Here is a 111,571-nt window from a genome sequence, read left to right on the forward strand (position 1 = left end):
CGCAACGCCTGCACAACGACAAAGACGCGGCTCGAGGAACCAAAGTAATCGCGCAGCGCACGCATATGGCCCAACACCGTATTGCGGCTGATCTCCATGATCGTTGCGGTGTCCCCATCGGTCTTGCCTTTGCCCGACCAGATCAGACAGGCCAGCTGTCGTGCGGTAATCCGCGCGCGTCGGCGGATGGGGCGCATTAGCAATATGCGGCGCACGCACTCAAAGGCTTCACCGCAGACAAGACGCGCGAATTGGACGGCAGCGTCATCGAGAACGTTTCCACACGCCATGGCAAATGAAATCGAACCCGACAGTTCACCGAGCACATTTGCCGGAACGGTAAAGCCCTCGCCAATGCCGCAACGCCGCGCCTGGGCAAAGACATCCTCATCGGTTGCCGTCATGTCGATCAGCCCCGGCACCGCGCTCCATCTGAAGCCTGCCGTTCTGAGCTGGCTGGCGCGGTGCACCGGGTCGCGGGTGCCCAGCCCAAGTGCATCAAACCAGAACGTATAGTCGTCGGGGTAATTATGCAGCCTGACAAATTTCGAGCCCGCCTTCCTGAAGTCGGCGTGCTGGGTCAGCGCAAAGTAGCGATACCCGCCAGCGATACAGGCCTTTGCCAGGATATCGCGAAGTTCGTCGAGCGTTCGTGCCGCCTCGAACGCAGCGATAAATTGCAGAGATGAGTTTTGTGCACACATCGCTCCATCGGTCGCCCGGTATTGCGTCTTCGAGCCGCAAGGGAGCGCCGCCTCCGTCGCGCAAAGCCTGATCGGTTCTCAAGCCGAAACCCAGCGCCGTTTAGTTTGTGTTGGTCGAACTTCATCCGTGAACGACTCGTGCATGATCAAATCAAATGATTGACAAATAATCAAACTATATTCCAAATATAGCGATGATATTAAATGAAAATGGCGAACCACGCGAAGTCTAAGCTTAGTGGAGCATCTGTTTTTGATAGTTTCAGCATCGCGGTTGGCGCCTGCTTAGCCCATGGTTGCGTTGCTCCCCGGTCTCCCCGACTGGCGCAACGCGGACGATTACGCACATCTCCGCGCTATGCCGCGATCGGCATTTGCATGGGAGTGGCTGCGGCGGTCGTCACGTTACCGCGACGCCTGGGTAAGGCGAGGCGGGCAAACTGGATCTGACGCCTCCTGCCCGCCTGAAAGCTTTGGCCTCGTTGACTATGAAAATCCTGCATTCAGCGCCGCAGTCGCGCGACCGCTGTGGACCCGGTCGATCGACCCGACGGTGCTGGTTGCCGACGTTCTCGACCGCGACCCCGAACCTGGCGACGCCTTCAATCTTTTGAATTTGGCATCACTGGCAAAACTGCACGTCGGCGTGAGCCGATGGGAACATCTCCTGCTAAGCGATGGCATCCATGGCATTCGCCTCGATATTGCCACCGGCAGCGTCGTTGGAAGTCCAACGCTCCTCGCTTATCGGATCCAAGGGCAAGCATCGGCAAAAGGTCCTGCCGAAACACTGCGGCAACTCACGGCGCTTGTCCAAAGGATGGCCTTTTCTGCAAATCTATTCCCGCAAGAACGACGCACCGCGCGATGGATTTTGGAACTACGTACCGCTGACGCTATCGCATCAGGTGCTAGCGCTCACGAAATCGCAGCTCACTTTTACCCAGCACTGACAGCCGAGCGACGTTGGCGCGTTGAAAGTTACGCTGCTCGCAGACGGGTTCAAAGGCTTGTTGCCCGTGCTCGGAACCAACATGTGGACGCGGACGTGCGAAAATGGTTCGTCCAAGATAGCATAGTCCATCCCTAGCCCTAGATCAACACCAAGGATCAGAATAGACATCGGTCCGTTCCTTTCTCTCTTCAGATACCGCCATCATAACGGATGCCGGCGAAAAGGGCGGGCCATCCCATAATCAACACCGACCACTCAGTGGGGGCCGATAACTCCTACATGTGTTTTCAACGGGATCGCGCTGTCGGCAAGCAACGCTGGAGCCACAGCGATCCCACCGGTAACAAGTGCCTTGCCCTGCACATAATCCTTCACCGCGTTCACACAGTCGAGTGCGATAACTTGCCCCCGGCGAAGGTAAACGACGGAAAACGACCGCGCCGCAATGTCGCCGCGCACCACAATATCGTCATAGCCGATGGACAGGCCGACAGTCTGCAAACGCAGATCATATTGGTTCGACCAGAACCACGGAACCGCGTGATACGGCTTTTGTTCGCCCATGATGTCCTTGGCGGCTGTGGTCGCCTGATCGTTGGCGTTCTGCACCGATTCGAGCCTGATCCAGCCACCTTCGGCAAAGCTGTTTTCGTGCCGCGCACAGTCACCGATCGCGTAAATGTCCGGCAGGCTGGTCTTGCACAGCGCGTCGACATCGACGCCGTTGCCACCCTTGGCTCCCGCCGCCAGCAAAGCTTCGACGGCGGGCACGATCCCAATACCGACAACGACGATTTCGGCAGGCAGGATTTCACCGTCCGCGAGTTTCACTCCGGTCACTTTGACGCCGTCGCCAACCAGTGAATCCACCGCGACACCAAGGTGGACGGTAACGCCATGTGCGCGGTGTTCGGCTTCATAGAATCGCGACAGTGGTTCGCCGGCAACGCGCGCCAGCACTCGATCCATCGCCTCCAGAACCGTCACCGACTTTTCGAATTTGGTCATGACTGCTGCGGCTTCGAGGCCGATGTAACCGCCGCCGATCACGACGACACGCGCAGCGTGCTGCAATTCCTGTTCGAGCTTGTCGACATCGGCGCGGGTGCGAATACCATGGACGCCTTCAAGGTCGAAACCATCGCAACTCAATTTGCGGGCATGGCCGCCGGTCGCCCAGATCAGTTTGCCATAACCGATTGTCGCACCGGCCCTGTCAGTAACCTGATGAGCAGCAGGATCGACCTTGTCGATGCGCCGTTCGGTCAGAATGTCGACATTGCGCTCTCCCCAAAAGGCAGCGGGGCGGATCATGATGCGTTCGAACGGCTTGTCGCCTGCCAGATATTCCTTCGACAATGGCGGACGCTCGTAGGGCAGATCGGCTTCTTCTGTAACCATCGCGATACTGCCGACAAAACCCGCCTGACGCAGCGCAATAGCAGCCTGTGCCCCGCCGTGTCCGGCTCCGACAATCAGGACGTCATAGAGTTTCCGCCGATCGGATTGATTGTTTTCAACCAGCATCACTTCCCCCACCCTGCGAAACATTCCCGAATTCTGTAGCTTGTGACTGAGCACTTGGCGCTCCTCGCACCATCAAATAGTTGATTGCCAATACCGTGATCGGGTCCAGACCAGATTCAGGTCTTGTCGCCCGCGCAAATATGCGTGTTTTCATCATAGGATCCCAAAAGCTATCGATATGGTCCGCTGTCGCCAATGCCGCCGGTTTCTCCCCCGCAATGGCGAAATTTCGGGCGATCTGGTTTGCCATATACACCAGCCTGTCTTCGGTCGACATTTGGCTCACTGTAGGTCGCCCGCCACAGCAATACGGCGTGAACGATCAGCCTGCGCCTGATAAGCTTCCTGCCAGTCGCTTGGCCCGTTCGACGCGCTTACCTGCACCGCTGTCACTTTGTATTCAGGACAATTCGTTGCCCAGTCCGAATAGTCGGTAGTAATGACATTGGCCTGTGTGGTCGGGTGGTGGAACGTGGTGTAAACCACGCCCGGCGCAACGCGTTCGGTCACCTTCACGCGCAACGTGGTTTCCCCAGCGCGGCTGCGCAAAGCGGTCCAGTCACCATCTTTTAGGCCGCGATTCTCGGCATCATGAGGGTGCATTTCGAGCAGATCCTCGGGGTGCCACGCGACGTTTTCGGTGCGGCGAGTCTGCGCACCGACATTATAATGGCTGAGTATTCTGCCCGTCGTCAGCAACAATGGGAAGCGAGGCCCCGTCTTTTCGTCGGTCGGCACATAATCGGTGACGACGAAATGCCCCTTGCCGCGCACGAAAGTGTCGATGTGCATGGTCGGCGTGCCGGTGGGCGCATCCGCTGTTGCGGGCCACTGGATCGAGCCATGCTCCTCCAGCGCCGCATAGTTCACATTGGCAAATGTCGGGGTGAGCGCTGCCACTTCGTCCATGATTTCCGACGGATGGCCGTAACTCCAGTTAAGACCCATTGCATTGGCGACAAGCTGTACGACTTCCCAGTCGGCATAGCCGTTCTTCGGGTCCATCACCTTGCGGACGCGCTGGACACGGCGTTCGGCATTTGTGAACGTGCCGTCCTTTTCGAGGAACGTCGATCCTGGCAGGAAGACATGCGCATAATTGGCTGTTTCGTTGAGGAATAGATCCTGCACGACGACGCACTCCATCGCAGCAAGTCCCGCGGCGACATGCTGCGTATTGGGGTCGGACTGGAGAATATCCTCGCCCTGAATAAACAGCGCCTTGAACGTCCCATCAGTCGCGGCATCGAGCATATTGGGAATACGCAGACCCGGTTCTGAATCCAGAGTTACGCCCCATGCCTCTTCGAACATCACGCGCGTCGCATCTTCGGAGACATGACGATAGCCCGGATATTCATGCGGAAAGCTTCCCATGTCGCAGGCACCCTGAACATTGTTCTGACCCCGCAGCGGGTTTACGCCAACGCCTTCGCGACCGACATTTCCAGTCGCCATGGCAAGGTTGGCAATCGCCATAACGGTGGATGACCCCTGCGAATGTTCGGTGACGCCAAGCCCGTAATAGATCGCGGCATTTCCACCGGTCGCATAGAGTCGCGCGGAAGCCCGTAAATCCGCGGCCGGAACGCGGGTGAGTGCCTCGATCGCTTCGGGCGAGCGTGCTGGCTCGGAAACGAACGCTGCCCAGTCCTGAAACTCGTCCCAGTCGCAGCGCGACCGGATATAGTCTTCATCGGCCAGCCCCTCGGTCACGATGACGTGCGCCATCGCGGTCAGCACAGCGACATTGGTTCCCGGTCGCAGCGGCAGATGATGCTCCGCCTCGACATGCGGCGTCCGGACGATGTCGGTGCGGCGTGGATCGATGACGATCAGGCGAGCACCGGCGCGCAGTCGCTGCTTCATGCGGCTCGCAAAAACGGGGTGCCCGTCGGTCGGGTTTGCACCAATGATCATGATCACATCGGCGTGATTGACACTGTCGAAATCCTGCGTGCCCGCCGACGTGCCAAAGGTGGTCTTCAATCCATAGCCCGTCGGCGAATGGCAAACCCGCGCGCAGGTATCGACGTTATTATTGCCAAAGCCCTGTCGAATGAGCTTTTGCACGAGAAACGTTTCTTCGTTGGTACAACGCGACGATGTGATGCCACCGACCGAGCGCACACCATAGCGAGCCTGAATACGGCGGAATTCGGACGCGGTGTAAGCGATGGCTTCGTCCCAGCTTACCTCGCGCCAAGGCTGGTCTACACTTTGCCGGATCATCGGGTTCAGGACGCGCTCGCTGTGATTGGCATAACCCCAGGCAAAACGCCCTTTCACGCAGCTATGCCCGTGATTTGCCTTGCCTTCTTTCCACGGCACCATGCGGACCAGCTCCTCGCCGCGCATTTCAGCGCGGAAGGTGCAGCCAACACCGCAATAGGCGCAGGTGGTGACCACGGCACGATCGGGCGTGCCAACTTCGATTACCTTTTTCTCTTGCAACGCCGAGGTTGGGCAGGCCTGCACACAGGCACCGCAGGAAACACATTCGGACGAAAGAAAGCTTTCACTCTGGCTCGCGCTGACGACCGATTCAAAACCGCGCGCCTCGATGGTCAGCGCAAAAGTCCCCTGAACCTCGTCACAAGCCCGCACACATCGCGAACAGACAATGCATTTGGTTGGGTCGAACGCAAAATAGGGATTGCTCTCGTCCTTGGGCGCATCGAGATGGTTTGCGCCATCATAGCCATACCGAACGTCGCGCAGACCAACCGCCCCCGCCATGTCCTGCAACTCGCAGTCGCCATTTGCGGGACAGGTCAGGCAATCGAGCGGATGGTCTGAAATATACAGCTCCATCACGCCCTTGCGGAGCTGCTTCAGCTTTTCGGTTTGAGTGCGCACCACCATGCCTGGCATCACCGGCGTCGTGCACGATGCGGGATATCCATTACGGCCTTCGACCTCGATCAGGCAAAGTCGGCAGGATCCAAAGGCTTCGAGCGTATCGGTGGCGCACAGCTTGGGGATCGTCGTGCCCATCAACGCCGCCGCGCGCATGACCGACGTGCCTTCGGGAACCTCGATAGTCTGGCCATCGATCGTCAGGGAAACCATGGTTTGCGCTAAAGCGGGTGCCGCCTTCGTGCCGAGATCGATTTCACCTAGCCAAGCCATAGTTGGTGTCCCGTAAATAATCGGCCGCAGATTGAACCGAAGAATTCGTGCGCCTTGCGATCGACAGGGTGCCTGTTCATAAAAAACGTCCTTTCGGATCGTTCACAACAAGCATTGAATCCCGGCGCGCCAGCACGCCAAGCGTTAGGCCGCAGGATGCAGCACGCTCCACAGCAAGGCTGGTTGGAGCAGAAATGGTCACCAGCATCGAACACCCAGCCCGCACGGCTTTTTCGACAAGCTCATAACTGCAGCGCGCAGAAAGCAGAATGAACCCTTGGCCAGCATCGATATCAGCCTGGCGCATCGCCCCGATAAGCTTGTCGAGAGCATTGTGGCGTCCAACATCTTCTCGGACAAGCCTGATGTCACCGTCAGGTGTTGCAAATGCAGCGGCATGCGCAGCGCCGGTCATGCGGCTCAAAGGCTGAAAATCAGAAAGCTTTTCCAGCGCTTTGGCAATCGCCGACCGAGCGACGGTCGGCCCGGATGTAGCCGGTGGCAAGGGACGGAGCGCCTGCTCGATATTTTCGATGCCACATAATCCGCAACTGCTTTCCGCTATTCTGGTGCGCGCACGCGCAAGGACCCGTTCCATCGCGCATCCGGTCGAGAACAGACGAACAATCCAGCCGCCCTCGATCGGGTGAATATTCACCGCGCGGATCGAAGCCGGGCCGTCGATCAGCCCCTCGGTCATGAAAAACCCGATCGCAAAATCTTCAAGGTCCGTTGGCGTGGCCATCATCACGGCGTACCCGATACCGTCAAACTCGAGCGACACCGGTGTTTCCAGCGGAACAGCACGATCGGCGCAAACATCGGCATAACCAGCGAAGCTCAGCGCGCAGGCTTCCAACAGCTTGTGGCCCTGATTGGCATTCTGAATTTCTGGGTTCGCGCTGATCAGCATCACCCACCAATATGCCTTTTCCGAAAATCCTCAGGAAAGAGGTCAAGGGCGCTGAGAACGGGGTAAGGCGCAAAACCGCCTAACGCGCAAAGTGAGCCATGCTTCATCGTGTCGCAAAGATCGCGCAAAAGTTCGATCTCTTGCTCGGTACTGCGCTCTGTCTGCTTTGCATTGCGGATCTGCGGCAATTGCTCGACGCGATCACGCTCTCGCCCCCTGCGAGAATCCTGTCGATCGTTTCCACGCCACGGGTCGATCCAATCCGGCACGGAGTACACTTTCCGCAGCTTTCGACCGCACAGAATTCCATGGCGAAGCGGGCCATATGTGCCATGTCGACGGTATCGTCGAAGACGGTGACACCAGCATGGCCGATTAAACCGCCATTCTGTGCGAAAGTCTCGTAATCGAACGGCATATCGAAGCTCGATGGCGAGAAATATGCGCCAAGGGGACCACCGACCTGCACGGCTCGCACGGGGCGGCCGCTTGCCGTACCGCCACCAATATCATTGACAAGAAACCCCAGAGTGACACCAAAGCCGATCTCGAACAGGCCCCCGTTCCGTATGTTTCCCGCAAGTTGCACCGGCATAGTACCCCGGGAGCGTCCAAAGCCGACGTCCGCGTATTTTGCAGCGCCCTGGCTCATTATATACGGCACGGCGGCCAGGCTCAGGACATTGTTGATCACCGTTGGCGCACCGAAAAGGCCAACATGGGCCGGAAGCGGAGGCTTCGCTCTCACCTGTCCGCGCTTGCCCTCAATCGAGTCGAGCAATGCGGTTTCCTCACCGCACACATAGGCCCCCGCTCCTTCGCGAACCTCCAGAATAAACGGCGCGATCTTTGCTGACGACAAGGCGATTGCGCGTCTCATGACGTCGATGGCAAACGGATATTCGGAACGGATGTAGACAAAGCCATATTGCGCGCCGGTTGCGTGCGCGGCTATCGCCATACCCTCAATGAGGCAGAAAGGATCGCCTTCCATGAGCATCCGATCGGCAAATGTTCCGCTGTCTCCCTCATCGGCGTTGCAGACGATAAACTTCTCAGGGCCGCTGGCATCGAGAACGGTCTGCCACTTGATACCCGTCGGAAAACCGGCACCACCCCGCCCGCGGAGGCCCGATGCTTTGATAATATCGATGATTTGTTGCGGTGAAACGGACTGCGCTTTCTCGAGGCCGACCCACCCGCCGGAGGTTTCGTAATCCTCAAGGCTCAAGGGATCGCAGACGCCGACCCTTTGAAACGTGAACCTTTGCTGGCGGGCGAAGAAGTCCAATTCGGCAATGTCACCGAGACGATTTGGATGAGATCCGCTCAACACAGCGGCAACGTCACCCGGCGTTACCGGACCAAAGCCGATGCGGCTATCGACTGTTTCAACTTCGACCAGCGGCTCAATTCTGAACAACCCCCGACTGCCGGTGCGTATCACTTCCACATTTTCACGCGCGAAGGCGTCCGCCACTGCGTCTGCACCAAGGGCGACGGAGGCCATATCACCTGAAATATAAACGCGCGTCATACAGACACCATGTCAGCAATACGACTCACTGCAGCGTGATCGATGCGCGAAAACGGTTGCCCGTCGACCATTGCATTGGGTCCGGTGGCGCATAATCCCAGGCAATAAACAGCTTCCAGGCTGATATGCCCATCGTCGCGGGTATCACCCATCGCTACGCCCAGCTTTAAAGCCATAGCGGTTTCAATCGCAGCACTGCCTCGCGCCTGACACGCTTCGGCACGACAGAATTTCACAACATGTCTGCCCGCGGGTTGACGCCTGAAATCATGGTAGAAAGTAACAACACCGTGCACATCCGCGCGGCTCAGATTTAGGCCAGCCGCTATCATTGGCACCGCCTCGTCCGGGATAAATCCGATCTCCCGCTGAATTGCATGGAGAAGCGGAAGTAAGGCACCACGGCTTCCCGCGTGCGTCACGACCAGTTGTTCGACGATCATGCGATCGCTCAAGCTTAACGTCATAACATCAGACCTTTGTCGCTCTCCTCGCCATCATTGGCGTTAACCACCTCGCGAAACTCGATCGAATAGCTACATTCACAAAGCGGATTCTGAACCGAGCCGCGAACCCGGCGGTTATCAATGGCGGCAGGATTGCTCGCTTAATACAATCGCTCAGCGTGCCAACGCAAATGATCGGCCATAAAGGTTGATATGAAATAGTAGCTGTGATCATAACCCGGCTGCAACCTGAGCGTTAATGCGATACCGGCCTCGTTACAGGCTTCGGCAAGCAATGATGGCTTGAGCTGCACCGCCAAGAACTGATCGGCCTCTCCCTGATCCACCAGAATGTCGGGGAAGCGCGCACCATCGTAGATCAGCGCAACCGCATCGTGAAGGCGCCATGTTGCCCGATCGCCGCCCAGATATCCGGACAGCGCTTTTTCGCCCCACGGAACCTGCGAAGGCGCGACAATGGGCGAGAATGCGGAAACTGCGCGATAAACATCGGCGTTGCGCAGCGCGATCGTTAACGCGCCATGGCCACCCATCGAATGCCCCATGATCGACTGTCGCGTCCTGTCCGCTGGAAAATGCTGCGCAACAAACGCTGGGAGTTCGTCAGTGATATAACTCCACATCCGATAGTTTTTCGCAAATGGTTCCTGAGTCGCATCGACGTAAAAGCCCGCGCCCAGCCCGAAATCATAACCACCGTCAGCGTCGTCTGAGACACCATCCCCGCGCGGCGAAGTATCGGGTGCAACGAAGATCAGACCGAGTTCAGCACAGGCCGCTCGAAATTCGCCCTTCTCAGTGACGTTTGCCGACGTGCAGGTCAAACCCGAAAGATACCAGACAACCGGCAGCTTCGCACCCGGCTCATGCGATGGAACGAAGACCGAAAATGTCATGTCCGTGCCCGTGGCGGCAGACGCGTGTTTATACACCCCCTGCACGCCACCGTGGCTGGCATTTTCCGAAATGACTTCAATCGCCATCAGGCAGCTTTAGACTTTGCAACGCTGGTGGCGATCGCATCCATCAGCGGTGGCGACAGGCAATCATAGGGGCTGAGGCCCAGCTCTTCCAGGCGACCACGTACGGCACCCATCGCTGCAGGATCATAGCCCTGCTCAATGATCGACGATACAAATGCGGCGAAGCTTGGCGGCGTTGCGCCCTTTTCCTCGAACAATTCTGCATGAACAAAATCCAGCCCGTGAAACGGATGACTCTTGTTTTCGATACGTCCGATGAGATGTGTCCCGCAAACGGTGCAGGCATGGCGCTGAATGGCAGCGGACTCATCGACGATGGCAAGTTTTTCGCCGTTTTCCGTGATTGACACTGTATCGCGCGGCACAACTGCAATCACAGCGAACGTGGCACCCGCTGGCTTCCAGCATTTGGAACAACCGCAGGCATGGTTATGAAGAACATCGCTCTTCACCGCGACTTTCACTGCATTATCAGCGCAAAGACAGGCGAGCGTTCCGCCGGAAAAACTCCCCGACCCTGAAACAACGCCCTGGTCGACCGAAGGATGGATGAGAGGCTTTGTTGTCATTTTAATCTCCACAGTGTTCAGAAAAATATTAGAAGACCACGACGCTCCTGATGCTCTCCCCGGAGTGCATCAGGTCGAAACCCTTGTTGATCTCTTCCAGGGTCAGGACGTGGGTAATCATCGGGTCAATCTCGATCTTGCCGTTCATGTACCAGTCGACGATTTTGGGGACGTCGGTCCGCCCCTTGGCTCCGCCGAAGGCCGTGCCGCGCCAGTTACGGCCGGTGACAAGCTGGAACGGACGTGTGCTGATTTCCTTGCCCGCCTCTGCCACGCCGATGACGATACTCGTTCCCCAGCCACGGTGACAGGCTTCCAGCGCCTGACGCATCACCGTCGTGTTGCCTGTGCAATCAAACGTATAGTCAGCACCACCATCCGTCAGAGCGACAAGGTGTGCGACAATATCACTGACGTCCTTTGGATTGACGAAGTGGGTCATACCGAACTTGCGGCCCCATTCCTCGCGGTCGGGGTTAATATCGACACCGATGATCATGCCTGCGCCCGCCAGCCGTGCGCCCTGCAATACATTCAGGCCGATGCCGCCAAGGCCGAATACAATCACATTGTCGCCGACCTGAACCTTTGCGGTGTTGACCACAGCGCCCACGCCCGTCGTGACACCGCATCCGATGTAGCAACTCGTCTTGAACGGCGCATCGGTGCGGATCTTGGCGACCGCGATCTCCGGTAACACGGTGAAGTTCGAGAAGGTCGAACAGCCCATATAATGAAAGATCGACTGGCCTTTGTAGCTGAACCGACTGGTACCGTCTGGCATCACGCCTTTCCCTTGCGTCGCGCGGATCGCGGTACACAGGTTGGTTTTACCCGACAGGCATGATTTACACTGGCGACATTCGGGCGTGTAGAGCGGGATGACGTGATCGCCGACAGCAACGCTCGTCACGCCCGCGCCGATCTCACGCACAATGCCTGCGCCTTCGTGCCCGAGGATCGACGGAAAGATGCCCTCGCTGTCCAGACCGTCGAGCGTATAGGCATCGGTATGGCAAATGCCGGTCGCCATGATCTCGACCAGCACTTCGCCCGCGCGTGGCCCATCCAGATCGACTTCAACAATCTCAAGCGGCTTTTTGGCTTCGAATGCAACGGCGGCACGTGTCTTCATCTATAGTTCCAATCCAACGGACCGTTATCATAATGACAAACGTGCGATAAAGAACGATATAGGCAATTCATTGTTGCGTTATCGGGATAGTCATGAAGCAGCGCTGGGATGGCATTGACGAGTTTGTGGCTGTCGCGATGTCGGGTAGTTTTGCCGGAGGTGCCAAGCACCTGAGCGCTTCGACGTCGCAAATCAGTCGCGCGGTCGCACGGCTCGAAAGCCACCTGAACACACCGCTTTTCTATCGGACCACACGGAGTGTCAGCCTTACCGACACTGGACGCGTTCTATTCGAGCGGTGCCGCGAAGTCGTGGATCAACGAAACGAAGTGCTGGATTCCGTGATTGGCGGTGTCGTTCCGCAGGGAGAGTTGCGCGTCACCTGCTCCACAGCGATCGGCGCGCGGTTCGTTGCCCCGATCATTGCGCAGATGTCGCTGGAATATCCGAAACTCAGTATAAACTTGGAATTGAGCAACCGCATCATCGACTTAGTCGGAGAAGGCTATGACCTTGCGATCCGAACCGGGAACCTCTCAGACTCGAGGTTGATTGCAACTCGCATCGCTTCGCGCCGTTTGTACCTCTGCGCCGCCCCGCAGTATCTTTCCCGCGTACGAGCACCAGCATCAGTTGCAGACCTTGCTGGGCATAATTGCCTCATTGGAAATGCTGCTACATGGTACTTCGATGCAGGCGGCGTAGAGCAGACCTTCCGGCCGAAAGGGCGTTGGAATAGCAATAGCGGCGAGGCCGTCCTTCAGGCCGCCCTGGCCGGGCTTGGGATCTGCCAGCTTCCCGAATTCTATGTACTTCCCTTTATTGCCGATGGACGCCTTGAGGTATTGCTCGATAAGTTTTGGCCCGACGACGAGCCAATTTGGGCCGTCTATCCGCAAAGGAAGCATCTTCTCCCGAAAGTTCGTGAAATGATCAAAAGATTACAGCGGGAATTGGGACCTGCGATTGGCATCTGACTTTGACATAACGCCCTCAACTGCGTCCCAAACGAGTTGGCTAATCTTCCTTTGTATTGGAAGACATCAATGGCGCGAGAACACTGAAGAAACACGGGTTAAATTAGAGTCCGAATGTTGACGCGGGGCATTAGCAAAGGTCGTAACCACATGTATGGCAAGCAACATCGATCGACATATGCGAGTTGGTACAGCTTCTGGTTAGCCACAGACGACTGTTTCGAGCCTGTGCTCGCCAAGCCGCTTTCGCAAGCGGCTGGGCACGATGTCCTAACCTTCGCACCGCATGCGCCTTACGGCAGCCGAAACAGAATCTCTGTGTTTCGTGGCAGTTCCCACTTTCAAGATGGTAGCAACTTCATGACAAATATATAGAAATTCTTCCAAGATAGATGTATTAATATCTTCTTATTTTCCGCTCACGCGAGATCATACCCGTTATTTAACATACCTTTCCGCCTTGCTGTATCGAGAACGGCATAACGTCCGGTCACTTTTAGTTTTTTGTATAATCGCTTCCTGTGTACCTTCACCGTTCCCTCAGCCAGGGAAAGGGTTCGCGCCATTTCTTTATTGGACATGCCGACCGCAAGAAGTTGCAGAACCTCTTGCTCGCGAGGGCTCAGGCCTCCGGGTTCGACTGCCGGCATGCTCTCGGGATCTGGCTTCGTAAAGCGACTGCGAACGACACCTACGAAGCTCACCAGATCAAGGGGAAGTCTATCTTTGGCTTGCGCGAGCAGAGGTACGACGATGGCCTCGCCATGCACGAATGCCTGCACCATAGACTGCGGCGCCGCGAGCGCCAACGCGTCGATCAGGCAAGTCGTGGCTTCATCGTTGCGCCCAGCCAACCGGCGCGCATGGGCTTGCAGGATCAAGCCATAGAGAGCCATCTGACGATTGCCAGTCGCCAGTAGCCTTTCGATATACCGGTCTAGCAGGCCGTTGGCCTCCTCGATCAGTCCCTCGGCGATCAGGATCTCCGCCCGCGCCATTTGAACAGTGTCCATGATACGCCAATCCGGAAGAGGGTCATCTCCACCTTCGGCTATTGCAAGCAATGACCCCGCTTCGAGCGGACGCCCGCTTCGTACCAGCGCATGTGCTTCAATTGCACAGATGAAGCGCGTCGATCTAGCCCGGTCACCACGGGGAAAGTCACCAGCTGAAACGCGCGGGAGTAAAGTTGCATTTTGCGAGCTGCTATCCATGGTAAGTAGTGTGGCTGTCCGACAGGCGGAGGCCACGATTTCGAACCAGCCTTCGTTGTGTGCACCCTCGAAGCTCGCAATTATTAGCGCCCTTGCCTCCTCGAGATCGCCCTGTTCATAGCGGATTTCGGCCATGACAGTATCGACCAAAGCAACGAGGTCTGCCTGGCGGCCGAAATGAGCGTCAACCAAACCTCGCACATGGCATGCGGTTTCATACGCCTTTGCAATCTGCCCCATGGCGAGCAGGGCACGGCAAATGAACAACTGAATGTAGATCGATGCATAATGTCCGCCCAAGCGTTCGCTAGCGTAAACGGATTTCAGGCCTAATCGAATACAGTTTTCAAAATCCCCTTTATGGTAGGCACCGTAACAGGCCAGTGCGCTTGTGACGGTACGAGCATAATTGGCGCGGCTATCCCCCCGACAATTTCGGCGTGCAATTGATTCAGCGCACAAACATCGATCACGCGGTCTTCATAGAAGGCGATCAGATAATCAAGGATACGGCCCGACAAAACGATCTCTTGACCTACAACATCGTCTGTCACAATTGCCGAGACACGATCGAAAATCATGCGTCCCCGCGCGACTTTGCCGGTTTGCACGCAGATATAGGCTGTTATGAAATCCGCCTCTGGCACTTCGCCTGGATGGGAAGCTGTCCATTCGGGCAGCGGCGAATAAGCGTCAAGCCCCTGATGCACGCAGCGAAACCAGCCGCTGTGTGCGGATAAGAGTTCGCTCATCCACGCCCGATCCTCTGATAGGCAGGCGTGGGCCACAGCTTCGGTGAAATGGCCGCCGGATGCAAAACATCGCGAGGCTCGGATGTGTTGGACAGATATTTCCTGTGGCATCCTCCGATGGAGCACTTCCACTAGAAAGGTACGGAAGATCTGGTGGAACGAAAACCAATGCAGATCTCTGTCGATCACGTTGATGAACAAGTTGCGGGCCCGTATCGCGCCAATGATCTCCCACCCGTCCGCTCTACCGGTCAGCGCATTAATCAGTTCGGCGTCAAAGCGTTCCAATATACAGATCGACAGCAGCACGTCACGCAGATCATCGGTCAATGCGCTGAATACCTGCTCCATTAAATAGTCAGTAAATTCAGCCACGTCAGAACCGGCTCTAGAAGATAGGGCGCAACCTGCTTGCGTCCCGTTCTGCTCCAGCCAGAGCCGGCTCATCTGCAAGGCCGCCGGCCAGCCTTCGCATCGTGAGGAAATCTTTTCCGCAACCAGAGTGTCCAACCCGAAGTAGGACAACGATTCTGCCGCGCTGAATCTCAGATGCTCTACCGTAAGTTCACGAATTTGCCCTCGGCCACGTAATATGCCCAGCGACAGAGACGGACATATGCGAGCAGCTATGATGAAATGTATATTTTTCGGCGCATAGGTCAGCATGAAACTAACGATGTCTCCGGCGGGATATCCATCGATTTTTTCATATTCGTCGAGGAAAATGTAAATGGGCTCGCCAACTTCCGCAAAATGGTTGATCAGGGCTGAGCGGACTACATCTTCGCGAGATTGCCGCAATTTCGATCGCGCAGCAGACTGAAAGTCCTTTAGCATCAGTCCGGCGGCGGCCAGCGAAGCGATGAGATAGGCAAGGAAATTTTTTCCGTCGCGATTCTGCTCATCGATCGACAGCCACGCAGCATATATTTTGTTCTTGCGTAATTCATTGAAAAATAGAGAAATAGCAGTCGTTTTGCCATAGCCGACAGGAGCATGTGCAAGCGTCAACAACGGGATTGGTTCTGCATTCAGAAATGCCATCACCTTCGGGCGATCGAGGATCGTGCTGGATGCCGACGGAGGTAGCAGTTTGGTGACGAGCAGCGGCTCGAACCAAGACTGGTCCCTTCCCGTCTCGAATTGCGCGCCAGCCCCGCTACCCACCTCGTCTCCGTCAATTCCACGGTCTGGTGCAATTTGTAAGCTTTGGTTTCCAATCATCGCACGTAGCCTCCCTCTTCCGGGTCGCTCATGTCCCATGCACATCATGTCAGCCGACCCAGGACTTGCCAAGCACACGATCCGAGTATGATGGCCGAGGATCACCGCCCCCTTCTCCGATGCCTCGCGCCGAACTTACAGCGTTGTTGTTCCCTCCATCCACGGCTTGGGGAACGGGTTCTTTATTAGTTCTATTTGGTAACCGTCCGGGTCAGTGATGAACGCAATCTCAATTCCGCTGTTCATCATTTCTCCTGGCTCGCGCACGACAGCACCGCCAACCTGTCGAATCCGTGCGCAGGTTGCCTCAAGATCATCCACACCAATGCCAATATGCCCATAGCCACTGCCATGCGTGTATTTTTCAGAATCGTCCCAGTTCCAGGTCAATTCCAAAACGGTTCCGATATTGTCGTCTATATAGCCTAGATAGATAAGCGAAAATCGCGCTTCTTGGAAATCCAACCTACGATTTACAGTCATGCCAAGACCGTCGCAATAAAAGACCAGCGAACGGTCGAGATCCTCCACACGACACATTGTGTGGAGGAAACGATTGGAAGACAATTGCGCGCTCATTCCAATCAATCAAATGTCGCCACGATCTCTACCTCAAGCAGCAAATCGGGATGGACCAGCCGCGAAATTTCAATCCACGTCGAAGCTGGCGGTGCACAATCCGCATAATAGCCGGCACGCACAGAAGCAGTCCCGACCATGGCGTCCATATCACGCGTATACATGGTTTCCTTCACGACGTTGTTGAAGGTCAAATTGTAAGCGGCGAGTGTTCGTCCAAGATCTTTGTACACATTGTCCATCTGGGCCGCCATGTCGCCTACAGCGACCGGGTTTGCATTCTCGTCCCAGCTTACGCAGCCGGATACGAAAAGCAGGTTTCCCGCACGCACGGCTTGGCTGAACGAGAAATCTTTTTCGACAGCTCGAAAGTTGAGGACGTTTTTTTGAAGAGCCATGATCTTTATACTCCGTTGAAGATTAGTTAAAAATTCAGAAAATTAGCGGGCTAGGACGATTTCGATTTCAACGAGCAAGTCCGCTCGCGCAAAGGCCGAAACACCGATCCAGGTTGATGCGGGGGCCACGCATCCTTCATAAAAAGCTGCCCGGACCGCGTTGACCGCAACAAAGGCATCCATGTCACGCGTGAAGATTGTTTCCTTTACGACTGCTGCTGCATCCAGCCCGAAATGGCTGGCAGTCCGCTCCAAATCGGAATAAATATTGCCGACTTGGGCTTTGTAATCGTCGACTCCCAAGGTTTTGAAACTGTCGTCCCAGCTCACGGTGCCGGATACGAAAATTAGGTCTCCGGTATCGATGGCCTGCGAAAAGGACGTTTCACCGCGCAACTGGAAGATGGTGTTATTACGAGCCATTGTTGATCACCTGATGAAATCTGCTGCTGGATTGGAGCGCGGAAAAGAACGCAGCATTTGAAGATACCGGCCAAGCGATGTGTCGCCGCGAGTCATCACGCCCGGAGCATAGTGAATAGTATTGAGAATATCCCGATCTTCCTCGGCGGTTCGGCGGATCAAGTCCGTCGCGATGTCTAGCCGCTCCTGAGTAAGCGACTTGCCTTCTGGGGTATCGCCGGCGTTTTCGACGAATATCGAAACATAAGCACGGTGAAAGCCCGGTCGGGGACAGCTGTAACCCAGCGCCGCCGCCATCCACCAACCTTCGTAAGTGCCTTGTTGCCAGAAAAAACTGCTTCCCCGGATGCCTACGATCCAGTCGATCGCGACACCGCCCTGATGATCTGCCGAAATGGCATAATCGAACCCATTCTCAAGCCAACGCACATCTTTGTGAGGATCGTCATGCTTGAACTGGATGCCGTGCACGGCCTTGATGTGCTGCATGTCGGGCGTGTTGCAGGAGAAGACCCACCCGTCGCAGCTATATTCATCCGTTATGAAATTGCGTTGTACCAGACCATCGATTTTTTTATCAAGCTCGGGGAGCTCCCACTTAGGCTGAACTCCGTTATACGCCCAAACGATTCCAAATTTCTCTATCGTCGGGAAATTGTAGATACGCGCAGCACTCGGCGCCGGATCACCGATCCCAGTCATCACGCACTGCCCGCCGCCGTCATATTGCCACCGATGGAAAGCGCATTCGACATTTTCGCCAATCACGCGCCCCTGCGACAAGTCTGCGCCCATATGAGGGCAATAGGCACTCTGCACCCTAACCACGCCACTATCCCCGCGGACCGCGATCACCCGGCCACCGAGAAACTCGCAACCCATCAACTGACCGGGACCGACCTCCTCAGACAAACATATTGGATACCAGCTCTCATAAAATAAGCCCTCCTCGCCATCACGTGGCATAGGCCTTACGCTACGGCGCGGTACTTCTAGATCGCCTTTAACTGGAACGCGGGCGGCACTCATCGCCGCAAACCTTCGATCACAGTAAAAGGCCGCTCAAAGAGCAGAAAATTGTCAACCATCGGATCTTTCCGCCTCCTAATTCACACGCTTTTCGTTCGCGCTCTGTCAGGCTCATTCTAGGCAGAACGCAGTGCGATGAAATTCCTCGAAAGGCGGTAACGCGACGAGATCGCCGTCTGCCCCCTAGCCTAAAGAGGGTAATGGTTATCGAGAATCTCTTTGGGACGACTGCCAATGTCGCTCTCTAGATGTCTGTCCAATACCCGGATTCAGAGCGTTGCGTGGATCAAGCTCCTGATAGAATTCACGTAAAGCCGGCTTGGCGCGGTATACATGGCCAACATTGTGTTCGGCAGGGTATTCACCTCCGCGCTGATCAAGCGATGCACATATCTGGGCTTTTACCCAAGCGCAGTCGTGACCCTTTCGCACGATATAGTCCTGGTGAAGGACCTGGCAGAAGAAATGCCCATAATAGAGCTTGTGCAGCAAGGCGCCATCAACGTCCGGCGGAAGGGTTTCGAACCAACTTGTCGTATTACGGGGAAGAGCCACATCGATGGCGACGATATCTTCGACCGTCTCATGGTGAATGGCGCGAAAACGAATGGCGGCACCCGCCGCTACAAAACGATGGAGTTGCGCCTTGCGACGCTCAATGGGCGTGCATTCAAAATAATCACCACCCCGAGCGCCAAAATAATTCTGCAAAACCCGGCGTGTCTCCTCTATTCCTGCCCCCGCTTGATCAAGGAGCAGCGTATGTTCGTAACGCTTACCGAAAGAGAAGACTCGCTGTGGGAGATGCGCAGGTAAGTGCCGCACGAGTGCTTGCAAAATTCGATCTGACGGATTGGCAGCACGCAGTTTCATCCGACCTAGAGCAGAGTCGATACGGCTTTTAAGTGCGAATAACGCCGGCAGAAAACGAGTGCCTAGCCATTCGATGACGAGAAAGCTGTCCTTGCCATAGCGCACGGCGATATCGAACATATCGCGATGGAGATATTCCGCCGAAACCGGTAATATCGCGCATTCGGCCAGCATCTTTCGGCGTAAGTCTGTCAAAACCGCCGGATCGTCGGTTCCTATATAGAATAATTTGCGCTCGTCCTGGGCCGGGAAGGTATCGAGCCGCACCGCAAACACGATCAGTCGCCCGGCGCTCCCGGATACTTCGAATAAGCGACGAGGGTCAGCATTGAAGCGTGCCGGTATGTTCGCATCGATATCGCGCACATAATGCTCATAGTCTGGATCGGACGCGGCTCGTTCGTCCGCCAGCAAGTCTAAATTGCCATATTCACGCCGATCAAGGCGCCATAATATCTCTTCTGGGTCATCCCCGAGAGCAATGCCTAGATGATTGATGAGCCGAAGCCGACCGTCAGGGTCCAGCCGCGCATATAGCGCCAATTCTGTATAGGCTGGACCACGATGGACCAGCGCACCGCCGGAATTATTGCAAACGCCCCCAATAACCGAAGCACCGAGGCATGAGGAGCCGATGACGGAATGAGGTTCCCGGTGGAACGGTTTGAGAACCTGTTCGAGCCGGTCAAGGGTGGCGCCCGGCAAGCAAACCACTTGCCGACCATCTCTGATTGGATGGATCCCGTTTATTCGAAGGGTATTGATGATAACGATAGGGCGATCATAATTATCTCCGTCGGGTGTCGACCCTCCGGTAAGCCCGGTATTGGCTGACTGTATGATCATGATGAAGTCTGCAGCGGCGCAATGCTGTGCGACCTGCCATTGTTCTACCAGACTACCTGGGCGAATTACCGCCAGTACCGGACCACCGCCAGATCGAAATCCTGTACGATAGCGACGAGTCCGAGCATCGCCGATCAAGACATGCCTACGTCCGACAATTCTTCGGATGACATGGATGACCCCATCGTGGACCGTTGATCTGGTCGATGGGATTACGTCAAAATCGATAGGAGTCATGGTCATTGTTCAACCGAATTCCGGTTCTGGCATTCCCTGCTGGATTGCCATGTCTCGGCTATTGGACAGCTTTTGCCGTTTCGACCGTATCGAATGCCTGCTTATCGATACGACGGCGGATCGCTGCGGACGCGCTATCCCCGACGGTTATATTACGAAGCTTCGCACTGCTCCGCTCCATCGATCGTTGCGCCGCTTCGAGCACAGGACGATCCTCGTCATTAAATGCCCTCTCGCCCACTTCGGCAATGGCATGAGTTAGGGCATCGTCATCAAGGTTGAAATCACGCGCAAATAGCCAAAAATAATGGGTGCTATTCTCTGTTTCCGGCGTCAGAAGATGGGCAAATGGCAGGCTCCAGCCCTCAGATCGGGGAGACCCTATTGCTGTAACCGTAAGGTCTAGATAGCAACTTCCACCTCCGCGCCAGTCCATTGAGGAATATTGGTCGATCCGTTCCGACTTGGTCCAAGCCGCATGCCAGACCACAGGGGGCGGCACATCTGGGATATTGTAATAGATGGTTACCCGGTCTGGGGTACGCTCAACGCGGGTGACTGACACTTTGCTCGCACCGGGCACTCCGACACTACCGGGATGTAGATACTCTGCGTGCGACAGGTCGAACAGATTATCCACCATTAGTCGATAATCGGCCGCTACCCAAGTATAGCCCATCCCGGTTGTAAAGCGCTCGGGAGCCTCGAAAACCGGATAATCGGGAATGATGGCAGAGTCTGCAATATCCGGATCTCCCAGCCATATCCAAATCAACCCATAGCGTTGCACGATGGGAAAGGTTTGCACGCGCAATCCGTCCGGTCGACCATCGGCAATATGGGGATTGACCCGGCAAACACCCTTTCGATCGAATTCAAGGCCATGATAAATGCAGCGCAGCCGGTCCCCAACCACGCTGCCCATATGCAACGGAACCGCCCGGTGGGGGCAAATGTCGATCAAAGCCGCCGGTTCCCCGTCGTCTCCTCGAAAGAAGACGACGGGGATATTCAGGAGAGTCCTGGCCAGCGGGATGGCGACCACTTCGACAGCAGTCGCTCCCACATACCAGGCGTTCAAGACTAGACTCATCGACTGCCCCTCTTTTAGCTAATCAATAATTGAAACCGAGTGTCACACCGTAGGTCGCAGGTTTGGCAGCCTGACGAAACCGCGTGTCGATAAACTGGAACACACCATTCCAATAATATTCATTCGTGATGTTTTTGCCCCAGACCGTTAGCTTCCAGCGATCGTCTTTGCTCTCGATACCTGCACGCAGATCGACAAGCGCATAGCCTCGGATACGGAAGTCGTCATAGACGCCGATCGTAGAATATGACGCACTGCGCTGCGTCACGCTGGCTCCGACAAAAGCCTGTTTGATGCCGCCGATTGCCCAAACATATTGGGCATCGCCCACCGACTGCCATTTTGGCGAATAGGGGAACTGGGCACCGGCGAAATTCACAACGTCGCGATTAATATCGACACCGGAAAACCGCTGGACTCTTGTATTCAGATAGGTAACGGATCCGCTAAGTGTCAGGCCCTGCATAGGCCTCGCAATGATCTCTCCCTCCAGGCCCCACACACGCGACTTGGGAATGCTCACCAACGTTTCGAGTAGCCCGAAAAAGGGATCGAGAATACGTCCACGAAGCTGCTTGTCCTTGTAGTTATAGTAGAATGCGCTTGCATTAACCTGCAGTGCGCGATCCAGCAAAGGTGCCTTTACGCCCACTTCATAAGCGAGCAGAGATTCCTGCGGAACGGGCCGAAACTGTATCACGCTTGTCGACGATACGGCAGGAATGCTGCCTGCCTTGTAACCCTTGCTAACGCTGGTGTAGAGTAAAACTCCGCTTTCGAATTTTTGGTTTAAGCCTAAACGCCATGACAGGCTGTTCTGGTTCAGTTGTTCCACGACGTTTGTTGGCAAGAAATTGTCGTCCAGGACGATGCACCCACCCTTTACCGCGGGCCTCGCTAGCTGGCCCGTGAAGAGCTGCTGGAGGAAATTGACGTCTGCGGCCAGCGCACCATCGATATCCCGTGTACAGCCGTCAAAAGCACGCCGCGACCAAGTATATCGCGCACCAGCTATTACGGACAGGTTAGGGCTCAGTTTAACGTCTGCGTTGCCAAACAGAGCGTAGGTGTTGAGGCGGGTATCTGTTGGCGTCTCCGTGCTTGTAAATGCCGGGATACCGGGAATTACAAGCGCCGAAGACAGGAAACGGGTCGCATAGTAGAATTCGTCGAAGATCTTTGCGTGCGCATAATAACCGCCGCCGACCCAATTAACCGGCCCGGTCTTGCCGGACAATCGCAACTCCTCGTTGAAGGACTCGATCTTGCCACTTGTCCGTGTATCCAGGTTCTGGATGTCAGTTGCGTCTGAGTCGGAGTATTTAAGTGTTTTCAGATTCTGATAGCCGGTGAGTGACGTAAGTGTGATCTCCGGTGAAATCTCATAATCGGCCCGAACGACTGTTTGAAAAAAGCGGTCGTGCATCCGCATCGGCCATTCAGGACTCCAATCGGCAGCTCGCGCATTTTTGGGGGCTGTCGGGTATCCGTTAAGATAGCAGTTGCTAGGAAGCGAGCAAGTGACCGCCTGTAGCTGGTTGGCCGCAAAATCGGAGTTGTCACGCCATCCGTTGAAATTAAATGACATCTTTAGTCGGTCCGTTGGCGTCCAATCCAACAATAGACGTGCGGAAAGCTGGCGGGTCGCACCAAGAGAGGCGTCGCGGGTGTAGCTTTTTTGCCACTCACCTCCCTCAATTGCGCGAAACGACAAGCGCGCTCTCAACGTGTCGCTTATCGGACCGCTCACGTAACCGGCTAGATCTAGCGGTGACAAATGTCCGTAACTGGCCGTGCCGCCTGCTGCGAATTCACCCGTCGGCCTTGCGAGGATGTAGTTGATTGCCCCTCCCGTTGAGTTTTCGCCATAGAGAGTCCCCTGAGGTCCCTTAAGCACTTCGACGCGCTCCACATCCAGAACGCTGACCTGGGTCATGATGGGAAAGGCAAGAGGTGCCTCATCGACATACACAGTCACGGCAGGAGCAACGGCCAACGACGATTCGTAAAAACCGACCCCTCGTAAGGTATAAACCGGCGGACCGCTGATGGTGGGCGTGAACGTAAAGCCCGACACCACCTTGACAAGATCCGACGTATCCGAAATTCCGCGATCCTTCAGTGCTTCGGACCCGATAGCGGTGATTGAAAGGCCGATGTCGTTGATTGACTGCCTTCGCTTCTGTGCGGTGACAACTATGTCATTAGACAATACTTCCCCCGCGCTTGGTTTAGCGGTTTCAGCGTTAACGTCTTGAGCATGTGCAGCGGTAGCCCATGGCAGGGCGACACTACTCATTGCAAACGCCACAACAGTTCGCATTTTCATTCGATTATCGGCCATCGATTTAACCCCCACTTGGTTATCCTGAACTGTTGGAGATATGCGCGCTGGCAGAGTCCCGCGAAATTCGGCAAAACAGGGTAAGGCAGAACCATAAAGAGGGTATTAAACGAAAAGGAGTACGGGGAGTCCCCTGCTGTCGCTGGCGGTGAAGTGCTCTCCCACAAATGGCGTTTGAATATTCCCTACTTCTTTTACGTTCGGACTGTCCGAGGCGATCTGGCGTGCCGTGTTCGAAGCGCTGGCCGCAGAAGGTGGCCCACCAAACGCGACCCTAATCGACCGCACGCGCGTCAACGCGCAGCGGGCGAAAAGGGGAGCGTTGTTCCAGGCTATCGGCAGCAACTGGCGCGGTCGCAATACCAAGTCCACGCCATCACGGATCGACTTGGTCGTCCTCTCGCCTCCCTGTTGACGCGCGGGCAGCCGCAGACTGCCGCATAGCCGAGCCTCTGCTAACCACCTTGCCCAGACGGTGCATCGTGCATGCCGACCATGCCTACAACACCAATAGCATCCGCGATCTAATCGAAGAAGAGGGTACCGTTCCCAACAACCCGCCGAAAAACGATCAACGTTGAATATGCTGCTTCAGCAAAGCCCCTACAAGGGTCGCAGCGCCATCGAGCGAATGTTCTGCCGCGTGAAGGACTGCTGACGTCTTGCCACTCGACTAAGATTAGTTTGCCGCCCGCTTCCTCGGAAACATCTAACTCACAGCCGCCATCATGTTATGGTTACGAGATCGGCAGCAGCTAACAAAAACTGGCGACGAAGCGATACAACACCTTGAACCCTGGGCTCGAAGGAAAATGCCGGCAATTCAGCAGATCGCAATGCTAACTTTATCTGCTGTCGATGCAGCCCGCGTGAGATTCAGAGTCGGTTGAGTCCAGCGACAGAAAGCACCGTGCTTAACGTGATCGCATAGATCCTCTTCTTATAGGGAGATTCCTGCAAATATGATGCTCCAACTTCATCATTCTAAGGTAAGTTGGCAGTTTTTATCACGTTTATGGGTGTTAATATTATTCCGAAAGGAGAGCGGCACATGGTTCGAAGCTCTTACGGTTCAGATTTTCCAGAGCGGCAGCATGTCATCAACGATCCCGAAACTGGGGTTCGCGGAATTATCGCGATTCACTCCACGGTACTGGGACCAGCGGCCGGAGGCTGTCGGTTTTGGCATTATGAAAACGACGTGGACATGGTGCAGGATGCCGTTCGACTTGCGCGCGGGATGAGCTACAAAAACGCCATGGCAGATTTGCCGTTTGGTGGTGGCAAGGCAGTACTACAGCGCCCGAAAGGCGATTTTGATCGGGCCACAATTTTCCGGATTTTTGCCGAAGCCGTCGAGGACCTTGGCGGTGCTTACGTCACTGCGGAAGACGTCGGGACAACGATCGACGACATGAAAGCCATCCGCCGTCACACCCGATACGTGGCCGGCCTGGCCCCCCAACCCGGCAAGGCAGGCGGTGACCCCTCACCCTGGACTGCGCTTGGCGTCTTTGAATCGATGAAGGTTGCAGCACGGTTCGCACTTGATGCCGATCTCAGCGATCTCACAATCGCCGTGCAGGGCACGGGTAACGTCGGTGGAGGGTTATGTTCGCTGTTGGCGCAAGCTGGCGCAAAGTTGATCATCGCCGATGTCACGCCGGGTCGGCGCGATGTGCTTGCTGCCACTCATGGTGCAACTATCGTCGATGTGAGCGAAATTGCCGGTGTCCAGGCCGATGTCTTTGCTCCGTGTGCGCTTGGTGGCGCGCTCAATGAGCGCACGATTCCCATGCTCAAAGCGAGGGTGATCTGCGGCGGCGCCAATAACCAACTTGCGACGCCCGCAGATGGTGAAGCTCTGCTTGCCCGGGGGATCACTTACGCCCCTGACTACGTCGTAAATGCCGGTGGCATCATCAATGTTGCAGCCGAGTATCTCGGCGAAACCACCGATCAAGTGAGGGAGCGTGTCCATCGCATTGGGTCAAGGCTCCGTACCGTCCTTGACCAGGCGTCCCGCGAGCATCTCCCGGTGAACGTTGTGGCAGACCGGCTGGCGCAGCAGATTATCACAGAAGGAGCAAAGGTAGCAGCTTGAGGTGGCGGCCTTTTTCAACATCTGGGCATCAGCCGACGCCCAGATCCTGCCACGTTTGCTCGAATATTTCGCTCAGCGCGATCTGCTCACGTCGCAGGTTTCAGCACGCATCAATGGTGACGAGATGACCGTCCTGATCGTGACCGACGCATTGTCACGATTTCAAGCCGAGGTCATTTCAGAGAAGATGCAACAGAATGTCTTGGTCAGCCGCGTTACGTTGACGCTGGCTGACTAAGGTCGTTGGGGCCTCCAACCAATTCTAGTCCCCGAACAGCAAAACAGGTGTTTCGACGAATTTGCGGACAGCCTGGACGAAGCTTGCGGCATCCCAGCCATCGACGACACGGTGGTCGCAACTGATCGAAAGGTTCATCAGCTTGGCAATGGCGATTTCGCCGTCGCGCATGACGGGGCGCTCAACGATCTTGTTGGGGCCCACGATAGCGACTTCGGGCCGGTTGATGACCGGAGTGGTTACGATGCCGCCAAGTGGGCCGAGCGAAGTCACGGTCAGCGTCGAGCCGGAAAGTTCCTCCGACTTTGCCTTGCCCAAACGCGCGGCTTCGGCCAGCCGAACAATCTCTGCTGCCAGTTGCCAGACGTTCATGCTCTCTGCATTTCCGATAACCGGAACCATTAGTCCCGCATCGGTCTGCGTCGCCATGCCGAGATGGACAGCGCCGTAGCGCGTCACGACACCCGCCTCGTCATCATAACGTGCGTTGATCATCGGAAATTCGGGGATCGCCTTGCAGATCGCAACGATCAGCAGGGGCAGCATCGTCAATTTTGGCCGGTTCCCGCGATTGGCATTCAGATCACCGCGCATTGCTTCCAGTGCGGTCACATCGAATTCGTCGACATAGGTGAAGTGAGGGATATGGCGTTTTGACGCGGCCATGTTCTCCGCAATGCGGCGGCGCATACCGATGATCTTGATCGGCTGATCGGCACGTGGCGCGGCGTTACCGGCGCGATAGCCCTGAGTATAACTCAGATAAGCGTCGAGATCGCTGTGCCTGATCCGACCGCCTTCACGAGCCTTTACCTGAGCCAGATCGACGCCAAGGTCTTTTGCCCGCGCGCGAACGGCAGGCGAGGCCAGCACCGCATCATGTTCGGTGGCACGGGGAGCAACCGGAACCTCGATGGGGGCCGCCTCCGTTGCGACGGCAACGGCTGCGGGTTGGACTACGGCTTCGGCTTTTGGCACCTCAACGACAGCGACCGGTTGCGAGGTCTCGGCATTGACCGGATCTTCAACCGGCGCCTCGCTGCCATCATCATCGACCTCGATCACCACCAGTGCCGAGCCGATCGGGATCAGGTCGCCCACTTCGCCCGCAACCTCGACGACCACACCCGAAACCGGTGACTCCATCTCGACCGTCGCCTTGTCCGTCATCATATCGGCAAGCCCGGCATCTTCCTCGACGCGGTCGCCGACCTTCACGTGCCATGCAACGATCTCTGCCTCGGCTATGCCTTCGCCAATATCGGGCAAACGGAATGTAAAACGCGCCATCAGTTTCCCATCACACGGTTCAGGGCGGCAACCACGCGCGCCGGCCCCGGAAAATATTCCCATTCGAAAGCGTGGGGATAGGGGGTGTCCCAACCCGTCACCCGCTCAATCGGCGCTTCCAAAGCATAAAAACAATGCTCCTGGACCAGCGCGACCAGTTCCGCGCCAAACCCGCAGGTCTTGGTCGCTTCGTGCACGATAACGCAGCGCCCTGTTTTGCGGACCGAAGCGCAAATCGCTTCAAGATCGAGCGGCATCAACGTGCGAAGGTCGATGATCTCAGCATCAACGCTCGCATCACGTGCTGCCGCCAATGCCACGTGAACCATGGTGCCATAAGCCAAAACCGTAACGGCTTCTCCGCAACGCACTGTCTTGGCCTTGCCGAGCTCGACACGATAATGCCCTTCGGGAACCTCGCTGTCCGGATGGCTATTCCAAGTGTCCACCGGTCGATCATGGTATCCGGCAAAGGGGCCATTGTAGAGACGCTTAGGCTCGAAAAAGAGCACCGGATCATCATCTTCGATTGCTGCGATCAACAGACCCTTGGCATCATAGGGATTGGATGGAATAACCGTCTTCAATCCTGCGACGTGCGTGAAAATACCTTCGGGACTTTGGCTGTGAGTCTGACCGCCGTAGATACCACCACCATAGGGTGCGCGGACGGTCATCGGTGACCACCATTCTCCCCGGTACGATAGCGCAGTCGCGCGGCCTCCGAAATCAGCTGATCGGTTGCGGGGTAGATATAATCGGCGAACTGGATCTCGACGACGGGGCGCTTGCCATAGGCTCCCATACCCACCGCAACGCCGACAATGCCGCCCTCGGCAATCGGTGCGTCAAAAACCCGCGTAAGACCGTGCTTGCGCTGAAGCCCATCTGTTGCGCGAAAAACGCCCCCGAAATAGCCGACATCCTGTCCGAAGATTACCACCGAGGGATCAGCACTCAACGCGACATCCATCGCGTCATTAATGGCCTGGATCATGTTCATCTGACGCTTCACAGCATTGCCTGTGCGCGTTGCGCGCGGAGGTTTTCAGGCATTTCCTTGTAAACATCATCAAACATCGTTGAGGGATCGGGGCGGCCGCCCCCCGTTAACGTACCGTAACTTTCGGCTTCCTTGTCGGCCTCGCGGACGGTTGCCTCGGCCGCTTTCTGCATCGCAAGGTGCTCGACTTCGGACCATTGCCCGCCATTGATAAGATGCGCTTTGAGCCGACTGATCGGATCACCCAGTGGCCATCCTGCGGCCTCATCGCGCGGCCTGTACTTGCCTGGGTCATCGGACGTCGAGTGCCCTTCTGCACGATAGGTAAAGTGTTCAATAACCGTCGGGCCGCCGCCACGTCGCGCCCGCTCGGCTGCCCAGGATGTTACTGCGAAGACCGCAAGAAAATCATTGCCATCGACGCGAAGCGCGGGAATTCCATACCCCAGTCCGCGCGCGGCAAAGGTTGTGCGCTCGCCCCCAGCCACGCCTGAAAAAGATGAGATAGCCCACTGATTATTGACAATGTTTAGAATGACAGGTGCCTGGTAAATGCTGGCAAACGTCAGTGCGTAGTGAAAATCGCCCTCGGCCGTGGCACCCTCACCAATCCAGGCCGCCGCGATGCGACGGTCGCCATCCGAAGCAGATGCCATCGCCCAGCCGACTGCCTGAACATATTGCGTTCCGAGATTTCCCGAAATTGAAAAGAAACCAGCCTCTCGGCTGGAATAAAAAACCGGCATCTGCCGCCCTTTCAGCCGATCTCCACTGTTCGAATAGACTTGGTTCATCATGTCGACGAGCGGCCAGTTGCGCGCGATAAGCAGCCCTTGCTGGCGATAGGTTGGAAAACACATATCACCGCGTTCAAGCGCCATTGCGGCGGCCACGGCGACAGCCTCCTCCCCAGTTGATTTCATGTAGAAGCTCGTTTTGCCCTGACGCTGCATGCGCACCATCCGGCTGTCGTATGCACGCGTCAGCATCATCGCCCGCAGTCCTTCAATCAATGTCTCGACAGCCAAGTCCGGGTTCCATGACCCGACTGCCCGTCCGTCATCGTCAAGAACCCGAATGAGCTTGAATGGAAAATCACGAATTTCATCGGCAGCGACATTGGTTGGCGGACGATCCACGAGTCCGGCCGCCGGAATTGGGACACTCGAAAAGTCCCACTCAAAACCAGGCCGTGAAACTGGCTCGGGAACGTGCAGCCCCGCCCGCCCCTCAGCCACGGAAAGCTGCTCTGTATTTACCGGAGGCGCAAAGCGGCTGACCCAGAATAGCCGCACCCCGCTTCAAGTCTGCACAGACATCGGAACGTGACTGCCTTGCAAACCAAAACCTGAAAACATCATGGGAAAAGGCCCCCGAAAGCCGCCCCGCTGTCGCTTTGCGTTCGCGCCAAAGCTTTTTGTCCATGCTGGCTCACTCCTTCGCCGAAGGATTATCACGAGAACACCTGATAAAAATTGCTTGTTTTGCGAGAACTAGGCATAATACAGCTTCATTTATGTTCTATAACTAGATTTGATGGAGATATAATGCTAATTGAGTTGGATCCTCTCGATCGAAAGATCCTGGCCCTCTTGCAACTGGACTCATCTAAATCGACGACACAGATCGCCGATGAGGTCGGTCTGTCACAAGCGCCCTGTTGGCGCCGTATTCAACGGCTCAAGGAAACCGGGGTCATCAAGGCGCAAGTCAGCATATTGGACCGAAAAAAACTGGGACTGAACACCCAGATTTTCGCCCAGGTTAAGTTGTCGGCACATGGGAGAGCCCATTTATCAGATTTTTCCGATGCGATCCGCCAATTCCCCGAAGTCCTTGATTGCTTCGTTATGATGGGAACGGTCGACTTCATGCTCAGGATTGTCACCAAGGACATCCAAGCCTACGAGAATTTCTTCTTTCATACGCTTTCCCAAGTGCCCGGCGTACAGGAAATCAACTCGATGGTTGCCCTTTCTGAAATAAAATCGACCACAGAATTACCGCTTTATTGATCATACGAAATATAATACATCGAATCGATGGACTCTACTCGATAGAGACTTTGCGAGGCTGTTGACCCATGCAAAACCGGACAGGCTGCAATTGAGAGGCAGACCACGGTCAGGGATGGCAGACATGGGACGCTTTGCCGACGGGCCGTTGCATGACTTACGCTGGCCAATTTCGCCGGATAGCTAATGAAGCGAGCGACGCGGCATGGTGCCTTTCATTCACCCTCAATTCCTACACTGTTTTTATCACGTCGATCGGTTCACTTCGACTGAAAGCCCGGCCGAACCGCTTCGCAGCCGTTGCCAGCTTCCATGGTGGCAATCTTGCGACCGACGCACCCGGCAACCCGTATACCTATGCACCCAAGCTCAAAGCCGAGCTGTACATCGCCGCCGCTGAGAACAACGGTAGCTACCCGCTCGGCATGGCTGAAGAATTCGAGAATGAACTCGTCGGCGCTGAGCGTCATTACACTTTGACGTTCAGGCCCGTCGCGGCGGTAAGGCGTCCAAAAAGGTCTGGGGCATCGGTCCCGCCATGGCGGGACGGCTCCGACCGCTCGGGGTAAGGACCGCCGCCGATCTGACCGCGAGGCCGCCCGCGGTGGCGCGCGATGTCGGCACTGTCGTACTCGAGCGGTTCGTGCGCGAACTCAACGGCATTGAATGCACCGACTTCACGCCCGAAGCGGCACCGCTCAAAGGAACAGCGGTGACGCGCTGTTTTGGTGAACCCGTCACCGACGGCGACATGCTGCGCGAAGCGATGGTGCGCCGTGCGGTGCGTGCAGTGGAAAAGATCAGGGCGCAGGGGCTGCTGGCGACGCGGCTGATCGCCTTTGCTCATGGCAGCAAGTTCAAGCCGAACGCTCCTTCGGCGTCGCGGTCGGCGCGGCTATCACCGGCGACCGACGATCCACGAATTGTCGCGCAGGTCGCCGGGCAGATGGCGGATGCCATGTTCGTGCGCGGGTCGGTCTATACGAAATGCGGTGTCATGCTCGAAGGGCTGCATGCGCAGCACAGCCAGATCTGTTTGCCGCTGTCAATCCGCGGGCTGGCGAATTGCTGCTTGCCCTCGATGGACTCAACCAGCGCTATGGTCGGGGTACGATGCGGCTAGCGGCTGAAGGGCAAGGGGACCGTGCTTACGACACCAAGCGGAGCCAGAAGAACCCCGCCTGGACGACCCGGCTGGCGGATATCCCAGTCGCGCGATGATCAATTTGGTTTGCGGATGCAGAAGCGACGACCTTCGCATGGGCAGTTGACGCTCGCGGGATCACATTCACGATCCGACCGTTCCCTTATCGACGAAATTACGGAGACCGACAGTGGCGGATTATGATCTCTATTATTGGCCCGTGCCGTTTCGCGGGCAGTTCATCCGGGCAATCCTGGCCTATGCCGGTAAGAGCTGGGATGAGCATGACGCGGGCGAGATCGAAAAACTCATGACGGCGGCACCCCGGGATCAGCCGGTGCCCTTCATGGGGCCGCCGGTGCTGATCGATAACCGGACTGGCCTTGCGCTTTCTGAAATGCCGGCGATTGCGGTGTATCTGGGCGAAACCCTCGGCCTCATTCCGGACGACGCCGCAAGCCGTGCGATGACCGCCAAGATCGTCAACGATGCCAATGACGTGATCGACGAGATCACGATCGACGGTGGTCGGGAAATGTGGACCGCAGAGAGTTGGGACGCATTCGTGCTACGGCTCAAACGCTGGATGGCGTTTTGGGAAACGACAGGCGTGCAACACGGCCTGAAAGACGATGATGGCTTTTTACTCGGCACCGAAAAGGCCGGTGTCGCCGACATCGTGACGAGCACCCTTTGGTCGACGATGTCTGGCCGGTTTTCGTCAATCGCCGCGATGCTCGACGAAGCCGCACCGCGAGCGGCGGCTCTGTCGAGGCGGCTGCAGGAGGTGCCGTCGCTGAAAGCGCTGAAGGAGGATTCGGACGCGCGCTATGGCGAAACCTATTGTGGTGGTGAGATCGAGATATCGTTGCGCAAGGTTACGGCGAAGGCGGGTTAATCCAACACACTCAGTCTGCTGCAATGCCTTCCACCGCTCGCAGCGGGGTCTGGTTGAACAGCACTAGCTTTCCCGCTTCGCCATAGAGCACCGCCGCGATGGGCGCACGCAATGTTGACCCGTTGAACCTAACGGTGATCGTCGCCGCGCGAATGCTGTGGCTGTGCGGATAAACCGGCCCGGAAACCCAGCGCAGATCCGCCGTTGCCCGGTGGCCAGCGGCCAGACGGACCGGCATCATCACCGGGCCGGGGTGCATGCCGACCGGCGCACGGCGTAGTGCTTGCAGGGTGCGCCCGCGCACGTCGCGGAAGCCAATCGTCGGCAAGGCAGGCAGCGTGCAGTCTGGTCCCAGATTAAGGATCGAAAGCTCGGTTCCCGCATGTGACATGCCGTTGAAATCACCATCGCGACCGCTCAGCGACAGGCGAAGCTGCGACGGGCGGCAGGCGAAAACAACAGGCTGTGCGGCGAGCAGGAGGGCTGGGATCGGCATGATATGGTCCTTGAGTTACCGTGCGAGACATGAGCCGAAGGCCGTGAACGGGCGCTGACTTTCGGGAGGCCGACTGGCATCCGGGAACGCATCGGCAGCAGGCCGGTTCACAGGTTGACGGGAGACGTGGCGGACTATCCGACGACACCTGACGGTCGCTATTTTGTCGTTCGGGGAGGGCTCTGGCGCAAAAGCTCGCCGCTTTTGAGCGAGGCGCGTCGTCTGGAACTGGTCGGCGAACTCATGACCGCGAGGCGCGCTGTCGGGGTTGCTGGCAAGGACGGCAACCCGGAAGCCGTTGCCCTCGCGCGGAAGGACGTCGATTGTGCCAAGCGCGCGCTTGGTGAGCGTGGACCCGTGCGGTGGACGGACGGCGCGCCCGATCTCAACCGCAGGATGGCAGTGAACACGATTTATGCCGACTGGTATACGGCTCTAAGTTCCGAGGATTGATGTTCGCCATCTCAGACCCAATGATTTGGCATCGGCCATACGACTGCAGGCCATCTTCCGCTGGCAAGCTTCATGCCCTCGCGCGCGTCGGCGAAGGCCATAAGGCTCGTTTGTCGTCAGATAGGCTTCGCTCCGGGCGTTCCGCACTTGGCGAACTTCCCGTTGGCCGCCTTGCAGCGAACCGGTTTTCCAGCTGCCTTTGGCGGGCATTTCGTGAATTTACCCTTGGCGTCTTTGCAAGGTGCGGCAAGGACCGGCGTCGATAACAGTGCCAGTGTGGCAGCGGCGGCAAAAAACATGCGCATGGATTCTCTCCCTCGATTGAACCGGCACGAGGATGCCGACACGCGGTAATCAGCGCAAGCGTATAACCGCTGTCAGAATGCCGTGAATGAGCGCTCCGCCAACGAGCAGGGCGAGCACAGTAAACTCAATTTCAATCAGTGTCGGTCGGCGCATGGCATCATGATAGGCACGGGGAGTGACTATCGCATGAAGTGCTACTTAAGTGCATCGAGCCAAGTTAAGTGCATCGAGCCAAGAACGACAATGGGGGAGCCTGTCGGCTTTTGTCTCGTTCAACAGTGATGAGAACAGCAACGCCAATCATTGTCGCCCTTGGTCTTATCTCCACCGTGGCAGCGGCGGCCCCGACGATCGAGCAGATGCGAAGGAACCGGCGCGTTCTCATAGTGACAGCTCTGGCAGCGAGTGATGCCCGCGTTATTGAGCAGCAGGACGTTCTGATCGGCTGGAAGCATGAGGCGGAAGATCGCGATGTCACTGTCGTAGAAGTGATTGGCGACCAGGTTCATGGCGCGAGCGGCAATGTATCAATGCTGCGGCGGACCCGGCATTTGCCGATCAACAGTTTCGCAGTCATTCTCATTGGCAAAGATGGCCATGAGGCCATTCGATCTTCTAAACCGCTCACCGGTGAGATGCTGTCCGAGCGTATCGACGTGATGCCAATGCGCCGGGCCGGCCAGCGTTGATGTCATCCGCAAATTGAGAGTTGATGATTGAACCTCGGCGACCAATCGAAACACTTTATCCGTAATGAAAGCTTGCCCTTCTGCGTGAGGACCGCAAGAATCGAAACGTGCGCACAGACATAGACCATTTGCCACCGCGCCAGCAAAACGAGCTGGAGCGGGCGAAGCGGACGCTGATGGACGAGTTCACATCAGCCATTTCACGTGCCACTCAGCCGTGGAAAAAGAACGGCAAGATCCTCAAGATCATCCTCTTCGGCAGTTATTCGCGTGACGACTGGGTCGACGAGCCCGAAAATGGCTATCAGTCTGATTTCGATCTGCTCGTCATTGTCAGCCACAAGGACCTGACCGATATCGCCGACTACTGGTATGTCGCCGAGGATAAGATCCAGCGCGACAGCGAGATCGCGCGACCAGTCAACATTATCGTGCACACACTTGAAGAGGTGAACCAGTCGCTGCGGCGGGGGGAGTATTTCTGGGTCGATATCGCCCGCGATGGTATCTTGCTTTATGAGTTGCCCGGCAGCGCGCTGACCACACCGATGCCCCATAGCGCAGCAGATGCCCTCGAGATGGCACAGAGTTATTTCGGTGACTGGCTAGCGAAGATTGATAGCGCGCTAAAACTGGCAACTTTCGCGATCACCGAAGGCGAGCGGAAAGATGCAGCCTTTCTACTGCATCAAGCCGCAGAACGCGCTTACATTGGCTTTCTTTTGGTAAAGACACATTATTTCCCACCGTCGCATAACATTAAATTCCTGCGTTCGTTGGCGGAGGACAAAGAGCCGAGGCTAATCGCCGTTTGGCCGCGAGAGATGAGGTCTGACCGGAGACGGTTCGAATTGGTGAAGCGCGCTTATGTGGAGGCAAGATATTCAGACAGCTACGAGATTAGCGCTGAAGACCTCGCGGCAATCTCCTCTTGCGTGAGAACGCTCCGTGATATCGTCGAGGAGGTTTCACTCGAAAGGCTGGCACAGCTGCGAAGCGATGCCGGGATACCGTAGCAGTCTAGTGACGTTAATTTTCTACGGTGCCGACAGTCCGAATATCTCGAAGGTGAACGAATAGCGGGCGCTTGACGGAAATGCGGCAAACGCCGTGATCCGACCTGACTCATAGCGAAAGTGCCACGTCTGTTTGATCGCCGGCGTTAGCGCGGCAAAGCCTTTCGGATCTAGCAACGCGATGTTGGCGTGATGATCGGGCTGGCGCACGGACGCATATCGTATGAGCTGCGCGTCGATGGTTCGCGCGCTGGCAGCAAATTCCTGACACGCCGAATACTCGTTCGCGTCCATCCAGTGCGCCACCTGAGTATCGAAGGGTGCGCACGTCAGATCGAGCGCGCGATCCACGGCTACTGGAACGGTAAAGGCTGAATGCTCGACGACCGTGCTCGGCGGTACGAACCCCGGCGAGCGTGAGAAAAACAGAAGGCGCCAATAAGCGGTTTCCGCAACCGCAGTCTCGACATGCTCGGACCCATAGAAAATGCCTGGCCGTTCCTTGGCGCGGCGAAACCGTGACGCCCGCGAATGCCCATAACGAAACGGCGTACTCAACAGATAATGCAAGCCCCGCGCCGCAACCGGTAGCGTCGGCTTCACATCCTCGACGAGGCTTTCGAGCAACGCCTGCTCTTCGGCGCTGGCCGCAAGCCTGTTGGTGGAAATACGATGCTGTGCCTCGACCAGGCGCCAGACCTTGCCGCGATAGGGGCGAAAGTCGGCTGGCGTCGGGTCGGTGTCAGACGCGGGCGCGATAGTCATCGACGTAATTCGTAACCTCGCCGAGACCTTTGACCGAGCGGATCAGGTCGATGGGGCGGCCCTCGAGGTCGAGATTGGCGGTGCGCAGCCAGGACATAGCGGCATCATCATCACTACCCATCAGCGCATCGAGGCTACGGAACAGCCGTACCAGATACTGGCCGAGTTCGAACGCCTTGTTCGAACGGTCGAGTTCAAAACTACCCGAGCGCAGCCGTGATACCGAGGCTGCAGACAGTCCCAGCATTGCGCCGAGTTGCTCGTTCGACAGCTTCCAGCAGCCAGCGATTTTGCTGATTGCCTGAGTCAGCACGCGATTCTCGTCGTTTTCACGTGCCAATACCGCGGTTGCCATATCCATTCTCCTGAATGATTGAGCTACATATCATTCATAGGGATTGAACGACGCGTTTGCAATATCGGTTGTTGATTTCGACTGAGAGTTGACCCGGGAGGGGCGTAAATTTCGGCTGAGAATTGACCCATGTTTTGATCGTTTCTCCGGCTCTTGGGTCGGAGGATACAGGAGTGATCGACATGGCATTATTGAGTGTGATCCGTCGTTGGCATTTCCGTGAGGGGATGCCGATCCGGGAGATCGAGCGGCGGACAGGTCTGTCGCGTAATACGATCCGCAAGTATCTGCGCAGCGATGCGGTAGAGCCCAGGTTCAAGGTTCCGAACCGGCCGAACAAGCTTGACCCGTTTGCCGAGAAGCTGTCGGGATGGCTGCGGGTCGAGGCCGGCAAGTCGCGCAAACAGAAGCGCACAGCAAAGCAGATGCACGCCGACCTTGTCGTGCTCGGTTTCGACGGGGCTTACGGGCGCGTCGCTGATTTTGTGCGGTGCTGGAAGGCTGATCGCCAGCGTGAGCAACAGGGCCAACGTCGCGCGCTACGATACGCTGCGCGACAAGGAAATCCGCCATGCGTCATGATCCTGCCAGTGCCGCCGTCGTGGTCATGCTGCGCGGCCTCAAGATGTATGGCATGGCCCAGGCCGTCGGTGACCTGATCGAACAGGGTGCGCCCGCGTTCGATGCCGCGGTCCCGATCCTGTCGCAACTGCTCAAAGCCGAGGTTGCCGAGCGCGAGGTGCGATCGATCGCCTATCAGATCAAGGCGGCCCGGTTCCCAGCCTACAAGGATCTGGCAGGCTTCGACTTTGCCTCCAGCGAGGTCAACGAGGCGATGGTTCGCCAGCTGCATCGCGGTGAGTTTATCGATAGTGCCGACAATGTCGTTCTGATCGGCGGCCCTGGCACCGGCAAGACGCACGTCGCCACTGCGCTGGGCATCCAGGCCGTCGAGCATCACCGCAAGAAGGTCCGCTTCTTTGCCACCGTCGACCTGGTCAATGCACTCGAGCAGGAAAAGGCGGCCAACCGGGCAGGCCAGCTCGCCGAGCGATTGCTGCGCCTCGACCTCCTCATCCTCGACGAGCTGGGCTACCTGCCGTTCAGTCCGTCCGGAGGGGCATTGCTGTTCCATCTGCTCAGCAAACTCTACGAGCAGACCAGCGTCATCATTACCACCAACCTCAGCTTCAGCGAGTGGGCGGGCGTGTTCGGCGATCCCAAGATGACCACCGCGCTTCTCGATCGGCTTACCCACCACTGCCATATCCTTGAATCGGGCAATGACAGCTTCAGGTTCAGGGCCCGAGCCGCCACCAAAACAGGAAAGGAAAAATCAGCCGCTTGACCCAAACCCCGCATGGCGGGACAATATCCACCGGGTCACTTCTCAACCGAAATCCCGGGTCAACTCTCAGTCGAAATCAACAAACGAATGAAAGGCCGGACCTGAAAATCATGCTACATCGCCTGGCGAAGTGATGGGCATCATGTTGGAAATGCGATTAGAACCGGCGGTGATCCTGGCCGTCGACAAGGTCGCAGTTTCCGCGGAAGCCATAGGGTGCAGTTCCTACGATGCTGATTTGCCCACTCCGGCGGTTGATCGTGATCTGCGGCTTGTTGAGACCGTTGAGCCGATATTTGGCGGTGATGATTTCCGGTCCTGCGGAAACATCGTAGAGGTCCCACCAGCCACCATCACCCCGGCTGTTTATGGGTGGGATCAGCTTCTTGGGTAGTTTGATCCGGCCTCCGTTCGCCCAAAGCTGGAGCATGATGGAGGCATCGAATTGCTGCCCGGTCATCTCGGTCCGGTTGCCATAGTCATAGCGATTGGTGCGGCTGTTCCAGGACCAGCCATAGGTTGTCGCAAACCCCGGCCGCTGGCCGTCGCCGAAGCAGACGAGGCCAAGGTCGACGTCGCGTCCGTTATACTGATAGCGATCGGGGCCTTGGGCGTAGCTCGGCGACTGGCGCTGCGGTTGGCTGCCGCCGCGATAACCGATGTCGGGAGGCCGATAGCCGTTATCGGCAGGACGATTTCCGCCGTCTCGAAACTGGCTCTGCCGGTTTTCTTGACGACCGCAATCGGCGCCGGGGGTCGCGGTGATCGCATCGTAGCGCCCGTTCATCGTCGAAATGGTCACGCACTGGCGTTTGCTGGCATTCCACCAGTAGGCATAGCTGCGATCGTCGCCCGGCTCGCTGCGCACCGAGACATAGCCGCGTCGTTGCAGTTCCCCCTCCGCCTGACCCGCGCGCGCACCGACCATGTCTTCAAGACCGGTGGACTGCGCCCACGCGACACCGGAAGAAATGACGGTGGCGGTCACGGCCCCGACAAGGAGGGCTATCGAATTGTCACGAAAGAGCATGCTCGTCTCCCTACGATCTCGAATCGCTATTTTTCGGTATCTTAAGGTTGGGGGACAACAGCGTCCATGATTGTCAGCGGCTCGCCGGCACTTGTGCCGACGCTCGACTGCGTGATGAGGATCGTGGTGCCGGGGCGCAGCGCGGCGCGAACCGCATCGTAAAAACCGCGCGGGAGCCGCAGGCGGTTGATCACCGCTTCGTCAAGTTCGGTTCCTTCTTCCGCCTCGTGTCCGGGCAGGCCGAGATAGACCCAGCGTGGAGAGCCACCATGGCCATCGACCAGTGTGACGACGTGGCTGCCGGGATCGTCGTCGTTGACTTCGGCGACGCTGCGGCCGATTTCCACGCCGCCGCGGAGCACGACCACTCGGCGATCCGACTTCGACACGATGACCGTCATCGGACCCACAGGGGAGCGCTCGGGTGTCCAGCTGAATTGCCGGCCGCCAAGCTCGGTAGGAGCAAGCGGCTGCCCCTTCCCGTCGAACGGCGACAACAAGCTGTTCTCTGAAGTCCGCACGTGATTGACGGCATTGCCATTGATCACGACCGTCGCACCGAGCGAGGTAATGGTGAAAAGCGACCTTGAGAAGCCGTAAGGAAGATGCACGCAGCCATGACTCTCGGGATAGCCCGGCAGACCGCCCGCATGCAGCGCGACGCCGTCCCAGGTCAATCGTTGCTGAAACGGCATCGGCGCGTTGTTATAGGTGCTCGATCGATGCGCCGCGTCTTTCTGCAGGATTGTAAATACGCCCGTCGGGGTTTCGTGGCCCGGCTTGCCGGAAGAGACCGTACTGACCCCAATCCGGATGCCGTTCCGATAGACCGTCGCCAATTGCCGCGAGAGATCGACATAGACGAGAACCTGACCGTTCGGCGCGACGGCTGGTGCCCAGACCCATTCGCCCGGCTTCAACCGATCGGCGATGCGGACAAACTCGGTTGGCGAACTAGCGACCGCGCCCTGAGCGCTGGCGACCGAAGCCCACGACGTGATCGCGATGGGTGCGGCGAAAGAAAATAGGACAATCTGACGCGCGAATCTCATTGTTTCTCCTCTTGATTGTCAAACCGGCAAACGGCGAGCTGCTTGCCATCGAGTGCGCGAAAGACTGCTCTGCGGCCTTTTCGCACATAACGCAGAAATGGCATCCAAGCCCCCGTGTCGGACGTCTCGACACCGATAGTGCGCCCCTCACTGGTCAATATGGCGGCTCCTTGCACCTCCGCCACTTGAGACGATCCGCCGTCCTGAAGGCGACAGTGCCCCAGCGGCCGTGGCAATGATGTCAACAAACTCAGGACCAAGGCACGCTCACTATAGGCCGCGGTGAGGCATTCCCGGTGATCTGCCTGGAAAGCACACATCCGGCTCCGTCGGAACCAGTCGGCCTGACCTTCAATCCATGGCGCTAGCGTTTCGTCGCCGCCTCTGTTTTCGAGCATCCTTGCAAGGTTTTGGTCCATGGATCGTAATTCGGGGTCGCCGCAGACCAACATATCAGTCGCATAGGTCGGTCGCGCACAATCGGCCGTCCACTGAATGGCTGGCGGAGGGACGGGAAGCGCCTGCGCCGCAGTCGCGACGACGATGTGCAAAAGCGCGATCACACGAACAAAAGTCCCACCATGATTGTGATTACGACGCTCTCGACCATACCGATCGAGGCGTCGATGAACGAGCGGATGAGTGGCTGATTCAATTCGCGGCTGAACCAGCGGACCTGAACAATGCCGTAGAACAGCAAGGCAGCCGTCACCGAAAACACCCCCGCGATCTGGAGGCCAGGAAAATGATGGGTCGCTGCACTGGTGCCGGCGCTGAACAGCAATGTGAATGGCGAAATTGCGTAGCATTGCGCGTAAAAGGCAGGCTTGAGCGTATCGCGGTCCAGCCCGGCACCGCTGCGCCGCACCTTGCGAGCTGCCAGGACCAGCGCAAACGTACCGAACAGCAGCAGCCGCAACAGCAGCAGGCTCGTATTGTCGTTCACTAGCGCAGCAAGGCCATGCCGGCTCTTGAGGATCGCGCTTCCGCCGTCGATCGCAATACCGATCGCCTGTACGAGCGCGACGGTCAGGATCAGCATGATCGGAGGACTGACAGTCCCACGGTATTGCTGATCGGCGTCGAGCAGCAATTGCTCCTCTGCATATCGCATTGTTGCCAGCGGATACCGCAGGATGCGCCACAGCGTTATCGGAAAGAAGATGAGCCAGCTCATCAGCTCATACAGGAGTTCGTCGAGCGAACTCAGCAATTGAACGAAGTTCATGAGCAGCCGACCTAAACGGCGCAAGCTTTGTCGGAAACGGGAGTCATCATCGGCCTATAGCCCGGTAACGCTAGAAAGCGACGCGTTGTAGCTCTCCGGACTGTCGATGGTGCGCAACCACTTTACCGATGCGATGTGCCAATGCGGGTCAGCCCGCTTCAGCAGGGCGAACATGCCTGGAAGGTGCTTGGCGCCGTAGGTGAGGTAGATTTGCTTTCGCGGTTCGGCCAACAGGTGCTGCGCCAGTACGCGATTGCGATAGTCGAGGATCAGCGGGTCGAGATCGTCCCGTTTCGATGAATCGGCCGCCCTTGCCATCAGCTTGGTCATCACTCCGCGGCAAATGACACCGGCCATGCGGATATCTCCGACCGGCACCACGCCGGTCGGAGACAGTGCCAGTTAGCCGTTGGTGGCCGACGCTGTGTGATCACCTGCACAAGCGGGCATGGCGACGCACGCTGCCATGCGGCGTTCGGCTCCGCGTTGGCTGCGCATTGTCCACCATGATCGTTGCGCCGTGCTGTCTTTTGCCGACACCGGAATCAAACCTTTGCCCGATGGCATGAACGGCTCGGTCGGCGCGTTTTCAGTTGGTTGGGTGACTTGGGCAACGGGTGTGGGAAGCCATCCCCGCGCTTGAGCAGGAACAGCGGTCGTTGCGGCAAAAAGCGCCGCGATCGTTACGAATTTGAACATGATCTATCCTTGGATGAAGCGGTATCGCGGCGATCCGGGATGATCGTGACAGTTACTTGTCAGGTCGATCACCCGGCCGATCACCGGCGAAAAGTCGTTCAGCCAAGCAGCGAAGGAGGATCGGGGTCAGGCGCTATATCGCGGCCCGTTAGAACCGGTGTTGCCGGCCATGTGGCGGCAAGGAACAGCGGTATGGCTGATCGCATTATGTGCGACTGCGCGTCGATGGCAATGACAGCCGTGCAGCCTGCCATGGCAAAGCAGGCCGCCGACATGTCCTTGCACGGTGCCTTGCCCTTACCCGCCTCAAGCATGGCGTCGCAGGCGGGCATGTCCGCCATCGTACTGACCCGTGCCTGCATCATAGCTTCACAAGGCGTCGAAGCCTGTGCCACGCCCTGACCCGCAAGGCCGAGTACGACCGCGAGCAGGAAAAAATGACGGGTGAGCGTCTTCAGCATGAGGCGTGGGTGCGCTTGGGGGCCATGAAAGTCAATTCGGGGCCGTTCAACTTTTGGTTACAGGTTTACGAATGGCGTGGATGGGGCGCGCTGCCGATTGGCGGTTCACGCCGCCAATTTAGGTATTTTTCGTTCTATCAAACTGACGAACGGGCCAGGTTGGGGCCGCCGGTATCGTTGGTTGCGTGCTCCCGCAACCAACCTTTCCAACACAATCAAATATTTACACAGGCTCAGACCAGCAGGTCCGGGCCTTTTTCGCGTTTTAACGCCTAACACATCGCTAACACATTTCGTCTTTTGCCAATAACCTGATAGCCTTTGGTCTCTTCGATCCCGAATTGAAGGCGATCAGATGCCAAATCACGAGATACTCGGCGGCAAGGTGCAACTCTATCAGCGCGGCGATGGCCGGATCTGGCAATGCTCGGCCTCGATCGAAGGCAAGCCAGGCGGTTGGCATCCAGATCGACGTGGATTGACTGCACATGGTCCTTGGTCTTCGGCATAAGGACGAACTTGTACCGGTCAAACTCGATCAGCGCTTCCTCGCGCGGCCATGTCACTTGATTGTCCACGCCAATGTTCAGGAAATGCGATGAAGGCGTTGCGCCCAATCGCAAGCGCCGGGCGCGCTCCGCATCCTCTTTGTTATATTCCGCACCGTCGCCAATTGGCGGTGAGGGGTAAGCGCGGGCATTCTCGATTCTCCGCGCCAGTTGTTCAAAGAGCCGTCGGTTGAAAACCAACTCTCGGCTAACCGGCGCGTTCCTGAATTCGGCATCAACGCTAGCGTCGGGCTGGAGCAGCGAGACCGCCTCGTCGCGTACAAACGATAGCTGGTGCCGTGCGCCGTCACGTTCATAGGTGATGACCGCAAGCCCATGGCTATTGGTTCCAGCCTCCGCCGCTGAAAGCCGAACGGCGATGATACTGTCTCGTGTCGTCTTGTGGGCAAGCACATAGCTTAGCGCAGCGGTAAGCGTGGGAGCACCACCGAACGCGTTTGTCTTTCCGCCGACTGGTTTTAGCCTTGCGATGACCGTCGCCACATGACCAGCCCAGCCGGGATGCGCTGCCACCAAACCAAGCAGCGCCGCCGCAATCTCCTCATTGGTCAGCGCTCGGCCTCGGTTCTCCCGTCCGCGCGGCAACCGACCATAGCCGCGCAGCGATTCAAATCGCTGATCCATGTCGAGCGGCGTATCGGTCGTCACGTCGCTGTCGCGACAGAGTTCTGTCAAAAGGCTGGCAAGCTGTTTGGCAAGCATTGTTACGTTTGTCTCCGCAAGACCTCAGCCTACTTGCGCTGCTTGGACAGCGCCACATCTTTGCCACCGCTTTACACGAACAGGCGCAGCTTCCGATCTGACCGACCGGCAGGATGAATCGTCGATTGAGCACTCAGCTGTCGCTTGCGATGTAGCGACATCGATTAAACCGCATAATCGCTCTCCCTCGCTCGGTGCAGTTGCTTTAGTAAGGAATATTCCTTACATCAAGGTTCAATGGAGGTTCGTATGGCCGTTACCCTTGAAGAAATCAGTACAATCACTGCCAAAGGCCAGACGACTGTGCCCAAGGCTGTGCGACAGGCGCTTGGCGTCGATTATGGCGGGCGCATTGCGTACCGCGTCGATGCGCGCGGCGTGACGCTCGTGCGCGCCGAGGATAACGAAGATCCTGCGATCAGTCGGTTCCTCGACTTCCTGGCCGATGATATCAAAATACGGCCCGAAGCAATCAAGGCGCTGTCGCCCGACCTTGCCGCGCGTATCAATATGCTGACGAACGGTCTTTCCGATGATCTCGAGGCCGAGATTGTCGGCGAGGTTTCGCTTTAGTGATCAAGTCTGCGCTTGCATGATTATCGTCAACGGCTGGACACTCTATGCGCATCCTTTGTTTCTCGATCAGCTCGAAAAGCTGACTGAGGCTGTCGAGCGCGCGGCCAAAAAGAATCCGGCCGGTTATGCCTCGACTGCCGACACCAAGCTATTGGCGGTGATGCGCAAGCTGATGTTCGAGGTGATTCCAGTTGATCCGGCCCGTCCGGAGTTTCGGCAGGGCGGTACGCTTGGATCCGGTCGCAAGCACTGGTTCCGGGCTAAATTCGGTGGTGGGCGTTTCCGCCTGTTCTTCCGGTTCTCGACCAGTGCCAAGATCATCATTTATACATGGGTGAACGACTGCGATACGCTTCGAACCTACGGATCGAAGAGCGATGCCTATGCCGTGTTCAAGGCGATGCTCGATAAAGGCGATCCGCCTGAAGGCTGGGATGCGCTTATGACGGGTAGCGTGGCGTTACCCTGATTGCTGTGTCGCAATCTGGAGTTTAGCCAGCCAATTGTGCATCGTGGCTCGTTGATGGTCGTACTCAGTATCTCGCTACAATTTCGTAGAGCATAAGCGGATGGGCGCTGCCCGGCAGCAACCCGCTCTATTCGCTGTCGCGGACCAAGCCCACGGTCTTGGCCCAGCCGGGAAACGATCGGGAGCGCAGAGGTGCGGAGATGATGTGCGGGAACTGTCGATAGACGCACTCTTTCCCGCTGCGCTCCTTGAGTGGCAAGCGCCGGTCGCCTTTTACGACCGACTGAAGAAACCTGTCATCGCCAGGATCATGACCGAAATACTGGGCAAGGCTGCCGCTGACAATTGTGCGAAGATGAAGAAGGGCGAACTGGTCGCTGCCGCCGCCGAGCGTACGGCGCGGACAAGTTACGTTTTTACGGCAGCATGGCGCATTTGTCCGATCGTCGCGCCTTCTTGCGTCACATTGCGCCGGTCAGGAAAAAGCCATGGGTTGTCTATGCCAAGCCGCCCTTCGCTGGCCCCAAAGCGGTGCTGGCGTACTGTCGCGCTATACCCACCGGGTCGCCATCTCGAGCCGACGCCTGATCGCCTTCGACGAGGCCGGCGTCACCTTTCGCTTCAAGGATTGGCGAGCGCATTGGCGACTTTGCTGAGCGCGCGCGTCGGTCCACCTCGGCTTTGGCTGGGGGAGCCGGGGGCGGAGCCGGATCACCGCCGCAGCCCGTCAGGACTGCCAGCAGGGGCAATGTGGCGATCGGAAGGCATCGGAGAGACGTCATGCCACGACGGTAGCAGCCTCATGTTGGCGGCAGCTTGAGGTGACTATACAAAATCCCAATGTTCGGCAGGAAGTGATAGGCTGGTGTCACAACCGGTCGGTTCTGATGCTGAGCGCGTCGCGGTGTCAGAAGTCAGCGTCACAACGACCGATTACGGGACGAGCGTATTGAGCTTCAGCGGCTCGCGACATCGGCGCAATCCCGATCATCTGCTCTGATATCCGCGAAGGACTGCTCAGAAGCGGAAGTCTTGATCCCTTCCGGGGAGCGACGGGAAGTGGTCGGCAACTGCCGGAAGCTTCTGCGACTTTGCGGTCATCGGCTGTGCGGCCTCGAATGACGGGTTCCAATCAAATACCGGTCATCGACAAGCAACGGATCTGATGGAAGTGACTGGCCGTTTGCTGACCGACCGGTTTTTGTCGCGAAAGCCGACATAACAGACGGACCGGTCTCTGGCTTTAAGCGTAATATCCGTCGCCGGTCGGGTTACATCACGCCTTAACTGCGCTTATCGACTGTTGGGCAGGGCCGCCGCAGAAGCTGCCCGACGTGTGCTTGGAAGAGGTCCGTTGGGGCTCCAAACTTCCGCCGACCCTTCAGCCACAGCTTTGCCGAAACGTTTGCGGATACAAGGGTCACGTACCTGTAATGAGAACTGCGCGAGGGGCGTTCGAGCGCGCGACTTCAGGCTTCCGATTGCAATTACGACTGCTGTTCAGTTTAACCCGCGCATGATGACAGTGCGAGCTTCAGGGCAAGGCCGACCAGTGCAATGATGATTGGTGAGATGAACTCGGAAGGGGCAACGCGCAAACATTTCCCCTTTATCAATTCTTATTGGCTTCGGATCGAGCGGCTGGTCTGGCAACTGATCGGCATAGGCATAGACTTCGAGTGCCAGCGGATAGCTGCCGTCGCGCACGGTTTCTAGCGTCGGCATCACATAAGGCTGACCCTTTTCCGCCGCGATGGGGACAAGTCGGGTCTTCGCATCGACGAAGCCAGCCGAAGCGAAGGTGACGCCGCACTTGTCATCGCCCACTATCCGGGCGCGATCGGCGCTCGGCACCGTCCGGTTGTTATCCTTGTCGAGCGCGAGCGGAACCTCGTGCGCGCTGTCGTTCCAGATATTGCCTCCCACCATCACCTTGCGCTCGAACACCGACATGATGTGATATTTAAGCGGCGGGATAACCACGTCGATGGGCTTGCCGGGACATAGGCTGCCTAGGCCCAACTGGCTCCACTGGCGGATACTCTCGCCTTCGCCACGCCCGGCCTGGCGGCGCCAGGTCGTACTGACCCAGCCGCCCCGGCGGGGCCGCCGAAGATGCCGTCCAGTTCGCGGACGGTGAGGCCCTTCACAGAGTTGGCGCTGTTGACGAGAATTCCGAAGGCCGGGTTCCAGCCCGACACGTCGAACGCCCCCGTCGCGATCCGGATCTGGCGCGGCGAGTGTTCGTGCTTCATCTGGAAGTCATAATATTCGCCCGCGAAATAACTGCTCCACTTGCGGCCCATGGAAAGGTCTACTTGACCCTTATTAAGGTCGCCGTCCTTGAGGTCGAACTTGATGCCCGGCTGCCGTTTGCCGAACGCCTCGATCAGCGCGGAGCCGACATTACTCGCCATCATCTGTCCACTCGCGGGCATCCGGATGGTGCCGCTGAGCACTGCCGAGGGCGCATAGACGGGCAGATCCGACAGATCGAACCGCTTGGTGTAATAGGACTGCTTCTCCTGCACCCGGCCAGTCTCGTCAGGGGATTCTCCGTCCCATTTCTCTGGCGCGATCATTTCGGTTTGCAGACCCAAGGCGCGCGGGTCGACGCGCGGGCCGATCATGTCGAGATGCGCGATCATCTCGCGCGCGCGCTTGGGCGGGATCATAAACCATTTGCCGTCGCGCTGAATGGCGTCCTGTGCTTCACGGCTCAGCATGAAGGTCAGGAATTCCTTGACCATCGGGTCGAGCGGCTTGCCGGGTGCCAGTCGTGCCTCGGCGCATTGCTCGATGAACAGCGGATAGGTGCGATCCCGAAGACTGTCCTGCGAAATGGCGACAAAGGGGCCGGCTGCCGTGGCCCCCAGAGGGACCCCACGCACACCAGGAATAGCCGACCCCATATCGCTGAAGACGATGCCATATTTGTCGGCGGCCATGTCCTTCACCATCTTTACCGAAGAGGTGTAGCGGGTGTTGTCGGCATTCATCTCATGCGAATATTCCTTGGTATTCTCGCTCCAGATGTCGCCGCCGTTGAATACCTTTCGCTCGAAACCAAGCTGGATATTATACTTGAGCGGGCGGCCGTAGATGTGGATCGGCTTGTCGGCCCATTCGCCCTTAAGGCCAAGCTGACCCCAGGTATGAATATCCTTTTCCGGACCACGCGCGGCTTTGGGGTCCCAGGTTGTGCCTTTCCAGCCACCGGTGCGTGCGCCGGCGAAGATGCCGTCGAGCTGCGCGACCGTCATGTGCGCGAGCGGATTATCCTTGTGAACGAAGATGACGAAACCGGGGCTCCAGCCTGGCACGTCGTAGGAGCCGGTCGCCCAATCGACTTCAAAGATGCGTTCGCCGGTGGAACGCTCATATTCGGACACTTCCCGCAGGCGGTCGGCGACGCGCGGGCCTGTCTGGATGTCGACCTTGCCGGATGCGACAGTGCCGTTCTGGACAATCACAACCTTTGCGCCCGGCTGGAGGCGCTGAAAATCCTTGACCCATTCGTCCATGATCAGGCCATCGTAAGGAGACAGAGGCCAGACACGCGGATGGTGCCTGACACCTGCTGCTTGGGCTGGTAGGCCGGATAGGCGTCCATCGGCTTGAGGTTGGTGTAGAAGCGCTTCTTGGCGCGTGAATCAGTGCGCGCATTATGCTCGCCGCGGATGCCGAGGTTTTCGAGCAAACCGTCGCCGAGACGATTTAGAATCTGGTCATAGTTCTCGTCGGTTGGCTGCTTTTCCGATTCAGACATCTGGGCAGTCGCTGCGCTGGCACCCAGCACCAATAACATTGCGATCGCGCGGCGTGATGCCACCCGCGCTATCGTGCGGACAGTACCGTTCTTCATATGGTTCTTTGATCCTGAGATTGTCGGAAGCTGCCTGAAAATCATATCTCTCTCTCAACACGGTTGGCCTTGGTGACCAGTTTGTTGCGCTGACCGATCGCCGAAGCGGTTGGTTTGCGCTTTGCTCGCGCGAAGCTGTCAGCAAGCCGTCATTGCACTGCACAATCGAAAATTATCTTGCTGGACTGATATCGTTACCGTGCGTTGACTGACCCCATGTCCCTTGTAGGATCATTGAAAAGCACACCGATTGCGACCACGCTCGCCGAAGATCTAGAGAGATTGCTTGAGAATATTGGTAGTGGAGGATGATGACGTCTGGGCGAGGCGTTGTTGCGTCGGCTGAGGGCTGAGGGGCAGCGGTTGATTGGCGGCAGCATCAAGCCAATCCGGTTAAAGTACTACAAAATGCAAATAAACTGCCCTGCGATCAACAAGGTCATGGTTTATCTAGATCAGCACCAGCGCTGCTGTGAGTGCCAACCCGAATGATACCAACGTGGCAGCAATCACCGGCACCGAAGTCCGCCACCCCCGCTCGAGCAGGAGCGACATCGGCGACGTTATGCCCGTTGCCGTCACGGCCAGCAGCAACAAGGCGGAGCAGACGGTTTTGCCAGGGCCAGCATGGGCGCGGAAATCGTGACCAGCGAATGGATGGCACATAATGCCAGAAATCCGGCCTATTTGTCGGTCAGATGGAGCGAATGCGCGAGCACAGGGTAGAGCGACATGGCAATCGCACTCGCCACCGATACGGCGACCGGCACGAGGGTCAGTTGCGCCTGACTCGCCCCCTTTTTGCCAAGCAATCCCGCATGCAACCGTGCATCGGCATTGGCATTGGCATTGGCATTGGCAAAGTTGAACGCCAGCCCGATCAGCATCAACGGTGCGCCATAATGTTCGGAAAGATATGCTACAGCAAGCGAGGCAATCGTGGTGAGGCGATACCCGGCAGATACCGGCCTAGCGGAATGCGCGCCGAGGGGGCGATATCGAGCAGATCGCCATAGAGATCGGCCGCTGCCGGAATTGGTCGTAATGTCACTGCTTGCCCTGCACGCGGAACCGTCTAGGGTCCGAAACAAAGGGGAGTATGACAGCGGTGTCAATAGAAGGCGGCCAGGCCACACAACGAAAGATTCTGATCGCGCTGCTTTTCATCGCGATTGCGCTGAATTATGTTGATCGACAAGTTCTGGCACTGTTGAAACCGACGCTCGAAGCGCAATTTCACTGGTCGGACAATGATTATGCAAAGCTCGGCGAAGCGTTCCAATATACCGCCGCTTTATCGTTCCTGTTCGTCGGTTGGATCGTCGACCGTTTCGGGGTGCGGCGGGCACTGGGCTTTGGCGTTGCCATCTGGAGTTTGGCGGGCATGGCCCACGCCCTTGCGAGCACGGTTCAACAATTCATCGTCGCCCGCGTAGCGCTTGCCGCCGCAGAAACGGTCGGCACGCCCGCTGCGGTTAAATCGGCTGCGGTCTATCTGCCGCTGGAACAACGCTCGTTTGCGCTCGCGCTGGGTAACGCCGCCCCCAATATCGGGGCCATTCTGACACCACTTATCATCCCGCCATTTGCATTGATGTTCGGATGGCAGGCTGCGTTCTACGTGACGGGAGGCCTCGGGATTATCTGGGTCGTTTTCTGGATCATCGGTACGCGCAAGCTGCAACCGGTCATCCATACCGCCAAAATCGAACAGGTCGTAAAGGGTAAAGCGCCGCCGATACGCGAAATGCTTGGCGATCGACGCACTTGGGCGATCATCGGGGCAAAACCGTTGTCGGATGTCGCGTGGTTCTTCATGCTGTTCTGGATGCCCGATTTCTTTCACCGGGTCTTTGGCCTCAGCCAGGCCGCGCTCGGCCTGCCAGTCGCGCTCGTCTATAGCCTTGCTACGCTCGGCGCGCTGTCGTCGGGCGTGCTGTTCCCCATCTTCATCAATCGCGGCTGGTCGATGAACCGCGCGCGCAAGACATCGATGCTGATCTATGCTTGTGTCATCCTCGTCCTGCCGCTTGCGCTGGTCGTGTCGAACCCATGGGTTGCGGCGATCATAGTCGGCACCGCCCTGTTCGCGCATCAGGGGTTCTCGACCAACTTGTTCGGGATGACCGCCGATATCGTCCCCAGTGGGCGCGTCGCCACGGTGATCGGCGCGGGCGCGGTCGCGGGCAACCTTGCGGGGGCGTGGATCATAAAGCTGGCAGGCTGGAGTCTGGTGAGCGGCCACGGCTATTGGCCGATGTTCGCCATCTGCACCGGCGGCTATTTGCTCGCGCTGGGCTGGGTGCACTTGCTGGTGCCGGTGCTGCGTCCGGCCGAAGCCTGACGCAGCACTCGGGCTTTAATTTCCGAAGTTGATCCGCGCTGTCACGCCGAAGTAACGGTCGGCATCGCGAGGGATCTGGTAGCGATAAGCACCCCCGGGCCCACCATTGGTGATGGCGGCGGCAAAGCTCTGGTCGAACAGGTTACGCACCTGAAAGGTCAGGCGATACCGGTCGTTGGCATCGACGATGCCCGCGGACAGATTGACCAACCCATAGTTGTGGATCGTCGAAAGCGCGCGGATAACGGGGTCCGGCGAGAAGGTTGAAAGCTGACTCGACTGGTAATTACCCTGTGCGCCGAACGTGAAATCGAACGATCCCCCGGTCCGCCAGCGATAATCGGCGCTTAGCGAACCCTTCCACTTCGGTGCATAGGCCAACGTCGTGCCCGATGGGATTACCTGCGACGGAGCCGCCCCGGCGCTACCAGAAACTGATCCACATGTGCGTCGGTATAAGCAACGCCACCCGACACGTTGATGTCATGCACGGGTCGCCAGATCATGTCCAGTTCACCGCCGCGCGTCGAAACCGTTCCCGCATTGGTAAAGCGCGTCGTGACGACACCCGCAACAAGATCAGGATTATTGGCCTGAAAATTGTGATATTTTGCATAATAGCCAGCGAGGTTGACGACGAGTTTGCCACCGAAGATCGTATTTTTCAGACCGATCTCATAAGCGTTGGATGTTTCAGGCGCGATGGCATTGGTGCCCGTTGCCGTCAGATTGAAAAAGACGTTGAACGCCGGCCCTTTATAACCGCGCGCATAGGTCGCATAAGCCATCGTCTGGTTACTGACATCGAACTGCGCGCCAGCCTTGCCCGACAGATTTGTATTGGTGGCCTTGCCCTGGAAGGGAACGCCGTTCGAAGCGGCAGGCGAACCGTTCGGTAGCGCAGTCGTCGCCGAATTATAAACGCCCTGATCGAAGTTCGAATTGATCCCCGGCCCCGACAGCATCGTGACCCGGCTGTGGAAAACATTAAGCTGGTCGACCGTGTAGCGCAGCCCGCCGATCAGGCGAAACCGATCCGCGATGTTGATCGTGCTCTGACCGAAAAAGGCGAGGTTTTTGAACGTCGAACCGAAATCGGCAGTCGCGCTCGGGAAAGTCGAAGCATTGGCAAGTGGGCTGGCACACGGAGTCAAAGTGGTCGGTGCAGGCGTTACCGCCGATGTGCAGACGATATCGTTACGCGTAAAAATCCGCTCCGAATAAGCGCGCGAATAATAGGCACCGATAACATAGTTTATGAACTGATGACCCGGCGACGTCAGCCTGATCTCCTGACTAAACGTATTGCCGGTCTGGGGCCCGGTATCCTGCAGCGAATTGAAGCCAATGTAAGCGGCGGGCAGGAAATCGCCGTCGCGGATTTCAGTGTTCTTGAAATTGCGATAGGCGGTGATCGACGTGACCGTCTGCCCACCGAGCTGCGCGTCGAGCTGGGCTGAGAAGCCATAGCCGGTTTCCAACGTTCGCGTGATGAAATTCTGGGCGATCTGGCGTGTCTGGTCACCGCGTGGCGTAGGGAGTGCCGCCTGCGACGGGCTCGTCGTCGCGGCTCCGGTTGCACCGACGATCGGCGGGGTGCCAACGACTTCGGCACAGCAATCGTCGTTATTGTGATGATAGTCAGCGCTGAGCGCAAGGGTTACGTCGGGGGAAAAGTCGATATTGACCTGAGCGCGGCCACCATAATGACGATAGCCGTTGACCTTGGGATTTCCAGCCATCCCAACGTTGCTGATATTGCCGTCATAGTCGGTGTAAAAGCCGTTCAGCCGCGTGCGGATATGCTCACTCAATGGCACGTTCACTGCACCGCGCAGGCGATATTCACTTTTGCTGAAATAGCCTGCCTCGGCAAACCCGCCGAAATCGGCAGTCGGCTGTTTCGATATGATATTGATAACACCCGCCGAGGCGTTTTTGCCGAACAGCGTCCCCTGTGGTCCGCGCAGGACTTCAATCCGGTCGACGTCGACAAGTTCGCTGAATGCTTCGCCCGAACGGCTGTAGACCACGCCGTCCACGACCGTCGAAACCGAAGGCTCCCCCGCAATCGAGAAAGTCGCCGTGCCGACGCCGCGTAGGAACAGCGACTGGTTGAGCGTCGTTCCCGACTTCAAAAAGTTGAATGACGGCACCAGGTTTACAGCACCCTCAAGACTGACCTTGCCCTGCTGGTCGAGCGCGGCACCCGATACGACCGAGACGGCAACCGGCACGTCCTGCAAACGCTCTGAACGCTTTTGCGCGGTCACGACGATTTCGGGAGGTACGCTGTCGTCGTCGGCAACCGCTGTCGAAACAGCAGTTTGGGCAAGGCTCGGCGACGTTGCAAAAAGGGCGAAGCCAGCGACGTTTGCCAGTATGAGAGTCTTGTTCATGTCTTTCGGTTCCCACCTGTTTGGCCGGGCTCTAGCGGCTCGGCTCAATTCACACTAAATAGATATTCTTTACCGCACTCAAAAACCCAGTTCGGCCATCGTGACGACTCGCTTTTCGCGCGCGCTGATTTCGGCGGCCGTCCCGATGGCAACGGCCATCATGCCATCATGGGCGGTGACCTCGACCGGTCCCTCGCCCCGAACGGCAGCGGCAAAACGCTGATGCTCGTAATAGGTCGCACCGTGGTGATGCCCTGCGGCCAGTGCATGAGCCTCGACCTCGACATGACTGCGCTCGACGGCTTTCGGGTTCATGAATCCGGTGCGCGGGCTGTAGATCAGGTTGCCGGTCGGGATCAGGACTTCCAATCGCGCCTTGTCGCCGACCGCTGCGATCTCTTCCTGGTTCTCGGCACCCTCGGCAAACATCGACAGATCGAGCATCGCGCGCGTGCCGTCGGCAAAATCGACCGTCGTATAACTGTTGTCGATAATGTCGGGGGTCCGGCCATCGTAGAGTTCGTCGAGATGGTTCACGTCCATCGCGCCCGAGCAATAAACGCGCACCGCTTCGCTGCGCGTGATGAGCCGCATCAGGTCGAAGAAATGGCAGCATTTCTCGACCATCGTTCCGCCGGTATTCTCATTGAACCGGTTCCAGTCGCCGACCTTTACCAGAAAAGGAAAACGATGTTCCCGAATGCTAAGCATCTGCATCTTGCCGATCCGCCCGTCATGCACGTGTTCGATGAAGGCGGCGGCGGGTGGCATGTAGCGATATTCCATCGCCGTCCAGAAAATGCCCGGCGACTTTGCTGCACGTTCGACGATCCAGCGCGCATCCTCGATCGTCGTAGCGATCGGCTTTTCACAGAGGATATTCAGGCCGGCATCGAACAATGGCTCCAGAACCGCGCGATGGGTGAAATTGGGGCTCGCGACAATGACCGCGTCGAGTTTTGCCTTCCCCAGCGATGCCGCATCGGCATAAAACTCGACTGACGCGCCACCAAGGGCTTCCTTCGACATCGCAAGCGAACTGCCAACGGGATCGGCCAGCGCAACGATCTCTGCCCCCGGCGTGATTGCGACGTTGCGAATGTGCTCGACACCCATCATGCCCGCGCCGACCAAACCATATCGCAAGTTCAACGCCCGACTCCCTGTTGCACCGCAATTTTGTGACAGCGATGTCCGAAACATTCTTTCACACGAAAAACCGGCAACAGGCAAGGCCTTCGACGCTTGCACCTGCAACTGTTGCCTGCTTAAAACAGCGCCATAGGGGAAATTATGACGTCACGCACGACAATCAGCGACGTTGCGCGGGCGGCAGGCGTCTCGATCAAGACGGTCAGCCGGGTGCTGAACAAGGAACGCTATGTCCGGCCGGACACCCGCGAAAAGGTCGAAGCGGCCGTGGCGGCGCTGTCGTTCAGTCCCAGCCTGGCCGCTCGCTCGCTCGCAGGGAAACGCTCGTTTCAGATCGCACTGATCCACGACACCCACTCTCCCTATTACATCCATGCCATTCAAGAGGGGGTGTGGGCGCGCTGTCGTGAAGCCGGCGTGCGAATGCTGGCACAGCCTGTCGATATCGCCGCGCCCACACTGATTGCCGAAATCGCCGGACTGATCGACGAAACCCATGTCGACGGCATCATCCTGTCGCCGCCGATCAGCGATAGCTTGCTGGTGCTGCACGAACTCGAACGGCGCCGAATCCCTTTCGTGCGTATTTCCCCGGGTACCAATCACACCCTGACATCGTCGGTGTTCATGGACGACGTACAGGCGGCCGACGACATGACGACGCATCTGATCGACCTCGGCCACCGGGTCATCGGCTTCATCCAGGGCCATCCCAATCACATGGCCAGCGAGCAGCGCCTGTTCGGATATCGCCGGGCGCTCGACCGTGCGGGCGTCCCATACGAACCGGGTCTTGTTCATGCCGGCGCATTCGATTTTGCCAGCGGCGTTGCGGCCGCGCACTCGTTGCTTTCCTATCCACACCGTCCGACTGCGATCTTTGCCAGCAACGACGACATGGCGGCGGGCGTGCTGGCCGTAGCACATGGCAAGGGCATTGCGGTCCCGCGTGAGCTTTCGGTGGCAGGTTTCGACGACACCCCGCTTGCCCAACTGGTCTGGCCACCGCTGACCACGATCCGCCAGCCGACCCGCGAACTGGGCTGGGCGGCAGCCGCCCTGTTGTTCGAAAAGCGCGACGAACTGGAGCATCGCAGCCTGCCGCACGAACTCGTGGCACGAGCTAGTACGGCCAACCCGACTCAAACTTCAGCCCTTCGAGACTTGACCACCAAGCCTGTGTCGCGCAAATAAGACAGCGTTATCATAAACCCGAAAGACACGCCGCCCATGAGCGATCTGCCCGCCGTCCTTCCCGCACGCCAGCTAGGCAAAAGCGGCATTGTCGCTTCGACGATGGCATGGGGTATGTGGCGCTTTCAGGGCGACGACATCGCCGCTGCTCGCGCGCTGGTCGATGCGGCGTTCGAGGCCGGGATTACCCTGTTCGACACAGCCGACATCTATGGCTGCGACACGCCGGCTGGTTTCGGATCATCGGAGACGTTGCTCGGTCGCGTCTTTGCGGAAGACAAGAGCCTGCGCGAGCGGATGGTGCTGGCGACCAAGGGCGGCATCGTCCTTGGCGTCCCGTACGACCAGTCGCCCGCCTATATCGAAGCTGCGATCGACGCATCGCTGACACGGCTCGGCGTCGATCGGATCGACCTGTGGCAGATCCACCGGCCCGACGTCCTCGCACACCCGCAGGAAACGGCAGCTGCTCTCGAAAAAGCCTATGCCGCCGGAAAGATCGCTGCCGTCGGCGTGTCAAACTTCACCGTCGCGCAAACGCAGGCACTCGAAGCCTATCTGACCACGACCACGCTGCAGCTCTCCACGACACAGCCCGAATATTCGGCGCTTTGCCTCGATCCGCTGACTGACGGCACACTCGATCACGCGATGATGCAAAACCATGCGGTCATGGCATGGTCGCCACTCGGCGGGGGCAGGCTCGCCAGCCCGGAAACCCCGCGCGATGTTGCTGTGGCGGCGGCGCTCGACGAGGTTGCGAATGTTTGCCGCGTATCGCGCACGGCGGCGGCATTTGCGTGGATCATGGCGCACCCTGCCCATCCCATCCCGATCGTCGGTTCGCAGAATGTCGCGCGGATCAAAGAGTCGTCTGACGCTTACAAAGTCACATGGACGCGCGCTTCATGGTATAAAGTGCTCGTCGCGTCGCGTCAGGAACCCCTGCCATGACCAACCCTTGCGAAGTCTCGTGGTTTTCCGCGCTCTGCGATGACGACTACGAATTTCTCGGCCAGCCCGACCCGATGCTAGCATCCAGCTGGGAGCATTGCCGCGACATCGTCATGACGGCGGAAAGCGGTGGTTTCGACAATATCCTGCTGCCATCGGGCTATCAACTCGGCCTCGACACGACGGCGTTTACAGCGGCCATAGCGGCCCTGACCCACCGTATCCGCCTGCTGATGGCGATCCGTACCGGCGAAAGCTGGCCGCCGCAGCTCGCGCGCCAGATCGCAACGCTGGATCGGATCACTGGCGGTCGGATGACGATCAATATCATTTCGTCGGATTTGCCGGGCGACAAGCTCGCAAGCGCACCGCGCTATGCCCGCACGCTCGAAGTGATGCAGATACTGAAGACCTTACTCAACGGCGAGCATCTTTCGCATCGCGGCGAGCATTATACGATCGACATCGACCCACCGCGCCTCACCACGGTTTCCGGAAAATGCCCGCCGCTCTATTTCGGTGGCCTGTCCCAAGATGCACGCGAGGCGGCGGCACAGGGCTGCGACGTCTATTTGATGTGGCCCGACACCATGCCGGTCGTACGGGAGGTGATCGGCGACATGCGCGCGCGGGCAGCCAGGCACGGACGCACGCTGAAATTCGGATACCGCGCCCACGTCATCGTCCGCGACACCGAGGCCGAAGCGCGCGACTATGCAACGCGACTATTGTCCAAACTCGATGCGAAAACCGGCGATGATATCCGCGCCAGATCGCTCGACTCCACCAGCGTCGGCGTGACTCGCCAAGCCGAACTGCGAGCGGCTGCGAGCAGCGAGGGTTATGTCGAGGACAATCTGTGGACCGGCATCGGCCGCGCCCGCTCAGGCTGCGGTGCTGCTATTGTCGGGGACCCCGATCAGGTTCTGGCCAAACTTCGTGCCTATCAGGCAGAAGGGATAGAGGCGTTTATCCTGTCGGGATACCCCCATGCCGCCGAAGCCGATTTGTTCGCACGCCACGTCCTGCCCCACCTTGCACATGGCCCTTTGAAGCTTTGAAGCTTTTGGGGGTGACCGAGAAAAACAGAGTGAACGTCGGAATGTCTTACCGTCCAGCATTGGGATGACGCAGCCTCTGCGCGACGCGACGCCACGGTGCAATGTGCCGCGTAGCCGTCACGGAGGAGGGGCGGTCGTTTGATAAGACGCAGATGGTGCCTCGGCGATGGTAGTTGCGCTCTTAGCGCTGACGGCCATCAGCGATGCTACGCTGATAACGACGTTCCGTTCCAAGCATATGCTCATGATGCTTCAAAATGCTCAATCACTGCACGTCGAGGGACCGGATACAGTCTTCATGGTTCGGAGTGAAAAGCGGATACACAGTGATGGATACCGTTGCAGAGCGGCTGCCTGACCAAGTTTCGGTCCAAAAACTGTCAATCTCCTCCCGGCCAGTCAATCCGTTCCGATGTTTGATTGGAAGCCGCCATTCAAGGACGAACACTGGATGACGGCTTCGTCGCAATTGCCGGCATGCAGTGGAGCGGAGAGGCTACCGAATGAATGACCGGTTTGGAGATCGCCAATTTGCAACTAAAACGACGGAGATGGGCGCATAGCGGTCAGCCTACTCTGTTAGATTCTGCGCGGCGGCTTGCGACCCTTCCCAGACGCTCGAGAGTTAAATCTTGTCGCCGAGGAGCGGATTCGAACCCGGAGTGTCCACAAACTCAAGAAGTGGGGGCCTTGCACCAAATCACCTCATCCGGCTGCTGACAGCAACCATTGACTGTGTAAAAATGCTCAAGGATATCGACGGCACGTCCGAACAGCAGAGGCCATTAGTTCGGCCGCTGCGCCAATATTAAGCGGCCAACGACAACACATAGCCCGAAAGTTTGGACATTTTGGCAGCGATTTTGCCTGCCTTGGCCTTATCCACACCCGTCGCGTCGATGAACAGTTTCTGGACCGGTGCGCTGAACGCATTCGCGCTCTCGCGATCGGCAATCATCGCCGCGAGTTGATGCGCGGAAACATTCGTCCCATATGGGCCATTAGGAAAACAACAATCGCAGCGCATTGTCACAGCCAAAGCGCGAGCCCCCGCCTCCGCCCATGCACCCGCAACACCAGGTTTTCAATTACGAAGCCATCCAATAAGATGCGATGCGGCACCATCGATTATCCCCCTTGAGACCGGTGGCGAGGACGCTTGAAAAGCAACGCCTGCAGAATGCACCGGCGTTGCCCTTCGCCAGATCACACATCTTTGTCATGGCAACGTCCACAAACACGATAGCTTGACCATCAATCCATCCCTTCGTCCCTTTTCGATATGATTGAGAACAGGAACACCGGGTCATTCCGAAATAAGCCGCATTGATCGATCCCGACTGTACCAGCAATTTCAGCAATTACAGACCCGGCACCGCGTCCCTATATGACGTTTACCGCCAACCAGATGCCCGCGTCCTGCAGCGAAAGAAACTTTAGTGACCGCCTATTCCATCCTCGATCTCGTTCGGATCAGCCCGGAAACCGACGCGCGCAGCGCGATCGGCAATGCACGCGATCTGGCCGCGCATGCCGAAGACTGGGGCTATGAGCGCTTCTGGGTCGCCGAACATCATAATGCAGCGGGCATCGCCAGTGCGGCGACGTCAATTGTGCTCGGCCACATCGCCGCTGGCACGCGTCGCATCCGCGTCGGCGCGGGCGGCATCATGCTGCCCAATCACGCGCCATTGATTATCGCCGAGCAATTCGGGACCCTCGCCCAAATGTATCCCGGGCGCATTGATCTGGGCCTCGGTCGCGCACCCGGCACCGATCAGCTGACCGTGCGCGCGCTGCGCCGACCCGTGTCGGGCGTCGATTCATTTCCGCAGGACATCCTCGAACTCCAGGCCTATTTCAGCGACGAGGCTGCGACCCGTCAGATTCAGGCCGTGCCGGCCGCCGGGACCAACGTGCCCTTATGGATCCTTGGATCGAGCACCTACGGCGCGCAACTTGCCGCCGAGCTGGGCCTGCCTTACGCCTTTGCCTCACATTTCGCGCCCGACATGCTGCTCCCGGCGCTTCAGATTTATCGCAGCCGGTTCAAGCCATCCGCGCAGCTTGCCAAGCCGCATGCAACGGTCGGCATCAACATCGTCGCTGCCGACACGCAGGCAGACGCGCGCAGGCTGGCGACCACGCAACAAATGTCCTTCGTCGATCTGTTCCGTGGCGCGCGCGGCCTGAGCAAGCCGCCTATCGACGCGATCGACGACTATTGTTCGCCGCAGGAGCGGACACAGGCAGGCGGCATGCTAGCGCGATCGATCGTCGGCAATCCCGATGATGTGCAAAGCGGCATTATAGACCTGTTGCGCGACACAAGTGCCGACGAACTTATGATCGTGTCTGATGTCTATCATCATGAGCAGCGCCTCAGATCCTATGAAATCATCGCCTCGGTCATGCGCGCCTTAAACGGATCGCCCACAGGTGTTGCGACCGAGCGGTCATGTGCCGACGTCTGACGACACGGCGGCGTTGATATCCGCTGACGAGCACCGGTGCCCATGCGTTCATCAAGACGCTCACGCCAGCGATCTCCACTGCAAGCCAGGACACGGCCGGGACTCGACGACGAAGCATAGCGAAGAGTTCAAGCAGGAGGCGGTGCGTATCGCGCTGACCAGCGGGTTGCCGCGTGACCTGGTTGCGTCGGATTTATAACGGGCTTTGGACGTTGCGTTTCGGTGCTTTCAACCTCTCCAAGGTTCCCAATGGTAAGACGCTGGAAGGCGGCTTCGGCCAGTATCAACTCGACGCTGAGGTGGAGCATCGCCACCGGATCGCAGGCAGTTCGGCCGGTTCGATATGCGTTGGCGGTCGCTGCCATTTCCGGCGATGCGCCAGACACTGCGCTGGTTCGGTCGCGGCGAACGCGGGCCGGCGGCAGTCTCAACATTGAGCAGGCAGTGACTGTCAGTGTCAGTGTCAGTGTCAGTGTCAGTGTCAGTGTCCCGTGCCGGATGGGACGACGGTCAGGTCGAGCCTAACGATTTCACCGACATTGATCGCACTGCGCAGGCGGGCGTCGCGATTGGTATTGCCGCTGTCGTCAATGGTATCTCGAAGACACATGAACGCAATCTTGATGCCGGCGGCCTCGGCGTAATGGTCGGCGATGATCCGCTACCGCATCCAGGCACGGAAATGTTGGTGAAGTCTATTACCGCTGGAAACCGGCAAAGCCCCTCGACGTCACTCTCAACCATCAGCTGATCGGCAACCCCGGCTACAATCGTGATGGCCGACCGGCAAATGTTTTCGCCGTCCGTGTACACGGGCAATTCTGAGGTGACAAACCGATGTCACCGCGTCGCAATCGCGCGCCCATATGGTGGGTCGATGTTGCTCGCAGGTATCTGGTTGCTCGCCGTGCATGGAAGCCTGCTAGCCGCTCAATTCGTCCTGTAGCTCGGCATTCGCTGGCATTAGGGATAGGGATGGTGAGCGCATCCTGGCATCCTGGGGCCACCTCCTGTGAATATCTTTCAAGGAGCACTATTCCAGGCTCGGCCGCTACTCACGCGAGTATGTCTGTGCCAGAGAGAGCCATGGCAAAGGCAGCAAAATCGAATTCCACAAAACCAACGGCCGTGGCTCTGATCGAGGCGGCCGAGCGGATTTTTGCAGACCAGGGCGTAGAAAATGCGTCGCTTCGCCAGATCGCTACTGCTGCGGGGTCTGCGAACAGCTTTGCCGTTCAATATCACTTTGGCAGCCGGGAGGCGCTGGTCGATGCGATCTTCGAGCATAGACTGGTGGAGTTCGAAGGGCGGCGCGCCGAAATGCTGCGCGCGATCGAACCGTTCCAACGTGGGGATGTGCGGCGCTTGCTCGAAGTGATGTGTCGCCCGTTATTTGACCAGCGCGATGCGCAGGGGCGTCACAGCTATGCGAATTTCCTGTCGAGCCTCTACCGCACTTCGATGGGCCTCGAACGTCGCCTCAATGTTAGTCACAAGGCACCGGTGATGGGGCTTGTGGGGGATCGTTTGCGCGAAAGTCTGCCCGAACTCGATAATCGCGAATTCGCGCAACGCTCGCTACTTGGATTTCGCATGATGCTCGACGCAATCCTGTGTGTCGACGTTGGCACGGGACATTTTGAGGACGAAGCAGAAGCGCTCGACGAAGTGCTTACGCTGCTTGAAGCACTATTCCGGGCACGCGCGCGGAGAACATTGTCAGTCACTTGATCGATAATTTAAGACGCTTGCTCGAATCAAACGATTAAGCCATATTCCGCTCCTGACCAGGAAAACTGGCGAGAATTGGAGAGCGATATGGCTATCGAACGACTGACCCCGAACATCGGTGCATGCGTGAGCGGGCTGGACCTGGCCACCTTAGTCCCGGCTGATCGCCCGATGATCCGGGACTTGCTGGAACAGCATATGGTTTTGTTTTTCACGGGACAGTCGCTGACCCCTGCATCTTTCCGGTCGTTTGGTGAGGTTGTCGGCGATCTGGAGGTAACGCCCCTTTTACCCGGCCTCAGCGGCGATAATGATCCTATTCACATCGTAGAGGCGCCCCCCGGGGTCGAGCGCGGCCGCTTTGCCGACGCTTGGCATACCGATGTCCCCTTTCGCGAATGCCCCCCTTACGCAACCATTCTCAAGCCCGAATATTTACCGTCACTTGGTGGCGATACGTTGTGGGCGAGTATGTACGCCGCATACGAAATGATGTCAGAGCCCCTGCGTCGGCTCGCGGATTCGCTGGAGGTCGTGCAGGCAGTCGCAACACCGCGCGGCAAGTTTGAATTCACCCACCCTGTTGTCCGCGTGCATCCCATCACGGGCAGACGCGGACTCAACGTCAACAGCGTTTTCTCCCGGCGCATTGTCGATGTCAGCGTAATCGAAAGTGCGCGGCTGATTGAAATGTTTTGCACACTGGCAACCGTGCCTGATGTGCAGGTCCGCTATCGCTGGACGCCCGATACTGTGGCGATATGGGACAATCGTTTTACCCAGCATTATGCCACGTCTGACTATAATGAGCCGCGCCGGATGCAGCGTTTAACGGTGATCGGCGAGCCGGTCCTCGGCATCGGTAAACATCACGGGATAAAATCCACGGCCGCCGCAGCGTGACTGCCGGCCCTCGGTCGGCGGTGATCGATGTGCCAGCCCCCGGCATCGGTCGGCCGCGCGCTATCGCCCCGGCTTTGCTGATGGCGATGCTGGTCGCAGTCTATGTGCTGCACATGCTGGACCGGCAAATCATCGCCATTCTGCTGGAGCCGCTGCGCCGGGAGTTGGTCCTGAACGATGCGCAACTCGGCCTGCTGAGCGGCCTTGCTTACAGCGGCGCGGCGATTGTCACGGGCATCCCGCTTGGGATGTTGGCGGACCGGGTTTCGCGCAAAAAACTTTTGCTGTCGGCTTTGACGTTATGGAGCCTGTTAACTGCCGCCTGCGGTATGGCCGCATCCTATCCAATGTTGTTGCTTGCACGCATGGGCGTGGGCGCGGCCGAATCCGGAGCACCGCCTGCGTGCCTGTCTATGATTGGCGACGCATTCCCTGCGGAAAAGCGAGGGCGCGCGACGTCGGTTTTCTATGCATCAGGCGGCATCGGTACAATTCTCAGCTTCACGCTTGGCGCGTGGATCGCAACGACGTGGGGCTGGCGCTGGGCGTTTCTGGCGGCAGCGGTACCGGGACTCATACTGGCTGTCCTGCTGGCTATTTTCCTGGTCGAGCCTGCTCGCGAACAGCGAGCGCATACCGACCTGTCAGGCGACGACGCTGGTGTCCTCGCGACCCTGCGCCAGCAGCCTTTGCTGATCCTCCTGATCGCGGCGATGGCGCTGGGCACAGTTGGGCCGACCGCAATGGGCACCTGGGCATCATCCCTGCTTATCCGTGATCACGGCCTGTCGTTGCAAACAGCGGGATTGGTGGTTGCGATGTCTTCGGGCATCATCGGACCCCTGGGGCAACTTACGGGCGGCCTTTTCGGCGACCGACTGGCTGCGCGGGCACCTGGACGACAAATGCTCTTCGCGGCTGTCGGCAGCCTGATAGGCGCAGCAGTCGCCTCCGCAGGAATCCTGTCCGGAATCACCGCGTTTACGATCGCCGGACTGTGGTGCGGCGCATTCGGAATGATGTTCTGTATCGGGCCGAGCTATTCCTCCCTCATCACACTTGCACCGGTCGGACGCCGCGCCACGATCCTCGCGGTCACCACAGTCGTTGCAAATCTGGCTGCCTATGGCGGTGGCCCGGTGCTGGTTGGCATCGTGTCGGACGCCATCGGCGGCGCGCGATCGCTGACCCATGCCATACCGGTTGCGCTTATCGCCCCCGTGATCAGCGCGGGGCTGTTCGTGCTCATTGCCCGGCACATGGCGCGCACGGAGCGCCAAAGACTTGAGCCGCAGTTCTGAAAATCGAAACGACGAGCCGAGGTCCAACAGGACTCGTATATGGAGGGGAAAAAAATGACACGCACCACCAAAAGCTACCGTCATATTCACCGTGCACTGAAGACCGCGTTGCTGGCCGGGGCAGTTCTGACAGGAGCAGTTTCGAGCGCCGGAGCGCAGACCGCCCCGATTTCTAACGATGAATCGGCAGGATCGCTTGAAGAGATCATCGTCACCGCCCGAAAAGTTTCAGAAAATCTCCAGGACGTCCCGGTCGCGATTACGGCGTTCACGGGCGAGGCGCTAACCCAGCAAAACATCGTTCGTGTTGGCGACGCCGGCCGACTGGTGCCAAGCCTGTTATTACGCGAGGCCAGTTCGACCCCGACCGCGCTGGCGATTACTCTGCGTGGTCAGGTCCAGACCGACGTGCTGGCGACACTCGATCCATCGGTTGGCACCTATGTCGATGGTGTTTACTGGGCCCGCGCTTATGGTTTGAACGGCAGTCTTTTGGACATCTCCAGCCTTCAGGTACTCAAAGGGCCCCAGGGTACGCTGTTCGGTCGCAACACAACCGGCGGGGCATTGTTGATCGAAACATCCAATCCCGACCTCAACAAACTCACTGGAACACTGACCGCGACCTATGGCCGGTTTGATGAACGATCGGGGACCGCAATCCTCAACCTGCCTATTATTCCCGGCCGACTGGCTGTGCGCGGGGCGGTCGAGCACTCGTTGCGCGACGGCACCTCGACCGACCGTGTGACGGGCGCTGAATATAATGGGCGCGATAGCTGGACTGCGCGTGGAAAACTGCTGTTCCAGGCCACCGATAATCTTAGCGTTCTGCTGTCAGGAGAGTATTTCAATACTCACATTGACGGCCCGGAACGGCGAATGTTTTACGCGGTCCCTGCCGGGCTTGTACCACCTGCCATGACGTCTGCGACCGCTGCCGCCGCCATTGCCGGGGGTTCCCCGCCACCTATCCGGCGGTCGCCGCATCAGGAGCCACATTCGCGGGTGGAATTGGCAATTTACGAAACTATATTTCCAGCATTGCAGGCACGCCTAACGACGTTGCGCTGGACTCTGAGCCAAACACACAGGCGAAGACCTATACATATTCCGGCACGGCCAACCTCGACACCTTTTTTGGTGCCGTAAAATTCATCGGCGCCTATCGCCGGGTCTCCACATCGGCAGCACTCGACCTTGATGGTTCACCATTTGCGATCCAGCAAACGACCGGTCGCCAGAAGCTGCAACAATATTCGGGCGAGTTGCAAATTACCGGAAAGGCTTTTGCCAATGCCGTCGATTTTGCAGGCGGACTATTCTACTTTAACGAATCAGGGGTGGACGGATCGGTTGGACAGACCATCCCAACGCTCAACCCGCTGACCAATGTCTTCAACGGCACAATTTTCAACGATAGCATGGGGATATATGGTCAGGCGAACTGGCATTTAACTGACAAGCTGACCTTCACAGGTGGCCTGCGCTATTCGATCGACGACAAGGGGCTGACCACGCGCAATCAAACACTCAATCGCAATACCCTGGCCCGCGCGTGCCAGGTCGCGACATCTTCTCTGCTCAACGATTGTGCATTGACGCGCCATAACCAGTTCGCAGGGGTGTCGTACCTCGCTGGCCTCGATTATAAAATCGATGACGATGTCCTCGTCTATGTCAAAACGAGCAAGGGTTTCCGATCGGGCGGTCAAAACCTACGCGCGACGACTGAGGCATCGGCGCTACCATTCCGGCCAGAGATAGCGCTGGCGCAGGAGGTCGGCCTGAAAAGCGAATTGTTCGATCGCCGTATCCGCCTGAACCTTGCAGGCTATTACAGCACGGTTAAGGACATTCAGCGATCGACGCTCGTCGGATTTGCCGATGGAACCACCTCGACCATTCTCAGCAACGCCGGAAAGTTGCGTGTCTGGGGGTTGGAAGGTGAACTGACTGCGGAATTGCTCACTGGCTTCCGTATCGGAGCAACCGCGGCGCTCACGCGAGCGAAGTATCTGGAATACTCCGAAGTTCCCAATCGCACCGACCTGAACGGCGATCGCCGGGACGAGCGTATCGAAGGTGTGCCGCGACAGACCTTTTCGCTCACAACCACCTATCAGCGAGACATCGGCATCGGCGCGTTGCTGCTGCGCGGTGACTATAGCTGGACAGACGCATTTGCACTGCAGCCCTATTCTTCTTTCCTCGGCGATCCACAGGGCGTGACGATCGATCCGGCTACCGGCCGAACCGTCGCGCAGGAAATAATCAAAGCAACCACATCCCCGAAACAAGGTATTTTGAGCGGCCGCGTATCGCTGACGGTGTTGGACGGCGCTCTTGAAATTGCGATCTTTGGGCGCAATCTGACCAACGACCGCAGCCCGGTGACTGCACTCTACGTTCCCGGTATCAACTATGTGTCGGGCCAGTTGCGTGAACCACGCACCTTTGGGATCAGCGGAACCTTCCGCTTCGGTCAATGATGACGACCGTCGTTGTCCAGCGTGGTTAAGAGACGCGGACAGGCTCTATGCCGCGTTGATGAACTCCGGCGCCGGAATGCCGAACTTTCGTGAAAATTGGTAGGAGTGCGGCCATCTCGGTTATTCATCGCTTGGCTGTCGCTTCCATAAGCTGCCGTCCGTTTGGGGTTCCGCATTGCAAGATCCGGTACTAACCCCATCTCTGGACAATGGATGACCATCTGATCCGCCTCAGCCTCATCGAAGAGGGCGACATCGTCCTCGACGAGGCCGCTCTCTCGCTGGCACTGCTTGACCATTCGGGCACCCGGTTAGACCCATACTATGACCTGCTCGAGGCAATAGCGATCCGCCTCGATATCAGCGGAAACGGCGCGGCCACTTCTCGTGAGCGCGCCGATGCTCTGTCATCTGTGCTGGGGGACGAGTTCGGCTTTGCAGGTGACCAGAAGACCTATGATGACCCGGCGAATGCAGACCTGATTCGGGTCATTGACCGACGGCGGGGCCTGCCAGTGAGCCTGTCGATCCTTTACGTAGCCGCCGCGCGACGGCTCGGCTGGACAGCGAATGTGTTAGACGTACCCGGTCACGTTCTGGTCCTGATTGGAGATGAGACTGCTTCGGTGATCGTCGACCCTTTTCGCGGCGGCATTCTCGTAGAACCCGACCAACTCGCCTCCTTGCTATTAGCGTGGAGGAACGGCTCGGTGCCAGCCATCCGGCACGTGACGGCTATGCCGAACCGCGCGGTTCTGGTCAGGCTGCTGCTTAATCAGGCGACACGAGCAGAGGAGGTCGGCAAGGGGCGCCGTGCACTCGAATTATATGGACGCATGACCGTGATGGCGCCCGCTTATGGACATGCCTGGTGGGAGCGTGCGCAGCTTGAGCTCACCGACGGCGACGTGGTTGCGGCGAGGAACAGCCTGACATCCATGCTGGAGGTCACCCGAGAGCCCGAACTGCGCCGCCGGGTAGCGGACACACTCTCCGCACTTGCTGCGCCTTAGCTTGGCCGGAGCGGCAGAGCATTCCGCAAACATCGTAACCATCGCCGTCAATTGCGGACGTAGAAGAGATGGGAGCCAACCTGGGCCACCTTGGTAAGCGTGTCGCGCCAATAAGGAACCATCCAGTTGGCGTGGTAGTGCGTGGCGCCCCCCACGTCGGAGAAGACCTGGCCCGCGAGCGCGCCCCGTGCCGTTCGACGAGCGGAGGCCCAGCCGAGGTGCACCGGCCGCCGGGCGAAAGACTTGTCGCAGGTAAAGGAAAACTGGCACCCCGTGGTTCGCGCATTTCCCTGATAAACGACGCCGCAGATCGTGTCGGGGAAGCCGGGCGCACGGACCCGGTTGAGAATTACCTGGATCACCGCACTCTGTCCCCGTCGATCATCACCGGCCTCGTAGAGCGCGGCCGTCGCCAGGCATTCGGTTGCCTGTTCGCGTGCGGCCGGACCGCTTCGAAAGTGATAAGGGCTCGCACGAACCCGGCGGCGCGCCTGAATTGGCACGGCCGCGTTCGAAGCGCGCGCTTGCGCTGCCGTCATCCGCTTGGGCACGTTATGGTCCCTGGTCGTCAACTGCCAGTGGGTGAACGTACCCGCGACCAGGATGAGCGAGATGAGGCTGAGCAGCAGCCAGTGTTCAGAGACCGCATTACGTGAAGCCCCGGACGATCTCACGCGCCGGGTTAAATAGGTCGTACGTCGCTGCGCCATTGTCCCGCTATTTAGCTGATGCCGTCGTTCACAACAGCCTTTCTGACGCTCACTTGGAGAGAAACGACAGATCAGTCAGTCGAAGCTGTCCGGCAACAATGCGCTCCAAGATTGCCGTTCAGTGCGATCGCGCGGATTCCTGAAAGCCGTCATAATCTTTCAGCACCTTGGCAGCCTCGTCGAACGCCGTCCACGCCCCCTTGGCCAGGCTGCCGCCAACGCTGCACCGCCGGACCCCCAATTCGGCGAACGCGTGGATGCCCCCGTCATAGTCGTGCACGACCACGTTAACCGGCTTCGGCGAGACCGCCGCGACCAGTTCGGCAACCGCACCGCGATCGAGGATGAAGGGTACGAACAGGCAATCGGCACCGGCTTCAGCATAAGCGATCGCGCGGGTTATGCTCTCACCGACAGACATGCCCGGTACGCGAAAATTCTCGTTGCGACCGATCAACATCACGCTTGGATCAACCCGGTCGATGGCACCTCGAGCGGCGGCGATACGTTCGACTGCAAGATCATGCGCATACATCTCGCTGCCTGACCAATCTTCGATCGAGACACCGGCAACCCCGGTCTCCACAGCCATTGCGACGTTCACCGCAACCGCCGCCGGATCGTCCGCGAAGCCGTTCTCGAAATCGGCATTGACCGGCAGATCCGTCGCCTCGACGATCATCCGCAGATGCGCAAGCACCTCGTCGCGGCTCAGTTCGCCGTCGTTTTTCCCGGCCGCCCATGCCGCGCCCGCGCTGGTCGATGCGATCGCCTTGAAGCCGAGCCTGGTCAGGCGGACCGCGCTGCCCGCATCCCAGGCGTTAGGGATGATGAAGAAACCTTCTTCGTGCAGGCGCCGGAAGGTAACGCGCTTTTCGGCGATCGTTGACATACTCTTCTCTCCTGTGCCGCGACCCTATCGCTGATCACGCCGCCGAGGCCAGCGTAAAGAACTACCGCTCTTCGCGCCGAATGAACCGCTCGCGCTGGCTCAGAACAAAACTCTCGCGGCCGGGAGGGTCGGTCCTGATCCGTGCGCGCCCGTTCCTCGAACGCAGGCAATTTACAGGATCGATTTCGTAACGGATGACGCAAGTGTGCTGCGCGGCCTCGGTGTGCCAGCCGCCGAGGCCGACCTCATCGCCGCACAGGCCATGGCGCTTGTATTGACCGCCGCAAAAATGTTTACGGTCGCGTTGCGGCGTTGTGACAGCGCACAGCCTGATCGCCATTTGTGATGGAGAAGAGTACGCATGTTGGATCTGCTCGGTGCCTGGACGCTCCAGTCCAGCGTCAATTACCGCAACAATGTCGGCACGCCTACCTTTGGCGATCCGCCGGCGGGCCAGATCCAGTATACCACCGATGGCCGCATGTCGGCCGTTCTGATGGACCCGGCATGGGCGACGCGCGGCTCAACCGAGGCGGACTCCTTCACCGACTTCTTCGCCTATGCCGGCAGCTGGCGGCTCGACGGCGACAGGGTCAGTCACGCCATCGAATTCGCCAGTGCGCCCGCGCGGGTCGGCACCACCTTCGTGCGTACGCTGCGGGTAATCGATGCGGATCATATCGAACTGCAGACCGAACCCGAGGTCTCGAAATCAGGCGCGGTCTACGTCACACGGCTCGTCTGGCGGCGGTTCCGTTCGACCGCTGCCTGATCCGCCCCGACGCACAGCGACCTCGCCTTAAGACAAGGTGAAATGGTCCACGAAATGGCAACAGGGCGGTCCGATATTGAACCATTCGACCGTGCGCGCGTTAGTTACGTTTCTCAGGAGATGTATCATGAAATCCGAGTTGATCGTTGCGCTACTTTCATTGACCATCGTTACCCCGGCAATGATACCGACCCAGGCGGTCGCTCAACGTCAAAACGAGCGCAACGATCGTCAGTGGCAAGGCGATCGAAACAATGGCAATTGGGACCCTGCCGCCAGTTACAAGAACGGAAATTACCGCGAGCGACGATTGGGACGGAATGATCGCATCTACCGTGGTCGCGATGGCCGCGCCTATTGCAAACGCAGCGATGGGACAACGGGTTTGGTTATCGGTGCTGTTGGCGGCGGCTTGCTCGCCAATCTGATTGGCGGCGGTACGTTGGGTACGTTGGCGGGCGCAGGCGGAGGCGCACTTCTCGGCCGATCGGTTGATCGTGGTAACGTGAAATGCCGTTGATCGAGGCGCGCCAAATTTGAGCCTAGGTTGATCGGATATGCTCGCGGCGGATGCCGAGGCCAACGAGGCGCGCCGCCAGTCCGCGCAGAAAGCCGAAGCGGTCGAGCAGTCGTATTTGCCAAGGTGGAACAACCAGCTTGGCATCCGACCTGACAAGCGTGCTGAATATCGCGTCGTGCGCGACTTTTTGCATACGCTGGATCACCCGCGTCGGCAGCATCCGCCGCGCCTGAACGCTTGCCAGAAGCGGATCGACATCCTCCCCACGCGCCATCGGCCCAGCCAGAATATTTGCTGCTGCGACGGCATCCTGAACTGCCAGATTAATACCCACACCGCCCACTGGCGACATTGCATGTGCCGCATCCCCGATCGCCAGCAATCCCGGTGCATGCCAGCGTGTAAGCCGGTCTAATGCGACCGTCAGCAGTTTAATCTGATCCCAGGAAACAAGATCGTTTACCGCGAACGCAAGCACAGGAAGCAACAACGCAATCTCTACGCGGAAAGCGGCAAGACCGCGTGCCCGGACCGCTTCTGCTTGTCCTTTGACGAAAACATAGGCGCATTGCCAGTAATCGCCACGATCGATCTGGACGAACAGACGTCCAGCCTCGAACACACCCATCGTCTGGTTTTCATCCGTCTGGTTCTTGGACAAGCGGAACCAGAATACATCCATCGGCGCGCCAAGGTCTTCAATTGGCAACGCCGCTGCATCGCGAAGCACCGAGCGGCGTCCGTCGGCTGCCAATACGAGACGTGCATTCACACAGGTACCGTCGGACAGTATGACACCATCGATACGCCCTGCCCCATCGCGGCTCAGTTCCGTTGCCTCGGCGTTCAGGCGTAAACTAAAGTCAGGATATCGGGCGGCTTCTTTTGCAATGAAGTCCAGAAACTCCCACTGCGGCATTAGCGCGATAAAGCGGCTATCAACGGGCAATCGTGTGAAGTCGGCTGTGCGCATTATCCGGCCCGCGATACGAGCGGACAGGTGGGTCACCTTGTTATAGGGTCGCTCGAGCAAACGTTCGCGAAGCTCGAGTTCACGAAACAGCTCCAACGTCGAAGGATGTACCGTATCGCCACGAAAGTCGCGCAAAAAATCACCGTGCTTCTCAAGGACTGTTACCGGCACCCCCGCGCGAGCAAAGAGTAAGCCAGCCATCATCCCCGCAGGGCCCCCGCCAACGATGACCAAGGATGTGTGCATGACGAACGCCACCTCCATTTAACGAACACGATCACAACGCTACTGCTTATCATGAAACTGCTGCTCAACATCCCCTTACTGGAATTTCTCATCTTCTAGTCAGGTGTGCGCCCAATCAGGCGAAGGTCAATCGTGACCGGTAACAGCACTGCGGTCATCCGAAAGTGATTGAGAACGATCGCTGGATAACTGCTATGCTGACTTATGGTTTAAGCCGCCAACCGGTCCGGAATATCCACCACAGCAGGATTAAGCAGGCCGCCATGAAGCCGCCGGTAAATGCCAGGCTGGCCCCCACGCCGACATCGCCGATCCCATAGAAGCTCCAGCGGAAGCCGCTGACCAGATAGACGACGGGATTGAAAAGGCTGATTGTCCGCCATGGCTGGGGCAACATATCGATCGAATAAAACGCGCCGCCGAGGAAGGTAAGGGGTGTGACGAGCAGCGCGGGAATAATCGCCAGTTGCTCAAAATTCTTCGCCCAGATACCGATAATGAAACCGAAAAGGCTGAAGGTGATCGACGTCAGGACAAGGAACGCGGCCATCCAGACCGGATGCAGGATATGTAACTCGGTAAAGAAAGTCGCGGTTACGAGAATAATCAGGCCTATCGCCACCGATTTGGTCGCTGCGGCTCCGACATAAGCCGCGACCGTCTCGATTGCCGAAAGGGGTGCCGATAAAATCTCAAACACCGTTCCCGTGAATTTGGGGAAATAGATGCCAGCCGAAGCATTCGAGATGCTCTGGGTGAGTAGCGTTAGCATGATCAGGCCGGGCACGATAAACGCGCCATAACCCACACCTCCGACGTGCTGCATACGCGATCCGATCGCACCGCCGAAGACGATGAAATAGAGCGCGGTGGTAATCACCGGCGTGGCGATGCTTTGCCACACCGTCCGCACAGTCCGCGCCATCTCAGTACGATAGATTGCCCACATACCGTGGAAATTGAGACCGCTGGTCATGCGGCCCGCTCCACCAGTCCGACAAATATGTCTTCGAGCGAACTCCGGCTGGTATCGAGATCCTTGAAGTCGATGCCGAGTTCGCCGAGCCTGTGCAGCAAGCTGGGCATCCCTGTGTCCTTAACTTCGGCGTCGAAACTGTAAACCAGGTAGCAGCCCCCCCTCTCGAGCGAGAGTGACCAATCCGCAAGTTCGTTGGGGAGCGTGACCATCGGTTCCTGGAGTGCAAGTGTCAGACGCCGTTTACCCAGCTTACGCATGAGTGCGGCCTTTTCTTCGACGAGCAATATCTTTCCACCGTCGATAACGCCCACCCGATCGGCCATCTCCTCTGCCTCCTCGATATAATGGGTCGTCAGGACGATCGTGACGCCCTTATCGCGCAGCTTGCGCACGAGCGCCCACATGTCGCGGCGAAGATTAACATCGACGCCGGCGGTCGGCTCATCGAGGAACAAGAGGTCGGGTTCGTGGCTCAGTGCCTTGGCTATCATCACGCGCCGCTTCATCCCACCGGAAAGCTCGATAATCCGGCTCGCCCGTTTTTCCCAAAGCGACAGGTCGCGCAGGAGTTGCTCAATATAAGCAGGATTTGGCGCACGACCGAACAGACCGCGGCTAAAGCTCACGGTGTTCCACACGGTCTCGAAAATATCGACCGCAATCTCCTGAGGCACGAGACCGATTCTCTGCCGTGCCGCGCGAAAGTCCTTTGCGATGTCATGTCCGTCGACGGTGATCGTGCCCGACGTCATCGATACCGTGCCGCAAACAATGCTGATAAGCGTTGTTTTGCCCGCGCCGTTTGGACCCAACAATGCGAATATTTCCCCGCGCTCGATTGAAAGATCGACTTCATCAAGGGCTTTCAGGCCGGATTTATAATGTTTGCTGAGCGCTGAAATTGACAGGATCGATGGCATATTGATTCCTTCAGGCGTGAAACTGACAGCAATGCGCCAACAAATGCTCTCAGCCCGAAAGATAGGGCGGGCAATGAATTATACCAGCGACTTGGCCATCCCCAAAAAGCCGCACACCTCGCACAGCCGCTTCAGCAGCAACGGCCCTGCGCAGCCATTCAGTTGGCGAGCGGAAAGACTAGCGCCTTTGTTCATCGTTTTAATAAGAAGACCAACGACACGAAAAATTAGATAATCCCGTCATTAGAGTTGAGACATCCGAGCGGCTCCTCCCCTCAGTTGAGTGTCGTGAGCATCGAGGATGCTTGGCTTCAGGTCTACCAAGAGGCTAATGGACAATCTCGACGGCAAAGGCCAGGGGAACCCCGTGGCAGTCTGACCGCCGCATCGACCGTATATCGTCGCCTGCCTGTCGTGGGAGGCCATATCAGCCGAACCCGGCACGCACTCAACCTGGGGAAGACGGCATACTGGATCAAAAAAGGCGCTGCTAGACCCTTATGAAATTGACCAATGAAACATTGGAAGACCTCGGCTGGAAGGCCTATTTCAGCGAGCAGATCTCGGGCGACGAAGCACAGCGGTGCCATCCCGTCCGTGTGATGGCCGTCCATCGTGGCAAAATCGCCGTTTCAGGGGCGGGATCGCAGGGTTTGATCTCACCCCATATTCCCGGTGCCGGTCCGGCGGACGATCACCCAACGGTCGGCGACTGGCTCCTTATCGACGGCGTCACGCTGCAGCCCATACGCATCCTTAACCGGATCAACCTGTTCAAGCGGCGAGCACCGGGCGTTCGACGCAAAGAACAGATGCTCGCCGCCAATGTCGATACGCTGTTCATCGTCGCCTCGTGTAACCAGGATTTCAGCGTTGCGCGATTGGAGCGCTACCTGGTTCTGGCGCGTGAGGTGGGTGTGCATCCGGTGGTGGTTCTCACCAAGATCGACTTGACGGACACACCCGAAGTTTTCGCAGCGGCAGCACGCGCGATCGAGCCAGGATTGCTCGTGGAAACCGTCAACGGACGCGACCCCGCCAGTGTCGCCTGCATCGCCCCATGGTGTGGCAAGGGCGAAACCGTTGCTCTTCTCGGATCATCGGGAGTTGGGAAATCGACGCTCGTCAATACTTTGCGAGGTTCGGACAGCATCGACACTCAGGCGATACGCGCTGGCGACGCTACGGGGCGTCACACAACCACGGTGCGCGAGATGCATCGCCTCGACCGCGGTGGCTGGCTGCTTGATACGCCCGGCATGCGCGAATTGCAGTTGTTCGATGCGGCCACCGGCATAGCGGAGGTTTTCGACGACTTCGTATTGCTGGCGCAGGAGTGCCGGTTCTCAAATTGTGCGCATGGGGTCGAACCTGGCTGCGCCATCCGTGCGGCGATTGCGATTGGGGCGCTGACGTCGGCGCGCTTCGATCGCTGGCGCAAGCTGGCAGCCGAAGACAGCGTCAACGCCGCACAATTTGCGACGCGGCGGCCCCGATAGCGAGGCTTGGAGGAACGAGTTGAGCACCTCGGGCGAACATCACTTTGGTGGCCTTACAAGGGTTTCGTCCGCTGAGCGCCGGTGACTGTAGGTCCACATTTGGGAGAGATCGGCACAATGATCCCCATCATGATCCGCATTGAGCGCAGGGCGCAATCGAGCGCGGCAGCGATCCCATCGCTGCATACGAAGCAGACCGCAGTCCATTTCGTCCCGGTGAGCAAATCAAGCAGCAAATGTTCGTCTTCCGATATGATGTGATCTTTGCCGACGCAGAGCGATCGCCCTAACGCCGCTTCCGAAAACGCCATCAAACTATCGAAGCACGGTGCAAGCATCTCGCAGTCGTGATCGCGCAGGATCGCGATCAGGCTAGGTTGGAGAGAATAGCCTGCGTCACGGGCTTTGCGCCAGCAGCGCACGGCACCAAGGACGATAGCCGAAACGGCGAGACCTGTGGGTTGCGCAAACATATAGGCCATAGCTTGCTGTCTCCTGCGCCGTCGCTCATTCTCTTGTTGAGAACTATTCGCAACTGGCTATCGGATCGGCGCGCCAGATGCAATATGTAAGACATCGACAACGTCCAAGGCTTATGGTGTCGCCGGTCACCTCGGGAAACATGGCGCGGCAACGGCGATCCCGTGTTCAATTCTCGACACGGTTTTTTGAAATCGTGCTAGCAGACCTCACGCTTTCCAAATTGGTGTTGTAGGAGTTGAGTTCTGGAAACGGTGTCTATTGTCTTGATCCTGCTGCTGGCGGTTGTCATCAGCAGTGCTGTTTCGCGCATGCTACCGGTGTCGATCCCGACGCCGCTTGTGCAAATCGCCTTAGGCGCGCTGATCGGACTCGGCGTCAATCAGCGTGTGGAGCTTGATCCAGAGCTGTTCCTTCTCCTTTTCCTGCCGCCGCTGCTGTTTCTGGATGGCTGGCGAATACCCAAGGATGAATTGCTCAAGGATCTTTCAACAGTCGTCGAACTGGCGCTTGGCCTCGTTCTGTTGACGGTCGTGGGTATGGGCTTCCTGATCCACTGGATGATCCCGGCAATGCCGCTGGCAGTCGCATTTGCGCTTGCGGCGGTCATTTCGCCAACGGACCCGATCGCCGTTTCCGCAATCGCCGCACGTGTGCCGATCCCCAAACGGATGATGCATATTCTCGAAGGCGAATCCCTTCTGAACGACGCATCCGGGTTGGTCTGCCTGCGTTTCGCGATTGCTGCTGCCCTTACAGGCAGCTTTTCGGCCTCGCAGGCGGCGCTGAGCTTCCTGTGGATGGCGGTCATTGGAATCGGCGTGGGGGTTGTACTGACGCTGGTCGTCACGCGCGCCAAGGCCTGGGTTTCCGAGCGCTTCGGTGAGGAAACCGGATCGCAGATCCTGATCAGTCTGCTTATTCCATTCGGATCGTACCTGCTCGCCGAACATTTCCATGCTTCGGGGATTCTCGCTGCAGTGGCTGCGGGTGTGACGATGAGTTTTGCCGAAATATCACGACAGGCGCTCGCTATGACGCGGATGGGTCGTAATTCGGTGTGGGACACAATCCAGTTTGCCGCAAACGGGATCATCTTCGTCCTTCTCGGAGAGCAGCTCCCAGGGATACTTTCAGGCCTTGACGAGACGGTGCAGATGACCGGGCACGCCAACCCATGGTGGCTGGCCTTTTACGTCGGCGCGATCATGGTCGGGCTGGCTGTTCTTCGCTTCATCTGGGTCTGGGTGTCGCTGCGGATCACGTTGCTCCGTCAAGCGCAGAACGGAGCAACACCACCGAGAGCGCCGTGGCGTCTGGTGGCCACAATGTCGTTTGCCGGCGTGCGTGGTGCAATCACCTTGGCGGGTGTGCTCACGCTGCCGCTCGTAATGGGTGATGGAACGCCCTTTCCCGGTCGCGAGCTTGCCATATTTTTGGCCACCGGTGTGATATTGCTGTCGCTCGTGATGGCCAGCGTGGTGCTTCCAATATTGCTTTGTGATCTGAAGATGCCAGCCGAACCCTCAAAGCAAGCCGAGGAGAACAAGGCGCGGATTGCGGCCGCTGAAGCTGCGATCAAGGCGATTGAACGTGCCCAGCACGCACTGTCCAAAGGACGAAATGACGCCGACGTTTATGCAACGGCTGCGGTACGGATCATGGATGTGTACCGTGAGCGGATCGAAAATCGCAGCCTGAGCGATGAAGCGAATGGCGCGACGCTGCGAACCGATCTTATCGAGCGCGATCTGCGGATTGCGGCCATTACGGCGGAGCGAGAGGAAGTTTTCCGTTTGGCGAGAAATCGCAAAGTCGGTAGCGAAACAGCGAAGAAACTGGTGCGTGAACTCGATCTTCTCGAGGTTCGCTACAAATAATCAAGATAACGATTTAGGGCCGGCTATCGGGAAAATCCGGCCAGAGCGGTGCCGCGCCTCTGGCCATATCCAGCATTACATCGGGCGGTTGCGACGGGAGGCAATGACACCGCCGATTGTCAGAACGATACCGAGACCAAGCAGGAACATTGCCAGCGCGTTACCGCCGATTTCAGCGTTGTTCGCAGCGCTGATAGCACGGGCGGCAGTATTGGCATCGGTGGCGGTCATGGCAGTCGCGAAAGCTGCCTCGTCGCAGCGCTTCATCATTTCTGCGCCCTGATCACTCATCCGCTGCTGACATTGCGCTGTAACGGCCGGATCTGCTTTAGGTGGCCCACCAGTTAGGAGCATGACGACCGCCGATATAGTCATCACAATGCCAACGACGCTCAACACCAATGCATTCTTTTTCATGACACACTCACAATAACAAACTCCGGTTCCGAATACGGCGTTACAGTCGTCATAAGCAAATGCAGAATGTACTATTCCAATTCGCCACCTTTTCGTGCCCTCACGACAAAACGAGATCCCATGACCGCTCGCTCAAGCAAAATTATCGCGCTACCCCTTTTCATATTGGCGGCTACACCGGCAGCAGCATCGCCTTGGTGGTATGTCGATCGTGGCGTTAATCGCGTGCTGTTCATCGATGCCGGATCAATTGAGCGCGAGGGAAACATCGTCACCTATTCGTCGAAGAACGTCATTCGCGACGAAGCCGATGCTGCTGCGATGACAAGTGACTTCATGCGCGCCGACTGCGGCAAGCGGCAACTTGGTCGCCTCGGAATCCAGCGTTTTAGCCGTGACGACAAAGTGATCGACACCTCGACCAGCCGCACTGCCGAGATGATGGAGGTACCCGCTGAATCTCTAGGGGATGCGGAACTGCAATTTGTTTGCTCCGATGGGCGGGACCGAGAGAAACGAGGGCAGTTCGTGCTTGCAGTCGATGATGCTGCCTTCACGGACGCCTTGATCGGAGGCGCCCACAAGGATTTGTCACCGCGCGCCTTGCAGGAACGAATATTGGCCAATCCCAAATTTCAGGCGGTCCGCTCGTCGGCATCCAGACCAGCCAGCTTCGGCAGCATCCAGACCGTTAAAAAGGGCGACCCGATTGTCCCTCCCCGAGACTATGCGAAAGGTCCACAAACGCCGCTGGTCGCCGACTATAGTTCCATGGAAGTTGGCCGAATTTACGACATCGCCTATCAGGGGATAGAACACGGCCAGATACAGTTCGAGGTGCGCGGCTATTCGATTGATGACCTCGTTCACCCGGGTTCAGGTCAGATTATATCCTTTCCGCGTGGCGCAACGGCGGCAAATGTTCGCGATATCGCCATCGTCATCAAGGCCGCAACGGCCAACAGCCTTACTTATAGCGTGACAATCGACAAGGAAGCACCGCCCATTGTCGATGCCTGCATGCCCGATCACTGCGACGAAGAGAAAGCGACTATGGAAGCCGCAGACACTCCAAAATAACGTTATAAATAGTCGGTTATTCGAACCGCGCGACCGCCAGCCTCCGCGAAGAAGACCGCCGCGCGCCGCTCAACTCCGTCGCTCTTGTGATAAGCAGTCCCAGCAATGTGCACGCATCGGCATCGTGCTTAAGAGTTTTTGCCTTGTGGGGAACCGCCGACAGGGATTGACGAAGTACATCATCGCCAAAACGGCTTGGTATCGACCAGCGCATCATGGGCGTCGGCTGCGGCATCGAGTAGCTTGTTCTTATTGCCCTTTGCCAAAAGCGCTGCGACGTCAGGATCGTTCGCGAGCCCGAAAGCCTCAAGAACGCGGCGGGCTGTCGCAAGGTCGTTCAACCGACCGAGTTGGTCCTGCAATTCTTCAAGTGCAGCGATGAAGCGTTTATGGCGGCGTTTTTGCTTCTTGCCGTCGAACAGCGCCGCGAAAAACTCAGCCGCGTAGCGTAGCTTTTTGGCATCTTTACGCAGTTCGTGGCGAACCTCGTCACCGGCTTCGGACAAATCCCGCCCGTCTTTTTTAACACGCTTGCGGAGCCGATTGAGAATGCCACCCGCAAATTCGTGAACCGACCCGTCACGCAATTTCCGGGTGTCGGGTTCGTGCAGCCAACTACCGGTGCTCGTCCATTGCGCGAGATCGAGCATCACCTTCCGCACGCGACCAGAGGCGAGTGCGACCTCGACCTTGGAATAGGCATCTTCACGCGCCGTGCTCAGGCGATTGCGGAGCGGGCCGGGTTTCGACCGTTCCAGCAAGACATCAAGATTGCGCGCGTCGCCCAGTTCGGACGCAAGCCACCGCAAATCCTCGCGCAGAAGCAATTCGCCGGGGTGATCGAACAATAGTTTGAAAATCGAGAAAGCCGACCTCAGACGTCGGATCGCGACGCGCGCCTGATGAAGCGCTTCGGCATTGCGGTCATCGAGCAACACGGCCTCGTTCAATCGGAACTGGCGGATGCAGTTGTGGACGATCTGTTGAAAGGCCTGCGCGACGGTCAGGTCGTCGGTCAGCTTCACAGGCTCGGCCTTGAACACCGTGGCTATGGGTCGAGTAAGCCGGTAGCCGCGTTCAGACTTTGTCAGAACGCCAAGCCGAACGGGCGCAATCGCATCGATCTTGCGGGCGAGCTTGAACAGGGCTTCGGGGTCGCCCTGTTTGAGTTCGAGTTCAATCTCGCAAATTGCGGATCGGCGATCCTGTGCGCTGGCGTGACCAATATCCAGCACGGCCTCGATCACGGTGTCACCGTCGCGCACGTCCCATGTGCGCCGTTCGACGTGAACCTCGAACAGGGGAGCGATATCGCTGCACCCGACACCGACCAGCGCGCGTATCGGTGTCGTATCGTCGAGGACCGGAACGTCGTTCTTCAGGGTCTGTTCCCATTCCGAACGTGCGAACAGGCCAGCCGCACTCGCGCCATCGGCCTTCACCGTTTGGACGCGCTTTCCCATCGACAGCCGGATCCGCAAAGTGAGCCCCGCCTTTCGCAAGTGTTGGGTCGGGGTGTCGAAATATATCGCACGCTGTTTGGCCGTCGTCGATCCGCCGGGCAGCAGTTCCGAAGTCGCAATGATATCCGCAGCCTCAGGCGTGAGCGCGAGCTTCAGTTCAACTTCATCTGCCATTTTCGCTTGCTTCTTTCAAAGACTGCTAAATTTATAGATATGCTACTATGCGCATTCGATTACAGAAACGCGAAAAACCAACGGATGTGGAAGTGCAATGACGACTGCCAACATACCGCATGGATAAAAAGCCAAAACATACTTTTACAGCCGGGACGATTGCAGGCGACGCGATTGCGGGAGTTTCAGTTGCCGGGCTGATGTTACCCGAAGCGGTTGCTTATGCAGCGATTGCAGGTTTGGCACCGGGAAGGGCCATTGTCGCAGCGGTTGCCGGTGGGTTGGCCTATGCTGCTTTGGGTCGGAGCCGCTTTGCAATCGTCGCGCCGACATCGTCTTCGGCGGCCATTCTGGCGGCCGCCCTTGCGGCGATGCCGGGAACGGCAAACGACAAAGCGATGATGGCAACGGCGATCGTGGCGATCGTGGCGGCGCTGTTCGGCATTATCGCGCTGTTCCGGCTTGGAAGCCTTGCCGGATTTATCGCACGTCCGGTGCTGCGCGGGTTCGCTTTCGGATTGGCGATAACGATCATCTTGCGCCAGCTTCCCGGTCTGACGGGAGTACATGTTACCGCGTCGAACATCTTTTCGCTGGTTGGTATTCTGGCCTCGCGGCTTTCCGAAATGAGCATCTACAGCATCGCAATCGGCGGCGTCGCGCTCGCGGGAATACTTGCAATGCGGCGTGTGGGGAAACTGCCGGGGGCGCTGATCGTGCTGTGTTGTGGGATCGGCCTGGCATCGCTGGTCGACCTTCCATCGCATGGCGTCGCATTGGTTGGGGACATCGCGATAAAGCTCGATGAACCTGCAATCCCGACCTTCGGTTTTCAGACATGGTCGCATCTTGTTCAACTGGCGGTGCCGCTGACCCTGATCCTCTTCGCCGAAAGCTGGGGAACGATGCGCGCCCTGGCTTTGCGGCACGGAGACACATTGTCGGCCAATCGCGAACTGGGAGCGTTGGGCGGTGCAAATTTTGTTGCCGCTCTGGTGCAGGGGATGCCCGTCGGTGCGGGCTTTTCAGCAGGATCGGCCAGCGAAGCGGCAGGAGCAGCCAGTCGGCTTACGTCCGCGATTGCCGCACTTGCTTTGGGAGCACTGGTTCTTTTCGCGGGGCAAGCAGTCAGTCGCATTCCAGAGCCGGTTCTGGCCGCCGTGGTCATCGCGGCCCTGACGCACGCGCTTGCGCTCAGTCCGTTCAATCGACTGTTTCGGATTGATCGCGACCAGTGGATTGCGCTGGCGGCCGTGGCGGGTGTCATCGGGTTTGGCGTTCTCGACGGAATGCTGATCGCGGTCGCGCTGTCGCTCGGCGCACTATTACACAGGCTCAGCCGACCGACTGTCAGTGAATTGGGCCGGATTGGGACCAGCCATGATTTCGTCGACCTGGTGCGTCATGGCGATGCCAAGCCGGTCGCCGGGTTCGCGATATATCGTCCAAACGCGCCGCTGTTCTTTGCCAACGCCGACGCGGCCCTGAATGCCATCGACGCACTTGCCGTTCAGCACCCTGCGGGCACGCGGGTTATCCTCAGTCTCGAAGAAAGCAACGATCTCGACAGCAGCGCCCTCGAAGCGCTGGCAGAGTTCGGCAAGTTGATTCAAAATAGAGAGATGGTGTTGCGGCTCGCGCGGACGCATGATCGGGTGCGCGACCTGTTGGCAGCCGCAGGAATGGCTGAATTGGCAGAAGATGCAAATTTCAGCGTTGCCGATTCAGTCGACGCTGCCGAGGAAGAAAGGAACGTGGATCATGCGTAGTTCGATGGAGCCTCAGCTTAGCCCCGTGGCACTCACCGATTTAAGACCGACCCAAATGACCGTCGGGTTGATCGAGGTCGAACGCAAGCGGCACGGATGGCGCGCGCGTCTGGCGAGCGATGGTCCCGAATTCCTGGGAACGCACATGATCCCTGTCGTCATTGGTCCGAAACAGGTTCCGTGGATGATCGACAATCACCATCTCGCCCGCGCTTTATTCGACGAGGGCGTGAAGCATGTTCTGGTGAGCGTGGTCGCCCGGCTTGACCGGCTTGACCGCACGGCATTCCTGACGTTCATGGACAATCGCAACTGGCTTCACCCTTTCGATGCAAAGGGCGTGCGGCAACATTACGACGACATCCCGCGCAAACTATCGAAAATGGCGGACGATCCGTATCGCTCGATTGCAGGCGCGGTGCGGCGTGCCGGCGGCTATGCCAAAGATCTGACACCCTATTCCGAATTTCTATGGGCGGATTTTTTCAGGCATCGCATCGACGCCAAGCTTATCGGAAAAGATATCGACAAAGCCGTAACGAAGGCGCTGGCGTTGGCTCACGCCCCGCAAGCCAATCACCTTCCCGGCTGGTGTGGCTCGTCCTGAGGTGATGACTCCAGCATCGTGTGGTATGGCGTGCTGCTGCGCAAAAACGCTGAATAATGCACCATCAAATACCGGGACCAAACACCTAGCGAGTCCAGCCGCCTGCCGTCGCAACATACAACCGTGCGACGTTCAGATATTGCCGTGAGCGTGCGAGGACCAGATTGGAGCTGGCACGTTGGTAGAGCCGTTCCGAATCGAGCACCTGCAAGATCCCCGAATTGCCGACCTGGAAGCTGCGCCGCGACAATTGTAGCGAATGCTGCGCGACCGCCACGGACTGGGCCTGGGTCGCAACCGACTGTGCATCGTGTTGCAGCGCTGACAACAGATCCGCCACCTGCTGGAACGCCTCCAGCACGGTCTGCTGGTAGGTTGCGGCCGCCGCCTGTGCGCGGCTGACAGCGGCGGCGCGTTGTGCCTTCAACGTGCCGCCATGAAAAATCGGCGCGGTCAGCCCCGCGAAGAGGTCATAGCCCCGGAAACTATTCGTCACGAGATCACTGATTGCGGGGCCGGCCTGCGACAGTGTCGCCCCCAGCGAGATGTCGGGATACATCCTTGCGGTCGCTATGCCGATCTCGGCTGTCGCCGCGTGGAGGTTGGCCTCTGCCTGTAGAATGTCGGGCCGTTTGTGAACCAGTTCGGACGGGAGCGTCACCGGGATACCGGGAGTCAGCACCAGCTTGCTAAGGTCGAACTCGGTCACGCCAAGCTCGGACGGACTTACCCCCACCAGCACCGCGAGTAGATGGCGCGCCTCCTCCAACTGCTGATAGAACTGTGGGATGTCGCCCTGATCGGCGACGTATTGGCTCTGCGCGTTCAGTACCTCGACCAGTGTTCCCTCGCCGGCCTGCTTGCGCTTTTGGGTGAGGTCCAGATTGCGCTGATCCTCCTGAAGCAACATTTCCGCAGTGCTGATCTGCGCCCGGATTGCGGCGATCGAGAGCACTTGATTGACCACCTGGCCCGCCACCGTCAAATGCGCAGCCTCGGTGCGGCGCTGCTGTGCCTCGGCCTGGGCCCGCGCCTGCTCAACTTGACGGCGCACGCCGCCGAACAGGTCGAGATCGTAACTGATCCCGCCGCCGACGCTATAAAGATGGAAATCGGGATTACCGGCGAGCCCCAACGAAGATGATGAGAAGCCAAAGGTCGCGAGATTGGCCTGCTGCTGTTCGACCCGCGCGCTCGCATCGATTTGCGGCAGGCGCTTGCCAGCGATCGCGCGCGCATCGTGCGCGGCGGCGGCAAGCGTGGCGTCGCTGGCCGCCAGTGTCTGGTTGTGCAGCATCGCGCGATCGACCAGTGCGTCGAGTTCGGGAGAACCGAACGCCTGCCACCAGCGCGCTTGCGGACCGATGCCAAGCGTCGCCTGCGGGGTGCCCGCAACCGGCTCCTGCCGCTCGGTGGCACCGCGATAGTTTTCCGGGGTCGGCGTTGCCGGTCGTTGGAAATCGGGACCGACCGTGCAACCGGCAAGCGTCGCCGAAGCGAGAATGAGGAGGGCGAGACGCATAGGATTCAATCCAAATGAAGATGGAGGGTTTCGCCACCCGCAGACTGGCGCTTGTGGCGCATCAGCATCAGGAGCGGCATGACCGCCAGCGAAAGCAGGCACAGCAGCCAGAAGGCATCGATATAGGAGACCATCGACGCCTGGCGGCTGATCTGCGCGTTCATCGCTGCGATCATTTCGGGCGCGCTGAAATCAAACCCCGGTGCGTTCTGGGTCAGCACCGGATTATCGGGCCGAATGCCCTCGACCAGACGGGAATGCACCGCCGCCGAGTTGCGCACCGTCATCGCCTGCAGGATCGAGATACCCGCAGCCGAGCCAAGGCTGCGCACCAAAGTGAACATCGCCGCGCCCTCGTTGCGATAAGCGGGGCTGAGCGTCGCAAAAGCGATTGTCGCCAGCGGCACGAAGACGAGCCCAGTCCCAACTCCCTGAATAAAGCCCGACATGATCACCGGCATCTCGTCCATACCGAGCGAAAAATGCGCCATCCGGTACATCGACCAGGCCGCTAAGCCGAACCCGAGGAAGATCAGCAATCGCGGGTCGAAACGCTTCATCAGATAGCCACTGGCGGTCATCGTCACCAGCGTGCCCAAGCCGCGCGGCGCGGTGACCAGACCGGTGAGCACCACCGGATAACCCATCAGATTTTCGAGCATCGGCGGCAGCAGGGCCAGCACTCCGAACAGCAGCGTGCCGAGAAAAAAGCCGAGGATGCAGCCAATCAGGAAGTTGCGATCGCCGAACAGCGCCAAATCTATGAACGGCTTTTTTGCAGTTAGGGTGTGCGCCACGAACAAATAGCCGAAGAATAGCGCCGACGCGGCCTCAATGCTCACATCGATCGAACTGAACCAGTCGGCGGTCTGCCCGCGGTCGAGCATCAATTGCAGCGATCCTATCGACAGCGCGAGCATCGCAAAGCCGAAGAAGTCGAGCCGCGAGCGCTCTGCATCCTTGGTTTCCGTCAGCGACATTGTCAGGCCGATGAAGGCGAGGATACCGATCGGCAGATTGATATAAAATACCCGGCGCCAGTCGAGATTGTCGGTCAGCCAACCGCCCAGCGCAGGGCCGATGATCGGCCCGAGGATTGCTCCCATGCCCCAGACCGACATGGCACTGCCATGGCGTTCGGGCGGATTGATATCGAGCAGGATCGCCTGACTCATCGGCACCAGCGCCGCGCCGAATACGCCCTGCAACAAGCGGAAACCGACCAGTTCCTGCAGGCTGGTGGCAACACCGCACAGGCCGGACACGACCGTAAACCCGACAATCGAATAGAGCATCAGCCGCTTGCGCCCGAACCGGCCAGCCAGCCAGCCAGCCGGTCAGGGGAGTCATGATCGCAGCGGCGACGATGTACGACGTGAGCACCCAGGTGATCTCGTCAGCCGAGGCCGAAACGCTGCCCTGGATATGTGGCAGCGCGACGTTGGCAATCGTGCTGTCGAGCGAGTTCATGACAGTTGCCGCCATCACCGAGACGGTGATTAGCCGGCGAACTGCTGGCGCGGGGTAAGCATCGGTCATTGCGTCGGAGCGGGCGTCACCGAGCTCCCCGGACCGAATAGGTGGCGGACATGACCGGTGTCCACCGTCACTTCGACGCTGAGCCCAGCATGCAGCGGAATGCCCTGCGGCAAATGGTCGATCGAGAGCTCAATGGGGAGGCGCTGCACCACCTTCACCCAATTGCCTGCCGCATTTTCGGCTGGCAGCAGCGAAAAGCTATTGCCGGTGCCGGGCTGAAGCTGGTGACATGGCCGGTCAGCTTGAGATCGGGAAAAGCATCAATCGAGAATTTCGCTGGCTGACCGACGCGCATATAGCTGAGCTGGTTCTCCTTGAAGTTTGCCTCTACCCAAATCCGAACGCCTGCGAGCGTGAAAACCGGCTTGGCTGCAGTGACATAGCTGCCGACCTGCAACTGATTGACCTTGGTAACGATACCGTCCTGCGCCGCGCGCACCACGGTGTAGTTCAGGTTGAGCTGGGCGCGTTCGAGCGCTGCCTGCGCACGCTTAACAGCGGGCTGACTCGCCGAGGGAGCAGCGACGTTGCCTGACAGGGATGCCGCAACACTTTGTGCCTGCTGCTCGCTGGACTGGATCGCCTGCGCCGCATTCTGGCGATTGAGTACCGCCTGATCATATTGCGCCTGAGACGAAATTCCCTCAGCCAGCAATTCTTTCTGACGCGCGGCCTCGCGCGTCGCATAAGCCAGTTTGTCGCGCGCCGACTGGATGTCGGCTTGGCCTTGCGCGAAATTGGCACGCAACGACGCAACTTGGGTGTGGGCTGTCGCCAAAGCAGCGGCTGCTTCATCGACCGCCGCCTGATAGGGCGCGGGATCGATGCGGAAGAGCACCTGACCCGCCTTCACCTGCTGATTGTCATGCACCTCAACCGCAACGACCGGCCCGCTGACGTTGGCGCTGACCGCGACAAGCCCGGACTGAAAATAGGCATTGTCAGTCTCTTCATAACGTCCGCCATGCAAATAGAAGAAGAGCCCCGCGATCAGCGCCACCACCGGCGCCAGCAGCAATAGCGGCATGCGCAGACGGCGTCGCCGCGAAGATGGCTCGTCCACACCGGTCACGATCGGATCCGGTGTAGTCACAGGCACCGAATTCCCGATTTCGTCGCTGGCGTCGTTATAGTCGCGCGGCATGTCCACTCAAATTGGTCCTCTACCGTTGGGCGTCTGAGCTCTATGCTGCAATGCAACGGGAATACCTCACGTAAGCTGCATCTAACATAATTCCAGTGACAATCCGTCAGATCGTATATGAACCCTGTTCATGATCGACATCGACCTTAATTTGCTACGCGTATTCGACACGTTGATGGAGTTGCGCAGTGTCACCCGCGCCGCCGATCGGCTGTCACTCACTCAGTCGGCGATCAGCCATGCACTGGGGCGCCTGCGCATGGCGATTGGCGATAGCCTGTTCGTCCGCGGTCCAGGGGGATTGCAGCCGACCGCACGCGCGCTGGAGATAGCACCAGGCGTGCGCGAGGGGCTGAGCCGGCTGCGAGAAGCGATGGTGCCGACCTCGTTCGATCCAGCCGCCGCGGATCGGCGGTTCGTGCTTGCTGCCGGTACCTATTTCTGCGCGCTGCTGGTCCCACTGCTCGCCCAGCAAGTACGACACGAAGCACCTGGCGTGTCGCTCCGCGTCGTGGAACTCGCCGACGATCTGGTGGCGTCGCTCGACAGGGGATCGATCGACGTCGCGCTGGGCGCGTTCTCAAGAGTCCCCAATCGCATCGTCGTCGAGCCCTTGTATCATGAAGAACTGGTGTGGATCGCTGCTGCGGGTAATCCGATCCTCGACGGCCCGGTCGATGCGGAAACGCTTGCGGCACAACCGCGCGTCACAATCTCGGGCGGCCGCGAGTCCGGCCCGCGAGCGGGTATCGTCTCAGAAGGTGGGCTCGATCGGCAGGTGAATGTCGGCGCACCCGGCCCATGGCCGGAAACCGAGAGCGCCTCGGTCGTCTACGATTCGCAGACCGCGATCACGATGGTAATGCGAACCGACACAATTGCGCTGGTGCCGCGCCGTTCGGTGCTTGAGAAAATCGCATATGCACAGGTGGGGCTGTTGGAGACGGCGGATTCGCCACCGTCAGGAATCGAACTCTCAATGATCTGGCATCGCAAGCAGGGTGAGGATGACGGACTCGCTTGGTTACGTCGGCTGATCGTCGATGCCGCGCTGGAGTCGTCGTAGCTGGGCGCCGCTACCGAATGTAATCGCGTCGGAGCTGAGCTACGGTCAATCCTATCCCGCCAGAGCGAAATCGCCGCTGGGCAAGCTCATCATCGCTCAGATCCGTATCCACGGTGCAGCAAGTCAATGTGCCCCTAGCCGCACGCGCTTCCCGTTTTCGGCATCTATTCAATCGTGAACAACTCACGCAATGCCATATTGGCCGCCTGAGTTCTCTCTAAACTTTGTCGATCCGGTTGGTAGCACGGTTCGCCGCGACCTTCGCCATTTAAGGATGGATATTGCACCTGCGAAGGCCCTATCGAGCCGCAGTGTGAGCAGATTCACCGAACTTTAAGACTAACAGCGCAGGCTGTGCTTGGCTCGTGGGGAGCCGAGCAAAGTGGCGGGGGAAACAATGTCGCTATCGTTGCATAACCATAACGAACTCTATGCGAGGGGTCAATACCTCGCCAATACCGAAACGCAATACTCATCCGATGAGCTTCACGCGATCAAACTGCCGGGTAACGGCCCCGAAAATGCCAAAACAATCACAGTTCGTTTAGCGAACACTGATGGGCAACGCAATGCGGCCCGCATGTTGGTCAATAGGATGTACTCGTGGCGAGGCTATGGCGATAATCATCATATTCTGACTGCCGCAACAAAAACGACTTTCACCGTCTATGATGAATCAGAGATTGTCGGAACTCTGACACTCGGTGTCGACTCCGATAAGGGATTGGTAGCTGACGAAATATTTTCCGAAGAAATAGACGCCTTTAGATACCTGCCAAATACGAAAATTTGCGAACTTACCAAACTCGCTTTCGATACAGCCGTACCTTCTAAACCATTACTTGCTTCGTTCTTCCATATAATTTTCATCTATGGCAACCGCTGTCACCAGTGCACAGACTTGTTCATTGAAGTGAACCCGCGTCATCGGCGATTTTACGAGGCGATGCTGGGGTTTCAACGTATTGGCGACCTCAAAATAAACAAGAGTGTAGATGCACCAGCACAACTCATGTGGCTCAAGGTCTCAGAGATTCGAAAGCAAATTGACCAGTATGCAAATGGTGCCGCGCGAATGAACGCCCGCTCGCTCTACCCATTTTTCTTCTCACAACGAGAGGAGGCCGGCATCTATGCCCGCCTTGCTGGCGATGTTTCATGCGTACCGACCCCGACCGACCTCGCCTATTGGAATTTCGGCATACCTCCATCTTCGAACTCCGCGACACTCACCTAGGCGTCACTTTTTCAGACTTTCCCGTCTCATCCGAAACAGCAATCAGCAGGAAATGCGGATCGAATTCCGCAATAGTGGAGAGGCGTTCCCAATCGTCGACGAGGATCATATGACCGCGTTTACGGATAAGCCCATCCCGCTTCAACGACTGCATCGTTCGATTGACGTGAACGATGCTAAGACCAAGGGCGTCAGCGATTTGCGCCTGCGCAATCATACTGGGAAACTCAGTTCGGGTGGCAAGCCCAGCCTGCTCCATTCGAACACCCAATTCGCAGAGCAAATGAGCCAAACGCCCACGGGCGTCCCCTCGCCCCAACTTGCTTACCCATTTCGCACAGATCGACGCATCGACCGTGGTGTCCAACCAGAAAGCCAGCGCTATGGCTGGATGGATCGCAGCAAGAGCGCGCAGTTCGACGATCGGGATAAGGAGTACTGTGGTAGCGGACAGCGCCTCTAGCCCTAACCAAGCGTCCGGCCAGACGACTGAATGGAGATTACATATGTCTCCGGGAAGGTGCAGCGCGGTGATCTGCCGATGACCATCCGCTATCTGATCGAAACGGCCCACGACCCCCTGCACAATTAAGCAGGCATGGCTGATGGCTCTGCCGGACGAAACGATGTCGTGATGAATGTTCGCCCGGGCAACGCGACCCTTCAAATTAAGAATGGCCGTATGCTCTTCGAGAGAAAGTCGCGAGTGGCGAAGGAGACGCGCCAGAAATGGTTTAAGAGCAAATTGATGGACGGTAGAGATCTCGCTCCCTTGTTCGTCCGCACCATCAAAGTCGAATTCATGCTGCATCTTGGTCCACCCAGATGCATTGGGACGTATTTCCAGCGATCGGCTTCGCGGCAGGAAAGCACCTTACAAATCTTAAAGAATGCGATGGTTGACGCTTTGCCAAAGCCTACACTTTCTAAAGAGGAAGTCATGCGATGTCCGTATTATGTAAGGTCGCTCCAACGAATTCCAAAACCCGGCTTGGCTACTCAACTCCCTCAAAATGCGTTGCAAAATGGTACAGCCGATAAAGTTTACCGAAAATTAACCTATGTAATGGAACCGCAGAATTTTTGCGACATTAATGCCCGGAGATAAACCACTCGGGCGAGGACACCCGAAATCAGGAAGGCTTCTCATATGCGACGCTTACTCGTTTCAACGGTCGCCGCGGTTGCTGCATTCGCAGTAGCGCCAGCTCAGGCTCTCACTTTTCCAGCAGGAGGATTTTTCAACACCTCGGCTGGACCGGCAGGGACATTCTCGGGTTTTTTCGGAAATAGTGGAATCGCTTCTGGTTTGTTTACAGACACTTACACTTTCACGCTGCCAACCGATGGTCTTGGTAGCGGTTCAGTGACGACAAGTACGAGCTTCGCGCTTGGTATAACGGATCTGGATTTTAGTTCGGTAACGATCAACGGGATCACTGCACCGATCAGTTATAGCAACTCTGGTTTAACAGAGACTGCCTCTGCCAGCTTTATCCCAATTACCATGCTGGCGTTGAACACTATTACCATAAGCGGGACTTCGCGCGGTGACGGTTCGTACGGGGGCCAGCTAACCTTTGTCCCAACGTCGGCTGCACCCGAGCCCGGAACATGGGCCATGATGATCCTCGGTTTTGGTATTGCTGGCGCGGGATTACGCTATCGGCGTCGCAGCACCAAAATTTCATACGCTTAAACCACCTGAAAGCTTAGGACGCCGTCGACTGAAGTCGGCGGCTACCCTATCTGCTAAGTTGACGTTAGTCGTTGGGCTAGACGAAGGTTGCAGCGTGCCGTTGTCTTCACTTTAGTGAGTGGGGCTTTTGGCGAGCACGGGACACCGGGAAAACTGTACAGCAGTCGCGCCCATGCATTCGACGGAGACAATTGGTGACGCGGACAATCACGAGGCTGTTCGACTGCGATGCGGACGCCAAGAATGCGGTGCGCAATCTCGAAATAATTGGGATTCCTAGACGCAATATCATCGTCGTTCACGATTGCGACCGGTCGATGGAACGCGAGACGAAATTAGACAATGGTGACATCGACCATGTGGTGCGGATTTGGGCGGCGGCTGGTCTCGGCATAGGAATTATCTCAGGATTAACAATTCTGGCTTTTTCCGGTCTCACCTCTGTTATTGGAACGGCCTCGTTCCTGGCCATATCGGCCTTAGGCTTTTTCGGCGGAACCGCGACCGGCACCATAACGTCCGCTTTGAGGGTCATGGATGGGGGCTTCAATGTTTGTCATGATGGCCTTTGTTCTGGAACGACACTCGTAAGTGCCCGTTTCGAGAATGAAGCCATCGATCAGGGCCGCGAAGTCTTCGAGCGGCGCAGATTTGTCCGCGGGAGCGACGCAGGGTCAGCGATAAATCGGAAAGTTCGCGCGAGCCGCTATCGCGATGAGAAACAGGCCTATGAACTGGATCAAGCTGCTTAAAACGCTGTTCTCCGCAAGCGGTCTCAGCCAGCCATGCTTATATACTGCTTAATTCCCGATTTCTTAGCTGAACGTTTGTGAGGACTGGCGCCCGATCCCGCAAGATTGAGACTTGAGGAGTATTGCCGAGGCATTCTCGGCACGATGCATCCGTTGCGACGGCCTTTTAATCCCCGGTCATTCTTTTAGGCTTCAGCGCCAAAGGAAGGCCAGCAAACATCATGACAACCTCGTCAATCCCTGCAGCCATCTCCTGATTGACCCTGCCTGCAGCATCACGGAATTGCCGGGCAAGAGCGTTGTCGGGCACGATGCCCAGCCCCACTTCATTAGCGACCAGAATGACCGGACCCCGCGCGCCTGAAACCGCGCGTAACAATCCTTCCGTAGCGGCAACCGTATCCCGCTCCGCCAGCATCAGGTTCGATGTCCAAAGCGTCAGGCAATCCACCAGCACCACGGTTTCAGGCGTGCTGCATTTCGTGATCGTCTCCGCCAGCTCCAGCGGCTCCTCGACGGTTGACCAGCGCGTACCGCGATCTGAGCGGTGCAGGGCAATCCGTTCGCGCATTTCCTGATCGAAGGCCTGCGCGGTTGCAAGATAGATCAACTGACCCGTCAGGACTTCAGCCCTGATCTGAGCATAGCGGCTCTTGCCCGAACGCGCACCGCCCAGCACCAGCAAGTGAGACAAAGGGCGGATCATGCCCTGCTTCCCGCCGGGCCGGAAGCGGATCGCTCCGCCATAGCCAGCGCCACCAGCGCATCGATATCGACATGCTCTTCCAGCGCGGCTGCAATCTCGTCCAGCGCCACCTCGACAGAAAAGCGATAGTCCATGCCACCGGCTTCGACGTCCATGCGCGACAGCAGCGCCCGGCGCTGCTCGGCATCGGCCAGCAGACCGTGAACATAAGAGCCAAACACTGTCCCCGCTGCGTTTATCGCACCATCGCGGCGCCCATCAGAAAATATGGCGAAGGGCCGCTCCGTGTCCGGTCCGCGAGTCTGCCCCATGTGCATTTCATACCCCTGAAAAGGCGCATCCATCGCCATGCCACTGACCGGACGCAGCGCCTTGTGTCCGTGCAAGGTTGTTTCGACATCAAGCAGGCCAAGACCGCTGGCAGAGCTGACCGGGCCTTCAAGCCCATCAGGATCAGCGATGCTTTTACCGAGCATCTGGTAACCACCGCAAAGCCCCAGGATCAGCCCGCCGCGCCGATGATGCCCCAGAATATCAATGTCCCAGCCCTCCGCGCGCAAAGCGGCCAGATCGGCGACCGTCGCCTTCGATCCGGGCAGGATGATGAGCGCAGCCTCCGCCGGGATAAGTTGACCGGGCGGGACCATTTGCAGTTTGACACCATCTTCGAGTTTTAGCGGATCAAGATCATCGAAATTGGATATGCGGGGCAGGATCGGACAGGCGATCAGCTTGCTGCGCCCCGCACGCGCCTTGCCGCGCTCCAGCACCACGGCATCTTCGCTGGGGAGCCGCGCGGTCGCGCTTAGCCATGGGACAACGCCAAAGCCCCGCCAGCCTGACAAGCTCTCGATTTGGGCGTAGCCATCGGCGAACAGGGCCGGATCGCCCCGAAACTTGTTGATGATGAAGCCCTTGATCATCGCTGCGTCGGCTGGGTCGATGATCGTCTTCGTGCCAACGATGGCGGCAATAACGCCGCCGCGATCGATATCGCCGACCAGCACGACCGGGACGCCCGCCGCGCGCGCAAATCCCATATTGGCGATGTCGCCAGCGCGCAGGTTGATTTCCGCAGGAGACCCGGCGCCCTCGACTACGACGATATCGCAAGTCTGACGGAGCCGGTCATAGCTGGCCATAACCTCGCCGAGCAGGGCCCCACGCGCCTGCCGGAAATTGCCCGCGCCCAACGTCCCGCGCACCCGGCCATGCACGATCAGTTGCGACGTGCGGTCGGCCTGCGGCTTCAACAGTACCGGGTTCATGTCAGTATGCGGATCAACCTTGCACGCTATCGCCTGCAGGGCCTGCGCCCGCCCGATCTCGCCGCCATCGCTGGTGACGGCCGCATTGTTGGACATATTCTGCGGCTTGAAAGGCAAGACCCGGAGCCCGCGTTTCACCAAGGCGCGGCATAGACCCGCAACCAGCACGGATTTCCCAACGTCAGAGCCGGTGCCCTGAAGCATTATAGCGCCCATGCCATACCCCCGCCATAACCCAGAGGCACAAGCAAGACCGGCGATAAATGCCTAACCCGCGCCGGACATCCCCAGCCCCGACGGGGAAATTGCCCTCGCCGATCCAGGGCTTGTGCGAAAGAATCCCGTCATAGGCGATCGGCCCCGCCAGACGCAGGCCCAGCACCCCGGCCATCGCTGCCTCTGGCCAGCCTGCATTGGGCGAGGCGTGGTTGGACGCATCGCGCCAGAGTATTCGCCAGCCACCCCCACCACACAAGCAAATCAGCATTCCGGCGAGACGTGCTGGCACGAGATTCATTGCGTCATCGGTGCGGGCCGCAGCCCAGCCAAAGGCGCGCCATCGCGCCTCGCGATGCCCGATCATACTGTCGGCGGTGTTGATCGCCTTATAGACCCAGATCCCAGGCAGACCCAGCACCAGCAGCCAGAACAGCGGCGCGACCACCCCGTCGCAGAAACTTTCTGCCAGACTCTCGATGGCCGCGCGCGCGACGCCCGCTTCATCAAGAGCTGCCGTATCGCGACCGACGATCATGCCGACTGCGGCGCGCGCGGCGGGTAAGTCCTGCCGTTCCAGCGCCTCGGCAACGGGCCGGACATGGTCGTACAGGCTGCGCTGCGCCAAACCGGGCCAGGCCAGCACCGCCATCAACGGCCAGGCCCAGGCTCCGGCAAAGGCCATGAGCAAACTCTGCAGCACCCAGCCCGCGCTGCCCGCCGCGCTCAGCAAAATCAGCACAGTGATCACCCCGGCCATGCGCCGCTGTCCATCGGAACGCGAGGGGGCATTCCATCGCCGGTCCAGCCCTGCGATAATCCGCGCAAAGACGCCAACCGGATGGCCGATCCGGCGATACAGCGACTGAGGCCAGCCCACCGTTGCATCGAGCGCCAAGGCCAGCAGCGCGCTCCCCTCAATCATCGGCAAGCGCCATATCGAGCCGGTCCAGCGCCTCACGGTCAGCGGGCAGGCCCAGCCGGAGCCAACGTGGATCATAGTCGAACGGTCGCGTCAGGACGGCATGTCGCACAAGGCGTTCAAACAGCGTGGCGGCATTGGCCGTTTCGATCAGCCGGAACAGCGGGCAATCACCCACCGCGCTGAAGCCCCGCCGCGCCAGAACCGCATCCAGCGCGGCGGCCTGTTCGGGTAAGGAAATCCGCATGGCGGCTATCCAGTCCGCATCCCGATAGGCCGCCGTGCCGATGGCCAGCGCCGCCGCCGAGAGCGGCCAACTGCCAAGCCTCTGTCTATATTGCGCAATCAACGCGCGCGGCCCCAGCACAAAGCCGAGCCGTACCCCGGCCAGCCCAAAGAACTTGCCGAACGAGCGAAAGATGATCAGCCGCTGTTCGTCATCCACATGGGCGGCAAGACTGCTGTGCGGGGTAGCATCGGCAAAGGCCTCATCCACCACCAGCCAGGATGCACAGCCCTCCCCATTGCCACGTCGCGCCGAGAGCCAGCCGAGCAATGTGGCGGGCGGCGTGATCCGTCCATCGGGGTTATTGGGATTGGCCAGGATGATGGTCGCCTCCTCCACTCCGGTCAGATCGGTCAGAGCCACAGCGCGGCTCTGGGAGATCATCTCCCCATGGGTGCGATAGCTGGGCTGGGCATAGATGGCCGGTCCCGGCAGGATGTCACCCAGCATTCGCAGGCCGATCTCCGTGCCGGGTACGGCGCAAACATGGGTTGGGTCCGCGCCAAAACAGACAGCGGCAGCGGCTTCCAGATCGTATAACGCGCCCGCATCGGGCAGAGCCTGCCAGTCGATCGCCAGATTGTCAGCGCCGGGCCAGCCATGCGGATTGATGCCGGTCGAAAGGTCGACCCACGGGGCGTTGCCCATGCCAAACTGCGCCATGGCATCGGCAAGCCTGCCGCCGTGAAAACTGAAGCTGTTCATGCTCCATGTCCCCATGCGACTGTCATCACCAGACTCAACAACAACCCGGTTTCGATCAGCTCAACACCCGCACCATGGCCATCGCCGGAAATCCCGCCAATCGTTCGGTGCACATGCCAGCCCCACCACAGAACCAGCAGCGGCGTGACCAAAAGTGCCGGATAGAACCATGACGCTGCGGCCAGCGCCGCGGCCCAGCCCAAAAGATCAACCGGGCCAATGGCCGACCGAAATCTTGCAGCCAGCCCCTGATGCAGCGGCATTAGCCACCATGTCCACACAAGCGGGCCGATGCGCGCAGCGAACGGCACCAGAATGAGCGGTCCCAACGCCCGAGCATCGATCAGCATATGCAGCAGCATCAGTTTGCTCAGAAGTTGCAGAACAATGGCTATAACGCCGAAGCTACCAACATGGGGATCGGCAAGGACGGCCAGCAGCCGCTCGCGATCACCCCCTTTGGCCTTGTGGACCGCCCCGCTGGCGTCGGCGAGATCGGACAAGCCATCAAGATGCAGCGCGCCGGTCACACCCACCCAGACAACAAGAGCGGCCAACGCGCCGAGCCGGTGATCGACCAGTGCTCCTGCCCATGCTGCGCCCGCGACCGCTGCGCCAATTACCAGCCCCACGGCAGGAAACCAGCGCATCGACCGGGCAAAAGCGGCATCATCCACGACAATTGCCGGCATTGGCAGGCGCGTCAGGAATTGCAGGGCAATGATGAAGCCCTTCACGGATAAAGCCCCGCGATCTGTGCCGTGGGCCGCTGGCCCGATCCCTCAGCGGGCCAGACGCGCAACGACAGCAGGCCGCTGTACGGCAGGTCAACCGCCCATGTCTGGCGCACATCAAACCCGCAAAGGACTGCCAGCGCCGCCCGCATGGCACCCCCGTGCGTGACGATCAGCGTAGGCCGCGCCACCAGCTCGCTAACAGCAGCGGATACGCGACATACCAGCGCCGACCAGCATTCCCCACCCGGCGGAGCATGACCATCGGGATCGTCCCAGAAACGCGCCAGCGCCGCGCCTTCGACATCCTTCGGTGCCAGCCCGTCCCATGCACCAAAGTCCAGCTCGCGCCAGCGCGGGTCGATAGACAGCGACACGCCGGTCGCAAGGTCTATGGCTTCGCCCGCCAGTCGTGCGCGGGAGAGATCGGACGCGATCAGCACCTCCGCCGCCAAGTCCCGCGCCTGATCGACGCAAGCGGCGATACCAGTGGCGGTGGGCATGGCGTCGGTGCGACCGATCAGCCGCCCCGCACCTTCCGGCTCGCCGTGGCGCAGGAGATAAAGTGCAAAGCTGCTCACAGGCTGCCTGCCACTCCGGCCTCGGCAAATGTGGCCATACCGTTGTGCGTGGCCAGCGCTGCCCGGATGACGGACACAGCCACTGCGGCACCGCTGCCTTCGCCCAATCGCATGCCCAACGAGAGCAGGGGATCAAGGCCCAAATGCTTCAGCAAGCGGATATGTCCCGGCTCGGCGGAACAATGGCCCGCCAGGCAATGATCGGTGATCGCCGGAACGGCGGCCGCCAGAGGTGCCAGAGCGGCACAACTGATAAATCCGTCCAGCACCACGGGGATACGCTGACGGCGAGCCTCCAGCACGGCTCCGGCGATCGCCGCGATTTCCCGGCCGCCCAATCGGCGCAGGGTCTCAAAAGGTGTGTTCGGCGCATCGGCGTGGAAAGCTAACGCCCGTTCCACCACCGCCACCTTGCGCGCTACGCCGTCCGCATCGACCCCGGTTCCCGGCCCGACCCATTGCGCCGGCGTGCCACCATAACTTCGCGCGCAGAGCGCCGCGGCGGCGGTCGAATTACCAATGCCCATTTCGCCGACGACCAGCAGGTGCAGCCCCGGCTCCACCGCCGCCGCCCCGGCGGACAGTGCGGCAAGGCACTCCGCTTCGTCCATGGCCGGAGCGATGGTGAAATCCGCCGTGGGCCGGTCGAGATCAAGCGCGACTACGCGCAGATCCAGCCCGGCTGCCCCGGCAAGCGCGTTGATAGCGGCCCCTCCGGCAGTAAAATTGCCGACCATCGCGGCAGTCACGCTGGCGGGAAAGGCGCTAACGCCGTGGACAACAAAGCCATGATTTCCGGCAAAGATCGCCGCGCGTCCCTGTTCGATCACGGGCTGCGGATTGCCCTGCCATCCGGCAAGAAACACGGCGATGTCTTCCAGCCGCCCAAGCGATCTGGCTGGCTTGGTCAGGCTGGCCTGCCGCGCCCGTGCGGCGGCGATGGCCGCCGCATCGGCCATGGGCAAACGCTCAAGCGCCGCATCAAACGCAGCAAGGCACGCAAACCGGCTCATTCGGCAACGAAGCCTTGCGGCGGGGTGCGGGTGATGAAATGCCCCTTCACGCCTTGTGGCCAATGCTTGAACGGCACCCGTCCATGCTCGCTCGCCGCATAGTGGATGGCATAGTCCAGAATGGCGGTGGCGGCCTCCTCGCCCGGCTTGAACCGGCCCAGCACATAGCCAACCTTGCCCGGCGCGCGCAGGTGTATGGTGCAAAAGTCGGTGCAGGCGAACAGGCAGGGCATTTCCTGCACGGCGACTCCCGCATAACGAGCATCGCTCTCCTGAATCGAGCGCAGCGCCGCCACCATCTGCGCGCCGCCGCGCGTCCCGGCGGCGTCCTCACGCGCATCTGCGCTGTGGCGACAGGTGTTGCAGGCCACGATGGCGGGGCCATCCTCAACTGGTATCAGCATGGTTTTCTGGTCTTTCGATTGGAAATCATCGTTCAAACACCCGGTCGCTCGACGGTTCACGGGGCTGCCAGCCACGCTGTTCCAGTTCGGGGGTGTCGGTTTCGTTCGCCGGGTAACCGATGCACAGCAGGGCAATCAGCGACCAGTGGGCGGGCACGTCCAGCATGGTCTGGACGGTTTGTGGATCGAGGATCGACACCCAGCCAAGACCAATGCCGCGCAACCGCGCCGCCAGCCACAGATTGTGGATTGCCAGCACGCAGGAGTAGCGCAGCATTTCGGGCATGGTGGCAATGCCAAGGCCGTGCCCCGCCTCGGGCTGTTCGTCGCAAAACACCGCCATCAGTTCGGGCGTCTCGCGCAATCCGTGCAGTTTGAGCGACAGATAGTGATCGTGCCGCACCTGCCCGGCATAACGCTCCGCCGCGAGTGCGTTCTGCTCATCGACATGGACGGCGAGCGCATCGCGGATACCCGGCGACCGCAGACGCACGAAACGCCACGGCTGGGCATTACCGACCGAAGGCGCGAACGCAGCACAGGCCAGTAGCGCGCGCATGTCCGCTTCCGCCACGGCGCGACGGTCGAAATGCCGCACATCGCGCCGCCAGCGCAACAATTGCGTGAAACGCTCCGCAAATTCCGCGTCGAACAGAGGGGGGGCTCGCTCAGAACTCGATCCCCGCTTGCGCTTTCACGCCTGAACGGAAAGGGTGCTTCACCATGGTCATCTCGGTGACGAGATCAGCCGCCTCGATCAGCGCTTCGGGTGCGTTGCGACCAGTGACAATGACATGCTTCATCGCATCGCGCGCGGTCAGCACCGCCAACACCTCGTCGACCGGCAAATAGTCATACCGCAGGACAATGTTGAGTTCGTCGGCCAGCACCATGTGATAGGTCGGGTCGGCGATCATGCGCTTCACCTCGTCCCAGCCTGCGCGTGCCGCTGCGATGTCGCGCGTGCGGTCCTGCGTGTCCCACGTAAAACCCTCGCCCATCGGCTTGAATTCGACATTGTCGGGAAAGGCGTCGAACACAGCTTTCTCGCCAGTCTTCATCGCCCCTTTGACGAACTGGACCACGCCCACCTTCATGCCATGACCGATTGCGCGAACCACCATGCCGAGCGCCGCGCTGGTCTTGCCCTTGCCCTTGCCGGTATGGACGATCAACAATCCCTTCTCGCAAGTCTTGTTAGCCATGATCTTGGCCTGCGCAGCCTGCTTCTTGCGCATCTTCTCGGCGTGGCGGGCATCATCGACCACCGCCCCTGATTCACTTTCAGGCTCCATTATTTTGTTCCCTTCGCATGAGATAGACATCCATGATCCAGCCATGGCGCACGCGCAGTTCAGCTCGGCGCACGGCGATCCGGGGGCCGGCGTCAGCGAGCGCACCTTGTTCCAGTGCTTCATGCGCCATGCCCAGATAAGCGCCCCACCAGATGGTGATGCCCACCGACTCCAGCACCTCGAACGCGCAGCCACTGTCGAGCATCACGACGATCGTGTCGGCCCCCGCGGGCCAGCCATGCGCGCGGAGTATCCGTCCGGTGGTGATCGTCACCGCTCCGGCAAGGGGATTGAGCGGAATGGCATGCGCGGCAGTCAACAGCTGGATACTGGTAATGCCGGGCACGACGCGCACCTGCATCGCAACGCCACCAACTTTGAGCTTTTCGGCAATCCGCAAGGTGCTGTCATAAAGCGAAGGATCGCCCCAGACGAGCATTGCCAACCGCCCGCCCACCGGCAAATGCATGGTAATCTCCGCACGCCAAGCCGCGGCAATGGCGTTGTGCCAATCGTCCACTGCACGCGCATAATCGCCACCTGTCTCGCGAACAGGCATATCGAATTCGACAATGCGCACCGGGCGGGTCAACACCTGCTCACAAATGGCCCGACGCAGGTCGACCAGGTCGGACTTGGTGCTGCCCTTGCGTGGCAGCAAAATCAGATCGGCGCCGTTTATCGCCTGCACGGCTTGTGCCGTCAGGTGATCGGGGTTCCCAGTACCGATGCCGATGAGCGCAAGCTCGATCATGACGCGGTCGCGATCATGTGAAAATAGCTGCCCGTCACCCGCCCGCGATGCGACCCGGTTTCAGCCACTTTGGCCCCGTCGGCATCAGTCACAAGAGCTAGCGGCGCATCGGTCTGCTCAACGATGGTGGAATAGTGGAACTCGTGGCCGCGCAGTCTTGTCCCGGCGGCAAAACCCGATACCGGAACCAGCAGTTCGGCATGACGATAGCCAAGATGCATCCGGCGCTGGGCATGGCTGGTGACAAGCCCGAGCAGACCCGCCATTCGGTGTCGCTCACCGCTCTTGTCGATCAACGCCTCGCCCAACACCATATATCCTCCGCATTCGCCGTGAACGGGCCGCGTCTCGGCATGGTGACACAGGCCGGACAGGAATGTCGCAGCAGCGGCGATGGTCCCGGCGTGTAGTTCAGGATAACCGCCGGGCAGCCAGACCAGATCGGCACCCCGGTCAGGCGCTTCATCCGCCAACGGTGAGAACGGCAGGATCTCGGCCCCGGCGCGGCGCCATCTTTCGAGCAGATGCGGATAGACGAAGGAAAAGGCGGCATCGCGCGCCATGGCGATGCGCTGGGCCGGGGGCGCGGACAATCGTGCCCCACCGCGCTTAAGGGCTGTCCCGCTTGCCCCGGCGGCACGGCGAATGGCGTCGAGATCGACATGGGCACGCAGGAAAACCGCGAAATCTGCAATCGCACGGTCGAGGTCCGGGTGCTCCACCGCCTGAACCAGCCCCAGATGGCGTTCGGGCAGCGTCAGGTCTCCGCGCCTCGGCAGGGCACCCAGCACGGGGATGCCCACGGCTTCCATGCCCTTTCGCACCAGCCGTTCATGGCGCGGACTCGCCACGCGATTGAGGATCACCCCGGCAAATGGCAAGTGCGGGTCGAGGCTCCTGAATCCGAGCGCCGTGGCAGCCGCGGACTGGGCCTGCCCGGAAACATCAAGTACCAGGACTATTGGCCAGCCCATGCGGCGCGCCATGTCGGCGCTGGCACCATTGCCCGAGGCACCCTTGCTGGCAACGCCGTCAAACAAACCCATCGACCCTTCGGCGAGCACCATCTCCGCGCCTGCGGCCTCGGCCGCGATGGCATCGACAAGATCGTCGTCCATCGCCCAGCTATCGATATTGAACGAGGGTCGACCACAGGCAGCGCGGTGAAAGGCCGGGTCGATATAGTCCGGCCCACTCTTGAACGGCTGCACTGCCAACCCATCCTCGGTGAGCGCGCGCAGCAGACCCAGCATCACGGTTGTCTTGCCCGTACCCGACGCAGGGGCAGCGATCATCAGGCCCGGCGTCGGGCGCAGTGTCGGACTGGGCGCGCTCATTCGGACGCGCCCGCAAAACGCGACGTCACATCCTGCGGCCGGAAGCGGCGGTCATAACCGGGGGCGTAAAGGCTGCTTTCGGCAAAATCCTGCGCCGCCAGCACACGCCCGACAAGGATCAGCGCGGTACGCTCCATGCTCCCGGCGAGAGCCTGTTCGATGGTTTCGAGCGTGGCGCGAACGATCCGCTGATCGGGCCAACTGGCTCGCCAGACCACAGCGACGGGGCAATCCGCGCCATAGGCCGGGGTCAGGTCCGCCACCACCTGCACAAGATTGTGGATCGAGAGGTGTATGGCAAGGGTAGCGCCCGTAACCGCGAAATTGGTGAGGCTTTCGGCGGGCGGCATGGTGCTGGCGCGGCCCGGAGTCCGGGTCAGCACCAGCGATTGCGCCAATGCGGGCAGAGTCAGCTCTGCCTCGAGCGCGGCCGCGGCGGCGGCAAAGGCCGGGACGCCCGGCGTCACGGTAAAGGGAATATCCACCGCGCGCAGGCGGCGCAATTGTTCGCCCATCGCCGACCAGACCGAAAGGTCGCCAGAATGCAGCCGCGCCACATCCTGCCCGGCGGCATGAGCCACCGCGATCTCGGCCATGATCTCGTCCAGTTCCATTGGCGCGGTGTTCACAATCCGGGCGCCCGGCGGGCAGTGATCGAGCACGGCAATCGGGATCAGCGACCCGGCATAAAGACACACCGGGCTGGCCGCGATCAGGTCGCGCCCGCGCAGAGTCAAAAGGTCGGGTGCGCCGGGGCCTGCGCCGATGAAATGGACGGTCATGTCAGGGTTCCTTGGGCAATGGCGCAAGTCGCCATACGATCGGGGGAGATGTGTCGCAGCCCAAGCAGGCGCGCGCCCGCGCCAGCAGCGGAAATGGCGGATGCTTCCGCAACGCTGCCGACATTGCGGGCGGTCAGGCTGGCGGCGGAACAAGTGGTGGTCGGAACCGTCGCCAATGCATCGGACGCCACGCCCATCAGCGGCAGACCAAGCGCTTGGGCCAGCGGGACCAGCGCCGCGACCTTGTCCTGCACCGTGGCAAGATGCGTGACCGGGGGCTGTCCCTGTTGTGCCAGCGCGAATGCGCCACGCAGCGACGACAGGCTGACGCCAGACCGAAAGCCGAAACCTGCGACAATCACAGCATCACGCTCCATTGCACTACGGGGTAGCGCGCGCACCAGCCGTGGCGGTTACCAAGCGGCGCGGCGTCGGCGAGTTCGATGCGGAGGAGACTGCCGCCCTTTTGGCCGTACCATCGAGCGAGCAATGCTTCTGATTCCAGTGTCACCGCGTTGGCGACCAGTCGCGTTCCGGCGGGCAAACGCACCCACAGCGTTTCCAGCAATGCATCCGACAATCCGCCGCCGATAAACACGGCATCGGGCAATGGTGCCTCCGGCAAGTCATCCGCCGCAATTCCGATCACGACCTCCAGCCGGTCAACACCCAGCGCGAGGGCGTTGGCGCGCACGCGGGCGGCCCGCACCGGATCGGCCTCTATTGCGCAGGCCCGGTTGGCCGGGTGCGCCAGCAGCCATTCGATCCCGATCGATCCCGATCCCGCGCCAATATCCCACAGCAGTTCACCCGGACGCGGAGCCAGCGCCGACAGCGTGAGGGCGCGTACTGGACGCTTGGTGATCTGCCCATCGGAGGCGAACCAGTCATCCGGTCGTCCCGAGGCCAGAGGCAATGACGCACCGTGCCCGGCACAGTCGATCCCGATCGCAACCGGATGGGCGATGTCGGTGAAGGACAGTGCTTCGGCGGTTGCCCGGCGAATCCGTTCTCGCGGACCACCCAGCGCTTCCATCACATGCAACACTGAGGGACCAAAGCCCTGCTCGGTCAGATAGTCCGCCAGCGCGACCACGGCCTCGCCATCGCGCAACAGCGCAATGACGCGCTGTTGCGGCGCTAAGTGGGGCCTTAGCCGCTTCAGCGGCGCGGCATGCAGGCCAAGGCAGATCACATCCTGTAACGGCCAGCCCAGCCGCGCGGCAGCCAAAGTGAAAGTGGAGGGCGCGGGATGAGCCACCCATTCGCCCGGATCGAGCAGGCGCGTCACGCTGGTTCCCGCCCCGAACCAGAAGGGATCGCCAGACGCCAGCATCACCACGCGCCGCCCGCGATGCTCGATCAGATGGGGGAGCCCGTCGGCAAAGGGCTCTGGCCATTCGATCGTGGGACAAGTAATTGCGGGCAGCAGCGAGAGGTGCCGGACCGGTCCCATCACCAGTTCGGCCTGCGCAAGCGCGGCACGCGCGGCGGCACCGAGGCCATCGGCTCCGTCCTCGCCGATGCCGATGATCGTCAACCACGGCCTATGCCGAAGCCGGGGAGCCATATCAGTCATGCCGAATATCCTCCTGCTGGGCGGTACGACCGAAGCGAGCGCGCTCGCTCGACTGCTGGCGGCACACGGCATTGCGGCGACGCTCAGCTATGCCGGGCGTACGGAAACGCCCCGCGCTCAACCGGTGCCGGTGCGCGTCGGTGGCTTCGGCGGTGTTACGGGGCTGACGGACTATCTGCGCCGCCATCGCGTGACCCATCTGGTGGACGCCACCCACCCCTTTGCCGCAACAATGACTGTCCATGCCATCGAAGCCGCCCGGCTGGCTGGCGTAGCCCATATCGCCTTGACCCGTCAGGCCTGGGAGCCCGTCGCAGGGGACCGCTGGACCCGCGTTGCCGACATCGCAGGGGCCGTCGCCGCGCTGGCCGGGCAAGCCCGCCGCGTCATGCTGGCGCTGGGACGGATGCATGTGGAAGCCTTCGCTGCCCAATCGCAGCATCATTATCTGCTGCGTTTCGTGGATGCGCCATCGCCGCCGCCCACCCTGCTTCGTCACAGTCTGATCGTTGATCGCGGGCCATTCACCACCGTGGGCGACAGCCAACTGTTGCAGGCCCACGCCATCGATTTGGTGGTGTGCAAAAACGCAGGAGGGAACGGTGCCAATGCCAAGCTGATCGCAGCGCGGGAACTGGGCCTGCCAGTCGTCATGATCGACCGTCCCGCCGTTCCGGATCGCGCCGAGATCTATCGCCCCGAGGATGTACTCGTCTGGCTGGGTCATGATGCCAGGCCCGATGCGGAGCGCGGGGTGTAGAGTATCGGACCCACCGTCCGTTCGATAGTCCGCGTCAGGCTTGATCCGACGATCACCATGGTGCGCATATCGGCCATGTCTGCACGGGCCTGACCCAGCGTTACGATCCGCAATTGCTCGTCTGACGTCGAAACCGCGCGGGCGAACAGAATCGGGCGATCAACACCGCAAACCTCGCGCAGCAGTTCCAGCACACGCTCGAAACCTTCGGGCCGGGCTTTTGATCTCGGGTTGTAGAAGGCCATGGCGAAGTCCGCCTCCGCCGCCAGTCGCAGCCGCTTTTCGATCAGGGACCACGGCTTGAGATTGTCCGACAGGTTGATGGCGCAGAAGTCATGACCCAACGGCGCGCCCGCCCGGGCGCTGGCGGCCAGCATGGCAGTAATGCCGGGCAGGACCCGAATGTCGAGATCGCGCCAGTGGGTCGGGCCTGTCTCCAGCGCCTCGAATACGGCGGCGGCCATCGCGAAAACGCCGGGATCGCCGGAAGATACCACCACCACGCGCCGCCCCTGCGCCGCCAGTTCCAGCGCATGGGCCGCGCGATCCAGTTCCACCCGGTTATCGGACGGGTGCAGCGTCAGTCCATCGCGCGCGGCGACACGCGCGACATAAGGGATATAGCCAATGACATCGCTCGCCCCGTTCAGCGCGGCGGTGACTTCGGGCGTGATGAGTCCCTCGTTTCCCGGCCCCAGACCGGCGATGGCAATCCAGCCACTCATGGTCCCGTCATTCTTGGCCCCGTCACTCAAGGCCTGCGCCCCTGTCCGTGGATCAACAGGATCGAGAAATAGGGCGTGACACTTTCGGCCTCAATCAGTCGGGTGACCCGCTGGCCGGGCATGGCGGCATGTTCGACCAGCCAGGCCGCATCCTCGCGCCCGGCGGCAGTCACCGCGCGGCGCAGCTTGGGCAGGTTGCGCCCAATCTTCATCACCACCAATGCGTCGGTATCGCGGATACGCCGCGTCAGTTCCTCCTCGGGCAGAGTGGCCATAGCGATGGTCAGCACGTCATCGCCCCAAGTGATGGGTATGCCAGTCGCGTTCCACGCCCCCGCCATGCCAGTGATGCCAGGCACCACTTGCACGGGGACCATGCCGGCCAAACGGCCATGAAGATGCATGAACGAGCCGTAGAAGAACGGATCGCCCTCACACAGTACGACAACATCCTCGCCGGCCCGCGCCAGCACGACCAATCGCTCCGTGCATTCGGCGTAAAAGGCTGAAAGACGGGCGTTATAACGTGGATCGGATACAGGAATCTCGGTTGTTACCGGATATTCCATCGGGATTTCGAGCACGTCGGCGCGCAGCATTCCTTCGGCAATACGCCGCGCCTGTCCCGGCCGCCCGGCCTTACGGAAATAGGCAACATGGCGGGCACCCCGCACCAGTCGATCGGCGCGCACGCTCAGCAGATCAGGTGCACCGGGACCAAGCCCGACGCCGTGGATCGTTCCCGCTTGTATGGAATCTGGCACCCCGCTCATTCGGCGCGGCTCGCCAGGGCGTTGATCGCGGCGACCGTGATCGCGCTGCCGCCAAGTCGCCCTTCGACGATGCAGCAGGGTACCGGCCGCGCGGCCCACAGCGCGGCCTTGGATTCGACCGCGCCGACAAAGCCCACCGGGCAGCCGATGATGGCCGCTGGACGCGGACACTCGGGATCTTCCAGCATGTTGAGCAGATGGAAAAGCGCGGTCGGCGCATTGCCGATAGCGACCACAGCGCCGGCCAGATGCGGCCGCCACAATTCCAGCGCGGCGGCGGAACGGGTATTGCCCATTGCCCTCGCCATGCCCGGGACTTGTGGCGCATTCAGCGTACAGATGATCGAATTGGCAGCTGACAGACGCACACGGGTGATCCCTTCCGACACCATCCGGGCATCGCACAGCACCGGCGCGCCATCGGCCAGCGCCGCCCGCGTCGTTTGTGAAAAACCGGGCGAAAAACGGATATGCGCCGCCAGTTCGACCATTCCGGCGGCGTGGATCATCCGCACCGCCACCGGCTCCTCGTCGGTCGAAAAGCGCAGCAGATCAGCTTCGGCACGGATCGTAGCGAATGACTGACTATAAATGGCCGCGCCATCGGTTTCATAGACATGGGGCATCAGGTGGCTCCGAATCGGGCAAGAATCTCCGCCGGGCCAACGGCAGAGCGCACGGCAAGCGCACCGGCGGGCGCGTTCAGGGAAAGATCGAACCGGCCATCCCGGCCGGTCAGCGTGACATCGGCCGCGCGCGGGTGGGCACAGCCCTTTGCGCAGCCCGAAACATGGAGCCGTCCCTCGATGTACGGGGCAAGACGCCGGGCGAAATCGCGGGTTTCGACCGAGGCCTGCGGACAGCAGGGCGCGCCCGGACAGGCATCGACATGCAGCAGCGGGTCTGCAGGATCGTTGATCAGTCCATCGGCGCAGACGGCGGGTGCGCCTTCCAGCAACAGCACTCGCCACGGCGTGATCCTCATGGCTCCGGCTGACGATGTTTCCATAGCCCCGGCCAGCATCCGCGCTTCTACCCGGCCGAACGGCAGGCCATAGGCCATACCGAGATCATGCCGACCCGGCGCGATGCGAACAGCGGACGGCGTGGGCAAAATATCGCCATTGGCCCAGTCGGGCAGGGCAATCCTATGCCGGGTCATGCGCCCCGCATCCGCGCCACCGCTTGTCGCGAACCACTGCGCCAGCGCGATCAGAGCGTCCACTTCCTCACCCGCAGCAACCGCAACACCGGCAGGATGCCCATCGGCTCTCAGGATCAGGCCGCCATCCCCGCCACGCTCGATACGGAAATCGCCCGCCTCGCCGCTTAGGGCGCAGGACGGACCGGCATCGACGACGAAACCTACTTTGCCCGGCAAATCGGGCAGTTCATCCAGCCGGGTCAGCAACTCGCCCGCAATACGGTGGCTGTCATCACCCGCCCGCCAATCCGGCACGACCAGAATGTTGCGCCGCTTTTCAATAACGGGGTCGGTGTCCACGAGGTCCAGCGCCAGCAATCGGCCGAGCAGCGCCTGCGAGCCATTTTCATCAACGCCCCGAATCTGGAGATTGGCACGCGCAGTCATTTCGATCAGGCCATTGCCATTCGCGATAGCCGCATCGCACAGGCCCAGCACCTGTACGCGCGTAAGGCGACCAAGCCGCGGCTTTACCCGTACCAGCAAGCCGTCGCCCGCCATCATCGGATGCCAGGCATCGGGACACCAGCCCTTGACCGAGAAGCTGCTCATGCCCTGTCCCCAACGCTGGTGGATATCGGCAGGCTGGCAAGGATGGAATTGCGCCGGGTCTGCCACAACCCTGCGGCATGGAGCGCGGCAAAGCGGGCTTCCATCGCCGCCAGCGCGTCGGGGTTCTCCCGCTCAAGAAACACACGAACATCGACACGCCCCAGCGTCGCATCATGATAGAGGTCGAACAGGTGCGGCGGGACGCTGCCTGAAAGATGGGCAAAGGCACCCATATGGTCCAGCGTCGCGGCCAGTTCCGCAGCTCCGCGAAAGCCGTGGCGCATCATGCCTGCGACCCAGCCGGGATGCGCGGCACGGGCGCGGACGACGCGGGAAATCTCTTCGGTCACGCTGCGCGCCGAGGGATGCATCGGGTCGCGATTGTCGAGGTGATAGAGCGCCACTGTCCCACCCGAGAGCGCCTTGGCAGCGGCAAAGCCTGCCTCATGCGCGGCATAGTCGGCCGCCAGCAACAGGTCGGTTTCGGGCAAGTCCTGAAGATGGACAAAGGCGTCGGCCCCCTCCACACGCTGCCGCAAACCTTCGGGGTCGGCGGTGGCACCGGTCGCGTCGGAGGTCCCATCAAACGCATGGTCTGATGCCGCCAGCCATGCCTCCCCGGCCGCACGTCGGGCCGCATCGGTATAAACCTCGGCCGCATCGCCAAGGCCGAGGCCATAGCTGCCAGGGGCAGGACCATAGACGCGCGGGGCTGCAATCTGCCCCGCAAACGGATTCCAGTCCGATGACTCGTCCCGCAAACATAGCGCGCGCACGGCTTGTCCGAACAGCATAGGCAGCGTCGGAAAGGCATCGCGGAACAGGCCGGAGATACGCAAGGTAACGTCGATGCGTGGCCGGTCCAGCAGCGCAAGAGGCAGAATTTCGACGCCCGTCACCCGTTCGGATGTCATGTCCCAAACCGGTTTTGCGCCCAGCAGGTGCAGTGCCATGGCAAATTCCTCGCCCGCCGTGCGCATCGTCGCCGATCCCCACAGATCAACCACCAGCCCACGCGGATAGTCGCCATGATCCTGCAAGTGCCGCCGGATCAACTCCTCCGCGAGCGTAACCCCCTGCGCATGGGCCGTGCGCGATGGCACCGCGCGGGGATCGATCGCGTAGAGGTTTCGCCCTGTCGGCAGCACGTCGCTGCGCCCGCGAAATGGGGAGCCGGAGGGGCCGGGAGGAACACGCCGTCCGTCCAGCGCAACCAGCAATCCGGCCCGCTCGGCCGCCCCCTGATCGCCCTGCCCAAAGACATGCAATCCGTCACCGAACTGGCTTTCCTTTACGTCGCAAACGAAGCGGTCGATCCGGGTGATCGCCTCAACCAGCGTAGCCGCACCATCAAGGCCCAGCTCGGCTTCCAGCCCCAGCGTTCGCGCTTCCTCGCGGATGGTTTCCTGCAGACGGTCGCGGCGGGCCGGGTCCAGCCCGTCGGCATTGGAAAATTCATCCAGCAGCGCCTCGATCCGGGCCAGGCCCGCGCCGTTTTCGCTTTGCATCAGTGGCGGCGGAACGTGCCCGATGGTGACAGCGCCGATGCGCCGCTTGGCTTGCGCAGCTTCGCCGGGATCGTTGACGATGAACGGATAGATCACCGGCATCGCGCCGGTCAGCGCCTCGGGCCAGCAAGCACCGGAAAGGGCAACCGACTTGCCCGGCAACCATTCCAGCGTACCGTGCGCGCCGATATGGACCAGCGCGTCCACACCCCGTTCGCGTAGCCAGAAATAGAAGGCGACATAGGCATGGCGCGGACAGCGGGAGAGATCGTGATAGTCCCCGTCGCGACTGGTCCGGTCGCCCCGCTCGGGCTGCAAGGCGACAAGCACGTTACCGACAGACAGCGCGGCAAAACAAAAGGCACCGTCGACGACTGCCAAATCGGTTTCCGGCTCGCCCCACGCGGCGGAAAGATCAGTGCGCAAGGCCTCGGGCAACGCGGCCAATGCCTTGCGATACTCGACCACCGGCCAGAGCAGATGCTCACTTTTAAGGCGTACCGCCAAATCGGTCTGACAGCTCGTGGCATATCCCGCATCAGCCATGTCGGCCAATATTGCCTCGGCGGACGCAAGCGCATCCAGCCCCACGGCATGGGCCATCTGATATGCCTTGCCAGGATAGGTCGACAGGATCAAAGCAACGCGCCGCTCGCAGGCAGGCTTGCGCGCTAGTGCAACCCATCCTGCCACCCGCGCGGTGATCGCCTCGATCCGATCGGGATCGGCGCGATGGACCTTGCGGACAAATGCCAGCGCGGGATCGCGTTCGCCCGCCTCCTTGAAGCTGGCGACCCCCGCAAAAACCCGCCCGTCAATCTCGGGCAGCACGACATGCATGGCGAGGTCCGCCGGGGAAAGCCCGCGCGATGCCGCCACCCAGGCCGCGCGGCCAGACGTAGCGAGCGCCAGTTGAAAGACCGGCACGCCCGCGCCATCGAGCGGGGTATCGCCATCCTCGCCGCGCGCGGAAAAGGCGGTGGCGTTGATGATCGCCGCCGGGCCTAGGCTGCGCACCCAGCGGTCCACCTGATCGCGCACCTGCGGAGCTTTCAACGAAAGAACGAAAATCGACAGCGCATCAAAACTCCGCCGTTCGAACGCGGTATGGAGAGCGGCAAACGGGTCCAGATCGTGCGCGGTCAGATAGGAGCGATAGAAGATGATCATGACCAGCGGCCGTTCGGGAACGCGCGGGAAGGTTTCAGGATCGACCACACCCCTGCCGGGATGCCAGCCCCCCGCCATAGGCAGCGGCTCGCAATTTTGGAGAGGGGTATCGATCAGCCCCGCCAGTCGTGAGAGCTCAACAAGGGCCGCCTGCGCTGCTCCTGCACCACCTGCGTCGCACAAATGGGCAAGGTCTCGCAAAGCAGACACCGGGACGGTCGAAACCGCATCCAGCCGCCCGTCTTCCCATCCGTCAC

Annotated in this window: 116 protein-coding genes and 6 pseudogenes (2 of these 122 only partly in view); 45 read left to right on the forward strand and 77 right to left on the reverse strand. The window is 59.2% G+C overall.

Going from position 1 to position 111,571, the window contains the following annotated elements; genetic code table 11:
• A protein-coding gene (locus D3Y57_RS02535; protein WP_121151059.1) for a helix-turn-helix transcriptional regulator crosses the window boundary here: on the reverse strand, nucleotides 1-704 show its 5' portion. The gene continues 40 nt to the left of window position 1, outside the view; only the first 704 of its 744 coding nucleotides appear in the window; the start codon lies at nucleotides 702-704; the stop codon falls past the left edge of the window.
• A gap of 358 nt (nucleotides 705-1,062) precedes the next feature.
• Between D3Y57_RS02535 and D3Y57_RS21515 the strand changes: the two genes are divergently transcribed.
• Nucleotides 1,063-1,794 carry a DNA -binding domain-containing protein gene (locus D3Y57_RS21515; protein WP_430738995.1) on the forward strand — a complete coding sequence of 244 codons (732 nt, stop codon included), beginning with the start codon at nucleotides 1,063-1,065 and terminating at the stop codon, nucleotides 1,792-1,794.
• Nucleotides 1,795-1,914: 120 nt separating this feature from the next.
• On the opposite strand, the gene D3Y57_RS02545 is transcribed toward D3Y57_RS21515, so the two are convergent.
• The 9 genes and pseudogenes from D3Y57_RS02545 to D3Y57_RS02585 all read right to left on the reverse strand — a co-directional run bounded on the left by D3Y57_RS02545 (nucleotide 1,915) and on the right by D3Y57_RS02585 (nucleotide 11,922).
• Nucleotides 1,915-3,186, reverse strand: coding sequence for an NAD(P)/FAD-dependent oxidoreductase (locus tag D3Y57_RS02545; RefSeq protein WP_121151063.1), 1,272 nt, complete (start codon nucleotides 3,184-3,186; stop codon nucleotides 1,915-1,917).
• Nucleotides 3,176-3,463: a formate dehydrogenase subunit delta gene (locus D3Y57_RS02550; protein ID WP_121151065.1), complete on the reverse strand. Its 288-nt coding sequence runs from the start codon at nucleotides 3,461-3,463 to the stop codon at nucleotides 3,176-3,178. The genes D3Y57_RS02545 and D3Y57_RS02550 overlap by 11 nt, the downstream gene beginning before the upstream one ends.
• A gap of 5 nt (nucleotides 3,464-3,468) precedes the next feature.
• Nucleotides 3,469-6,318, reverse strand: coding sequence for a formate dehydrogenase subunit alpha (gene fdhF, locus D3Y57_RS02555; protein WP_121151067.1), 2,850 nt, complete (start codon nucleotides 6,316-6,318; stop codon nucleotides 3,469-3,471).
• Nucleotides 6,319-6,394: 76 nt separating this feature from the next.
• Nucleotides 6,395-7,231, reverse strand: coding sequence for a formate dehydrogenase accessory sulfurtransferase FdhD (fdhD, locus tag D3Y57_RS02560; protein ID WP_121151069.1), 837 nt, complete (start codon nucleotides 7,229-7,231; stop codon nucleotides 6,395-6,397).
• Nucleotides 7,231-8,768, reverse strand: a pseudogene (locus tag D3Y57_RS02565) (NADH-ubiquinone oxidoreductase-F iron-sulfur binding region domain-containing protein). The gene fdhD and the pseudogene D3Y57_RS02565 overlap by 1 nt, the downstream one beginning before the upstream one ends.
• Nucleotides 8,765-9,211: a formate dehydrogenase subunit gamma gene (locus tag D3Y57_RS02570; RefSeq protein ID WP_121152082.1), complete on the reverse strand. Its 447-nt coding sequence runs from the start codon at nucleotides 9,209-9,211 to the stop codon at nucleotides 8,765-8,767. Before D3Y57_RS02570 ends, D3Y57_RS02565 begins: the two are co-directional and overlap by 4 nt.
• 164 nt (nucleotides 9,212-9,375) lie before the next feature.
• Nucleotides 9,376-10,218, reverse strand: a complete 843-nt coding sequence (gene fghA / locus D3Y57_RS02575) for an S-formylglutathione hydrolase (protein WP_121151071.1) — start codon at nucleotides 10,216-10,218, stop codon at nucleotides 9,376-9,378.
• On the reverse strand, nucleotides 10,218-10,787 hold the full coding sequence (gene gfa, locus D3Y57_RS02580) for an S-(hydroxymethyl)glutathione synthase (RefSeq protein WP_121151074.1): 570 nt from the start codon (nucleotides 10,785-10,787) through the stop codon (nucleotides 10,218-10,220). The genes fghA and gfa overlap by 1 nt, the downstream gene beginning before the upstream one ends.
• 28 nt (nucleotides 10,788-10,815) lie before the next feature.
• Entirely contained in the window at nucleotides 10,816-11,922 is a 1,107-nt protein-coding gene (locus tag D3Y57_RS02585) for an S-(hydroxymethyl)glutathione dehydrogenase/class III alcohol dehydrogenase (protein ID WP_121151076.1), read from the reverse strand.
• A 92-nt stretch (nucleotides 11,923-12,014) separates the two neighbouring features.
• Here D3Y57_RS02585 and D3Y57_RS02590 point away from each other — a divergent pair, with 92 nt between their 5' ends.
• Nucleotides 12,015-12,899 (forward strand): LysR family transcriptional regulator, encoded by an 885-nt coding sequence (locus tag D3Y57_RS02590; RefSeq protein WP_121151078.1) that lies wholly within the window; start codon nucleotides 12,015-12,017, stop codon nucleotides 12,897-12,899.
• 419 nt (nucleotides 12,900-13,318) lie between these two features.
• Here D3Y57_RS02590 and D3Y57_RS02595 read toward each other — a convergent pair whose 3' ends face one another.
• The 9 genes from D3Y57_RS02595 to D3Y57_RS02635 form a co-directional block, all read right to left on the reverse strand.
• Nucleotides 13,319-14,560 (reverse strand): LuxR family transcriptional regulator, encoded by a 1,242-nt coding sequence (locus D3Y57_RS02595; RefSeq protein WP_239025814.1) that lies wholly within the window; start codon nucleotides 14,558-14,560, stop codon nucleotides 13,319-13,321.
• The gene (locus D3Y57_RS20655; RefSeq protein WP_239025800.1) at nucleotides 14,443-16,089 is read right to left on the reverse strand and encodes a winged helix-turn-helix domain-containing protein; all 1,647 of its coding nucleotides are present in this window, start codon (nucleotides 16,087-16,089) and stop codon (nucleotides 14,443-14,445) included. The genes D3Y57_RS02595 and D3Y57_RS20655 overlap by 118 nt, the downstream gene beginning before the upstream one ends.
• 135 nt (nucleotides 16,090-16,224) lie before the next feature.
• Nucleotides 16,225-16,668 carry a lactoylglutathione lyase gene (gene gloA, locus D3Y57_RS02605; RefSeq protein ID WP_121151084.1) on the reverse strand — a complete coding sequence of 148 codons (444 nt, stop codon included), beginning with the start codon at nucleotides 16,666-16,668 and terminating at the stop codon, nucleotides 16,225-16,227.
• A gap of 5 nt (nucleotides 16,669-16,673) precedes the next feature.
• The gene (locus D3Y57_RS02610) at nucleotides 16,674-17,066 is read right to left on the reverse strand and encodes a RidA family protein (RefSeq protein ID WP_121151086.1); all 393 of its coding nucleotides are present in this window, start codon (nucleotides 17,064-17,066) and stop codon (nucleotides 16,674-16,676) included.
• A gap of 42 nt (nucleotides 17,067-17,108) precedes the next feature.
• Complete coding sequence (locus D3Y57_RS02615; RefSeq protein WP_121151088.1) at nucleotides 17,109-17,489, reverse strand: RidA family protein; 381 nt, start codon at nucleotides 17,487-17,489, stop codon at nucleotides 17,109-17,111.
• 6 nt (nucleotides 17,490-17,495) lie between these two features.
• Nucleotides 17,496-18,401, reverse strand: coding sequence for a Rieske 2Fe-2S domain-containing protein (locus D3Y57_RS02620; RefSeq protein WP_239025801.1), 906 nt, complete (start codon nucleotides 18,399-18,401; stop codon nucleotides 17,496-17,498).
• A 321-nt stretch (nucleotides 18,402-18,722) separates the two neighbouring features.
• A complete protein-coding gene (gene dld, locus D3Y57_RS02625) occupies nucleotides 18,723-20,474 on the reverse strand; it encodes a D-lactate dehydrogenase (protein WP_121152083.1) in 1,752 nt (583 codons plus the stop codon).
• Nucleotides 20,475-20,532: 58 nt separating this feature from the next.
• Complete coding sequence (locus tag D3Y57_RS02630) at nucleotides 20,533-21,555, reverse strand: aromatic ring-hydroxylating oxygenase subunit alpha (protein ID WP_162986905.1); 1,023 nt, start codon at nucleotides 21,553-21,555, stop codon at nucleotides 20,533-20,535.
• 34 nt (nucleotides 21,556-21,589) lie between these two features.
• Complete coding sequence (locus tag D3Y57_RS02635; protein ID WP_162986906.1) at nucleotides 21,590-23,779, reverse strand: TonB-dependent receptor; 2,190 nt, start codon at nucleotides 23,777-23,779, stop codon at nucleotides 21,590-21,592.
• A 361-nt stretch (nucleotides 23,780-24,140) separates the two neighbouring features.
• Between D3Y57_RS02635 and D3Y57_RS02640 the strand changes: the two genes are divergently transcribed.
• The 3 genes from D3Y57_RS02640 to D3Y57_RS02650 all read left to right on the forward strand — a co-directional run bounded on the left by D3Y57_RS02640 (nucleotide 24,141) and on the right by D3Y57_RS02650 (nucleotide 26,253).
• On the forward strand, nucleotides 24,141-24,326 hold the full coding sequence (locus tag D3Y57_RS02640; RefSeq protein WP_121151095.1) for a hypothetical protein: 186 nt from the start codon (nucleotides 24,141-24,143) through the stop codon (nucleotides 24,324-24,326).
• Between the two features lie 636 nt (nucleotides 24,327-24,962).
• Complete coding sequence (locus tag D3Y57_RS02645) at nucleotides 24,963-26,015, forward strand: Leu/Phe/Val dehydrogenase (RefSeq protein ID WP_121151097.1); 1,053 nt, start codon at nucleotides 24,963-24,965, stop codon at nucleotides 26,013-26,015.
• Between the two features lies 1 nt (nucleotide 26,016).
• Entirely contained in the window at nucleotides 26,017-26,253 is a 237-nt protein-coding gene (locus D3Y57_RS02650; RefSeq protein ID WP_121151099.1) for a hypothetical protein, read from the forward strand.
• Between the two features lie 24 nt (nucleotides 26,254-26,277).
• On the opposite strand, the gene D3Y57_RS02655 is transcribed toward D3Y57_RS02650, so the two are convergent.
• The 3 genes and pseudogenes from D3Y57_RS02655 to D3Y57_RS02665 all read right to left on the reverse strand — a co-directional run bounded on the left by D3Y57_RS02655 (nucleotide 26,278) and on the right by D3Y57_RS02665 (nucleotide 29,784).
• Nucleotides 26,278-27,543, reverse strand: a complete 1,266-nt coding sequence (locus D3Y57_RS02655; protein WP_121151101.1) for a dihydrolipoamide acetyltransferase family protein — start codon at nucleotides 27,541-27,543, stop codon at nucleotides 26,278-26,280.
• Nucleotides 27,543-28,546: pseudogene (locus D3Y57_RS02660) on the reverse strand (alpha-ketoacid dehydrogenase subunit beta). Before D3Y57_RS02660 ends, D3Y57_RS02655 begins: the two are co-directional and overlap by 1 nt.
• Before the next feature lie 8 nt (nucleotides 28,547-28,554).
• Nucleotides 28,555-29,784, reverse strand: coding sequence for a thiamine pyrophosphate-dependent enzyme (locus D3Y57_RS02665; RefSeq protein ID WP_121151103.1), 1,230 nt, complete (start codon nucleotides 29,782-29,784; stop codon nucleotides 28,555-28,557).
• Nucleotides 29,785-30,093: 309 nt separating this feature from the next.
• Between D3Y57_RS02665 and D3Y57_RS02670 the strand changes: the two genes are divergently transcribed.
• The 5 genes from D3Y57_RS02670 to gst all read left to right on the forward strand — a co-directional run bounded on the left by D3Y57_RS02670 (nucleotide 30,094) and on the right by gst (nucleotide 32,603).
• Nucleotides 30,094-30,561 carry an Lrp/AsnC family transcriptional regulator gene (locus D3Y57_RS02670; protein ID WP_121151106.1) on the forward strand — a complete coding sequence of 156 codons (468 nt, stop codon included), beginning with the start codon at nucleotides 30,094-30,096 and terminating at the stop codon, nucleotides 30,559-30,561.
• A gap of 152 nt (nucleotides 30,562-30,713) precedes the next feature.
• Complete coding sequence (locus D3Y57_RS21275) at nucleotides 30,714-31,130, forward strand: dienelactone hydrolase family protein (protein WP_347400376.1); 417 nt, start codon at nucleotides 30,714-30,716, stop codon at nucleotides 31,128-31,130.
• Nucleotides 31,100-31,684, forward strand: a complete 585-nt coding sequence (locus D3Y57_RS02680; protein ID WP_488349813.1) for a DinB/UmuC family translesion DNA polymerase — start codon at nucleotides 31,100-31,102, stop codon at nucleotides 31,682-31,684. Before D3Y57_RS21275 ends, D3Y57_RS02680 begins: the two co-directional genes overlap by 31 nt.
• A complete protein-coding gene (locus tag D3Y57_RS21720; protein ID WP_488349814.1) occupies nucleotides 31,675-31,782 on the forward strand; it encodes a DUF4113 domain-containing protein in 108 nt (35 codons plus the stop codon). Before D3Y57_RS02680 ends, D3Y57_RS21720 begins: the two co-directional genes overlap by 10 nt.
• Before the next feature lie 113 nt (nucleotides 31,783-31,895).
• Nucleotides 31,896-32,603: a glutathione transferase, Atu5508 family gene (gst, locus tag D3Y57_RS02685; protein WP_121151108.1), complete on the forward strand. Its 708-nt coding sequence runs from the start codon at nucleotides 31,896-31,898 to the stop codon at nucleotides 32,601-32,603.
• Between the two features lie 10 nt (nucleotides 32,604-32,613).
• Here gst and D3Y57_RS02690 read toward each other — a convergent pair whose 3' ends face one another.
• Nucleotides 32,614-33,099, reverse strand: coding sequence for a DUF4232 domain-containing protein (locus D3Y57_RS02690; RefSeq protein WP_121151110.1), 486 nt, complete (start codon nucleotides 33,097-33,099; stop codon nucleotides 32,614-32,616).
• Nucleotides 33,100-33,225: 126 nt separating this feature from the next.
• On the opposite strand from D3Y57_RS02690, the gene D3Y57_RS02695 reads away from it, so the two are divergent.
• A complete protein-coding gene (locus D3Y57_RS02695) occupies nucleotides 33,226-33,552 on the forward strand; it encodes a hypothetical protein (protein WP_121151112.1) in 327 nt (108 codons plus the stop codon).
• Nucleotides 33,553-33,668: 116 nt separating this feature from the next.
• Here D3Y57_RS02695 and D3Y57_RS02700 read toward each other — a convergent pair whose 3' ends face one another.
• Nucleotides 33,669-33,851 (reverse strand): hypothetical protein, encoded by a 183-nt coding sequence (locus D3Y57_RS02700; protein ID WP_239025815.1) that lies wholly within the window; start codon nucleotides 33,849-33,851, stop codon nucleotides 33,669-33,671.
• Nucleotides 33,852-34,139: 288 nt separating this feature from the next.
• Between D3Y57_RS02700 and D3Y57_RS02705 the strand changes: the two genes are divergently transcribed.
• Nucleotides 34,140-34,547 carry a DUF4174 domain-containing protein gene (locus D3Y57_RS02705; RefSeq protein WP_121151116.1) on the forward strand — a complete coding sequence of 136 codons (408 nt, stop codon included), beginning with the start codon at nucleotides 34,140-34,142 and terminating at the stop codon, nucleotides 34,545-34,547.
• Nucleotides 34,548-34,654: 107 nt separating this feature from the next.
• Nucleotides 34,655-35,563, forward strand: coding sequence for a HEPN domain-containing protein (locus D3Y57_RS02710; protein ID WP_121151118.1), 909 nt, complete (start codon nucleotides 34,655-34,657; stop codon nucleotides 35,561-35,563).
• Nucleotides 35,564-35,584: 21 nt separating this feature from the next.
• Here the strand turns inward: D3Y57_RS02710 and D3Y57_RS02715 are convergent, their stop codons facing one another.
• Together D3Y57_RS02715 and D3Y57_RS02720 are read right to left on the reverse strand one after the other, a co-directional pair.
• Nucleotides 35,585-36,328, reverse strand: coding sequence for an RES family NAD+ phosphorylase (locus tag D3Y57_RS02715; protein WP_121151120.1), 744 nt, complete (start codon nucleotides 36,326-36,328; stop codon nucleotides 35,585-35,587).
• Nucleotides 36,306-36,683 carry an MbcA/ParS/Xre antitoxin family protein gene (locus D3Y57_RS02720; protein WP_121152084.1) on the reverse strand — a complete coding sequence of 126 codons (378 nt, stop codon included), beginning with the start codon at nucleotides 36,681-36,683 and terminating at the stop codon, nucleotides 36,306-36,308. The genes D3Y57_RS02715 and D3Y57_RS02720 overlap by 23 nt, the downstream gene beginning before the upstream one ends.
• Nucleotides 36,684-36,865: 182 nt before the next feature.
• Here D3Y57_RS02720 and D3Y57_RS02725 point away from each other — a divergent pair.
• A pseudogene (locus D3Y57_RS02725) lies at nucleotides 36,866-37,219 on the forward strand (IS21 family transposase); the annotation flags it as partial.
• Nucleotides 37,220-37,254: 35 nt separating this feature from the next.
• Entirely contained in the window at nucleotides 37,255-38,031 is a 777-nt protein-coding gene (gene istB, locus D3Y57_RS02730; protein ID WP_121151122.1) for an IS21-like element helper ATPase IstB, read from the forward strand.
• Between the two features lie 157 nt (nucleotides 38,032-38,188).
• Here the strand turns inward: istB and D3Y57_RS02735 are convergent, their stop codons facing one another.
• The 8 genes from D3Y57_RS02735 to D3Y57_RS02770 form a co-directional block, all read right to left on the reverse strand.
• Nucleotides 38,189-39,061: a hypothetical protein gene (locus D3Y57_RS02735; protein ID WP_239025802.1), complete on the reverse strand. Its 873-nt coding sequence runs from the start codon at nucleotides 39,059-39,061 to the stop codon at nucleotides 38,189-38,191.
• Between the two features lie 41 nt (nucleotides 39,062-39,102).
• Complete coding sequence (locus tag D3Y57_RS02740) at nucleotides 39,103-40,113, reverse strand: L,D-transpeptidase family protein (protein WP_121151124.1); 1,011 nt, start codon at nucleotides 40,111-40,113, stop codon at nucleotides 39,103-39,105.
• Nucleotides 40,110-40,676, reverse strand: a complete 567-nt coding sequence (locus D3Y57_RS02745) for a lysozyme inhibitor LprI family protein (RefSeq protein WP_121151126.1) — start codon at nucleotides 40,674-40,676, stop codon at nucleotides 40,110-40,112. Before D3Y57_RS02745 ends, D3Y57_RS02740 begins: the two co-directional genes overlap by 4 nt.
• Nucleotides 40,673-41,341 carry a hypothetical protein gene (locus tag D3Y57_RS02750; protein WP_121151128.1) on the reverse strand — a complete coding sequence of 223 codons (669 nt, stop codon included), beginning with the start codon at nucleotides 41,339-41,341 and terminating at the stop codon, nucleotides 40,673-40,675. Before D3Y57_RS02750 ends, D3Y57_RS02745 begins: the two co-directional genes overlap by 4 nt.
• 54 nt (nucleotides 41,342-41,395) lie before the next feature.
• Nucleotides 41,396-41,698 (reverse strand): hypothetical protein, encoded by a 303-nt coding sequence (locus D3Y57_RS02755; RefSeq protein ID WP_121151130.1) that lies wholly within the window; start codon nucleotides 41,696-41,698, stop codon nucleotides 41,396-41,398.
• A 45-nt stretch (nucleotides 41,699-41,743) separates the two neighbouring features.
• The gene (locus D3Y57_RS02760; RefSeq protein ID WP_121151132.1) at nucleotides 41,744-42,040 is read right to left on the reverse strand and encodes a hypothetical protein; all 297 of its coding nucleotides are present in this window, start codon (nucleotides 42,038-42,040) and stop codon (nucleotides 41,744-41,746) included.
• 98 nt (nucleotides 42,041-42,138) lie between these two features.
• Complete coding sequence (locus D3Y57_RS02765; RefSeq protein ID WP_121151134.1) at nucleotides 42,139-42,501, reverse strand: hypothetical protein; 363 nt, start codon at nucleotides 42,499-42,501, stop codon at nucleotides 42,139-42,141.
• A gap of 272 nt (nucleotides 42,502-42,773) precedes the next feature.
• Nucleotides 42,774-43,772, reverse strand: coding sequence for a hypothetical protein (locus D3Y57_RS02770; protein ID WP_121151136.1), 999 nt, complete (start codon nucleotides 43,770-43,772; stop codon nucleotides 42,774-42,776).
• Between the two features lie 249 nt (nucleotides 43,773-44,021).
• Between D3Y57_RS02770 and D3Y57_RS02775 the strand changes: the two genes are divergently transcribed.
• From D3Y57_RS02775 to D3Y57_RS02785, 3 genes and pseudogenes are all read left to right on the forward strand, one after another.
• Complete coding sequence (locus D3Y57_RS02775) at nucleotides 44,022-44,345, forward strand: type II toxin-antitoxin system PrlF family antitoxin (RefSeq protein ID WP_121152086.1); 324 nt, start codon at nucleotides 44,022-44,024, stop codon at nucleotides 44,343-44,345.
• A gap of 19 nt (nucleotides 44,346-44,364) precedes the next feature.
• A complete protein-coding gene (locus D3Y57_RS02780; RefSeq protein WP_121151138.1) occupies nucleotides 44,365-44,817 on the forward strand; it encodes a type II toxin-antitoxin system YhaV family toxin in 453 nt (150 codons plus the stop codon).
• Between the two features lie 393 nt (nucleotides 44,818-45,210).
• Nucleotides 45,211-45,452 (forward strand): annotated as a pseudogene (locus D3Y57_RS02785) (transposase); the annotation flags it as partial.
• A gap of 865 nt (nucleotides 45,453-46,317) precedes the next feature.
• On the opposite strand, the gene D3Y57_RS20345 reads toward D3Y57_RS02785, so the two are convergent.
• The 6 genes from D3Y57_RS20345 to D3Y57_RS21055 form a co-directional block, all read right to left on the reverse strand.
• Nucleotides 46,318-46,839 carry a type 2 periplasmic-binding domain-containing protein gene (locus D3Y57_RS20345; protein WP_205590042.1) on the reverse strand — a complete coding sequence of 174 codons (522 nt, stop codon included), beginning with the start codon at nucleotides 46,837-46,839 and terminating at the stop codon, nucleotides 46,318-46,320.
• Nucleotides 46,830-48,341 carry a substrate-binding domain-containing protein gene (locus D3Y57_RS02790; protein ID WP_205590043.1) on the reverse strand — a complete coding sequence of 504 codons (1,512 nt, stop codon included), beginning with the start codon at nucleotides 48,339-48,341 and terminating at the stop codon, nucleotides 46,830-46,832. The genes D3Y57_RS20345 and D3Y57_RS02790 overlap by 10 nt, the downstream gene beginning before the upstream one ends.
• Nucleotides 48,342-48,343: 2 nt before the next feature.
• A complete protein-coding gene (locus tag D3Y57_RS20350; protein ID WP_205590044.1) occupies nucleotides 48,344-48,682 on the reverse strand; it encodes a hypothetical protein in 339 nt (112 codons plus the stop codon).
• Between the two features lie 450 nt (nucleotides 48,683-49,132).
• The gene (locus tag D3Y57_RS20660; protein ID WP_239025803.1) at nucleotides 49,133-49,348 is read right to left on the reverse strand and encodes a hypothetical protein; all 216 of its coding nucleotides are present in this window, start codon (nucleotides 49,346-49,348) and stop codon (nucleotides 49,133-49,135) included.
• Between the two features lie 17 nt (nucleotides 49,349-49,365).
• Nucleotides 49,366-49,569 carry a hypothetical protein gene (locus D3Y57_RS20665; protein WP_239025804.1) on the reverse strand — a complete coding sequence of 68 codons (204 nt, stop codon included), beginning with the start codon at nucleotides 49,567-49,569 and terminating at the stop codon, nucleotides 49,366-49,368.
• A gap of 32 nt (nucleotides 49,570-49,601) precedes the next feature.
• Nucleotides 49,602-49,733, reverse strand: coding sequence for a hypothetical protein (locus tag D3Y57_RS21055; protein WP_277873302.1), 132 nt, complete (start codon nucleotides 49,731-49,733; stop codon nucleotides 49,602-49,604).
• 48 nt (nucleotides 49,734-49,781) lie between these two features.
• On the opposite strand from D3Y57_RS21055, the gene D3Y57_RS02800 reads away from it, so the two are divergent.
• A complete protein-coding gene (locus D3Y57_RS02800; RefSeq protein ID WP_121151140.1) occupies nucleotides 49,782-51,026 on the forward strand; it encodes an MFS transporter in 1,245 nt (414 codons plus the stop codon).
• A gap of 15 nt (nucleotides 51,027-51,041) precedes the next feature.
• On the opposite strand, the gene D3Y57_RS21060 is transcribed toward D3Y57_RS02800, so the two are convergent.
• From D3Y57_RS21060 to D3Y57_RS02810, 3 genes are all read right to left on the reverse strand, one after another.
• On the reverse strand, nucleotides 51,042-51,407 hold the full coding sequence (locus tag D3Y57_RS21060; RefSeq protein ID WP_277873303.1) for a type IX secretion system membrane protein PorP/SprF: 366 nt from the start codon (nucleotides 51,405-51,407) through the stop codon (nucleotides 51,042-51,044).
• A 17-nt stretch (nucleotides 51,408-51,424) separates the two neighbouring features.
• Nucleotides 51,425-53,425: a TonB-dependent receptor gene (locus D3Y57_RS02805; protein WP_277873304.1), complete on the reverse strand. Its 2,001-nt coding sequence runs from the start codon at nucleotides 53,423-53,425 to the stop codon at nucleotides 51,425-51,427.
• A 78-nt stretch (nucleotides 53,426-53,503) separates the two neighbouring features.
• Entirely contained in the window at nucleotides 53,504-54,571 is a 1,068-nt protein-coding gene (locus D3Y57_RS02810) for a Gfo/Idh/MocA family protein (RefSeq protein ID WP_121151143.1), read from the reverse strand.
• Between the two features lie 147 nt (nucleotides 54,572-54,718).
• Here D3Y57_RS02810 and D3Y57_RS02815 point away from each other — a divergent pair, with 147 nt between their 5' ends.
• From D3Y57_RS02815 to D3Y57_RS02825, 3 genes are read left to right on the forward strand one after another with little or no spacing between them, the layout of a single operon-like run.
• Nucleotides 54,719-55,771 (forward strand): LacI family DNA-binding transcriptional regulator, encoded by a 1,053-nt coding sequence (locus D3Y57_RS02815; protein WP_121151144.1) that lies wholly within the window; start codon nucleotides 54,719-54,721, stop codon nucleotides 55,769-55,771.
• A 36-nt stretch (nucleotides 55,772-55,807) separates the two neighbouring features.
• Complete coding sequence (locus D3Y57_RS02820) at nucleotides 55,808-56,725, forward strand: aldo/keto reductase (protein WP_121151146.1); 918 nt, start codon at nucleotides 55,808-55,810, stop codon at nucleotides 56,723-56,725.
• A complete protein-coding gene (locus tag D3Y57_RS02825; RefSeq protein WP_121151148.1) occupies nucleotides 56,722-57,786 on the forward strand; it encodes an LLM class flavin-dependent oxidoreductase in 1,065 nt (354 codons plus the stop codon). Before D3Y57_RS02820 ends, D3Y57_RS02825 begins: the two co-directional genes overlap by 4 nt.
• Nucleotides 57,787-58,594: 808 nt before the next feature.
• Here the strand turns inward: D3Y57_RS02825 and D3Y57_RS02835 are convergent.
• Nucleotides 58,595-58,819, reverse strand: a complete 225-nt coding sequence (locus D3Y57_RS02835; protein ID WP_239025816.1) for a hypothetical protein — start codon at nucleotides 58,817-58,819, stop codon at nucleotides 58,595-58,597.
• A gap of 406 nt (nucleotides 58,820-59,225) precedes the next feature.
• On the opposite strand from D3Y57_RS02835, the gene D3Y57_RS02845 reads away from it, so the two are divergent.
• Nucleotides 59,226-60,260, forward strand: coding sequence for an LLM class flavin-dependent oxidoreductase (locus D3Y57_RS02845; protein WP_121151154.1), 1,035 nt, complete (start codon nucleotides 59,226-59,228; stop codon nucleotides 60,258-60,260).
• Between the two features lie 128 nt (nucleotides 60,261-60,388).
• Here D3Y57_RS02845 and D3Y57_RS20670 read toward each other — a convergent pair whose 3' ends face one another.
• Complete coding sequence (locus tag D3Y57_RS20670) at nucleotides 60,389-60,694, reverse strand: hypothetical protein (RefSeq protein ID WP_239025805.1); 306 nt, start codon at nucleotides 60,692-60,694, stop codon at nucleotides 60,389-60,391.
• A gap of 50 nt (nucleotides 60,695-60,744) precedes the next feature.
• On the opposite strand from D3Y57_RS20670, the gene D3Y57_RS20675 reads away from it, so the two are divergent.
• The 8 genes and pseudogenes from D3Y57_RS20675 to D3Y57_RS02880 all read left to right on the forward strand — a co-directional run bounded on the left by D3Y57_RS20675 (nucleotide 60,745) and on the right by D3Y57_RS02880 (nucleotide 67,700).
• Entirely contained in the window at nucleotides 60,745-61,011 is a 267-nt protein-coding gene (locus D3Y57_RS20675; RefSeq protein ID WP_239025806.1) for a hypothetical protein, read from the forward strand.
• Nucleotides 60,987-61,085: pseudogene (locus D3Y57_RS20680) on the forward strand (hypothetical protein); the annotation flags it as partial. The gene D3Y57_RS20675 and the pseudogene D3Y57_RS20680, both read left to right, overlap by 25 nt.
• Nucleotides 61,086-61,346: 261 nt before the next feature.
• Nucleotides 61,347-61,991, forward strand: a complete 645-nt coding sequence (locus tag D3Y57_RS02855) for a TetR/AcrR family transcriptional regulator (RefSeq protein WP_239025807.1) — start codon at nucleotides 61,347-61,349, stop codon at nucleotides 61,989-61,991.
• An 87-nt stretch (nucleotides 61,992-62,078) separates the two neighbouring features.
• Complete coding sequence (locus tag D3Y57_RS02860; RefSeq protein WP_121151158.1) at nucleotides 62,079-62,894, forward strand: TauD/TfdA dioxygenase family protein; 816 nt, start codon at nucleotides 62,079-62,081, stop codon at nucleotides 62,892-62,894.
• Nucleotides 62,891-64,195, forward strand: a complete 1,305-nt coding sequence (locus D3Y57_RS02865) for a spinster family MFS transporter (RefSeq protein ID WP_121151160.1) — start codon at nucleotides 62,891-62,893, stop codon at nucleotides 64,193-64,195. Before D3Y57_RS02860 ends, D3Y57_RS02865 begins: the two co-directional genes overlap by 4 nt.
• Nucleotides 64,196-64,249: 54 nt before the next feature.
• Entirely contained in the window at nucleotides 64,250-65,347 is a 1,098-nt protein-coding gene (locus D3Y57_RS02870) for a TonB-dependent receptor (RefSeq protein ID WP_162986907.1), read from the forward strand.
• The gene (locus D3Y57_RS02875) at nucleotides 65,266-66,687 is read left to right on the forward strand and encodes a TonB-dependent receptor (RefSeq protein ID WP_239025817.1); all 1,422 of its coding nucleotides are present in this window, start codon (nucleotides 65,266-65,268) and stop codon (nucleotides 66,685-66,687) included. Before D3Y57_RS02870 ends, D3Y57_RS02875 begins: the two co-directional genes overlap by 82 nt.
• A 209-nt stretch (nucleotides 66,688-66,896) precedes the next feature.
• On the forward strand, nucleotides 66,897-67,700 hold the full coding sequence (locus D3Y57_RS02880; RefSeq protein ID WP_121151167.1) for a transglutaminase family protein: 804 nt from the start codon (nucleotides 66,897-66,899) through the stop codon (nucleotides 67,698-67,700).
• A gap of 47 nt (nucleotides 67,701-67,747) precedes the next feature.
• Here D3Y57_RS02880 and D3Y57_RS21280 read toward each other — a convergent pair whose 3' ends face one another.
• Together D3Y57_RS21280 and D3Y57_RS02890 are read right to left on the reverse strand one after the other, a co-directional pair.
• Nucleotides 67,748-68,410, reverse strand: a complete 663-nt coding sequence (locus tag D3Y57_RS21280) for a cell wall hydrolase (RefSeq protein ID WP_121151170.1) — start codon at nucleotides 68,408-68,410, stop codon at nucleotides 67,748-67,750.
• Between the two features lie 118 nt (nucleotides 68,411-68,528).
• Nucleotides 68,529-69,302, reverse strand: a complete 774-nt coding sequence (locus D3Y57_RS02890; protein WP_121151172.1) for an isocitrate lyase/PEP mutase family protein — start codon at nucleotides 69,300-69,302, stop codon at nucleotides 68,529-68,531.
• 205 nt (nucleotides 69,303-69,507) lie between these two features.
• Here D3Y57_RS02890 and D3Y57_RS19995 point away from each other — a divergent pair, with 205 nt between their 5' ends.
• From D3Y57_RS19995 to D3Y57_RS02900, 3 genes are all read left to right on the forward strand, one after another.
• Entirely contained in the window at nucleotides 69,508-69,648 is a 141-nt protein-coding gene (locus D3Y57_RS19995) for a hypothetical protein (RefSeq protein ID WP_162986908.1), read from the forward strand.
• 15 nt (nucleotides 69,649-69,663) lie between these two features.
• A complete protein-coding gene (locus tag D3Y57_RS02895) occupies nucleotides 69,664-70,074 on the forward strand; it encodes a lipocalin-like domain-containing protein (protein ID WP_121151174.1) in 411 nt (136 codons plus the stop codon).
• Nucleotides 70,075-70,201: 127 nt separating this feature from the next.
• A complete protein-coding gene (locus D3Y57_RS02900; RefSeq protein WP_121151176.1) occupies nucleotides 70,202-70,594 on the forward strand; it encodes a glycine zipper 2TM domain-containing protein in 393 nt (130 codons plus the stop codon).
• Between the two features lie 22 nt (nucleotides 70,595-70,616).
• Here D3Y57_RS02900 and D3Y57_RS02905 read toward each other — a convergent pair whose 3' ends face one another.
• The 3 genes from D3Y57_RS02905 to D3Y57_RS02915 all read right to left on the reverse strand — a co-directional run bounded on the left by D3Y57_RS02905 (nucleotide 70,617) and on the right by D3Y57_RS02915 (nucleotide 73,712).
• Nucleotides 70,617-71,813, reverse strand: a complete 1,197-nt coding sequence (locus D3Y57_RS02905) for an FAD-dependent oxidoreductase (protein ID WP_121152088.1) — start codon at nucleotides 71,811-71,813, stop codon at nucleotides 70,617-70,619.
• A gap of 202 nt (nucleotides 71,814-72,015) precedes the next feature.
• A complete protein-coding gene (locus D3Y57_RS02910) occupies nucleotides 72,016-72,789 on the reverse strand; it encodes an ABC transporter permease (RefSeq protein ID WP_121151178.1) in 774 nt (257 codons plus the stop codon).
• Nucleotides 72,786-73,712, reverse strand: a complete 927-nt coding sequence (locus D3Y57_RS02915; RefSeq protein ID WP_121151180.1) for an ABC transporter ATP-binding protein — start codon at nucleotides 73,710-73,712, stop codon at nucleotides 72,786-72,788. Before D3Y57_RS02915 ends, D3Y57_RS02910 begins: the two co-directional genes overlap by 4 nt.
• Before the next feature lie 500 nt (nucleotides 73,713-74,212).
• Between D3Y57_RS02915 and rsgA the strand changes: the two genes are divergently transcribed.
• A complete protein-coding gene (rsgA, locus tag D3Y57_RS02920) occupies nucleotides 74,213-75,211 on the forward strand; it encodes a ribosome small subunit-dependent GTPase A (protein ID WP_121151182.1) in 999 nt (332 codons plus the stop codon).
• A 53-nt stretch (nucleotides 75,212-75,264) separates the two neighbouring features.
• On the opposite strand, the gene D3Y57_RS02925 is transcribed toward rsgA, so the two are convergent.
• A complete protein-coding gene (locus tag D3Y57_RS02925) occupies nucleotides 75,265-75,693 on the reverse strand; it encodes a hypothetical protein (protein ID WP_121151184.1) in 429 nt (142 codons plus the stop codon).
• Between the two features lie 243 nt (nucleotides 75,694-75,936).
• On the opposite strand from D3Y57_RS02925, the gene D3Y57_RS02930 reads away from it, so the two are divergent.
• Nucleotides 75,937-77,571 (forward strand): Na+/H+ antiporter, encoded by a 1,635-nt coding sequence (locus D3Y57_RS02930; protein ID WP_205590049.1) that lies wholly within the window; start codon nucleotides 75,937-75,939, stop codon nucleotides 77,569-77,571.
• Between the two features lie 75 nt (nucleotides 77,572-77,646).
• On the opposite strand, the gene D3Y57_RS02935 is transcribed toward D3Y57_RS02930, so the two are convergent.
• Entirely contained in the window at nucleotides 77,647-77,988 is a 342-nt protein-coding gene (locus D3Y57_RS02935; protein WP_121151188.1) for a hypothetical protein, read from the reverse strand.
• A 120-nt stretch (nucleotides 77,989-78,108) separates the two neighbouring features.
• On the opposite strand from D3Y57_RS02935, the gene D3Y57_RS02940 reads away from it, so the two are divergent.
• Nucleotides 78,109-79,068: a surface-adhesin E family protein gene (locus D3Y57_RS02940; protein ID WP_121151190.1), complete on the forward strand. Its 960-nt coding sequence runs from the start codon at nucleotides 78,109-78,111 to the stop codon at nucleotides 79,066-79,068.
• A gap of 179 nt (nucleotides 79,069-79,247) precedes the next feature.
• Here D3Y57_RS02940 and D3Y57_RS02945 read toward each other — a convergent pair whose 3' ends face one another.
• A complete protein-coding gene (locus D3Y57_RS02945; RefSeq protein WP_121151192.1) occupies nucleotides 79,248-80,705 on the reverse strand; it encodes a CYTH and CHAD domain-containing protein in 1,458 nt (485 codons plus the stop codon).
• A gap of 119 nt (nucleotides 80,706-80,824) precedes the next feature.
• Between D3Y57_RS02945 and D3Y57_RS02950 the strand changes: the two genes are divergently transcribed.
• Nucleotides 80,825-82,474 carry a SulP family inorganic anion transporter gene (locus tag D3Y57_RS02950; RefSeq protein ID WP_121151194.1) on the forward strand — a complete coding sequence of 550 codons (1,650 nt, stop codon included), beginning with the start codon at nucleotides 80,825-80,827 and terminating at the stop codon, nucleotides 82,472-82,474.
• Nucleotides 82,467-83,081: a ParB-like protein gene (locus D3Y57_RS02955; protein ID WP_121151196.1), complete on the forward strand. Its 615-nt coding sequence runs from the start codon at nucleotides 82,467-82,469 to the stop codon at nucleotides 83,079-83,081. Before D3Y57_RS02950 ends, D3Y57_RS02955 begins: the two co-directional genes overlap by 8 nt.
• A gap of 85 nt (nucleotides 83,082-83,166) precedes the next feature.
• On the opposite strand, the gene D3Y57_RS02960 is transcribed toward D3Y57_RS02955, so the two are convergent.
• From D3Y57_RS02960 to D3Y57_RS02970, 3 genes and pseudogenes are all read right to left on the reverse strand, one after another.
• A complete protein-coding gene (locus tag D3Y57_RS02960) occupies nucleotides 83,167-84,603 on the reverse strand; it encodes an efflux transporter outer membrane subunit (protein ID WP_121151198.1) in 1,437 nt (478 codons plus the stop codon).
• Nucleotides 84,604-84,608: 5 nt separating this feature from the next.
• Nucleotides 84,609-86,142: pseudogene (locus D3Y57_RS02965) on the reverse strand (DHA2 family efflux MFS transporter permease subunit).
• A 154-nt stretch (nucleotides 86,143-86,296) separates the two neighbouring features.
• Nucleotides 86,297-87,286, reverse strand: a complete 990-nt coding sequence (locus tag D3Y57_RS02970) for an HlyD family secretion protein (RefSeq protein WP_205590050.1) — start codon at nucleotides 87,284-87,286, stop codon at nucleotides 86,297-86,299.
• Nucleotides 87,287-87,416: 130 nt separating this feature from the next.
• On the opposite strand from D3Y57_RS02970, the gene D3Y57_RS02975 reads away from it, so the two are divergent.
• Both D3Y57_RS02975 and D3Y57_RS20355 read left to right on the forward strand, forming a co-directional pair.
• Nucleotides 87,417-88,352, forward strand: a complete 936-nt coding sequence (locus D3Y57_RS02975) for a LysR family transcriptional regulator (protein WP_121151200.1) — start codon at nucleotides 87,417-87,419, stop codon at nucleotides 88,350-88,352.
• Nucleotides 88,353-88,734: 382 nt separating this feature from the next.
• Nucleotides 88,735-89,589, forward strand: a complete 855-nt coding sequence (locus D3Y57_RS20355; RefSeq protein ID WP_205590046.1) for an N-acyl amino acid synthase FeeM domain-containing protein — start codon at nucleotides 88,735-88,737, stop codon at nucleotides 89,587-89,589.
• On the opposite strand, the gene D3Y57_RS02985 is transcribed toward D3Y57_RS20355, so the two are convergent.
• Nucleotides 89,582-90,163 carry a Crp/Fnr family transcriptional regulator gene (locus D3Y57_RS02985; protein ID WP_162986909.1) on the reverse strand — a complete coding sequence of 194 codons (582 nt, stop codon included), beginning with the start codon at nucleotides 90,161-90,163 and terminating at the stop codon, nucleotides 89,582-89,584. The genes D3Y57_RS20355 and D3Y57_RS02985 overlap by 8 nt on opposite strands.
• 24 nt (nucleotides 90,164-90,187) lie before the next feature.
• Here D3Y57_RS02985 and D3Y57_RS20000 point away from each other — a divergent pair, with 24 nt between their 5' ends.
• From D3Y57_RS20000 to D3Y57_RS02995, 3 genes are all read left to right on the forward strand, one after another.
• Nucleotides 90,188-90,697, forward strand: coding sequence for a hypothetical protein (locus D3Y57_RS20000; RefSeq protein WP_162986910.1), 510 nt, complete (start codon nucleotides 90,188-90,190; stop codon nucleotides 90,695-90,697).
• 42 nt (nucleotides 90,698-90,739) lie between these two features.
• Complete coding sequence (locus D3Y57_RS02990) at nucleotides 90,740-91,288, forward strand: FxDxF family PEP-CTERM protein (RefSeq protein ID WP_121151204.1); 549 nt, start codon at nucleotides 90,740-90,742, stop codon at nucleotides 91,286-91,288.
• Between the two features lie 248 nt (nucleotides 91,289-91,536).
• Complete coding sequence (locus D3Y57_RS02995; protein WP_162986911.1) at nucleotides 91,537-92,040, forward strand: hypothetical protein; 504 nt, start codon at nucleotides 91,537-91,539, stop codon at nucleotides 92,038-92,040.
• Between the two features lie 166 nt (nucleotides 92,041-92,206).
• Here the strand turns inward: D3Y57_RS02995 and cobU are convergent, their stop codons facing one another.
• The 15 genes from cobU to cbiE are packed head-to-tail and all read right to left on the reverse strand — an operon-like array spanning nucleotide 92,207 to nucleotide 104,622.
• Nucleotides 92,207-92,746, reverse strand: a complete 540-nt coding sequence (gene cobU / locus D3Y57_RS03000) for a bifunctional adenosylcobinamide kinase/adenosylcobinamide-phosphate guanylyltransferase (protein ID WP_121151208.1) — start codon at nucleotides 92,744-92,746, stop codon at nucleotides 92,207-92,209.
• Nucleotides 92,743-94,230, reverse strand: a complete 1,488-nt coding sequence (locus D3Y57_RS03005; protein ID WP_121151210.1) for a cobyric acid synthase — start codon at nucleotides 94,228-94,230, stop codon at nucleotides 92,743-92,745. Before D3Y57_RS03005 ends, cobU begins: the two co-directional genes overlap by 4 nt.
• Nucleotides 94,196-95,155, reverse strand: coding sequence for an adenosylcobinamide-phosphate synthase CbiB (gene cbiB, locus D3Y57_RS03010; RefSeq protein ID WP_121151213.1), 960 nt, complete (start codon nucleotides 95,153-95,155; stop codon nucleotides 94,196-94,198). The genes D3Y57_RS03005 and cbiB overlap by 35 nt, the downstream gene beginning before the upstream one ends.
• Entirely contained in the window at nucleotides 95,148-96,143 is a 996-nt protein-coding gene (locus D3Y57_RS03015; RefSeq protein WP_121151215.1) for a threonine-phosphate decarboxylase, read from the reverse strand. The genes cbiB and D3Y57_RS03015 overlap by 8 nt, the downstream gene beginning before the upstream one ends.
• Nucleotides 96,140-96,880: an adenosylcobinamide-GDP ribazoletransferase gene (locus tag D3Y57_RS03020; protein ID WP_121151217.1), complete on the reverse strand. Its 741-nt coding sequence runs from the start codon at nucleotides 96,878-96,880 to the stop codon at nucleotides 96,140-96,142. Before D3Y57_RS03020 ends, D3Y57_RS03015 begins: the two co-directional genes overlap by 4 nt.
• Nucleotides 96,877-97,458: a histidine phosphatase family protein gene (locus D3Y57_RS03025; RefSeq protein ID WP_121151219.1), complete on the reverse strand. Its 582-nt coding sequence runs from the start codon at nucleotides 97,456-97,458 to the stop codon at nucleotides 96,877-96,879. Before D3Y57_RS03025 ends, D3Y57_RS03020 begins: the two co-directional genes overlap by 4 nt.
• Nucleotides 97,455-98,471: a nicotinate-nucleotide--dimethylbenzimidazole phosphoribosyltransferase gene (cobT, locus tag D3Y57_RS03030; protein WP_121151221.1), complete on the reverse strand. Its 1,017-nt coding sequence runs from the start codon at nucleotides 98,469-98,471 to the stop codon at nucleotides 97,455-97,457. Before cobT ends, D3Y57_RS03025 begins: the two co-directional genes overlap by 4 nt.
• Nucleotides 98,468-98,875, reverse strand: coding sequence for a DUF1636 domain-containing protein (locus D3Y57_RS03035; protein ID WP_121151223.1), 408 nt, complete (start codon nucleotides 98,873-98,875; stop codon nucleotides 98,468-98,470). The genes cobT and D3Y57_RS03035 overlap by 4 nt, the downstream gene beginning before the upstream one ends.
• Before the next feature lie 25 nt (nucleotides 98,876-98,900).
• Complete coding sequence (gene bluB / locus D3Y57_RS03040; RefSeq protein WP_239025808.1) at nucleotides 98,901-99,494, reverse strand: 5,6-dimethylbenzimidazole synthase; 594 nt, start codon at nucleotides 99,492-99,494, stop codon at nucleotides 98,901-98,903.
• Between the two features lie 49 nt (nucleotides 99,495-99,543).
• Nucleotides 99,544-100,170 (reverse strand): cob(I)yrinic acid a,c-diamide adenosyltransferase, encoded by a 627-nt coding sequence (gene cobO, locus D3Y57_RS03045; RefSeq protein ID WP_121151226.1) that lies wholly within the window; start codon nucleotides 100,168-100,170, stop codon nucleotides 99,544-99,546.
• Nucleotides 100,160-100,924, reverse strand: a complete 765-nt coding sequence (gene cobF / locus D3Y57_RS03050; protein ID WP_121151228.1) for a precorrin-6A synthase (deacetylating) — start codon at nucleotides 100,922-100,924, stop codon at nucleotides 100,160-100,162. Before cobF ends, cobO begins: the two co-directional genes overlap by 11 nt.
• Entirely contained in the window at nucleotides 100,921-102,261 is a 1,341-nt protein-coding gene (locus tag D3Y57_RS03055) for a cobyrinic acid a,c-diamide synthase CobB (RefSeq protein WP_121151230.1), read from the reverse strand. Before D3Y57_RS03055 ends, cobF begins: the two co-directional genes overlap by 4 nt.
• Nucleotides 102,258-103,043 carry a precorrin-4 C(11)-methyltransferase gene (gene cobM, locus D3Y57_RS03060; RefSeq protein ID WP_121151232.1) on the reverse strand — a complete coding sequence of 262 codons (786 nt, stop codon included), beginning with the start codon at nucleotides 103,041-103,043 and terminating at the stop codon, nucleotides 102,258-102,260. Before cobM ends, D3Y57_RS03055 begins: the two co-directional genes overlap by 4 nt.
• Complete coding sequence (locus tag D3Y57_RS03065) at nucleotides 103,040-103,405, reverse strand: cobalamin biosynthesis protein (protein ID WP_121151234.1); 366 nt, start codon at nucleotides 103,403-103,405, stop codon at nucleotides 103,040-103,042. Before D3Y57_RS03065 ends, cobM begins: the two co-directional genes overlap by 4 nt.
• Nucleotides 103,402-104,622, reverse strand: a complete 1,221-nt coding sequence (gene cbiE, locus D3Y57_RS03070; protein ID WP_121151236.1) for a precorrin-6y C5,15-methyltransferase (decarboxylating) subunit CbiE — start codon at nucleotides 104,620-104,622, stop codon at nucleotides 103,402-103,404. The genes D3Y57_RS03065 and cbiE overlap by 4 nt, the downstream gene beginning before the upstream one ends.
• Here cbiE and D3Y57_RS03075 point away from each other — a divergent pair.
• Nucleotides 104,621-105,382: a cobalt-precorrin-6A reductase gene (locus D3Y57_RS03075; protein WP_121151238.1), complete on the forward strand. Its 762-nt coding sequence runs from the start codon at nucleotides 104,621-104,623 to the stop codon at nucleotides 105,380-105,382. The two genes, cbiE and D3Y57_RS03075, sit on opposite strands and share 2 nt — an antisense overlap.
• Here the strand turns inward: D3Y57_RS03075 and cobJ are convergent.
• The 5 genes in view from cobJ to cobN are tightly spaced (at most 26 nt apart) and all read right to left on the reverse strand, a layout consistent with a single transcriptional unit that may run on beyond the window.
• Entirely contained in the window at nucleotides 105,346-106,107 is a 762-nt protein-coding gene (gene cobJ, locus D3Y57_RS03080) for a precorrin-3B C(17)-methyltransferase (protein ID WP_121152089.1), read from the reverse strand. The two genes, D3Y57_RS03075 and cobJ, sit on opposite strands and share 37 nt — an antisense overlap.
• A 26-nt stretch (nucleotides 106,108-106,133) precedes the next feature.
• Entirely contained in the window at nucleotides 106,134-106,859 is a 726-nt protein-coding gene (gene cobI / locus D3Y57_RS03085) for a precorrin-2 C(20)-methyltransferase (protein WP_430738996.1), read from the reverse strand.
• Nucleotides 106,860-106,876: 17 nt separating this feature from the next.
• Entirely contained in the window at nucleotides 106,877-107,506 is a 630-nt protein-coding gene (locus D3Y57_RS03090) for a precorrin-8X methylmutase (RefSeq protein WP_121151242.1), read from the reverse strand.
• Nucleotides 107,506-108,636 (reverse strand): cobalamin biosynthesis protein CobG, encoded by a 1,131-nt coding sequence (locus tag D3Y57_RS03095; RefSeq protein WP_121151244.1) that lies wholly within the window; start codon nucleotides 108,634-108,636, stop codon nucleotides 107,506-107,508. The genes D3Y57_RS03090 and D3Y57_RS03095 overlap by 1 nt, the downstream gene beginning before the upstream one ends.
• Nucleotides 108,633-111,571, reverse strand: partial view of a cobaltochelatase subunit CobN gene (cobN, locus tag D3Y57_RS03100; protein WP_121151246.1) — the 3' portion only. The gene runs 355 nt beyond the window's last position; only the last 2,939 of its 3,294 coding nucleotides appear in the window; its start codon lies off the right edge, out of view; its stop codon occupies nucleotides 108,633-108,635. Before cobN ends, D3Y57_RS03095 begins: the two co-directional genes overlap by 4 nt.

Source organism: Sphingomonas paeninsulae (genome assembly GCF_003660165.1).
Lineage (GTDB): Bacteria > Pseudomonadota > Alphaproteobacteria > Sphingomonadales > Sphingomonadaceae > Sphingomonas_O > Sphingomonas_O paeninsulae.

What these genes read in the sequence shown, in the direction of transcription:
- D3Y57_RS02590 (WP_121151078.1), top strand. Translation starts at nt 12,015, where the DNA reads ATGAAGCAGCGCTGGGATGGCATTGACGAGTTTGTGGCTGTCGCGATG.
- cobJ (WP_121152089.1), bottom strand. Translation starts at nt 106,107, where the DNA reads ATGAGTGGCTGGATTGCCATCGCCGGTCTGGGGCCGGGAAACGAGGGA.
- fghA (WP_121151071.1), bottom strand. Translation starts at nt 10,218, where the DNA reads ATGGCGATTGAAGTCATTTCGGAAAATGCCAGCCACGGTGGCGTGCAG.
- D3Y57_RS02950 (WP_121151194.1), top strand. Translation starts at nt 80,825, where the DNA reads ATGGATAAAAAGCCAAAACATACTTTTACAGCCGGGACGATTGCAGGC.
- D3Y57_RS02645 (WP_121151097.1), top strand. Translation starts at nt 24,963, where the DNA reads ATGGTTCGAAGCTCTTACGGTTCAGATTTTCCAGAGCGGCAGCATGTC.
- D3Y57_RS02780 (WP_121151138.1), top strand. Translation starts at nt 44,365, where the DNA reads ATGATTATCGTCAACGGCTGGACACTCTATGCGCATCCTTTGTTTCTC.
- D3Y57_RS21280 (WP_121151170.1), bottom strand. Translation starts at nt 68,410, where the DNA reads ATGGCGCAGCGACGTACGACCTATTTAACCCGGCGCGTGAGATCGTCC.
- D3Y57_RS02740 (WP_121151124.1), bottom strand. Translation starts at nt 40,113, where the DNA reads ATGAGATTCGCGCGTCAGATTGTCCTATTTTCTTTCGCCGCACCCATC.
- D3Y57_RS02545 (WP_121151063.1), bottom strand. Translation starts at nt 3,186, where the DNA reads ATGCTGGTTGAAAACAATCAATCCGATCGGCGGAAACTCTATGACGTC.
- D3Y57_RS20655 (WP_239025800.1), bottom strand. Translation starts at nt 16,089, where the DNA reads ATGATTGGAAACCAAAGCTTACAAATTGCACCAGACCGTGGAATTGAC.
- D3Y57_RS03035 (WP_121151223.1), bottom strand. Translation starts at nt 98,875, where the DNA reads ATGCTGATACCAGTTGAGGATGGCCCCGCCATCGTGGCCTGCAACACC.
- D3Y57_RS02895 (WP_121151174.1), top strand. Translation starts at nt 69,664, where the DNA reads ATGTTGGATCTGCTCGGTGCCTGGACGCTCCAGTCCAGCGTCAATTAC.
- D3Y57_RS02905 (WP_121152088.1), bottom strand. Translation starts at nt 71,813, where the DNA reads ATGCACACATCCTTGGTCATCGTTGGCGGGGGCCCTGCGGGGATGATG.
- D3Y57_RS02760 (WP_121151132.1), bottom strand. Translation starts at nt 42,040, where the DNA reads ATGTTCAAATTCGTAACGATCGCGGCGCTTTTTGCCGCAACGACCGCT.
- D3Y57_RS02880 (WP_121151167.1), top strand. Translation starts at nt 66,897, where the DNA reads ATGGATGACCATCTGATCCGCCTCAGCCTCATCGAAGAGGGCGACATC.
- D3Y57_RS02770 (WP_121151136.1), bottom strand. Translation starts at nt 43,772, where the DNA reads ATGCTTGCCAAACAGCTTGCCAGCCTTTTGACAGAACTCTGTCGCGAC.
- D3Y57_RS02805 (WP_277873304.1), bottom strand. Translation starts at nt 53,425, where the DNA reads ATGAACAAGACTCTCATACTGGCAAACGTCGCTGGCTTCGCCCTTTTT.
- D3Y57_RS02910 (WP_121151178.1), bottom strand. Translation starts at nt 72,789, where the DNA reads ATGACCAGCGGTCTCAATTTCCACGGTATGTGGGCAATCTATCGTACT.
- D3Y57_RS02870 (WP_162986907.1), top strand. Translation starts at nt 64,250, where the DNA reads ATGACACGCACCACCAAAAGCTACCGTCATATTCACCGTGCACTGAAG.
- D3Y57_RS02690 (WP_121151110.1), bottom strand. Translation starts at nt 33,099, where the DNA reads ATGCCGATCCCAGCCCTCCTGCTCGCCGCACAGCCTGTTGTTTTCGCC.
- D3Y57_RS21720 (WP_488349814.1), top strand. Translation starts at nt 31,675, where the DNA reads ATGCGGCTAGCGGCTGAAGGGCAAGGGGACCGTGCTTACGACACCAAG.
- D3Y57_RS02680 (WP_488349813.1), top strand. Translation starts at nt 31,100, where the DNA reads ATGGCGGGACGGCTCCGACCGCTCGGGGTAAGGACCGCCGCCGATCTG.
- D3Y57_RS02550 (WP_121151065.1), bottom strand. Translation starts at nt 3,463, where the DNA reads ATGTCGACCGAAGACAGGCTGGTGTATATGGCAAACCAGATCGCCCGA.
- D3Y57_RS02960 (WP_121151198.1), bottom strand. Translation starts at nt 84,603, where the DNA reads ATGCGTCTCGCCCTCCTCATTCTCGCTTCGGCGACGCTTGCCGGTTGC.
- D3Y57_RS02935 (WP_121151188.1), bottom strand. Translation starts at nt 77,988, where the DNA reads ATGAAAAAGAATGCATTGGTGTTGAGCGTCGTTGGCATTGTGATGACT.
- D3Y57_RS03005 (WP_121151210.1), bottom strand. Translation starts at nt 94,230, where the DNA reads ATGGGCGCTATAATGCTTCAGGGCACCGGCTCTGACGTTGGGAAATCC.
- dld (WP_121152083.1), bottom strand. Translation starts at nt 20,474, where the DNA reads ATGACTCCTATCGATTTTGACGTAATCCCATCGACCAGATCAACGGTC.
- fdhF (WP_121151067.1), bottom strand. Translation starts at nt 6,318, where the DNA reads ATGGCTTGGCTAGGTGAAATCGATCTCGGCACGAAGGCGGCACCCGCT.
- D3Y57_RS02815 (WP_121151144.1), top strand. Translation starts at nt 54,719, where the DNA reads ATGACGTCACGCACGACAATCAGCGACGTTGCGCGGGCGGCAGGCGTC.
- cbiB (WP_121151213.1), bottom strand. Translation starts at nt 95,155, where the DNA reads ATGATTGAGGGGAGCGCGCTGCTGGCCTTGGCGCTCGATGCAACGGTG.
- D3Y57_RS02820 (WP_121151146.1), top strand. Translation starts at nt 55,808, where the DNA reads ATGAGCGATCTGCCCGCCGTCCTTCCCGCACGCCAGCTAGGCAAAAGC.
- cobU (WP_121151208.1), bottom strand. Translation starts at nt 92,746, where the DNA reads ATGATCCGCCCTTTGTCTCACTTGCTGGTGCTGGGCGGTGCGCGTTCG.
- D3Y57_RS02940 (WP_121151190.1), top strand. Translation starts at nt 78,109, where the DNA reads ATGACCGCTCGCTCAAGCAAAATTATCGCGCTACCCCTTTTCATATTG.
- D3Y57_RS02855 (WP_239025807.1), top strand. Translation starts at nt 61,347, where the DNA reads ATGGCAAAGGCAGCAAAATCGAATTCCACAAAACCAACGGCCGTGGCT.
- istB (WP_121151122.1), top strand. Translation starts at nt 37,255, where the DNA reads ATGCGTCATGATCCTGCCAGTGCCGCCGTCGTGGTCATGCTGCGCGGC.
- rsgA (WP_121151182.1), top strand. Translation starts at nt 74,213, where the DNA reads ATGAAATTGACCAATGAAACATTGGAAGACCTCGGCTGGAAGGCCTAT.
- D3Y57_RS02715 (WP_121151120.1), bottom strand. Translation starts at nt 36,328, where the DNA reads ATGACTATCGCGCCCGCGTCTGACACCGACCCGACGCCAGCCGACTTT.
- D3Y57_RS20665 (WP_239025804.1), bottom strand. Translation starts at nt 49,569, where the DNA reads ATGCTGATCGGGCTGGCGTTCAACTTTGCCAATGCCAATGCCAATGCC.
- D3Y57_RS02955 (WP_121151196.1), top strand. Translation starts at nt 82,467, where the DNA reads ATGCGTAGTTCGATGGAGCCTCAGCTTAGCCCCGTGGCACTCACCGAT.
- D3Y57_RS02990 (WP_121151204.1), top strand. Translation starts at nt 90,740, where the DNA reads ATGCGACGCTTACTCGTTTCAACGGTCGCCGCGGTTGCTGCATTCGCA.
- D3Y57_RS03075 (WP_121151238.1), top strand. Translation starts at nt 104,621, where the DNA reads ATGCCGAATATCCTCCTGCTGGGCGGTACGACCGAAGCGAGCGCGCTC.
- D3Y57_RS02790 (WP_205590043.1), bottom strand. Translation starts at nt 48,341, where the DNA reads ATGGACGAATGGGTCAAGGATTTTCAGCGCCTCCAGCCGGGCGCAAAG.
- D3Y57_RS02925 (WP_121151184.1), bottom strand. Translation starts at nt 75,693, where the DNA reads ATGGCCTATATGTTTGCGCAACCCACAGGTCTCGCCGTTTCGGCTATC.
- D3Y57_RS02975 (WP_121151200.1), top strand. Translation starts at nt 87,417, where the DNA reads ATGATCGACATCGACCTTAATTTGCTACGCGTATTCGACACGTTGATG.
- gfa (WP_121151074.1), bottom strand. Translation starts at nt 10,787, where the DNA reads ATGACAACAAAGCCTCTCATCCATCCTTCGGTCGACCAGGGCGTTGTT.
- D3Y57_RS02570 (WP_121152082.1), bottom strand. Translation starts at nt 9,211, where the DNA reads ATGATCGTCGAACAACTGGTCGTGACGCACGCGGGAAGCCGTGGTGCC.
- D3Y57_RS02890 (WP_121151172.1), bottom strand. Translation starts at nt 69,302, where the DNA reads ATGTCAACGATCGCCGAAAAGCGCGTTACCTTCCGGCGCCTGCACGAA.
- D3Y57_RS02750 (WP_121151128.1), bottom strand. Translation starts at nt 41,341, where the DNA reads ATGAACTTCGTTCAATTGCTGAGTTCGCTCGACGAACTCCTGTATGAG.
- gloA (WP_121151084.1), bottom strand. Translation starts at nt 16,668, where the DNA reads ATGAGCGCGCAATTGTCTTCCAATCGTTTCCTCCACACAATGTGTCGT.
- D3Y57_RS02900 (WP_121151176.1), top strand. Translation starts at nt 70,202, where the DNA reads ATGAAATCCGAGTTGATCGTTGCGCTACTTTCATTGACCATCGTTACC.
- D3Y57_RS02585 (WP_121151076.1), bottom strand. Translation starts at nt 11,922, where the DNA reads ATGAAGACACGTGCCGCCGTTGCATTCGAAGCCAAAAAGCCGCTTGAG.
- D3Y57_RS02765 (WP_121151134.1), bottom strand. Translation starts at nt 42,501, where the DNA reads ATGCTGAAGACGCTCACCCGTCATTTTTTCCTGCTCGCGGTCGTACTC.
- D3Y57_RS02610 (WP_121151086.1), bottom strand. Translation starts at nt 17,066, where the DNA reads ATGGCTCTTCAAAAAAACGTCCTCAACTTTCGAGCTGTCGAAAAAGAT.
- D3Y57_RS02970 (WP_205590050.1), bottom strand. Translation starts at nt 87,286, where the DNA reads ATGCCGCGCGACTATAACGACGCCAGCGACGAAATCGGGAATTCGGTG.
- D3Y57_RS02670 (WP_121151106.1), top strand. Translation starts at nt 30,094, where the DNA reads ATGCTAATTGAGTTGGATCCTCTCGATCGAAAGATCCTGGCCCTCTTG.
- D3Y57_RS20350 (WP_205590044.1), bottom strand. Translation starts at nt 48,682, where the DNA reads ATGAAGAACGGTACTGTCCGCACGATAGCGCGGGTGGCATCACGCCGC.
- cbiE (WP_121151236.1), bottom strand. Translation starts at nt 104,622, where the DNA reads ATGACTGATATGGCTCCCCGGCTTCGGCATAGGCCGTGGTTGACGATC.
- D3Y57_RS21275 (WP_347400376.1), top strand. Translation starts at nt 30,714, where the DNA reads ATGACTTACGCTGGCCAATTTCGCCGGATAGCTAATGAAGCGAGCGAC.
- D3Y57_RS03055 (WP_121151230.1), bottom strand. Translation starts at nt 102,261, where the DNA reads ATGAGCGCGCCCAGTCCGACACTGCGCCCGACGCCGGGCCTGATGATC.
- D3Y57_RS03090 (WP_121151242.1), bottom strand. Translation starts at nt 107,506, where the DNA reads ATGCCCCATGTCTATGAAACCGATGGCGCGGCCATTTATAGTCAGTCA.
- D3Y57_RS02915 (WP_121151180.1), bottom strand. Translation starts at nt 73,712, where the DNA reads ATGCCATCGATCCTGTCAATTTCAGCGCTCAGCAAACATTATAAATCC.
- D3Y57_RS02720 (WP_121152084.1), bottom strand. Translation starts at nt 36,683, where the DNA reads ATGGCAACCGCGGTATTGGCACGTGAAAACGACGAGAATCGCGTGCTG.
- D3Y57_RS21515 (WP_430738995.1), top strand. Translation starts at nt 1,063, where the DNA reads ATGCCGCGATCGGCATTTGCATGGGAGTGGCTGCGGCGGTCGTCACGT.
- D3Y57_RS02655 (WP_121151101.1), bottom strand. Translation starts at nt 27,543, where the DNA reads ATGGCGCGTTTTACATTCCGTTTGCCCGATATTGGCGAAGGCATAGCC.
- D3Y57_RS02705 (WP_121151116.1), top strand. Translation starts at nt 34,140, where the DNA reads ATGAGAACAGCAACGCCAATCATTGTCGCCCTTGGTCTTATCTCCACC.
- D3Y57_RS03015 (WP_121151215.1), bottom strand. Translation starts at nt 96,143, where the DNA reads ATGAACAGCTTCAGTTTTCACGGCGGCAGGCTTGCCGATGCCATGGCG.
- cobM (WP_121151232.1), bottom strand. Translation starts at nt 103,043, where the DNA reads ATGACCGTCCATTTCATCGGCGCAGGCCCCGGCGCACCCGACCTTTTG.
- D3Y57_RS02775 (WP_121152086.1), top strand. Translation starts at nt 44,022, where the DNA reads ATGGCCGTTACCCTTGAAGAAATCAGTACAATCACTGCCAAAGGCCAG.
- D3Y57_RS02735 (WP_239025802.1), bottom strand. Translation starts at nt 39,061, where the DNA reads ATGCTCTTTCGTGACAATTCGATAGCCCTCCTTGTCGGGGCCGTGACC.
- cobT (WP_121151221.1), bottom strand. Translation starts at nt 98,471, where the DNA reads ATGAGCCGGTTTGCGTGCCTTGCTGCGTTTGATGCGGCGCTTGAGCGT.
- D3Y57_RS02800 (WP_121151140.1), top strand. Translation starts at nt 49,782, where the DNA reads ATGACAGCGGTGTCAATAGAAGGCGGCCAGGCCACACAACGAAAGATT.
- D3Y57_RS20670 (WP_239025805.1), bottom strand. Translation starts at nt 60,694, where the DNA reads ATGTTGAGACTGCCGCCGGCCCGCGTTCGCCGCGACCGAACCAGCGCA.
- D3Y57_RS20660 (WP_239025803.1), bottom strand. Translation starts at nt 49,348, where the DNA reads ATGTGCCATCCATTCGCTGGTCACGATTTCCGCGCCCATGCTGGCCCT.
- D3Y57_RS02615 (WP_121151088.1), bottom strand. Translation starts at nt 17,489, where the DNA reads ATGGCTCGTAATAACACCATCTTCCAGTTGCGCGGTGAAACGTCCTTT.
- cobO (WP_121151226.1), bottom strand. Translation starts at nt 100,170, where the DNA reads ATGGAGCCTGAAAGTGAATCAGGGGCGGTGGTCGATGATGCCCGCCAC.
- cobF (WP_121151228.1), bottom strand. Translation starts at nt 100,924, where the DNA reads ATGATCGAGCTTGCGCTCATCGGCATCGGTACTGGGAACCCCGATCAC.
- D3Y57_RS03095 (WP_121151244.1), bottom strand. Translation starts at nt 108,636, where the DNA reads ATGAGCAGCTTCTCGGTCAAGGGCTGGTGTCCCGATGCCTGGCATCCG.
- D3Y57_RS02860 (WP_121151158.1), top strand. Translation starts at nt 62,079, where the DNA reads ATGGCTATCGAACGACTGACCCCGAACATCGGTGCATGCGTGAGCGGG.
- D3Y57_RS02945 (WP_121151192.1), bottom strand. Translation starts at nt 80,705, where the DNA reads ATGGCAGATGAAGTTGAACTGAAGCTCGCGCTCACGCCTGAGGCTGCG.
- D3Y57_RS02825 (WP_121151148.1), top strand. Translation starts at nt 56,722, where the DNA reads ATGACCAACCCTTGCGAAGTCTCGTGGTTTTCCGCGCTCTGCGATGAC.
- D3Y57_RS20000 (WP_162986910.1), top strand. Translation starts at nt 90,188, where the DNA reads ATGGCTGATGGCTCTGCCGGACGAAACGATGTCGTGATGAATGTTCGC.
- D3Y57_RS02755 (WP_121151130.1), bottom strand. Translation starts at nt 41,698, where the DNA reads ATGGCCGGTGTCATTTGCCGCGGAGTGATGACCAAGCTGATGGCAAGG.
- fdhD (WP_121151069.1), bottom strand. Translation starts at nt 7,231, where the DNA reads ATGCTGATCAGCGCGAACCCAGAAATTCAGAATGCCAATCAGGGCCAC.
- D3Y57_RS02700 (WP_239025815.1), bottom strand. Translation starts at nt 33,851, where the DNA reads ATGTTTTTTGCCGCCGCTGCCACACTGGCACTGTTATCGACGCCGGTC.